The sequence below is a fragment of the Azospirillum fermentarium genome (assembly GCF_025961205.1).
GTDB lineage: Bacteria > Pseudomonadota > Alphaproteobacteria > Azospirillales > Azospirillaceae > Azospirillum > Azospirillum fermentarium.
In genome coordinates, this window is sequence record NZ_JAOQNH010000003.1 from 1,062,501 (window position 1) to 1,170,000 (window position 107,500).

85 protein-coding genes, 1 tRNA gene and 2 pseudogenes (1 of these 88 running past the window's edge) are annotated in these 107,500 nt (G+C 68.5%); 33 read left to right on the top strand and 55 right to left on the bottom strand.

Translation table 11 applies throughout. The annotated features are described in order from the left end of the window. The 6 genes in view from M2352_RS24960 to M2352_RS24985 are tightly spaced (at most 26 nt apart) and all read right to left on the bottom strand, a layout consistent with a single transcriptional unit that may run on beyond the window. Positions 1-143: the 5' portion of a PAS domain S-box protein gene (locus M2352_RS24960; protein WP_264667216.1), read on the bottom strand. The gene continues 1,591 nt to the left of window position 1, outside the view; the window shows 143 of its 1,734 coding nt (coding positions 1-143); its start codon is at positions 141-143; the stop codon falls past the left edge of the window. Next, positions 144-1,958: an ATP-binding protein gene (locus tag M2352_RS24965; RefSeq protein ID WP_264667217.1), complete on the bottom strand. Its 1,815-nt coding sequence runs from the start codon at positions 1,956-1,958 to the stop codon at positions 144-146. It lies immediately after the preceding gene. After that, complete coding sequence (locus M2352_RS24970; RefSeq protein ID WP_264667218.1) at positions 1,955-2,974, bottom strand: ATP-binding SpoIIE family protein phosphatase; 1,020 nt, start codon at positions 2,972-2,974, stop codon at positions 1,955-1,957. Before M2352_RS24970 ends, M2352_RS24965 begins: the two co-directional genes overlap by 4 nt. 2 nt (positions 2,975-2,976) lie before the next feature. Continuing rightward, the gene (locus M2352_RS24975) at positions 2,977-3,381 is read right to left on the bottom strand and encodes an anti-sigma regulatory factor (protein ID WP_264667219.1); all 405 of its coding nucleotides are present in this window, start codon (positions 3,379-3,381) and stop codon (positions 2,977-2,979) included. Next, complete coding sequence (locus M2352_RS24980) at positions 3,362-3,751, bottom strand: STAS domain-containing protein (protein ID WP_264667220.1); 390 nt, start codon at positions 3,749-3,751, stop codon at positions 3,362-3,364. The genes M2352_RS24975 and M2352_RS24980 overlap by 20 nt, the downstream gene beginning before the upstream one ends. Before the next feature lie 26 nt (positions 3,752-3,777). Further along, positions 3,778-4,641, bottom strand: a complete 864-nt coding sequence (locus M2352_RS24985; protein WP_264667221.1) for an STAS domain-containing protein — start codon at positions 4,639-4,641, stop codon at positions 3,778-3,780. Positions 4,642-5,025: 384 nt separating this feature from the next. On the opposite strand from M2352_RS24985, the gene M2352_RS24990 reads away from it, so the two are divergent. Both M2352_RS24990 and M2352_RS24995 read left to right on the top strand, forming a co-directional pair. Then, positions 5,026-5,457, top strand: a complete 432-nt coding sequence (locus tag M2352_RS24990; protein WP_264667222.1) for a response regulator — start codon at positions 5,026-5,028, stop codon at positions 5,455-5,457. Continuing rightward, complete coding sequence (locus M2352_RS24995; protein ID WP_264667223.1) at positions 5,454-6,794, top strand: diguanylate cyclase; 1,341 nt, start codon at positions 5,454-5,456, stop codon at positions 6,792-6,794. The genes M2352_RS24990 and M2352_RS24995 overlap by 4 nt, the downstream gene beginning before the upstream one ends. Here M2352_RS24995 and bcsN read toward each other — a convergent pair. From bcsN to bcsA, 5 genes are read right to left on the bottom strand one after another with little or no spacing between them, the layout of a single operon-like run. Further along, the gene (gene bcsN / locus M2352_RS25000) at positions 6,772-7,491 is read right to left on the bottom strand and encodes a cellulose biosynthesis protein BcsN (protein WP_264667224.1); all 720 of its coding nucleotides are present in this window, start codon (positions 7,489-7,491) and stop codon (positions 6,772-6,774) included. The two genes, M2352_RS24995 and bcsN, sit on opposite strands and share 23 nt — an antisense overlap. A gap of 8 nt (positions 7,492-7,499) precedes the next feature. Continuing rightward, entirely contained in the window at positions 7,500-9,278 is a 1,779-nt protein-coding gene (locus M2352_RS25005; RefSeq protein WP_264667225.1) for a hypothetical protein, read from the bottom strand. Further along, a complete protein-coding gene (locus M2352_RS25010) occupies positions 9,275-10,360 on the bottom strand; it encodes a glycosyl hydrolase family 8 (RefSeq protein WP_264667226.1) in 1,086 nt (361 codons plus the stop codon). Before M2352_RS25010 ends, M2352_RS25005 begins: the two co-directional genes overlap by 4 nt. Continuing rightward, a complete protein-coding gene (locus M2352_RS25015) occupies positions 10,357-12,867 on the bottom strand; it encodes a cellulose biosynthesis cyclic di-GMP-binding regulatory protein BcsB (RefSeq protein ID WP_264667227.1) in 2,511 nt (836 codons plus the stop codon). The genes M2352_RS25010 and M2352_RS25015 overlap by 4 nt, the downstream gene beginning before the upstream one ends. Before the next feature lies 1 nt (position 12,868). Continuing rightward, complete coding sequence (gene bcsA, locus M2352_RS25020) at positions 12,869-15,163, bottom strand: UDP-forming cellulose synthase catalytic subunit (RefSeq protein WP_264667228.1); 2,295 nt, start codon at positions 15,161-15,163, stop codon at positions 12,869-12,871. Positions 15,164-15,735: 572 nt separating this feature from the next. Between bcsA and M2352_RS25025 the strand changes: the two genes are divergently transcribed. Next, on the top strand, positions 15,736-16,101 hold the full coding sequence (locus M2352_RS25025) for a VanZ family protein (protein ID WP_264667229.1): 366 nt from the start codon (positions 15,736-15,738) through the stop codon (positions 16,099-16,101). 3 nt (positions 16,102-16,104) lie between these two features. Here the strand turns inward: M2352_RS25025 and fghA are convergent, their stop codons facing one another. Next, on the bottom strand, positions 16,105-16,953 hold the full coding sequence (gene fghA / locus M2352_RS25030) for an S-formylglutathione hydrolase (protein WP_319802071.1): 849 nt from the start codon (positions 16,951-16,953) through the stop codon (positions 16,105-16,107). Between the two features lie 118 nt (positions 16,954-17,071). Further along, positions 17,072-18,187, bottom strand: a complete 1,116-nt coding sequence (locus M2352_RS25035) for an S-(hydroxymethyl)glutathione dehydrogenase/class III alcohol dehydrogenase (RefSeq protein ID WP_264667365.1) — start codon at positions 18,185-18,187, stop codon at positions 17,072-17,074. Positions 18,188-18,316: 129 nt separating this feature from the next. On the opposite strand from M2352_RS25035, the gene M2352_RS25040 reads away from it, so the two are divergent. Beyond that, the gene (locus M2352_RS25040) at positions 18,317-19,204 is read left to right on the top strand and encodes a LysR family transcriptional regulator (RefSeq protein WP_264667230.1); all 888 of its coding nucleotides are present in this window, start codon (positions 18,317-18,319) and stop codon (positions 19,202-19,204) included. Between the two features lie 28 nt (positions 19,205-19,232). Then, positions 19,233-19,688 carry a YaiI/YqxD family protein gene (locus tag M2352_RS25045; RefSeq protein WP_264667231.1) on the top strand — a complete coding sequence of 152 codons (456 nt, stop codon included), beginning with the start codon at positions 19,233-19,235 and terminating at the stop codon, positions 19,686-19,688. Between the two features lie 4 nt (positions 19,689-19,692). Here M2352_RS25045 and M2352_RS25050 read toward each other — a convergent pair whose 3' ends face one another. The 10 genes from M2352_RS25050 to M2352_RS25095 all read right to left on the bottom strand — a co-directional run bounded on the left by M2352_RS25050 (position 19,693) and on the right by M2352_RS25095 (position 32,181). Then, complete coding sequence (locus M2352_RS25050) at positions 19,693-20,229, bottom strand: hypothetical protein (protein WP_264667232.1); 537 nt, start codon at positions 20,227-20,229, stop codon at positions 19,693-19,695. Between the two features lie 11 nt (positions 20,230-20,240). After that, positions 20,241-20,693 carry a hypothetical protein gene (locus M2352_RS25055; protein ID WP_264667233.1) on the bottom strand — a complete coding sequence of 151 codons (453 nt, stop codon included), beginning with the start codon at positions 20,691-20,693 and terminating at the stop codon, positions 20,241-20,243. A gap of 129 nt (positions 20,694-20,822) precedes the next feature. Further along, positions 20,823-23,483, bottom strand: a complete 2,661-nt coding sequence (locus tag M2352_RS25060) for a hybrid sensor histidine kinase/response regulator (protein ID WP_264667234.1) — start codon at positions 23,481-23,483, stop codon at positions 20,823-20,825. Positions 23,484-23,485: 2 nt separating this feature from the next. Continuing rightward, positions 23,486-24,772 (bottom strand): nitric oxide-sensing protein NosP, encoded by a 1,287-nt coding sequence (gene nosP, locus M2352_RS25065; RefSeq protein ID WP_264667235.1) that lies wholly within the window; start codon positions 24,770-24,772, stop codon positions 23,486-23,488. Between the two features lie 36 nt (positions 24,773-24,808). Beyond that, positions 24,809-25,186: a DUF779 domain-containing protein gene (locus tag M2352_RS25070; RefSeq protein ID WP_264667236.1), complete on the bottom strand. Its 378-nt coding sequence runs from the start codon at positions 25,184-25,186 to the stop codon at positions 24,809-24,811. Between the two features lie 101 nt (positions 25,187-25,287). Then, positions 25,288-26,808, bottom strand: a complete 1,521-nt coding sequence (gene adh, locus M2352_RS25075) for an aldehyde dehydrogenase (RefSeq protein ID WP_264667237.1) — start codon at positions 26,806-26,808, stop codon at positions 25,288-25,290. 200 nt (positions 26,809-27,008) lie between these two features. Next, the gene (feoB, locus tag M2352_RS25080; RefSeq protein ID WP_264667238.1) at positions 27,009-28,913 is read right to left on the bottom strand and encodes a ferrous iron transport protein B; all 1,905 of its coding nucleotides are present in this window, start codon (positions 28,911-28,913) and stop codon (positions 27,009-27,011) included. 265 nt (positions 28,914-29,178) lie between these two features. Next, positions 29,179-30,024, bottom strand: coding sequence for a serine O-acetyltransferase (cysE, locus tag M2352_RS25085; protein ID WP_264667239.1), 846 nt, complete (start codon positions 30,022-30,024; stop codon positions 29,179-29,181). Between the two features lie 142 nt (positions 30,025-30,166). Next, positions 30,167-30,649 carry an Lrp/AsnC family transcriptional regulator gene (locus tag M2352_RS25090; RefSeq protein WP_264667240.1) on the bottom strand — a complete coding sequence of 161 codons (483 nt, stop codon included), beginning with the start codon at positions 30,647-30,649 and terminating at the stop codon, positions 30,167-30,169. A gap of 269 nt (positions 30,650-30,918) precedes the next feature. Beyond that, a complete protein-coding gene (locus M2352_RS25095; RefSeq protein ID WP_264667241.1) occupies positions 30,919-32,181 on the bottom strand; it encodes a D-amino acid dehydrogenase in 1,263 nt (420 codons plus the stop codon). Positions 32,182-32,398: 217 nt separating this feature from the next. On the opposite strand from M2352_RS25095, the gene M2352_RS25100 reads away from it, so the two are divergent. From M2352_RS25100 to M2352_RS25120, 5 genes are all read left to right on the top strand, one after another. After that, entirely contained in the window at positions 32,399-33,772 is a 1,374-nt protein-coding gene (locus tag M2352_RS25100; protein WP_264667242.1) for a formimidoylglutamate deiminase, read from the top strand. An 87-nt stretch (positions 33,773-33,859) separates the two neighbouring features. Then, entirely contained in the window at positions 33,860-34,768 is a 909-nt protein-coding gene (locus M2352_RS25105) for a bestrophin family protein (protein ID WP_264667243.1), read from the top strand. Positions 34,769-35,625: 857 nt separating this feature from the next. Further along, positions 35,626-35,862, top strand: a complete 237-nt coding sequence (locus M2352_RS25110; RefSeq protein WP_264667244.1) for a hypothetical protein — start codon at positions 35,626-35,628, stop codon at positions 35,860-35,862. 235 nt (positions 35,863-36,097) lie between these two features. Beyond that, positions 36,098-37,546, top strand: a complete 1,449-nt coding sequence (pabB, locus tag M2352_RS25115; protein ID WP_264667245.1) for an aminodeoxychorismate synthase component I — start codon at positions 36,098-36,100, stop codon at positions 37,544-37,546. A 96-nt stretch (positions 37,547-37,642) separates the two neighbouring features. Beyond that, positions 37,643-39,136: a diguanylate cyclase gene (locus M2352_RS25120; protein WP_264667246.1), complete on the top strand. Its 1,494-nt coding sequence runs from the start codon at positions 37,643-37,645 to the stop codon at positions 39,134-39,136. On the opposite strand, the gene gcvA is transcribed toward M2352_RS25120, so the two are convergent. Next, positions 39,030-39,965 carry a transcriptional regulator GcvA gene (gcvA, locus tag M2352_RS25125; RefSeq protein WP_264667247.1) on the bottom strand — a complete coding sequence of 312 codons (936 nt, stop codon included), beginning with the start codon at positions 39,963-39,965 and terminating at the stop codon, positions 39,030-39,032. The two genes, M2352_RS25120 and gcvA, sit on opposite strands and share 107 nt — an antisense overlap. A gap of 217 nt (positions 39,966-40,182) precedes the next feature. Between gcvA and M2352_RS25130 the strand changes: the two genes are divergently transcribed. From M2352_RS25130 to M2352_RS25175, 10 genes are read left to right on the top strand one after another with little or no spacing between them, the layout of a single operon-like run. Beyond that, on the top strand, positions 40,183-40,932 hold the full coding sequence (locus M2352_RS25130; protein WP_264667248.1) for an SDR family NAD(P)-dependent oxidoreductase: 750 nt from the start codon (positions 40,183-40,185) through the stop codon (positions 40,930-40,932). Positions 40,933-40,965: 33 nt separating this feature from the next. After that, a complete protein-coding gene (locus M2352_RS25135) occupies positions 40,966-41,829 on the top strand; it encodes a transketolase (RefSeq protein WP_264667249.1) in 864 nt (287 codons plus the stop codon). Further along, complete coding sequence (locus tag M2352_RS25140; RefSeq protein WP_264667250.1) at positions 41,826-42,839, top strand: transketolase family protein; 1,014 nt, start codon at positions 41,826-41,828, stop codon at positions 42,837-42,839. The genes M2352_RS25135 and M2352_RS25140 overlap by 4 nt, the downstream gene beginning before the upstream one ends. A 49-nt stretch (positions 42,840-42,888) precedes the next feature. After that, entirely contained in the window at positions 42,889-43,881 is a 993-nt protein-coding gene (locus M2352_RS25145; protein ID WP_264667251.1) for a TRAP transporter substrate-binding protein, read from the top strand. 21 nt (positions 43,882-43,902) lie between these two features. Next, positions 43,903-44,463, top strand: coding sequence for a TRAP transporter small permease (locus M2352_RS25150; RefSeq protein WP_264667252.1), 561 nt, complete (start codon positions 43,903-43,905; stop codon positions 44,461-44,463). Continuing rightward, entirely contained in the window at positions 44,460-45,719 is a 1,260-nt protein-coding gene (locus M2352_RS25155) for a TRAP transporter large permease (protein WP_264667253.1), read from the top strand. The genes M2352_RS25150 and M2352_RS25155 overlap by 4 nt, the downstream gene beginning before the upstream one ends. A gap of 13 nt (positions 45,720-45,732) precedes the next feature. Beyond that, positions 45,733-46,641: an NAD(P)-dependent oxidoreductase gene (locus tag M2352_RS25160; RefSeq protein WP_264667254.1), complete on the top strand. Its 909-nt coding sequence runs from the start codon at positions 45,733-45,735 to the stop codon at positions 46,639-46,641. Between the two features lie 10 nt (positions 46,642-46,651). Then, positions 46,652-47,611 (top strand): D-2-hydroxyacid dehydrogenase, encoded by a 960-nt coding sequence (locus M2352_RS25165; RefSeq protein WP_264667255.1) that lies wholly within the window; start codon positions 46,652-46,654, stop codon positions 47,609-47,611. 43 nt (positions 47,612-47,654) lie between these two features. Next, complete coding sequence (gene tkt / locus M2352_RS25170) at positions 47,655-49,658, top strand: transketolase (protein ID WP_264667256.1); 2,004 nt, start codon at positions 47,655-47,657, stop codon at positions 49,656-49,658. Beyond that, positions 49,655-50,935, top strand: coding sequence for a glycerate kinase type-2 family protein (locus tag M2352_RS25175; RefSeq protein ID WP_264667257.1), 1,281 nt, complete (start codon positions 49,655-49,657; stop codon positions 50,933-50,935). Before tkt ends, M2352_RS25175 begins: the two co-directional genes overlap by 4 nt. 109 nt (positions 50,936-51,044) lie before the next feature. Here the strand turns inward: M2352_RS25175 and M2352_RS25180 are convergent, their stop codons facing one another. Next, the gene (locus tag M2352_RS25180) at positions 51,045-52,292 is read right to left on the bottom strand and encodes an Hsp70 family protein (protein ID WP_264667258.1); all 1,248 of its coding nucleotides are present in this window, start codon (positions 52,290-52,292) and stop codon (positions 51,045-51,047) included. A gap of 65 nt (positions 52,293-52,357) precedes the next feature. After that, positions 52,358-53,575 carry an MFS transporter gene (locus M2352_RS25185; protein ID WP_264667259.1) on the bottom strand — a complete coding sequence of 406 codons (1,218 nt, stop codon included), beginning with the start codon at positions 53,573-53,575 and terminating at the stop codon, positions 52,358-52,360. 97 nt (positions 53,576-53,672) lie between these two features. Here M2352_RS25185 and M2352_RS25190 point away from each other — a divergent pair, with 97 nt between their 5' ends. The 3 genes from M2352_RS25190 to M2352_RS25200 all read left to right on the top strand — a co-directional run bounded on the left by M2352_RS25190 (position 53,673) and on the right by M2352_RS25200 (position 56,153). Continuing rightward, positions 53,673-54,602: a LysR family transcriptional regulator gene (locus tag M2352_RS25190; protein ID WP_264667366.1), complete on the top strand. Its 930-nt coding sequence runs from the start codon at positions 53,673-53,675 to the stop codon at positions 54,600-54,602. 368 nt (positions 54,603-54,970) lie between these two features. Then, positions 54,971-55,402: a hypothetical protein gene (locus M2352_RS25195; protein WP_264667260.1), complete on the top strand. Its 432-nt coding sequence runs from the start codon at positions 54,971-54,973 to the stop codon at positions 55,400-55,402. Between the two features lie 31 nt (positions 55,403-55,433). Continuing rightward, complete coding sequence (locus tag M2352_RS25200) at positions 55,434-56,153, top strand: hypothetical protein (protein ID WP_264667261.1); 720 nt, start codon at positions 55,434-55,436, stop codon at positions 56,151-56,153. Here M2352_RS25200 and M2352_RS25205 read toward each other — a convergent pair. Together M2352_RS25205 and M2352_RS25210 are read right to left on the bottom strand one after the other, a co-directional pair. Next, positions 56,104-56,508, bottom strand: coding sequence for a DUF6524 family protein (locus M2352_RS25205; protein WP_264667262.1), 405 nt, complete (start codon positions 56,506-56,508; stop codon positions 56,104-56,106). The genes M2352_RS25200 and M2352_RS25205 overlap by 50 nt on opposite strands. A 39-nt stretch (positions 56,509-56,547) precedes the next feature. Next, positions 56,548-56,949 carry a DUF6524 family protein gene (locus tag M2352_RS25210; RefSeq protein ID WP_264667263.1) on the bottom strand — a complete coding sequence of 134 codons (402 nt, stop codon included), beginning with the start codon at positions 56,947-56,949 and terminating at the stop codon, positions 56,548-56,550. A 161-nt stretch (positions 56,950-57,110) separates the two neighbouring features. Between M2352_RS25210 and M2352_RS25215 the strand changes: the two genes are divergently transcribed. The 4 genes from M2352_RS25215 to M2352_RS25230 are packed head-to-tail and all read left to right on the top strand — an operon-like array spanning position 57,111 to position 61,500. Then, complete coding sequence (locus M2352_RS25215; RefSeq protein ID WP_264667264.1) at positions 57,111-58,238, top strand: hypothetical protein; 1,128 nt, start codon at positions 57,111-57,113, stop codon at positions 58,236-58,238. After that, entirely contained in the window at positions 58,235-59,737 is a 1,503-nt protein-coding gene (locus tag M2352_RS25220; protein WP_264667265.1) for an ATP-binding cassette domain-containing protein, read from the top strand. The genes M2352_RS25215 and M2352_RS25220 overlap by 4 nt, the downstream gene beginning before the upstream one ends. Before the next feature lie 51 nt (positions 59,738-59,788). Further along, positions 59,789-60,664, top strand: coding sequence for an MICOS complex subunit MIC60 (locus tag M2352_RS25225; RefSeq protein WP_264667266.1), 876 nt, complete (start codon positions 59,789-59,791; stop codon positions 60,662-60,664). A 14-nt stretch (positions 60,665-60,678) separates the two neighbouring features. Further along, a complete protein-coding gene (locus M2352_RS25230; protein ID WP_264667267.1) occupies positions 60,679-61,500 on the top strand; it encodes an MlaA family lipoprotein in 822 nt (273 codons plus the stop codon). 24 nt (positions 61,501-61,524) lie between these two features. Here the strand turns inward: M2352_RS25230 and M2352_RS25235 are convergent, their stop codons facing one another. From M2352_RS25235 to M2352_RS25255, 5 genes are read right to left on the bottom strand one after another with little or no spacing between them, the layout of a single operon-like run. Next, a complete protein-coding gene (locus M2352_RS25235) occupies positions 61,525-62,373 on the bottom strand; it encodes an SH3 domain-containing protein (protein ID WP_264667268.1) in 849 nt (282 codons plus the stop codon). Beyond that, a complete protein-coding gene (locus M2352_RS25240; protein ID WP_264667269.1) occupies positions 62,370-62,624 on the bottom strand; it encodes a hypothetical protein in 255 nt (84 codons plus the stop codon). The genes M2352_RS25235 and M2352_RS25240 overlap by 4 nt, the downstream gene beginning before the upstream one ends. A gap of 30 nt (positions 62,625-62,654) precedes the next feature. Further along, positions 62,655-65,768: an efflux RND transporter permease subunit gene (locus tag M2352_RS25245; protein WP_264667270.1), complete on the bottom strand. Its 3,114-nt coding sequence runs from the start codon at positions 65,766-65,768 to the stop codon at positions 62,655-62,657. 24 nt (positions 65,769-65,792) lie between these two features. Then, positions 65,793-66,326, bottom strand: a complete 534-nt coding sequence (locus M2352_RS25250; RefSeq protein WP_264667271.1) for a hypothetical protein — start codon at positions 66,324-66,326, stop codon at positions 65,793-65,795. A 38-nt stretch (positions 66,327-66,364) separates the two neighbouring features. After that, the gene (locus tag M2352_RS25255) at positions 66,365-67,981 is read right to left on the bottom strand and encodes an efflux RND transporter periplasmic adaptor subunit (RefSeq protein WP_264667272.1); all 1,617 of its coding nucleotides are present in this window, start codon (positions 67,979-67,981) and stop codon (positions 66,365-66,367) included. Positions 67,982-68,679: 698 nt separating this feature from the next. On the opposite strand from M2352_RS25255, the gene M2352_RS25260 reads away from it, so the two are divergent. Then, positions 68,680-69,573, top strand: a complete 894-nt coding sequence (locus tag M2352_RS25260; RefSeq protein ID WP_264667273.1) for a mitofilin family membrane protein — start codon at positions 68,680-68,682, stop codon at positions 69,571-69,573. Between the two features lie 58 nt (positions 69,574-69,631). Here M2352_RS25260 and M2352_RS25265 read toward each other — a convergent pair whose 3' ends face one another. The 9 genes from M2352_RS25265 to M2352_RS25305 form a co-directional block, all read right to left on the bottom strand. Next, a complete protein-coding gene (locus M2352_RS25265; protein WP_264667274.1) occupies positions 69,632-70,183 on the bottom strand; it encodes a class I SAM-dependent methyltransferase in 552 nt (183 codons plus the stop codon). Between the two features lie 202 nt (positions 70,184-70,385). Next, positions 70,386-71,576, bottom strand: coding sequence for a hypothetical protein (locus M2352_RS25270; RefSeq protein WP_264667275.1), 1,191 nt, complete (start codon positions 71,574-71,576; stop codon positions 70,386-70,388). A gap of 281 nt (positions 71,577-71,857) precedes the next feature. Continuing rightward, a complete protein-coding gene (locus M2352_RS25275) occupies positions 71,858-73,357 on the bottom strand; it encodes a mechanosensitive ion channel family protein (RefSeq protein WP_264667276.1) in 1,500 nt (499 codons plus the stop codon). Between the two features lie 16 nt (positions 73,358-73,373). Continuing rightward, a complete protein-coding gene (locus M2352_RS25280; protein ID WP_264667277.1) occupies positions 73,374-75,323 on the bottom strand; it encodes a HAMP domain-containing methyl-accepting chemotaxis protein in 1,950 nt (649 codons plus the stop codon). Positions 75,324-75,348: 25 nt separating this feature from the next. Next, a complete protein-coding gene (locus M2352_RS25285) occupies positions 75,349-76,683 on the bottom strand; it encodes a chemotaxis protein CheW (protein WP_264667278.1) in 1,335 nt (444 codons plus the stop codon). Between the two features lie 26 nt (positions 76,684-76,709). Continuing rightward, entirely contained in the window at positions 76,710-77,774 is a 1,065-nt protein-coding gene (locus M2352_RS25290; protein WP_264667279.1) for a ligand-gated ion channel, read from the bottom strand. Positions 77,775-77,811: 37 nt separating this feature from the next. Beyond that, positions 77,812-78,366 (bottom strand): hypothetical protein, encoded by a 555-nt coding sequence (locus tag M2352_RS25295; protein ID WP_264667280.1) that lies wholly within the window; start codon positions 78,364-78,366, stop codon positions 77,812-77,814. A 34-nt stretch (positions 78,367-78,400) separates the two neighbouring features. After that, complete coding sequence (locus tag M2352_RS25300) at positions 78,401-79,489, bottom strand: tetratricopeptide repeat protein (protein ID WP_264667281.1); 1,089 nt, start codon at positions 79,487-79,489, stop codon at positions 78,401-78,403. A gap of 96 nt (positions 79,490-79,585) precedes the next feature. Then, positions 79,586-81,205 carry a peptide ABC transporter substrate-binding protein gene (locus tag M2352_RS25305; RefSeq protein WP_264667282.1) on the bottom strand — a complete coding sequence of 540 codons (1,620 nt, stop codon included), beginning with the start codon at positions 81,203-81,205 and terminating at the stop codon, positions 79,586-79,588. 410 nt (positions 81,206-81,615) lie between these two features. On the opposite strand from M2352_RS25305, the gene M2352_RS25310 reads away from it, so the two are divergent. Beyond that, positions 81,616-82,344 (top strand): VacJ family lipoprotein, encoded by a 729-nt coding sequence (locus M2352_RS25310; protein WP_264667283.1) that lies wholly within the window; start codon positions 81,616-81,618, stop codon positions 82,342-82,344. A 63-nt stretch (positions 82,345-82,407) separates the two neighbouring features. On the opposite strand, the gene M2352_RS25315 is transcribed toward M2352_RS25310, so the two are convergent. Continuing rightward, entirely contained in the window at positions 82,408-82,911 is a 504-nt protein-coding gene (locus M2352_RS25315) for a YciE/YciF ferroxidase family protein (protein ID WP_264667284.1), read from the bottom strand. Positions 82,912-83,289: 378 nt separating this feature from the next. Here M2352_RS25315 and M2352_RS26660 point away from each other — a divergent pair, with 378 nt between their 5' ends. Further along, a complete protein-coding gene (locus tag M2352_RS26660) occupies positions 83,290-83,694 on the top strand; it encodes a con-10 family general stress protein (protein WP_406567316.1) in 405 nt (134 codons plus the stop codon). 75 nt (positions 83,695-83,769) lie between these two features. Here M2352_RS26660 and M2352_RS25330 read toward each other — a convergent pair whose 3' ends face one another. Next, a complete protein-coding gene (locus M2352_RS25330) occupies positions 83,770-84,660 on the bottom strand; it encodes an SDR family oxidoreductase (protein ID WP_264667285.1) in 891 nt (296 codons plus the stop codon). Between the two features lie 135 nt (positions 84,661-84,795). Between M2352_RS25330 and M2352_RS25335 the strand changes: the two genes are divergently transcribed. Further along, positions 84,796-85,152 (top strand): DUF6496 domain-containing protein, encoded by a 357-nt coding sequence (locus tag M2352_RS25335; protein WP_264667286.1) that lies wholly within the window; start codon positions 84,796-84,798, stop codon positions 85,150-85,152. Between the two features lie 29 nt (positions 85,153-85,181). On the opposite strand, the gene M2352_RS25340 is transcribed toward M2352_RS25335, so the two are convergent. Then, a complete protein-coding gene (locus tag M2352_RS25340; protein WP_264667287.1) occupies positions 85,182-87,245 on the bottom strand; it encodes an amylo-alpha-1,6-glucosidase in 2,064 nt (687 codons plus the stop codon). Beyond that, complete coding sequence (locus tag M2352_RS25345; RefSeq protein WP_264667288.1) at positions 87,238-89,244, bottom strand: alpha-amylase family glycosyl hydrolase; 2,007 nt, start codon at positions 89,242-89,244, stop codon at positions 87,238-87,240. The genes M2352_RS25340 and M2352_RS25345 overlap by 8 nt, the downstream gene beginning before the upstream one ends. Positions 89,245-89,470: 226 nt before the next feature. On the opposite strand from M2352_RS25345, the gene M2352_RS25350 reads away from it, so the two are divergent. Both M2352_RS25350 and M2352_RS25355 read left to right on the top strand, forming a co-directional pair. Further along, positions 89,471-89,905 (top strand): IS5 family transposase, encoded by a 435-nt coding sequence (locus M2352_RS25350; RefSeq protein ID WP_264663615.1) that lies wholly within the window; start codon positions 89,471-89,473, stop codon positions 89,903-89,905. Further along, positions 89,845-90,261, top strand: a pseudogene (locus M2352_RS25355) (IS5 family transposase); the annotation flags it as partial. The gene M2352_RS25350 and the pseudogene M2352_RS25355, both read left to right, overlap by 61 nt. Here the strand turns inward: M2352_RS25355 and M2352_RS25360 are convergent. From M2352_RS25360 to M2352_RS25400, 9 genes and pseudogenes are all read right to left on the bottom strand, one after another. Beyond that, positions 90,258-90,770 carry a ferritin-like domain-containing protein gene (locus M2352_RS25360; protein WP_264667289.1) on the bottom strand — a complete coding sequence of 171 codons (513 nt, stop codon included), beginning with the start codon at positions 90,768-90,770 and terminating at the stop codon, positions 90,258-90,260. The pseudogene M2352_RS25355 and the gene M2352_RS25360 overlap by 4 nt on opposite strands. Positions 90,771-90,902: 132 nt before the next feature. Next, positions 90,903-92,978, bottom strand: a complete 2,076-nt coding sequence (locus M2352_RS25365; RefSeq protein WP_264667290.1) for an O-linked N-acetylglucosamine transferase, SPINDLY family protein — start codon at positions 92,976-92,978, stop codon at positions 90,903-90,905. Next, the gene (locus tag M2352_RS25370; protein WP_264667291.1) at positions 92,975-94,765 is read right to left on the bottom strand and encodes a tetratricopeptide repeat protein; all 1,791 of its coding nucleotides are present in this window, start codon (positions 94,763-94,765) and stop codon (positions 92,975-92,977) included. Before M2352_RS25370 ends, M2352_RS25365 begins: the two co-directional genes overlap by 4 nt. A 249-nt stretch (positions 94,766-95,014) precedes the next feature. Beyond that, the gene (locus M2352_RS25375; RefSeq protein ID WP_264667292.1) at positions 95,015-95,740 is read right to left on the bottom strand and encodes a response regulator transcription factor; all 726 of its coding nucleotides are present in this window, start codon (positions 95,738-95,740) and stop codon (positions 95,015-95,017) included. Continuing rightward, positions 95,737-98,241, bottom strand: coding sequence for a sensor histidine kinase (locus M2352_RS25380; protein ID WP_264667293.1), 2,505 nt, complete (start codon positions 98,239-98,241; stop codon positions 95,737-95,739). The genes M2352_RS25375 and M2352_RS25380 overlap by 4 nt, the downstream gene beginning before the upstream one ends. 82 nt (positions 98,242-98,323) lie before the next feature. Further along, a complete protein-coding gene (locus M2352_RS25385) occupies positions 98,324-100,114 on the bottom strand; it encodes a ShlB/FhaC/HecB family hemolysin secretion/activation protein (RefSeq protein ID WP_264667294.1) in 1,791 nt (596 codons plus the stop codon). Then, on the bottom strand, positions 100,111-106,467 hold the full coding sequence (locus M2352_RS25390; protein ID WP_264667295.1) for a two-partner secretion domain-containing protein: 6,357 nt from the start codon (positions 106,465-106,467) through the stop codon (positions 100,111-100,113). The genes M2352_RS25385 and M2352_RS25390 overlap by 4 nt, the downstream gene beginning before the upstream one ends. Positions 106,468-107,115: 648 nt before the next feature. Then, a pseudogene (locus tag M2352_RS25395) lies at positions 107,116-107,298 on the bottom strand (IS481 family transposase); the annotation flags it as partial. A gap of 123 nt (positions 107,299-107,421) precedes the next feature. After that, a tRNA-Met gene (locus tag M2352_RS25400) sits at positions 107,422-107,498 on the bottom strand. Between the last annotated feature and the right edge of the window lie 2 nt (positions 107,499-107,500).

The window sequence follows — 107,500 nt, forward strand, 5'->3', positions numbered from 1 at the left end:
AGGGTTTCCTGCCCCGTCTGCGCCTCCACCACCGTGAAGCCGGCACGCATCAGGATGCGCGTGCGGGCGTAGCGCATGGCGTCGGTGTCATCGACGTTCAGGATGGTGGCGGCGGAAAGGCCGGGTGCTTGGGTTTTGCTCATTCACGGGCTCTCCGCCGCGGCTGTGCGCAATCCAGGAAGATGGGCGTTCAGGACATCACCCACCGCATCCCGCGACAGGGCACCTTTGGACAGAATGGTGCGGGCATGGGCCAACCGCAACCGGTCCTCGTCCGTCAGCAGCGACGAAGAAACGACGACGACGGGAATATCGCGTGTCTCCGGCTGGGCCGCCAGCCGCTCCAACGCGGCGAAACCGTTCATCCGCGGCATTTGCAGGTCGAGGAGGATCAGGCCGGGGCGCAGATCCACCGCCCGGCGCACCCCCTCCTCCCCGTCGCATGCCTCGGCCACGTCCAGGGCATAGCCGCTGACCAGCCGGCGGAAGACATAGCGGAACGTGTCCTCGTCGTCGATGACCAGCAGGCACGGGCGGGAACCGCCGTCCACCACAACCGGCGCCCCGGTTCCGCCGCCATCGGCCGGCCATACCGCGGGAATGGTCAGGGTAAAGGCCGAACCGGCCCCCACCACGCTTTCCACCGTGATCTCGCCCCCCAGCAGTTCGGCCAGCTTGCGCGACAGCGGCAACCCCAGCCCGGTGCCCTTGGCCCGGCGCTGAAGGGGGTTGTGGATCTGGGAGAATTCTTCGAACACGCGGGAAATGTCGTCGGGGGCGATGCCGATGCCGGTGTCGCGCACGCTGAAGGCGATGCGCCCGTCCGGTCCGGCCACGCGGGCGGACACCCGCACCTCCCCCCGTTCGGTGAACTTCAGCGCGTTGGAGATGAAGTTGCGCAGGATCTGCGCGACCTTGCCCTCGTCCGTGCGCAAGGGCGGCAGGTGGTGGGCGTCCTCGAACACCAACTCCACCGGACCGGCCGCCGCCAGGGGGCGGAGCACGCCGCGCAGGCCCCCCAGCAACCCGTCGGCGGTGAAGGGGGCGGGCAGGATGTCCACCTTGCCCGCTTCCACCTTGGCCAGATCCAGCAGGTCGTTCACCATGTCCACAAGCTGGGTCGCGGATTTGTGGATCAACTGAATCTGCTTTTCCTGCTCCACCGTCAGGTCGCCGTCGGTGCGGTCCAGCAGCAGCCGGGCCAGCGCCATCACCGAATTCAGCGGCGTGCGGAATTCGTGGCTCATGTTGGACAGGAAACGGCTTTTCAACTCGCTGGCCTGGCGCAACTGTTCGGCCTTGTCCTCCAGCTCGCCGTAAAGGGCGACGACGCCGCGGTTGGTGTCTTCCAGCTCCGCGTTCAGTTGCGACAACTCGTCCTGGCGGCTGCGCAGCACCTCCAGCGTGTCGAGAAGCTCGCGGTTCTGCTCACGCATGGCGGTCAGGCTGTCGAACCGCGCCTCCCCCGCCAGCAGCCCGGCGATCTCCGCCAGCCGGGTGCGGGTGACGGGCAGCGCGTGGCGGGGCAGCGGCTTGTCCATGGTCACGGCGGTGCCCCGCCCCGGCGCCGTGGCGATGGCGACCCCCTCCATCAGCCGGCGGGCGCCGGTGATGCCCAGCCCCATGCCGGTGGCGGAGTGGTAGCGCCCCTCCAGAATGGCATCGAGCGCCGCGATCCCCGGCCCGTGGTCGGTCACGCGGATGCGGTAGCGCTGGGGAACCGTGGCATTGTCGAGCGCGAAGTCCACCCGCCCGCCGCCGGCATAGCCAAAGGCGTTGCGGGCGATTTCCGACACCGCCGTGGCGATGCGGGTCTGGTCCTGGGCGTCGAAACCGAACAGCTCGGCCAGACGCCGGGCGCGCTGGCGCACCGCCACCACGTCGTCCTCCCGCTCCAGCGACACGCTGACCACGGGCCACAGACCGACGGAGGGCGGGCATTCCGGGGCGGGGATCATGGAAGCCCCCGTGCCGCCAGGACGGTCACGTCGTCACGCCCGCGGTCGAAATCGCGGACCAGCACCCCGGCCAGCAGCGCGGGGTCGCGCACCGCCAGCCCGGGATAGGCGTCCAGCGACCACCCGCTTCCCAGACCGTCGGAATGCAGGATCACCAGGGGCGTACCGGCGAAGGGATAGGTGAATTCCTGAATCCGGCGCGCCGACAGCCCGGCGGTGCCGTTGTGCGATACCATCTTCTGCACCCGCCCGTCCGACACCAGCACGCCGGTGATGTTGCCGATGCCGCAATAGGAGACGGTGCCCGCCCCATGGTCCACCCGTGCCACCGCCACCGCCGCTCCGCGGGTGGCGCGCAGCCCGTCGTGAATGGCCTGGACGATGGCGCCCGCCGGCTCCCCCCGGTTCCGGTGCAGCAGGCGCATGGCCGCCGCCGCCGCGTCGGCGGCCAGCGGCCCGTGCCCCAGCCCGTCGGCCACCATCAGCACGGTGACGTCGGTGAACACGGTTTCCGTGGCCCAGCCGTCGCCGCACGCCTCTTCCCCCGGCATGGCCGCCTGGATCACGCCCACATCCATCAGCGGGACCGGGCGCGGCATGGGGGACAGAACCGGCATCAGGGCCGGGGCGGCGGCGATGCGGGCCAGCACCGCCGTGCCGGCACCGGGCTGGGACCACACATCCATGACCGTCGATTGCCGGGCCACGGCGCCCAGCCCGTTGCCGGCGGTTCCGGCGGTGGAATAGCCGTCGCGGCGGCATTGCTGCACGTCACGCATGCCGGGACCGCGGTCCAGCGCCAGAATCTCCACCGCCGGACCGGCGGCCCCTTCCGTCTGCCCCACCAGCATGCGCCCCCCGCCGGCGTGGCGCAGCAGATTGGTGGCAAGCTCGGTGGCGACGATGGCGACGCGGCCGCTGTCGGTGGACGAAAAGCCCAGCCGCCCGGCCACCGCCACCGCGGTGCGGCGGGCCTCGGCGATCTGGCTGGAGTCTTCGACGCGCACGGACTGCATGGTCATTTCCAACGCGCAATCATGATTTTTGTGCCCCGCCCCACCACCGAGCTTATGCTGAACTCCTCCACCAGCCGTTTGGCGCCGCCCAGGCCGTGGCCCAGCCCCCCCCCGGTGGTGAAGCCGTCCTTCATGGCCTGCTCGATGTCGGGAATACCCGGCCCCTGGTCCTCGAAGGTGATGCGCAGCCCCTTGCGCGGCCCCATCACCAGCACCTCCACCCGTGCGGTGCCGCCGCCGCCGTATTCCAAGGCGTTGCGGGCCAGTTCACTGGTTGCGGTGACGATCTTGGTCTGGTCCACCAGCCCCAGACCGATTTCCACCGCCCGCGTGCGCACGTGCTGACGCACGCGCACCACGTCTTCGGACAGGCGGATGGGCAGGGTTTCATCCTTGATGGTCGCCATCGCCCGACCCTGGCATGTCCACACTGCGGCGCAGAAGCTCCATCCCCTTTTCCACGTTCAGCGCCGTGCGGATGCCGTTCAGGGTCAGACCCAGTTCAACCAGGGTGATGGCCACCGCCGGGCGCATCCCCACCACCACCGTTTCGGCATCCAGAACGCGGGAGATGCCGGCGATGCTGTCCAGCATCCGGCCAATAAAGGAATCGACGATTTCCAGGGACGAAATGTCGATCAGCACCCCCCGCGCCCCGGTTTCGACAATGCGGTTGGTCAGATCCTCCTGCAACGCCAGCGCCAGACGGTCGTGCATGTCCACCTGAATGGTGACCAGCAGCGTCCATCCCATCTTCAGGATCGGTATCCGGTCCATGGGCAATCCTCCCCGTTCCGGCCCGGTCAGCCGCGGACGGCGGTGCGGTCGGCGACCGTCCGGCCCGTGCGCAGCAGGGCCAGGGCGAAGGCATCGGCCATGGTCGCCTTGGACGTCACGTTCAGCTCAACCCCAAGGTGCACCATGGTCTGGGCGATCTGCGGACGCACGCCGCTGATGATGCAATCGGCCCCCATCAGCCGGGCGGCGGCGATGGTCTTCAGCAGGTGCTGGGCCACCAGCGTATCGACGGTGGGAACGCCGGTGATGTCGATGATGGCGATCTCCGCGGAATGATCGACGATGCTCTGCAACAGGTTTTCCATCACCACCTGGGTGCGTGAGCTGTCCAGCGTGCCGATCAGGGGCAGGGCCAGGATGCCCTGCCACAGCTTGACCACGGGCGTGGAAAGCTCGGCGATTTCCTGCTGCTGGCGGATGATCACCGCCTCCCGGCTCTGCTGGAACACGTCCATGGTGAACAGGCCCAGCGCGTCGAGCAGCCGGTTCAGCGCCCACAGAGCGTCCGCCGCCCGGTCCTTGTCGCCCTCCTGCCGCGCGATGTCGAACAGCGGCTGCTTGAGGGACAGGACGAACGTGGCGGTTTCGGTGGGGGAAAAGCCCATCAGCGCCCGGCTGCGGGAAATGTCGCCCAGCACCTCGCGCACCCGGGAATAGTCGGGCGCGCCGATGTCGCTGATGTTCCCCTCGGCGATGGCTTGGCGCAGGGCGTCAAGGAAGCCATGGCACTGCACCTGAAGTTCGCTGTCGCGGATGCGCCCGGCGGCGGAGGTTTCCCCCTGGATCAGCAAAGACAGCCACTGTTTCAGGATTTCCGTCTGATGCTGCTGGATCATGGCGGAGATGGTGTGGGCGGTGGCGTCGGTCATCGGGGCCTGTCCTTGGGGGGAAACACACGTTCGGTTGATAAGGGAAGCGCCCCGGCTCCGCAATCAGACGAACCGCTTTAGGTTGTTCTTTCGGCATAGATGAAAAGGTTCCCCCCATGGCAAAAGCCCTACCCAACCTCTGGGTAGGACAGACCGGCCAACCGCACCGTTTCCGGCTATGCCCCTCCGTACCGTGCGGTTTTGCCGCCTGCCCGCAGAGTCGGGCTTGCGAAGCCTCCCAAGATCGCCCAGCATCGGCTATACACCCGTGCGGGCCGGAAAAGCCGGCGGCATGGCCGCGCCTGACGGTCCCCGGGCCGAAACGGGATGGCGGCTACGGTGGATTTTGGCGGTGCTGACCGACACCCCGATGGGAGAAAGCCTGTGAGCGCCGCCCTTCCCCATATCCTTCTGGTGGACGACGATGCCGCCGACGCCAAGCTGACCCGCTGGGCGCTGAGCCAGGACGGGCCGCCCTGCTGCGTCGCCCACGTCTTCGACGGGGCGGAGGCGCTGGCCTTCCTGCGGCGCCAGCCCCCGTTCGAGGATGCCGCCCGGCCCGATCTGGTTCTGCTGGACCTGAACATGCCGCGGATGGACGGGCGGCAGGTGTTGGCCGCCATCAAGAACGACGAAGGGTTGAAAACGATCCCCGTGGTGGTTTTGACCAGTTCCGCCATGGACCGCGACGTCAACGACAGCTATCTCCTTGGGGCCAACAGCGTCATCACCAAGCCCATGGACATCGACACCTTCCTCGACGCCGCCCGCAGCCTCAAAACCTATTGGTTCTCGTCGGTCAGGCTGCCGCAATGACGACGCCCATCCCCTGCGCCCCCACCACCCCCATGGCGCTGCCGCTGCCCCATGTCCGCATCCTGCTGGTGGAGGACGACGACGCCGACGCCGGGCTGGTGCGCCATGGGCTGAAGCCGTTCGCCACCCGTTTCACCCTGGCCCATTGCACCACCCTGGGCGCGGCGGAGGCGTGGCTGCAGGCCAACGGCTGCGACGTGGTGCTGCTGGACCTGACCCTGCCGGACAGCAGCGGCTTCGCCACCGTGCGCCGCATGCGCGCCGCCGCCCCCACCCTGCCGCTGATCGTGCTGACCGGCTTCGACAACGAACAGGTGGCGCTGCAGGCGGTGGAGGCCGGCACCCAGGACTATCTGGTCAAGGGGCAGGCGGACGGGCCGGTGATGTGGCGGTCGATCCAGCACGCCATCGCCCGCAAGCGGCTGGAAGAGGAACTGCGCCTGTCGGAGGAACGGCTCCAGGGGATCATCACGCTGGCCCAGGACGCCATCATCACCGCCGACCACGGCATGCGCATCGTGCTGTTCAACCCGGCGGCGGAACAGCTTTTCGGCTACAGCGCCGACACCATCCGCGGCCAGCCGCTCGACCGGCTGCTGCCGCCGGAGGTGCGGTCCAGCCACGCCGCCCACATGCGCGCCTTCGAACGCTCATCCGACACGTCGCGCCCCATGTCAGCGCGGCAGGAGGTGTACGGCATCACCGCCAGCGGCGGCCGCTTCCCCGCCGAGGTGTCGATCGCCAAGCTGCTGCATTCCGGCGGCACCCTCTACACCGCCATCGTCCGCGACATCAGCGAGCGGCTGCGGGTGGAGAACGAGTTGCGCCGGCTGGCCACCACCGATTCCCTGACCGGCCTGCCCAACCGCCGCCAGTTCCTGGCGGTGGGAGAGACGGAGCTGGCACGGCTCCACCGCTACGCCCGCCCGCTGGGGGTGCTGATGATGGACGTGGACCATTTCAAGGCGATCAACGACACCCACGGCCACGCCGCCGGGGATCAGGCGCTGATCACCCTGGCCGCTGTCTGCCGGGAGGAACTGCGGGACACCGATCATCTGGGCCGGCTGGGGGGGGAGGAATTCGCCATCCTGCTGCCCGAAACCCCCCTGCCCCGCGCGGTGGAGGTGGCGGAGCGGCTGCGCCAGCGGCTGGGGTCGGTTTTCGTGAAGCGTCCGGGCGGCGGGTCGTTCCGTTTCACCGTCAGCATCGGCGTCACCGACGGGCGGCACGGCGACCGCACCATCGAGCGCGCCCTGGCCCGCGCCGACCACGCGCTTTATCAGGCCAAGCACAGCGGCCGGAACCGCGTCATCACCAGCGACGATCCGGCGTAGCAAGGGTGGCGGCCTCCGCATCCAGCACCGTCTCGCCCAGCCGCAGGCCCAGGCGGTCGAAGGGCTGGAGCAGGGGACGGGGGTCGGCGCCGGGAGCGCACACCCGCCATTCCAGCCGCACCGCCTCCACCCGCTGGGGCAGGATGCGGCCGTGGTCGGTCACCAGTTGCCACGCCAGCACGCACACCGAACCGGCGCCCGCGTCGTCCACCCCCGACGCCACGGCGTAGTCGTAATCGCCATAGCGGTTGCGCCGCGCCCCGTCGGCCACCTTCACGTCCATGCCGGGGAATTCCTTCTCCAGCGTCTCGGCCAGCGTCTCGCTGGTGTAGAGCGGCACGGGGAAGGGGCGCTCGGGCGGAACCAACGCGTCGAACAGGTTGTCGGGCACCGCCTGCACGTCCAGCGACAGACGGTTTTCCCCCGGCAGCACCGAGGCGTTGCTGAGCACGACGGCATAGGAACGATAGACCGGCCCCACGGCCCGCGACCGTGCCGCCACCACCGACACCGGCGCCCCCGCCGGCAGCACCACCGGCAGGTCGGGGGCCGCCACCCGCTGCCACGGGGTGGGCAGGTTGCCGGTGTAGCGGGGCATATAGCCACCGCAGCCGGCCAGCCCCGCCACCAGCCCCGCCCACACCAGCATCCCCCCCACCCTGGCCCGCCGCCGGGGCGCTTCCTGCACACAGGTCATGCTGTTCCTCACCAGTCGCGGTACATGGTCTTGCGGGCGATGGTCACGCCCTCGCGGGATTCCGGGGTGCTCAGCCGGTCGTCGATGCTCTTGAACTGCTCGTACGCCTCGGGAATGCGGTGCAGATTATAGAGCGCCCACCCGCGCAGGATACCCAGATTGCGCGGTTCCGGCTCGATCTCCCGGCGGGCGTCGAGAAGGCGCAGGGTGTCGTAATAGCGCCTGTCCTCCAGCGCCCGGTTGGCCTCCGTCGCCAGCAGGCTGGCGCGGATCTCCGCCCGGTGGGCGGGGGACAGGGGCAGGTTGGGCAGGTCGCGGGCCAGCGCCGCCGTATCCCCCGCCGCCAGACGGGCCACCGCCTGGCCATAGGCCGCCTCCTCGGCGTTCTTGCCGGCGGCTTCCGCCGCCCGGCCGCCGCCGGCCGCCGTGCCCCCCTTGGCCCCGGCCCCGCGCAGCCGTTCGGCGTCGGCGAAGGCGGCCTCCGCCTCCGACGGGCGGCCCAGCTCGATCAGGCACCAGCCGCGCTGCTGCGACAGGGCGGCGGTCATGCCACCCTTGGCCGCCATGGCCTGGATGGCCGTCAGGCAGGCGGAATAGTCCCGTTTCGCCAAGGCACGGTCCAGCGGGCTCGGCCCCTGGGGCGGCCCGCCGCCAGCACCGCCGCCGCGCCCGGCGGGGCGCTCCACCGCCAGGACGGCCTTGTCCACGCGGGCCGAGCGGCCACGCCAGGGCTTGGCCGCCTCCAGCGCCTTGTCCCGCTCGCCGAGGCCGGCGTGGGCCAGGATCAGCCCCTCCGCCGCGCGGTCGGACGGCGACCACTGGTTGGCCTGGGCGAACCACTCCTGGGCCTGCCGGTACTGCTTGCGCTGCTGGAAATACCAGCCCAGCGTCATGGCGCCGTCGGCGTCCTGGCGCCCGCGCACGGTGCTTTCCAGCCGGGCGATGTCCTCGGGGGACAGGGCGCCGCCCTTGCCGGTGCCGGCCCGTTCCAGCAGGCGGCCGGTCTCAAGCTCCCCCTGCACCCGGCTGACGACCGAGTAATCCTCCCCCGCCGCCGGGTTGGCGGTGGTGGCCAGCGCGGTCAGGTCGCGCAGTTGCTCCGGCGTCAGATAGCGCGATGCCTTATAAAGAGTGTCGCGCCGCTCCGCCGCCTTGGGGCAGTCGGTCACCAGCGTGCGGTAGAGGGCGAAGGCGCGGTCGGCCTGCTTCAGCTCGCCATAGGCTTCGGCCAAACGCCACGCGTTGTCCAGCCGGGCGCACGACACCACCTCGGGCCGGGCCTTGGCGATGTCGGTCACCTCCTGCCACAGGCGGGCGTCGCTGGCCTGACGCAGGCGGGCGGCGTCCTCCGCCAGATCCAGCTCCTGAAGCAGCTTGGCCGAGGGCTGCCACGCCGGGGTCTGGCGCCGCTGTTCGGCGATGGCGGCGCGGGCCTGCGCCATCTGCCCCTCGGCCATCAGCTTCCAGAACGGGCTTTCGTCCACCCCCGGCGTCTGGGCTTGGGGCGTGAACAGATCCTTGGGCGGCTCCCATGTGGGATCGAGCGCCCGCAGACGGGCGATTTCCGCCTCCAGCCGCTCCACGTCGCCGATGCGGGCGTAATGGCGCAGCGCCGTTTCGTCGATCTTGGCCGGGGCGGTGGCGGACCCGCTGCCGGGGGCGGGGTTGACGTCCACCGTCACGCCGGGGGCCAAGGCCCGCCCGCCCGCCGGCTGCTGCGCAACGGCGCCACCCGCGGATGCGAGCACAAGGGCCAGAACGGGCAAAAGGGTCCGGGTCAGCGTCATGGGCGGATGTCTTGCGGCTCGATCCCCAGGCTCTGCCCAGCCAGGGCCGCCAGATGGAACAGGGTTGTGGAATAGTAATCCTCGTCCGCACCCAGCGGGGGCACGGTCACGGCGTTGCCCGCCGCCGCCATGCGGCAGGCCAGGCGGTACACCGCCAGCATGCCGGTGGACGCCGGAACCTGCCCCGTCACCCCGCCGGGCAGCGACACCGTGGCCGGCACCGGCCCGCCGCCGCCGCGCGCCGCCAGGGCGGCATAGGGCCGGAAATAATAGGGGTCGGCATACCCGTCCCACGCCAGATAGAGCGGCACCCGCACGGCATCGTAGCCGTACTGCTTGCGGAACCCCTCCGCCGGGACCACGCCGCCCTTGGCATCGAGAAGCGCCCAGTCGGGGGGAAGCTGCAACAGGCCGAACCGCGCCTTGGCCAGCAGCACCAGCCCCGAATCGGCCACCCGCTTCCACACCGCGCCCCCCGGCAGCGCGGCGAAGGCGCGCAGCGCCGGGAACACCCAGTAGCTGGGATTGACCACCACCGCATCGCCACGGCGGAAGCCGTCGCGCCCGGGCAGCAGCACGGTCAGACCCGCCTGCTCCACCACCACCGCGGCGGCCAGGGCCTGGAGAACCGCCACGGCGGCGGTGCGGTATTCCTCCACCCGCCACGCCTCGGCCCCGCACAAAAGCGCCCACGCGATCAGGATATCCCCGTCGGAGGCGTTGTTGCGGTCGGTCACCCCCTCCCCCGGCACCCAGCGCCACGCGACGAGGCCGTCGTCGCGGACCATCAGCGTGCGGCGGGTCCAGGCCCACAGGGACTCGAAGGTGGTGCGGTCGCCCGCCGCCACCGCCAGCAGCATGCCGTACCCCTGGCCTTCGGAATGGCTGACATCCTTGTTGCCGGTGTCGGTCACCCGCCCGTCGGCCTGGACGAAGCGCTGGACGTAGGCGCGCCACGCCCCCCCGTCCAGGCTGGCCGGACGCCCGGCGCCGGCCCGCAGGGCGGCGCGCAGCGGCCCGGTTCCCAGTCCCAGCACCAGCCCGGCGGCACCGCCGGTGCGCAGCAGGTCGCGGCGCTTCATCGGCCCTCCCGATCCTCGTGGCCCCGCTTCAGCAGCAGGTGCATGGACACCGCCAGCACCACCGCCGCCCCCAGCAGCAGCGCGAACAGGATCTCGATCCGCTGGGACAGGGTGCGGGCCAGGATAAGGATCAGATTGCCGACGTCCAGGGGATTGAGAATCACCTGGAACGGCTGGGGCGGGGACAACGACGTCACCGCCGGGGCGGCACTGGTCCACAAGGTGGCGCCGCCGCGCAGCCGGTCCCACACACCGGCCTGGGCAAAGCTCTGCATCGCCCGCGCCATGGCCCGCGGCTCCGGCGCCGTCAGCACGGTCCAGGCGGCGTCCTCCCCGCCGGGCGCACGGAACTGCAGCAGCGCCGCTTCGGGCAGGATGTCGGCGTTCAGGGTCTGGCTGGCCACGTCCGCCGCGGTTTCCGGCGCGGTCCAGCGGGTGACGGCGGCGGTTACCCGCGCCAGGATGCGGGTGATCCAGTCGGGCACCAGATCGGCCACCGGGCTGATCTTCTGCGCATCGGCCAGTTGCTGCCAGCGGCTGCGGGAATCGGGCGCGGCGGCCACCGGCTGCGCCTGTACCGGCCCGGCCAGCGACCGCGGCGACGGGCTGATGCCGGTGCCCGTGCGCCCGGCCCACGCCGCGCGCAGCCGGTCCGCCAGCGCCCGCCGGTCCACCGCCGCCATGGAATCGCCGTTCATGCCCGCCTGGGCCATCAGCCCGCCCGCTTCCAGGAGCCCGGCCAGCTGGTCGGCGGTCAGAGCCGCCCCGGCAAACGCCGATTGCGGCAGCCCGCCCACCGGACCGACGATGACGGCGTTGCCGGCGGGCGGCCCGTTCCACGCGGTCAGCGGCACCGGGTAGAGCAGCGACTCCGCCGCCTGCGCCATGCGGGCCGTCAGGGTCCAGGCAGCGCCGAACCACACCGGATCCTTGCCCATGACCAGAAGCGAAAACGGCTCCACCCCCCGCCCCGGCACCGGGCCATAGGGAAAGCCGGTGCGCGCCGTGGCGTCCAGCGCCGGCAATGTGACCGTGCGGGCGAAGCCGGGGATCTCGATTTCCGAGGAACCGTCGAGCGTGAACACGGGCCGGCGCACGGCGAACACGCAATCGGTGCCCCCGGCGGGCGGCATTTCCGCGTTCACCTCGATCACGTTGAGGCCGGCCTGAAACAGGCCCATGGGCAGCGGCATTTCCCCCCGGCGGATCAGGCCGGACGAGCGCTTGTCCACCTCCAGCGACGCCGCCGGGCGGCCGTTGACCCGCACGTTCAGCACCGCACCGGGTCCGAGATCCCCTTCGAACGCCGCGTTCACCCGCAAGATCATGGAACGGTCGGGCACCGGGGCATAGCCCACCGGCAGCCGCAGCGGAATCTGCCCATGGTAGCGGTAGCCGGTGTGGGACACCGACGCGAACCCCAGGTCGGACAGGCGGTGGCGCCCCTCCCCCACCGGGGGCAGGGCCGGCGGCTCCGGCCGCACGGTGGCCGGAGCGTCGCCCACCGCCATGGTCTGGGGCGGCAGCGGGCGCGTGGGATCGGTCAGGCGGCGGACCGCCTGGTCCACCTCCGCCGGGGTGCGGCCCGACACCACGGCCACGAAGCCGCCGGCACCCGCCGGCCCCCCGGCGGGGTAGATCGCCAGAAACGGCCCCGCGATCATGGAGGTGCGCGACTCGCCCAGGAACGGCGCCACCTCGTCGCGGGTGCCGATCAGGATGTTCTTGCCGCCGGGCAGAACCGCCCCGTCCAGGGACGGCGGCATGGGGGCCGCCGCCACCACGGGCGCGCGCTCGTCCAGCACCAGCCCGTAGAACCCGGCCACCAGGGCGCCCCACCCCAGATGGTCGGGGCCGGGAAGCGGGCCGGGGGTCAGGATGGTCAACGGTTCCGCCAGCCGGTCGGCGGCGGCCAGCAGCGGGCGCAGCATCGCCAGATCGGGGACCGGCGGCGGATCGCCGCTGACCAGCACCAGGGACGAATCCGCCAGCCGGATCTTGGTCCACAGATCATAGGTGCCGCGCACCGAGCAGATCGCCCGGTGCTGCGCCTGCGCCCGGATGGCGATGCGGTTTTCCCCCGGACGGATCAGGTCGGGGGGCAGGGTCACCGCCGCGTTCACCGGCCCCTTGAAAGCCGACAGCGGCAGCTCGGCCACCGGCACACCGTTGATCAGCAGCGTCAGCCCGCCCTTTTCCGGCAGGATGTCGATGCTGTTCTCGTACCCGATGGTCAGGACGACCGAACTCAGATGTCCCACCGGCGGCAGGGTCAGCGGCAGGGTGAGGGTGTCGTCCTCCCCGCTCAGCAGCACGTCCGCCGGGTTGCCCGCCGGGGCCGCCCCGGTTCCGGCGGCGGGAGCGGGGGCGACGGCGGGACGCAAGGACGCCAGAGGAACGACCCGCCGCCCGGCCTCCGCCGCGGCGTCCCCTGCCGCCCCCATGCCGGCAGCGGCCAGCACCAGCCCGGCCAGCGCACCCCGCCAGCGCCCGCGAAGCCCGCCCATCTCACAGCCCCCGGAAGGTCAGCATCCGGCCCAGCGCACCGGGCAGCGCCACCAGCACATGCCCCAGCCGGGGCAGAACCCGCGTGGCGAAGAACAGGAAACCGCCCAGGAAGGTGGGCGCCCCGCCGCGCTTGGCGCCCAGCCAATCATCCCATTCGCCGCTGTCGCCAAAGACGAAACGGGCGATTTCGGTGGTGTCCTGGCGGCCGCGGGGGGCGAAGCCGGCCCCGACCACCAGATCCCCGCCCTGCTTTTCCACGCGCAGAATCCTCACGCCGGTGGACACGGGCGCGCCGGCCCCCTCGTCCTCGCCGGGGTGGATGGCCAGCACCGGCATATCGGTCATGGACGGGTCCAGCCGGCCCATATGCTGGGCCAGCACCCGCAGGCCCACCCCGCCCGCCGACACGTCGGTCAGGGTGGCGTCGATCACCGCCCCGTCGGCAAAGGCCAGGGTGGCCGGGCGCTCGACCCCGAACCGTTCCTGCCGGCGCACGCGCTTGCGCTCGTACACCACGGCCAGCCCGCCCAGCGCCAGGATCAGGCTGAGCAGGTTCCACACCGCCACCGGCACGATGGCCATGCGGTGCTCGGGGAACAGCGCGTAGCGGTAGGCGCACAGCCCCAGCCCCACCGCCAGGAGGAAGGTGGTGACGATGAACGGCCCGGCCAGGGGGGAAAAGCCGTCGCGGTCCACCGACTGCCCCTTGGCCGTCACCTTGAACACCGGGTTGCGGGGCCGCAGGATGGTGGCGATGGCCGCCCGCGATACATGGAACGACTGGAGGTATTCGTAGAGTTCCGAGAACAGCGGCCAGCGCATGCGCCCGTGCAGCATCTGCGCCAGATAGGCGGCGGCCACCACGTGCGGCACCACGAAACAGGCGAAATCGGCCAGATTGACCCGGTAGATCTCCAGCCCGAACAGCGCGTAGCACAGCGGCGCCAGCAGGAACACCGGGCGCCAGAACCAGAAGAACCAATAGAGCATGGTGGACAGGTAGCACAGCCGCTGCGGCAGGGTCAGGCCGCGCTTGAGCAGCGGGTTCTTCAGCAGGAAAAGCTGGATCATCCCCTGCGTCCACCGCGACCGCTGGGCGATGAAGGAATCGAAGGTTTCCGGCTGCAGCCCGGCGATCAGGGGCCGGGGCAGATAGACGCTGTGCCAGCCGCGGGAATGCAGCTCCAGCGCCGTCTCGCAATCCTCGGTCACCGTTTCGCCGGCGATGCCCCCCACCTCTTCCAGCGCCCGGCGGCTGAGCAGGGCGGCGGACCCGCAGAAGAACGAGCCGTTCCAGCGGTCCAGCCCCGGCTGGATCGAGTAATAGAACATCTCGTTCTCGCTGGGCATGCGCTCGAACGTGCCCAGGTTGTATTCCACGGGATCGGGATTGACGAAGAAGTGCGGCGTCTGCACCAGGAACAGCCGCGGATCCTGCTGGAAGAATCCCGCCGTGCAGCGCAGGAAATCCACCGTCGGCACGTGATCGGCGTCGAGGATCAGCACCAGATCGCCGCGGGTGCGGTGGAAGGCGTGGTTCAGGTTGCCGGCCTTGGCGTGCTCGTTGCGCGGACGGGTCATGTAGGTGACGCCCAGCCGCTCGCAGAGCGCCGTCAGCACCCGCCGCCGCTCCAGCGCCGCCGCGGCGGCCACCGGGTTGGCCTGCGACACCTTGGCGTCGGTGCCGCCGTCGTCCAGAAGATAAACGGTGAGCTTGTCGCGCGGATAATCGATGGACACCGCCGCCGCCAGGGTGGTTTCCAGCAGTTCGGGGTCTTCGTTGTACGAGGGCACGAACACGTCCACGCTGGGCCACGTCTCCGGCTCCCCCGTGGGGGCGCAGGGTTCGCGCTTCATCGGGTCGATGATGACGAACAGCGACGTCAGGAACAGCACGAACGACATGCTTTCCGCGATGAACAGCGTGATGCCGGGGATGAAGTCCACCAGATCGTCCACCGGCGGCAGCGTGCCCGTGACCCGCCAGAACAGATAGCGGAACGACACGAACGCCAGCAGCAGCACCGTGATGGTGCGCGCGTGCCACGACCGTTGCGCCAGCCGCGCCAGCACGAAGGCCACGGCAACAACGGAAATGGAGATGGCCGCGCTGACCTCCCGCCCCACGGGCAGAGCCGCCAGCGCCAAAAACGTGAGCGACGACAAAAGAAGGACAACCCAAAGGATCAGGCGCTGAACATTAAAACCGCGCCGTCGGCTGGGTTTCACTTTGCTGCTTTGAGGCCGGCTGTTCCGATCAAGCGCAAAAGCGGTCGTCTCATTAATATCGCGCATAGGCGTCCAATCAAAAGCAGCCAGACCGTCTTAATCTATGCTCGCCTGGGTCGCAAGCTTTTATGATAAAATCTCACGGCAGAAATACCCCTTCCCCTGCCTTGACGTCAGCCTCTGCGGCACTCCGCCGCGGCAGGCCGTGTAAAAAGGACAAACAATCGGCTTTTACCTCCGTCTTGCGATTTTAAGAGGTAATTACTACCCTTTGTCACACCCTTTGGTGCCTGTGACAAGAAAATGAATATTACCTTTCATTAACAATGAAACCGCCATATGAGGGTTTCCGGCCTCACGGGAATGCCTCCCCCACATCCCATGATAGAGAAGTATTGGCGAAAATGTTCTTTTCCGATTTTCTTAATTTATATGAGGAAAACACATACCGTGCCCTATCGTCTCTTCATTGCCGGGCCGTGCGGTCCGCTGGAGGGGACATGAAGCGACTCGGGCCAAGCGGCGCCCACCCGTCCGCGTCAGCCGGCGGGGGCAATCTGGGTAAACCTCTGGCCCGCCCGGCGTTGCAGGCCGATGTGTGGCGGACGCCATTCTCCCAACGGCAAGGACCGAACACCGTGACGTTCTTCACATCCCGCCCTTTGCTTGCGTTCTGGTGCCTGGCCCTGGCGCTCACCGCGGTTCTGGGCCTGACGGCGGCGGCAGCCCCGCCTACGCAGCATCATGTGGACAAGCTCATTCACATGACCGTCTTCGGCGGTCTGGCCGCGGTGCCGGTGGCGGGGTTCCGCAACCGCGTCTGGGCGCTGGGGGCGGCCCTGGCGCTGATCCCCTTCGGCGGGCTGATCGAGTTGGGGCAGGAGCTGGTTCCGGGACGAACCGGGTCGCTGGGCGACGCGGCGGCCAACACGCTGGGGGTGCTGGCGGGGATCGCGGCCGGGTGGGTGCTCCGCCGCCTGCGGAACCGGCCACAGGCGGCGTGAGCCTCAACCGTTCAGAAAACCGGCGTGATGGCGCAGGTGATCGTCGATGAAGCTGGCGATGAAGAAATAGCTGTGGTCATAGCCCGGCTGCATGCGCAGGGTCAGCGGATGCCCGGCGGCCTTCGCCGCCTGCTCCAGAGCGCCGGGACGAAGCTGGCTGTCGAGAAAGCTGTCCTTGTCCCCCTGGTCCACCAGGATCGGCAGCCGTTCCGCAGCCCCGGCGATCAGGGCGCAGGCATCCCAGTCCCGCCACGTCTGCCGATCCGGCCCCAGATAGCGCCCGAACGCCTTTTCCCCCCACGGCACCGCCATCGGGTTGACGATGGGGGCGAAGGCCGACACCGAGCGGTAGCGCCCCGGATTGCGCAGGGCGCACACCAGCGCCCCATGCCCGCCCATGGAATGGCCCGACACCCCGCGCCGGTCCGACACCGGGAAGGCCGCCTCCACCAGCGCCGGCAGATCATGCACCACATAGTCGTGCATCCGGTAATGCCGCGCCCACGGATCCTGCGTGGCGTTGACGTAGAAGCCGGCGCCCAGCCCGAAATCCCACGCCCCGTCCGGGTCGCCCGGCACGTCCGGTCCCCGCGGGCTGGTGTCGGGGGCGACGATGGCGATGCCCAGATCGGCGGCGGCGCGCATGGCGCCGGCCTTCTGCATGAAGTTCTCGTCGGTACAGGTCAGCCCCGACAGCCAATAGAGCACCGGCACCCGCCGCCCCTCCCCCGCCTGCGGCGGCAGGAACACGGCAAAGGTCATGGTGCCGCCGGTGACGGCGGATGCGTGGCGGTAGCGCTTGTGCCAGCCGCCGAAGCACTTGTTTTCCGAGACGATGGTCAGGGTGTCCATACGTTCCTCTCGTGCTGCGCAGCAGGCTGCCGCCCGCACTCCCAGTTTTTTAAAAAGCTGATGGGTCCGGGAAGCTGTGCTTCCCGGATGGGGCCTGGGGCGGCAGCCCCAGCGCGCCTTACTGGTTGTAGAGGATGACCGACCGGATGCTCTTGCCCTCGTGCATCAGATCGAAGGCGTGGTTGATATCCTCCAGCCCCATGGTGTGGGTGATGAAGGTGTCCAACTCGAACTCGCCGCGCAGATAGCGTTCCACGTATTCCGGCAGTTCCGAGCGCCCGCGCACACCCCCGAACGCCGAGCCGCGCCACACCCGCCCGGTGACGAGCTGGAACGGACGGGTGCTGATCTCCTCCCCCGCACCGGCGACACCGATGATGACCGACTCGCCCCAGCCCTTGTGGCAGCATTCCAGGGCGGCGCGCATGACCTTCACGTTGCCGATGCACTCGAACGAGTAATCGACGCCGCCGTCGGTCATCTCCACCAGAACCTCCTGGATCGGGCGGTCATAGTCCTGGGGGTTGACGACATCGGTGGCGCCGAGCTGGCGGGCGATCTCGAACTTCGACGGGTTGATGTCGATGCCGATGATGCGCGACGCCTTGGCCATGGTGGCGCCGATGATGGCCGACAGGCCGATGCCGCCCAGGCCGAAGATGGCGACGGTGGCGCCCGGCTCCACCTTGGCGGTGTTCATGACGGCACCGATGCCGGTGGTGACGCCGCAGCCCAGCAGGCAGACCTTTTCCAGCGGGGCTTCCTTGTTGATCTTCGCCACCGCGATTTCCGGCAGCACCGTGTATTCGGAGAACGTCGAGGTGCCCATGTAATGGAACACCTCCTTGCCGCCCACGCTGAAGCGGGTGGTGCCGTCGGGCATCAGCCCCTTGCCCTGGGTGGCGCGGATGGCCTGGCACAGGTTGGTCTTGCCCGACAGGCAGAATTTGCATTTCCCGCATTCAGGCGTGTAGAGCGGGATCACATGATCGCCCACCGCGACCGAGGTCACGCCCGGCCCCACCTCTTCCACCACCCCGGCGCCTTCGTGGCCGAGGATGCAGGGGAACACCCCCTCGGAATCCGCCCCCGACAGGGTGTAGGCGTCGGTGTGGCACACGCCGGTGGCGACGAGGCGGACCAGCACCTCCCCCGCCTTGGGCGGAGCGATCCGCACCTGTTCGATCTGCAGCGGCTTCTTGGCTTCCCAGGCCACGGCGGCGCGCGACGTAATCATCCCCGTCCCCTTCCATCCCGTTGGTTCGTAGCAAGAAACGCCACCCTATCACCACCGCCGCCGTTGACAATCCGGCGGAGGTGAAGAGGATTATTGCACCAATGGGATAATCGCCGGACAGACCGCATGAGCCAGTGGGACGGGATCGACGAATTCGTGGCGGTGGCCGACACCGGCAGCTTCACCGCCGCCGCCCGGCGGCTGCGCCTGTCCTCCTCCCAGCTCAGCCGCACCATCGCGGCGCTGGAGGACCGTCTGGGCGCGCGCCTGTTCTACCGCACCACCCGCAAGGTGACGCTGACCGAGGCCGGCGGCGTGCTGCTGGGCCACTGCCGCCGGCTGGTGGAGGAACGGGACGAGGCGCTGCTGGCCGTCCGCGATCTGCAAGGAGAGCCCAAGGGGCTGCTGCGCCTGACCAGCGCCGTGGCCTATGGCGAACGGTTCGTGGTGCCGCTGGTCAACGACTTCATCGCCCGCTACCCCAGCCTCAGCGTCAGCATCGAGTTGACCAACCGCACGCTGGATCTGGTGCACGAGGGGGTGGATCTGGCGGTACGGCTGGGACGGCTCAGCGATTCCAGCCTGGTGGCGACCCGGCTGGCCCCGCGGGAGATGCACCTGTGCGCCGCCCCCTGCTACCTTGAACGCTACGGCACGCCCCACACGCTGTCGGAGCTGGAGGGGCACGCCTGCCTGACCGGCACGGCGGATGCCTGGACCTTCATGCGCGACGGGCGGGAATGGCCGTTCGCGCCCAAGGGGCGCTGGCGCTGCAACAGCGGCACGGCGGTGCTGGACGCGGCCCTGCGCGGGTTCGGCCTGTGCCAGTTGCCCGACTATTACGTGCGCGAGCCGGTGGCCGACGGGCGGCTGGTGTCGCTGCTGCCGGCCCACCGCCCGCCCAACACGGCGGTGTGGGCGGTCTATCCCCAGCGCCGCCACCTGTCGCCCAAGGTGCGGCTGCTGATCGAGCATCTGCGCGACGGTCTGGCGGCCCGGCCCGAATACCAATAACCTCCCCCCGGTCAACAAGGGATCGGACATGACCGAAATTTATGTGGACGCCGACGCCTGCCCGGTGCGTGACGAGGTGTTCCGGGTGGCCGAACGCCACGGGGTGGCGGTGCATCTGGTGACCAACGGCACCATGCGCCCGCCGTCATACCCGCTGGCCCGCATCGTGCTGGTGCCGCAGGGGGCGGACGCCGCCGACGACTGGATCGCCGAGCATATCCAGCAGGGCGACCTGTGCGTCACCGCCGACATCCCCCTGGCCGCCCGCTGCCTGGAACGCAAGGCGCGGGCGCTGTCGCCCACCGGACGGCCCTTCACCGCCGACAACATCGGGCAGGCGCTGGCCATGCGGGAACTGTCGCGCCACCTGCGCGAGACCGGCGCCATCACCGGCGGCCCGCCGCCCCTGGGCAAGGCCGACCGCTCCCACTTCCTCAACGCGCTGGAAACGGCGCTGCAGGCCATCCGCCGCCTGGGGGCGTAAGGGGTTATTGCAGAACCGGCAACGCCGTCCTGCCCTTCAGCGGTGGGGCGTAGGACGGGGCGGTGTAGACGGGAATCACCATGGGAAGCGGGTACGGCGTCGCCCCCGCCGGAATGCCGGCGGCGGGCGGGACGGCCGGGACCGGATCCGGTGCCGCCCCTGGCAACGCCACCACGGGCGACGCCGGGATGGGAGCGTTCTGGGCAGCCCCCCGCGGCGTCAGGGGCACCGGCCCGCCGGACCCGGTGCGGGCGGCGGGGGCAGCCGGGGGCGAAGCCGGTGCCGGTCCGGGGGCGAAGCCGGGCGCGGGTGCCCCCACGGGCACCATGGACGGCGGCGCCCCCAGGCTGCCGGCGCGGGCGGCGGTGGGGGCCAGCGGCACCATGTTTCCCACCGGCATGGCGGGGGTGGCGACGCCGGGAACGGTGTAGGCCACGGGGCTGGGTTCCACCATCACCACCATGGGATTGCGGGCGGGGGTGCAGGCCGTCACGCCCAGCACCAGAACCACCAGCCCGCCCATCATCATCCGATCGCGCATCGCGCCCATCCTCATCGCGGTGCCTCCACCGGGGTCATCCGCCCGTCACTGTACACCATCCGCGGCAGCACCGTAACGCGGTCCACGGGCGTGCCGATGAAGCTGGGGTAATAGGGGTTGGGATCGTACGACATGCGCAGCAACGTGCCCTTGTCGTCGAAGTAAAGGCTGATGGACGATACCAGCTCGCTGCGCACGGTGCCGTTGGGGAACCGGGTTTCCGCCTGGATGGCGCGGAACGGATAGCGGTAGGTCACCACCGTCAGCCGGCTGTAGCGGTCGAACCGCGGCCCCGGATCGGGATGCCCCAGCATGGCCCGGATATCGTCGTACCGGGCGTTGAGCGCAAAGGCATAGGCCGGGACGATCCGCACCGCCACCGGCGGCGGTTCCGGCGGCGGCACGGCACAACCGCCCGCCGTCAGGACCAGCATGACCGCCGCCGCCCGCATGAGCCTCTTCACACCAGCCCCCGCCATCCCGTTCCGCCCGCGGTTCCCGCGTCCCGACTCTTACACACCCCGCGGCGGGCGCGCAACGCAGGCCCAGGCACCCGCCGCCCTTTGTCACGGGCGGAAGCCGGCGGGAGAACGTCAGGGGCCGGCCCCCTTGCCCGGCAGCAGCCCCGACAGCACGGCGCGCAATTGCGCCGGCTTCACCGGCTTGTTCAGCACATGGCAGCCGCACTCCCGCGCCTCGTCCGCCAATTCGGCGGTGCGGTTGGCGGTGACCAGCACCGCCGGCACCGGCTCCCCGCACGCCCGGCGCAGGCGGGCGATCTCGTGGGTGCCCAGCGCCCCGTCGTCCAGGTGGTAATCGGCGATCAGCACGTCGGGGGGCGTGTCCCACACCGCCAGCCGCCCTTCGGCCTCGGCGCCCGAGGTGGCGGATTCCACCGCACAGCCCCAGCCGCGCAAGAGCGCCTCCATCCCCGCCACCACCGCCGGCTCGTTGTCCAGCACCAGCACCCGCGCGCCGGCCAGCCGGTCGCCGGCCGTGCGCGCCACCGGCGGCACGGCGCGGGCGATGCGCCGTTCGGTGCCCCGCGGCACCGTCACCGCGAACACCGACCCGAACCCGACCCGCGACTGCACGGCGATGGGGTGGTCCAGCATGCGCGCCACCCGGTCCACGATGGCCAGCCCCAGCCCCATGCCGCGGTCGCGCCCGTTGGGGCCGGGGGTGTCCAGCCGGCGGAACTCCTGGAAGATCTCGGCCTGCTTGTCGGGGGGAATGCCGGGGCCGGTGTCCCACACCTCGATCCGCACGCCGTCGCCGGCGCGGCGGCAGCCCACCAGCACCCGCGCCCGTCCGCCCGCGTCCCCACGGGTGTAGCGCAGCGCGTTGGACAGGAAGTTCTGCACGATCCGGCGCAGGAGACGCATGTCCGACCGCACCACGGCGCCCGAGGCCACCACCGTCAGGTCGATGCCCCGTTCGGCGGCCACCGGCGCGTATTCGGTGGCCAGCGGCGCCAGCACGCCGCGCAGAGGGAAATCGGTCACCTCCGGCGTCACCGCCCCGGCGTCGAGCTTGGAGATGTCCAGCAGCGTGGACAGCAGATCCTCCACCGAGGCCAGGGCGAGGTCGATGTTGTGGACCAGCCCGGCGTTGGCTTCCGGCTGCTCCAGATCCGACAGCGCCGACACGAACAGCCGCGCGGCGTTCAGCGGCTGCAACAGGTCGTGGCTGGCCGCGGCCAGGAAGCGCGTCTTGGACAGGTTGGCCTGTTCGGCGTCGGCCTTGGCCAGCCGCAGGGCGGCTTCCGCCGCCACGCGCTCGCGCACCTCCTGCTGCAATTGGGCGTTCAGTTGCGTCAGTTCGGCGGTGCGCTCGATCACCCGGCGCTCCAGGCTGTCGCGGGCGTCCTCCAGCGCCTGGGCCACCCGGCGGCGCTCGGTGATGTCGTGGATCAGGGCGAAGAAGCCCATCACCTCCCGCTGCGGCCCGAAATGGGGGATGTAGGAGGCGACGGCGAAACGCATCTCGCCCCCCTCCCCCGCCAGTTCCAGCTCGAAGGTGACGTCCTCGCCCGCCAGCACCCGCTCCACATAGGGGCGGCGGATGGCGTAATCCGCCTCCCCCAGCAGCGAGGGCATGGTGTGGCCGATGATGGTTTCCCGCGGACGCTTGAACCACGCCTCATAGGCATGGTTGACGAAACGGTAGCAGCGGCCGGCGTCCACATAGGCAATCTGGGCCGGCACCGCGTCGGTCACCAGACGGATGCGCCGCTCGCCGTCGCGCAGGGCCTCTTCGGTGCGCTTCCTCTGGGTGATGTCGGTGAAGGTGATGACGAAACCGCCGCCCGGCATGGGGTTGCGCCGCACCTCCAGCACCGTGCCGTCCAGCCAGGGCTGTTCGCCCTCCCCCGTCCGCCGCAGCATGCCGGCCAGCGCCAGCCCGCGGTTGCCCTGGGCCAGCGCGTGATCCATCAGGTCGCCGAAGCGCGCCCCCGGCGCCGCCGCGTCCGCCGGCAGCCGCAGCAGTTCGGTAAAACGCCCGTTCCACGCCACCATGTCCTGATCGGCGTCGAACACCACCACCCCTTGCGCGATGTTGTCCAGCGTGGCCTGGAGCAGCGCCGATTTCTCCGCCAGTTCCCGTTCGCGGCGGCGGGCCTCGTGCTCCTTCAGGTCGGTGATGTCGGTGTAGACGCCGACGATGCCGCCGTCACGGGTGCGCCGCTCGTTCACCTGCACCCACCGCCCGTCGGCCAGCCGGTTGATGAAGGGGCCGGTCAGGTCGTGGCGGTGGTTCAGCCGTTCCTGGAGCCATTGATGCGGGTGGGGGTCGAGCACCCCGTGCGCCTCGGCCACCATGGCGACCAGGGCCGTGAAGGGCAGCCCCGGCAGGATCTTTTGCGACACCGACGCCGGCCAATAGGACAGGTATTTGCGGTTGCACAGCACCAGCCGGTCGTCGGCGTCGAACAGGGCGAAGCCCTCGCTCACCGACTCGATGGCTTCCGACAGGCGGGTGCGCATGGTCTCCGCCAGTTCCTTGGCGCGGGCCAGATCGCGGTTCGACACCTCCAGCTCGCGCAGGGCGCGTTCCAGTTCCAGCGTGCGTTCGCGGATCTTGTGCTCCAGCACGATGGCGGTCTGGAACAGGGAGAAGGCGCCGCCCTGGAAATCCATGGACCGTTCCACGCGGTCCATCAGCACCTTGTTGATGCGGCGCAGCTTGGCGTTTTCCCGCTCCAATGCTGCGATGCGCTGGGAATCGTCGGGGATGGGGGTGCTCGAATCCATGCTCACCGCCTTCCGATCGCAACGCCGGTGAAGGTCTGGTTGACGTGCATGCCGTTGATCTGCTCGCCGTAGGCGCAAAAGCCGATGACCCGGTGGGCGGTCAGCCGCTCGGCCATGGCCGGGGCCAGCCCGCGCTGCTCCATCTCCAGCCGGCGCAGGATGCAGTCGCAGCCCAAAATCAGGTCGGGCGGGCCGATTTCCGCCTCGATCCCCTCCATCAGCGCTTCCATGTTGAACAGCGGGTCCACCCCCTCGGCCACCGTCAGCACGATGCCTTCGTCGATGGCGCAGAAGAAGGTGAGGCTTTCGTCCTCGTTCACCTTCTGGATGGAACGCACATGGTACTGCCCGCCCACCCGCACCACCACCGGGTGGGCGGCGAAGATCATCGGCGTCAGCGGCTGCCCCTCCAGCCCCACCAGGCGTGCGTATTCCGGCCCCGCCGGTTCGGCGTTGATCTCCGACACGATGCGCCGCTGGGGATCGGCGCCGGTCACCACCATCTTGCGCTCGGAACTGACGAAATGCTGGGTGCGGAACACGGTGAAGGGGCGGGCGGTGGTGAACAGCGCCACCACCGCGGCGTTGGCGTGGAACCGCCCCTCATGCAGGACGAACGTCTGTTCGAAGCGCAGGTCGTCGCCCGCCGACGCACCGAACAGCGGAATGTCGATCAGCGCGTTGTGCAGCGCGCTGACCACCGTCTCCTCGCTCATGGACAGGCCGTCGATCAGCAGCATGGCGAAGCTGTCCTGCCCCTCCATGGGGCGGGCGCGTTCGGCCAGCGCCCGGTCGCGGGCGGTCAGCAGGGTGCGGGCGACGGTGGTGCTGTCGGCCACCTCGAACCGCCCGATATCGTCCATGCGGGCGGTGACGACGCTGAAATCCTCCGCCGGGAAACCCACCCCCACCAGGGCGCCCGACAGATAGCCGCACGGCCCGATCTCCCCCGCCGTGGTGCAGCCGATCACCGGCACCGTGCCGAAGCGTTCGGCGAGCGCCGCCGCCAGCACCGTGCGGTCGAAGCTGGGAGAGCAGAAGACCACCACCGCCTCCAGCCCCGGCCGCCACAGGGCGGCATGCAGTTCGCGCGCCGCCGTGCGCGGGTCGCCGGCCAGCGACACCGCCTGGGGCAAGGGGGCGGTGCCCCCGCCGGGTGCGCCGGCCTTGGCCGCCGGCGGGGCTGCTGGAGCCATGGCACCATCCTCGGTCTGGGAATCCTTCTGTGCCAAAGTACTCCAGGGATGGCGGCGGGCAAGGCCGATCCGGTGCAGGGGGGATTCGACCATCGTCTTACGGCACCTTTGTCTGCGGGGCGGAGGGTATCAGGCCAGCGCCGGCCTGGGGCGCGCCACGTCGGGCAACTCGGCGTCGGTGAACAGGCGGGCGCGGGCGATGAACCGCACCCCGTCCGGTGCTTCCAGCGAAAAGCCGCCGCTGCGCGATTCGACCACATCCAGCAACACCTGACTGTGCTCCCAATAGGCGAACACATCGTCGGCCATGTAGAAGGGGGCGCCCTCCGCCTCCCCCACCCGCAGGTCGCGCCCGCCCAGCCGGAAGCCGTCCGCCGGCAGGCACAGGGGGGCGGAGCCGTCGCAACAGCCCCCCGACAGGTGGAAGATCAACGGCCCATGCACCGCGGACAGCCGGCCGATCAGGGCGGCGGCGGCTGGGCTGACGGTCACGCGCGCAATGGTCATGGGATGGCTCTCCATACGGTGGTGCCGGGAAGAACAGCAAAAAAAGCCGGGGGCTGTGCGCCCCCGGCTAAGTCTCACCCGATAGGGAGGAACGCACCGGCTTAGAAGAAGCCGAGAGCCTTCGGGCTGTAGCTGACCAGGAGGTTCTTGGTCTGCTGATAGTGGTCCAGCATCATCTTGTGGGTTTCACGGCCGATGCCCGACTGCTTGTAGCCGCCGAAGGCCGCGTGGGCCGGGTACAGGTGGTAGCAGTTGGTCCACACGCGGCCCGCCTGGATGCCGCGGCCCATGCGGAAGGCGCGGTTGCCGTCACGGCTCCACACACCGGCACCCAGACCGAAGTTGGTGTCGTTGGCGATGGCCAGGGCTTCTTCCTCGGTGTCGAAGGTGGTGACCGACACCACCGGGCCGAAGATTTCTTCCTGGAAGACGCGCATCTTGTTGTTGCCTTCGAGGATGGTCGGCGTGACGTAGTAGCCGCCTTCCAGCTCGCCGCCCAGATGGGCGCGCTCGCCGCCGATCAGCACCTTGGCGCCTTCCTGGCGGCCGATGTCGATGTAGGACAGGATCTTCTCGAGCTGTTCCTGCGACGCCTGGGCGCCGATCATGGTGTTGGGGTCCAGCGGATGGCCCTGCTTCACCTTGGACACGCGGTCAACGGCGCGTTCGATGAAGCGGTCGTAGATCGACTTCTGCACCAGGACGCGGGACGGGCAGGTGCAGACCTCACCCTGGTTCAGGGCGAACATGGCGAAGCCTTCGAGCGCCTTGTCGAAGAAATCGTCGTCCTCGTTCATCACGTCGGCGAAGAAGATGTTCGGCGACTTGCCGCCCAGCTCCAGCGTGACCGGGATGATGTTTTCCGAGGCGTACTGCATGATCAGGCGGCCGGTGGAGGTCTCACCGGTGAACGCCACCTTGGCGATGCGCTTGGAGGTGGCGAGCGGCTTGCCCGCCTCGATGCCGAAGCCGTTGACGACGTTCAGCACGCCCGGCGGCAGCAGATCGCCGATGATGTCCATCAGGACCATGATCGCCATCGGGGTCTGCTCGGCGGGCTTCAGCACGATGCAGTTGCCGGCGGCGAGAGCCGGGGCGACCTTCCACGCGGCCATCAGCAGCGGGAAGTTCCACGGAATGATCTGGCCGACCACGCCCAGCGGTTCATGGAAGTGATAGGCGTAGGTGGTGTGGTCGATCTCGGCGATCGAGCCTTCCTGGGCGCGGACGCAGCCGGCGAAGTAGCGGAAGTGGTCGATGGCCAGCGGCACGTCGGCGGCGCGGGTTTCACGGATCGGCTTGCCGTTGTCGAGCGTCTCGGCCAGCGCGATGGTCTCAAGCCGCTGTTCCATGCGGTCGGCGATCTTGAGCAGGATGTTCGAGCGCTCGGTCGGCGAGGTGCGGCCCCAGGCGTCCTTGGCCTTGTGGGCGGCGTCCAGCGCCTTCTCCACGTCGGCGGCCGACGAACGGGCCACTTCGCACAGCGGCTTGCCGGTGATGGGGGTAAGGTTGGTGAAGTAACGGCCTTCCACCGGCGCAACCCATTCACCGCCGATGAAATTGTCATACCGGGGACGCAGCGCGATTTCTTTCTGCAGCGTTTCGAGAGCCTGGGGGATCATGGGCCGTTCCTCTGGTTCTGGCGGGCCGTTCGTGGATCATCGGCCCGATAGGTTTTGACCGGACAATTGATCCGCTTTTCCAGGGAACGGGTAAATTATACTATGGTCGCAGACGCCCTGCCGCAGCACGGCAAAAGGGCGGGGACATCCCCGCCCTTGCATTCTTTTGCCCAGCCTTTGAGCACATCTGTGGGCACACCTTACCCCAACAGCGCCGACGCCACGCGGTAGGTGACGAAGGAGGCGCCATAGGCCAGCGCCGTCAAGTACACGAACATCACCGCCGGCCAGAAGGCGGAGTTGGTCTCCCGCCGCACCACCCCCAGCGTGGACACGCATTGGGGGGCGAAGACGAACCACACCAGCAGCGACAGCGCGGTCGGCAGGCTCCAGTCGGCGGCCAGCACGCCGGCCAGCGAGCTTTCCAGCGCGTCCCCGGTTTCCGACAGGGCGTAGACGGTGCCCAGTGCCGCCACCGCCACCTCGCGCGCCGCCATGCCGGGCACCAGCGCGATGGCGATCTGCCAGGTGAAGCCGATGGGGGCCAGCAGCGGCGCCAGGGCGTGGCCCAGCATGCCGGCGAAGCTGTAGTCGATGGCCGGACCCGTGGCCCCCTCCGGCGCGCCGGGCACCGACGACAGGAACCACAGCACCACCATGATGGCGAAGATGATCGTGCCGGCGCGCACCAGGAACGCCTTGGCCCGCTCCATCAGCCCCAGGAACACGTTCGACGGGCGCGGCAGGCGGTAGGCCGGCAGTTCCATCAGCAGCGGCTCCCGCGCCCCGCGGAAGATGGTGCGCTTGAGCACGAAGGCCACCGTCAGCGCCGACAGGATGCCGGTGGCGTAGAGCGCGAACATCACCAGCCCTTCCAGCCCCACCAGACCGCCCAGAACCGCCTCATGGGGCACGAAGGCGGCAATCAGCAGGGTATAGACCGGCAGCCGCGCCGAACAGGTCATCAGCGGCGCGATCATGATGGTCGCCAGCCGGTCGGCGCGGTTCTCGATGGTGCGCGCCGCCATGATGCCGGGCACGGCGCAGGCGAAGCTGGACAGCAGCGGGATGAAGGCCCGCCCGTGCAGCCCCACACCCCCCATCAGCCGGTCCAGCAGGAACGCCGCCCGCGCCATATACCCTGAGTCCTCCAGCATCTGGATGAAGAAGAACAGGATCAGGATCTGCGGCAGAAAGATGATGACGCTGCCCACCCCGGCCAGGATGCCGTCCACCAGCAGGCTTTTCAGCATCCCCTCGGGCAGCGCGCCGCCGATGCCGGCCTGCAGCGCCGTGACGCCGCCGTCGATCAGCTTCATGGGCGCCTCGGCCCAGGCGAACACCGCCTGGAACATCAAGAACAGCACCAGGAACAGGAACGCCAGCCCCACCACCGGGTGCAGCAGCACCGCGTCGATCCGCCGGGTGGCGCGCGACGGCTCGCCCCGGGTGTGGATGGCCTCGGCCAGGATCTCTTCGACCTGACGGTGATAGGCGCGCAGGTCCAGCGAGGAGGGCTCGCTCCACGCGCACCCGCCCAAGGGGGCGAGGCCGCCGGCGGCCACGGTGTGGTCGATCTGGGCCAGCAGCCCGGCGATGCCGTCGCGCTTGACCGCCACCGTCGGCACCACCGGCACGCCCAGCGCCGCCGACAGCGCCGCCGGGTCGATGCGGAAGCCCTGGCGCTCCGCCATGTCCATCATGTTGAGCGCCAGGATGATCGGGCGGCCCAGCTTGCGCAGTTCCAGCACCAGCCGCAGGTTGAGCCGCAGGTTGGTGGCGTCGGCCACGAAGATGATGACGTCCGGCGGCGCCTCGTGGGCGAAGCGGCCCAGCACCACGTCGCGGGTGACCTCCTCGTCCGGGCTGCGGGCGCGCAGGGAATAGGTGCCGGGCAGGTCGATCAACTGCACCCGCGTGCCGGCGGGGCTGCGGAAATAGCCCAGCTTGCGTTCCACCGTCACGCCGGGGTAGTTGGCGACCTTTTGCCGGCTGCCGGTCAGGGCGTTGAACAGGGCGGTCTTGCCGCAGTTGGGGTTGCCGACCAGCGCGATGCGGGGGAGCGCGATGCGGGAAGGATCGGCGGTGGTTGCCGTGACGCTCATGGGTCTGGCCTTTCGTCAAAGACTGTGCCGCGTCCCGGCCCGCTACACACCGGAGTGTTCCCGGAACGCATCGCCAATGTATCTGACGTAATGCTTGTAAGAATGAGTCTCATTGCGCGATGCGTCATAACGCCGCAAGCGCGGCCATCGGGTGGTTCTCACCCGATGCCGCCACAGACCAGACATACACAAATATCGGGGCTGATCTTGCCCTCAACCATCCGCTGCGCACTCTGGCGCAACGGACCATCCTGTGATTGTTTGCTCAGATATGGTAATCGGGTTCCGGCAGGCTCTGGTCCATGGCCAGAGCCGGCGTCACGCTGTCGGCGCACCACCCGACGATGCGGGCCGGCACCCCGGCCACGGTGGCGCACGGCGGCACGTCGCGCAGGACGACGCTGCCCGCCCCCACCTTGGCCCGCGCGCCGATGGTGATGTTGCCCAGCACCTTGGCCCCGGCGGCCAGCAGCACGCCGTCGCGCACCTTGGGGTGGCGGTCGCCGTGCTCCTTGCCGGTGCCGCCCAGGGTGACGTTCTGTAGGATGGACACATCGTTGCCCACCACCGCCGTCTCACCGATCACCACGCCGGTGCCGTGGTCGATGAACACCCGCCGGCCCACCGGCACCGCCGGGTGAATGTCCACCGCGAACACCTCCGACACCCGGCTTTGCAGGAAATGGGCGAGCGGGGTGCGGCCATGGGTCCACAGCCAGTGGGCCACCCGGTGCCATTGCAGCGCGTGGAAGCCCTTGAAATAGAGGAACGGCGTCAGCAGCCCGTCGGACGCCGGGTCGCGGGCGACGATGGCGGCCAGATCCTCCGCCGCCGCATCAGCGATGGCGGGGTCGGCGTCGATGGCGGCGTGGACCAGCCCCTCCAGCTTGGCCTCGGTCATGGTGCCGTCCTCCAGCTTCACCGCCAGGAGGAAGGCCAGCGCCTCGGCGAATCCGGCGTGGCGCAGCACCCGGCATTCGATGTGGTCGCGCAGCAGCGGCTCGTCGCCCGCCGCCTTCAGCGCCTCCGCACACAAGGTCTCCCACAGCCCGCCGGTGCCGGAACGGGCCAGGGCTGCAAGGGCGTCTTCGGCGAAGGCGGTGTCATCCATAGCGTGATCCTTCCACAAAGACACAAGGCGGCGGTGTAAAATGGCGGCCAGCCATGTGAAACCATGGGGAACAATATAGAACGCACCGCCCCGTCCGCCGCAAAAATCCGGCAGCCCCGCCATTCGGGCCAGAGTGTGCCCGTCAGGGTTTGAGGGTGGACCCCGGCGGCGGGCGCAGCCCCCCAGCCACCACGCTGCGGATGGCGAAGTTGGATTGGATGCGCGCCACGCCGGGCAGGCGCGACAGCAGTTCGGTGTGAATCCGCTCGTAATCGCCCGAATCGCGGGCCTCCACCCGCAGCAGATAATCGGCCATGCCGGTCATCAGATAGCATTCCTGCACCTCGGGGTGCTTGCGCACCTCCTGCTCGAATCGGCGCAGGTATTCCTCAGTCTGGCGCTCCAGGGTGATCTGGACGATGACGACGGTGGGTTTTTCCACGTCGGGTTGGTCGATGATGGCGGTGTATCCGCGAATCACGCCGCTGTGTTCGAGCAAGTGCAACCGCCGCAGGCAGGCGGAAGGGGAAAGCCCCACCTCCTCTGCCAGCTTGGCGTTGCTCATGCGGCCATCCGCCCGCAAGAGGCGGATGATTTTGTCGTCGATACCGTCGCGGGCGCGCATGGGAGGAGCCGATTTTTCCGGGAAGTGTGTCGATTGTGCGATAGGGGAGCGGATTTTCGCTCAATCGGCAACGATTTGCAAAGATCCCCGGCGGCACTTGCGGTTATGGTGAGATGTGAAAGGCATCCACACGCCCGTCGGGCGGTGCGCATGCATTTCCTTGTGGTCTGAGGCCCCGGCTGATCCGGGGCTTCGGGAGCGTCCTTTGAAAACTCGAACGCCCCCGCCGGTTTCCCGGCAGGGGCGTTTTTTTTCGGTGCGTCCCGCCCTTAAGCGGCGGCGCGGTAGCGCGACTCGTCCAGCCCCTGGGTTTCGGTCTGCGGCTTGCGCCCGCCCACCAGATCGGCCACCAGCCGGCCCGAGCCGCAGGCCATGGTCCATCCCAGCGTGCCGTGTCCGGTGTTGAGGAACAGGTTGCTGTACGGTGTGTGGCCGATCACCGGCGTGCCGTCGGGGGTCATGGGCCGCAGGCCGGTCCAGAACTCCGCCTTGCCCACGTCGCCGCCGCGGGGGAACAGGTCGCTGACCGAATGCTCCAATGCTGCCCGGCGCTCGGCGTGCAGCGTCAGGTCATAGCCGGCGATTTCCGCCGTGCCGCCCACGCGGATGCGGTCGCCCAGACGGGTGATGGCGATCTTGTAGGTTTCGTCCATCACGGTGGATTCCGGCGCCGCCGCGGCGTCGGTGATGGGAACGGTGATGGAATAGCCCTTGACCGGATAGACCGGGATCGACACGCCCACCCCCTTCAGCAGCATGGGCGAATAGCTGCCCAGCGCCAGCACGAACCGGTCGGCGGTGACCTCGCCCTGGTCGGTGGTCACATGGGTGATGCGGCGGCCGTCGGTGTGCAGCCCCTGGATGGCGGTGCCGTAGCGGAACTCCACCCCCAGCCCGGCGGCCAATGCTGCCAGACGCTGGGTGAACAGGTGGCAGTCGCCGGTCTCGTCCCCCGGCAGGCGCAGGCCGCCGGCGATCTTTTCCCGCACCGCGGCCAGGGCCGGTTCGGCCTGGACGCAGCCGGCGGGGTCCAGCACCTCGAACGGAACACCGTACTGCTTCAGCACCGCGATGTCGCCGGCGGCGGCGTCCACCTGCTTGGCGGTGCGGAAAAGCTGGAGCGTGCCCTGGGTGCGCTCGTCATAGGTGATGCCGGTGTCGGCGCGCAGGTCGCGCAGGCAGTCGCGGCTGTATTCGGCCAGACGCACCATGCGGCCCTTGTTCACGGCGTAGCGGGCGGCGGTGCAGTTGCGCAGCATCTGCGCCATCCATGTCCACATGCGCGGGTCCATGCGCGGGCGGATGACCAGCGGCGAATGTTTCATCAGCAGCCATTTGATCGCCTTCAGCGGCACGCCCGGCCCGGCCCAGGGGGCGGAATAGCCCGGCGACACCTCGCCCGCGTTGGCATAGCTGGTTTCCAGCGCCGCACCCGGCTGGCGGTCGATGACCGTCACCGCGTGGCCGTCCTTGGCCAGATAATAGGCCGTGGTCACCCCGATCACCCCACCACCCAGCACGACGACCTTCATGGCATCCACCTCTATATCCGACTGGAACCGTGCGATAATAAAATGAGGATAAACGCAACAAGCGTCGGGGGTCTCTGCAAAGAGATGCACAAGCCGCGCATTTTCCACCGATCCTTCGAATAAAAATCCTGGTTTTTGCATGATCGTGCGAAACGCTGGTTTTGCCGCCCCGGCGGCCCCACTCTCAAGCCCGGACGACGGCTGATGGAGGCGGATCATGGAACGGCTGGCAGGGCTGGCGTGCGGGCGGATTCGGCTGCCCGGCGGCTGGGCCGGCGACACCACCGTGCGCTTTTCCCCCGACGGGCGCATCGAAGCGGTGGAACCGGGGCTGGACCCCGCGCTGCCGCGGGCGGACGGGCCGGTGATCCCCGGCATGCCCAACCTGCACAGCCACGCCTTTCAGCGGGCCATGGCCGGGCTGGCCGAACGGGCGGGACCGGCGGAGGACAGTTTCTGGACGTGGCGGGACACCATGTACGGCTTCGTCCGCCGCCTGACGCCCGAGGACGCCCAGGCCATCGCGGCCTTGCTCTATAGTGAGATGCTGACCCAGGGCTACACGGCGGTGGCGGAGTTTCATTACCTGCACCACGCCCCGGACGGCACCCCCTATGCCGACCGGGCGGAGATGGCCACCCGCATCATCGCCGCCGCCGACACCGCGGGCATCGGGCTGACCCTGCTGCCGGTGCTGTACGCCCACGGCGGGTTCGGCGGGCAGCCCCCGGCGGACGGGCAGCGGCGGTTCCTCAACACCCCCGGCGGGCTGCGCGCCATCCTGGACGCCGCCGCTCGTGCCATGGCCGGGCGCACCGGCTGGCGCACCGGGCTGGCGCTGCATTCCCTGCGCGCGGTGACGGCGGACGAGATGGCGGCGGCGCTGGACGGCCTGCCCCCCGGCACGCCGGTCCACATCCACATCGCCGAACAGACGGCGGAGGTGGATGCCTGTGTGGCGTGGAGCGGGCGGCGCCCGGTGGAATGGCTGCTGGATCATGCGCCGGTGTCGCCCGATTGGTGCCTGGTCCACGCCACCCACATGACGGCGGACGAGACCGCCGCCGTGGCCCGGTGCGGGGCGGTGGCCGGGCTGTGCCCGACGACGGAGGCCAATCTGGGCGACGGGCTGTTCCCCGCCCCGGCCTTCCTCGCCCACGGCGGGCGGTTCGGCATCGGGTCGGACAGCCACATCAGCGTGTCGCCCACCGAGGATCTGCGGCTGCTGGAATACGGCCAGCGGCTGGCGGCGCGTCAGCGCAACGTCCTGCGCCAGCCGGGGGAAGCGTCCATCGGCGCCGGCCTCTACCGCACGGCCTTGGCCGGGGGGACGCAGGCGCTGGGGCGGCCCGGCACGCCGGGCATCGCCGCGGGCCAGCCCGCCGATCTGGTGATCCTGAACCCCGACGATCCCAGGCTGATGGGACGGGACGGCGATGCGCTGCTGGACGCCCACGTCTTCGCCGGCAGCGGCCACGGGGTGCGCGGCGTGGTGGCGGCGGGGTGCGTGGTGGTGCGGGACGGGCGGCACGTGCGCCACGGCGCCATCGTCGCCGCCTATCGCCGGGCGCTGGAACGGCTGCGGGGCTGAACGCATCGCAGCCATCCGCCGGTGCGGCCTTTGCGCGCAGGGGAAAGACGGGTATGACGGGGCCGCTTTCGCCATGGAGACCCGCCCATGATCGTCCGCGCCACCGGCAGTTCCCTGTCCATGCTGTTCGCCATCCGTGGATCGGTGGTGCCGCAGATCTGGCCCCGCATGCTGGTGGTGGTTCTGGCCGCTGCCGTGGTGGTGGCGGTGCCCCATCTCTGGGCGCAGCCGCTCCCGTCCATCTCGCTGGCGCCGTTCAGCCTGATCGGGCTGGTGCTGTCGATCTTCCTCGGTTTCCGCAACAACGCCTGCTACGACCGCTGGTGGGAGGCGCGCAAACAGTGGGGCCACCTGATTGCCCAGGCCCGCGCCATCGGGCGGGAGTTTCCCGCCCTGCTGCCGGGGGATGCCGGCGAACGGGCCGTGCGGCGGGTGATCGGTTTTTGTGCCTGCCTGTCGGCGCGGCTGCGGGGGCGGGACGAGCTGGCCGCCGCCGTGCCGTGGATTCCCGCCGCCGAGGCCGTCCGCGTGGCCGCCGCCCGCAACAAGCCGCAGGCCATCACCCGCCTGCTGACCCACGAGATCATCGCCGCCCACCGGGCCGGGGCCTTCGGCGAAGTCACCCTGCGCCTGCTGGAAGACCGCATCGAGGAGATGAACGCCGTGCAGGCCGCGTGCGAGCGCATCCGCAGCACGCCGACGCCGTTCGCCTATTCGCTGCTGCTGCACCGGACCTCGTGGATCTTCTGCCTGCTGTCGCCGTTCGGTCTGTGGGAGACGTGCGGCATCATGACTCCGCTGTTCAGCCTGGTGCTGGCCTATGCCTTCTTCGGGCTGGACGCGCTGGGCGACGAGCTGGAGGAGCCGTTCGGCACCCTGCCCAACGACCTGCCCCTCGACGCCATGGTCCGCATCATCGAAATCGACCTGCTGGAAGCGGTGGGCGAAGCCCATCTGCCGGAACCGGTCAAGCCGGTGAAGTATCAGTTGACGTGAGACCAATCGTTCGCAACAGTGCTCGAGATCATTGCGAGAGGGAAGTAGCCTGCCATGCCATGGTCTGATTACGCGCTGGATACTTTCATTGCTCCAGGCTTATCTCGTCTCAAAAATGCTCCGCGCCGGAGATACCGGCTTTTCCTAACTACCTTGGCTCATTGTATCTTAATCACATACTTAGAGCACGGTATGCAGAGGCGGCCATCATTAGCATAGCCAATGCTATTCGCCGCACCTCATTTGCTATCACAAATTACGGGGCCGGACGGCAGCATCTTCTGACATATGTCGAATCTTTGCCAGATCAAAAAATCTCAGCTTATTTTCAAGCTTTATCATATTTTGAAACGTGCATTCTTCATACTTACACAGCAATGCTTTTGTTCAAAGAATTTTTCCGAGAAAACGAACAACTTAAAAATTATTTTTGCGAATCCACGAAAGAGATAGTCGATTTTAATAATGCAATCAAACATTTTGATGAAGACATAAAAAAAATTTTAAGAATGGTAAAAATGGGAAACCTCTCTTGAACCCCATATGGATTACCGGAGATAGCATTGAGTGCTTAACACGCAAAGATAAACCAAAATGTGACGATCTTCCAGCACGTGAAAAGGGCTCAGAATACAGCCTATCATTTTGTGATCTTGCCGAAAAATTAAAAAATCTGGACGAAATTTCAAAAATCTTATCAACGAAAGTACCTGAAAATACCTTGGCCGAGCAAAGCGGATTAAATTAGGAAAGAAGAATGGTTGCCAACGCCACTCCCGCAACGAAGGGTATCGCTTGACGGTTAGGTCCATTGGACCTATCATGATTTATGAGACTGCGGATACCCTGGGAACGCCATGAACAACGAAACCGTCGAACGTCATCTGGACACCGTTGACCAGCGTCTTTCGGCGATTGAGGCGGAACAGCGTCGGCAGGCCGGCGACATCGCGGAAATGAAGGAACTGCTGAAGGTGATGTATCCCCTCTTGGTGGCGTCGAACGCTCGTGGGGAGGAGCAGTCCAAGCGGATCGACGACCTGAACCGCATGGTCGCATCCCTCATCCCCAGCAAAATCGCCGCCGTGGGATGACGCCTGAGGCCTTCAAGGAGGCACGGCACACGTTGGGGCTGTCGGCCCAGGGGATGGCCGATGCTTTGGGAGTCGCAGAAGGACGCACCGTCCGCCGGTGGGAGGCCGGGGACCGGGATATTCCCGGCCCGGCCATCGCCCTGCTGCGCATCTGGCTGGACCCCCGCTGCCCGTCCTGGGCGAAGCCTTGGCAGACACCATAAGGCTGCCGCGGATAATAAGAAGGTCGGGCGTCATGGGTGTCACGATCCGCCGGGGACCGGCGGGGGAATTCTGTCTGGCGGTGTGGGAGCTTCCCGCGCGCGATCCGGTGGCGGCCTTCGCCCCGTTCGCGGACACCCCCTTTGCCGCCCTGCTGCACGGGGCGGCGGATGCCGGCGGGCGGGGGCGGTTCAGCATCATCGCCGCCGATCCCTTCCGCACCATCACGGCCCACGGCACCCGCGTCACCGTGGATGGACGGGCGGTGGCCGGCGATCCCTTCACGGTTCTGGAACGGGAACTGGCGGCCCACACCCTGCCCCCCGGCGTGGCGCCGGAACCGTTCGGTGGCGGGGCCGTCGGCTTTCTGGGGTACGAGCTGGGGCGGGTGCTGGAGCGGCTGCCGGCCCGCCATGGTGACGGAGACGGCACCCCCGACATGCTGGTGGGTCTGTACGACACCGCCGCCGTGTTCGACGCGCAGGATGGGCGCGCCTGGGTGGTGTCCACCGGCTTTCCCGACACCGAACCCGCCGCCCGCCAGGCCCGCGCGCTGGCCCGCGGGGCGGCGCTGGCCGAACGGCTGGCGCACGCACCCGGTCCCTTGCCCCCGCCCGCCGCCGGCACCGCCCGCTGGACCGCGGAGATGACGCGGGGCCAGTACACGGCCCAGGTGGCGCGGGTGCTGGACTACATCCGGGCCGGCGACATCTTCCAGGCCAATTTCACCGGGCGGTTTCTGGCGGACAGGCCGGCGGGGGTGGGGGTGTTCGATCTCTACCGCCGGCTGCTGGCTCAAAGCCCGGCGCCCTTTGCCGCCTGTCTGACCGGGGATGGGGGGTACGGCATCGCCAGCGCCTCGCCCGAACGCTTCATCCGGCTGTCCGCCGACGGGGCCATCGAAACCCGCCCCATCAAGGGCACCCGCCCCCGCGGGCGCTCAGGAGACGAGGACGCGGCCCTGGCCGCCGATCTGGCCGCCAGCGTCAAGGACCGCGCGGAAAACCTGATGATCACCGACCTCTTGCGCAACGACATCGGGCGGGTGGCGCGCATCGGGTCGGTGCGGGTGCCATCCCTGTGCGCGGTGGAGACCTTCGCGTCGGTCCATCATCTGGTCTCGGTGGTGGAGGGACGGTTGCGTCCCGGCATCGGACCGGTGGGCCTGCTGCGCGCCACCTTCCCCGGCGGGTCCATCACCGGGGCGCCCAAGATCCGCGCCATGGAAATCATCGACGAGCTGGAGGCCGCCCGCCGCGGCCCCTATTGCGGATCGGCGGTGTGGATCGGATTCGACGGCGCCATGGACAGCAGCATCCTGATCCGCACCCTGACCGTCACGCCCGCCCAGGTGGTGGCGCAGGCCGGCGGCGGTATCGTCGCGGATTCCGACCCCGGGCTGGAGCATGACGAAATGATGGTCAAGATTGCCCCTCTGCTACGGTCGGTGGAGGCACAGACAAAACCGCCCGCGGCAAAATAGGGCCGGGGACCGTTCCGGGAAAACGCCGCTTGCGCGGGCGCCGTTGTGTTCCTACCCTCTCCATTCCTTATCGGCATCACAGTGCTCGTGGCACGCATGGCCTTGTTTTCGCGGGAAAATCGTTATGGTCTTTTCGCCTTTCTCGCCCTGCTGGCCGTGGCGTCCCCGGCACATGCCGTCCGCTTGACGCCGGAGGAACAGGCGTACCTGCGCGACAACCCGGTCATCCATTATTGCGCCGATCCCGACTGGGAACCCTATGAGGTCATCACCGACCAGGGGTGGCACCGGGGCATCGCCGCCGACCTGCTGCGGCTGGCCGCGTCGCGGGTGGGAATGATGCTGACCGTGGTGCCGACCCGGACGTGGGAAGAGAGCATCGCCACCAGCCAGGCCGGCACCTGCAAGTTCCTGAGCTTCCTCAACCGCACGCCCAAACGCGACGCGTGGCTGATCTTCACCGCCCCGCTGTTCGTCGATCCCAACGTCATCGTCACGCGGGAGGAGCACCCCCTGATCGACGATCTGGGCGGGCTGACGGGGGAAACCATGGTGCTGCCCAGCGGCACCGCCATGGAAGAACGGCTGACCACGGATTTTCCCAACCTGACCCTGACCACCGTCACCGCCGAGGCCGACGCCTTCGCCATGGTGTCGGACAAGCGGGCGTCGATGACCATGCGCTCCATGATCGTGGCGGTGCATGCCATCAAGAAGGGCGGATGGTTCAGCCTGAAGGTGGCCGGCACCGTGCCCGGCTATGAAAACCGCCTGCGCATCGGCGTCATCAAAAGCGAACCGCTGCTGCGCAGCATCCTGGACAAGGGCATCGCCACCATCACCGCCGACGAGCGGGAGCAGATCGCCAACCGCCACGTCGCCATCACCGTCCAGCAGAACATCGATTTCGAGGTGCTGTGGCGCATTCTGGCCGCCTGCGGGCTGGTGCTGGCCACCAGCCTGTTCTGGATCGTCAAGCTGCGCCAGATGAACGAGAAGCTGCGCCGCCAGTCGCGCACCGACAGCCTGACCGGCATCGGCAACCGCAGCTACCTCAACGAACGGCTGCCCCAGGAAATCGACCGCGCCCGCCGCTATGGCCGCCCCTTTGCCGTGGTGCTGCTGGACATCGACCATTTCAAGGCGATCAACGACCTGTACGGCCATCTGACGGGCGATGCCGTGCTGCGCCACTTCACCACCGTGATCCGGGCCACGGTGCGCACCACCGACATGCCGGGCCGCTGGGGCGGCGAGGAGTTTCTGGTGCTCTGTCCCGAAACCACCGCGGAACAGGCGCTGGCCCTGGCCCAACGCCTGTGCACGGCGGTGCGCGCCCATGATTTCCCCACCGGACGCACCCACACGGTCAGCGCCGGGGTGGCCGCCCTGATCCCGGACGACACGGTGGACGGCCTGCTGCACCGCGCCGACGCCGGGCTGTACCGCGCCAAGGCGGAGGGGCGGGACCGGGCCATGGCCCTCACCCCAGGCCCGGCAGAGACCCCAGATACGCTTCCTGCCAGCGGCGCCCCCGCTCCAGCTCCTCCAGAAGCCACTCGCGGAACGCCTGAATCTTCGGCAGCTTAGCCGTCGATTTCAGCGTCACGAACCCGTGCCCCGGCACCCGCAGCGGCGGGACGGCAAAGGGCACCACCAGCTTGCCCGCCTGCAGCTCCTGCTGCGCCAGCAGCAGGCTGTCCAGGCACACCCCCATCCCGTCCACCGCCGCGCTGATGGCCATGAACGAGCGGTCGAACCGCGGCCCGCGGTCGAGATCCAGCGCCACCTTGCGGTGACGGCGGTTCCAGTCGCGCCAGCCCATGATGTTGACTTCCGAATGGATCAGCACGTGGCGGCTCAGATCCTCGGGCCGGCGGATGGGGTTCAGCCCGTCGGCCAGCGCCGGCGAACACATGGGCACGATCAGGTCGTCGGGAAACATCTCCATCACGCACCCCGCGGGCGGCGGGCCGGGGTTGTAGCGGACCGACACGTCGATGGCCCCCTGGGTCAGATCCACCATGCCGACCGACGCCTGCAGCCGCAGGTCGATGGCCGGATGCAGGCTTTTCATGGCCGCCAGCCGCGGCATCAGCCATTGGGTCGCAAAGCTGGGCATGGAATGCACGGTCAGGATGGCGCCGCCCCCGGTGGTGGTGACGGTGCGCGTCGCCTCGTCGATGCGGGCGAAGGCCGCCGTCACCTCCGCCGCATACAGCCGCCCGGCGTCGGTCAGGGCCACCGACCGGTGAATCCGATGAAACAAAAGGACGCTGAGCTGATCCTCCAGCACCCTGACCTGATGGCTTATGGCGGAAGGCGTAACGGATAGTTCCTGTGCGGCAAGTGCGAAAGAACCGAGGCGTGCCGCGGCTTCGAACGCTTGAACAGCCTTGATCGACACCCGTCTCACCATGATCCGCCCCGTTTGTGCGTTGCACCGGATACATGAATTCAATTCAACGATTTGCGATCTTATTCGTTTGTCGGATTCATCTCAATAACCTACCCTCGTAGTCAGCCAAGCAGACCGCCACCACGGCGGGAAACCACACGGCATCCCAATCAAGACCGACAAGCCCCAGCCGCGGCCCAGCGCCGCCACGGGCGGGCTTTGCCAAAAGGGAGCGACAATGCTGCTGTCCAACAAGGTTTGCGTCATCACCGGCGCCGCATCGCGCCGGGGCATCGGGCGGGCCACCGCCCGGCTGTTCGCCCTGCACGGCGGGCGGGCCATCATCCTGGATCTCGACGAGGGACAGGCCGCCGAAGCCGCCCTGGAACTGGGGGAGGCGCACCGCGGCCTTGCCTGTGACGTCACCGACAAGGAGGCTTGCTTCGCCGCCGCCCGGCGGGTGGTGGACGAATTCGGGCGCATCGACGTGCTGGTCAACAACGCCGGCATCACCCAGCCGCTGCGCTTCATGGACATCGGCCCGGAAAACTACGACGCGGTGATGGACGTCAGCCTGCGCGGCACCCTCTACATGAGCCAGGCGGTGCTGCCGCACATGCGCGAGAAGCGGGCCGGCTCCATCGTGTGCATGTCGTCGGTGTCGGCCCAGCGCGGCGGCGGCATCTTCGGCGGCCCCCACTACAGCGCCGCCAAGGCCGGTGTCCTGGGCCTGGCCAAGGCGCTGGCGCGCGAGGCGGGGCCGGACGGCATCCGCGTCAATTCCATCACCCCCGGCCTGATCCAGACCGACATCACCGGCGGCAAGCTGACCGACGCCCTGCGCGCCGAGATCCTGAAGGGCATCCCGCTGAACCGGCTGGGCGATGCCGATGACGTGGCGCGGGCCTGCCTGTTCCTGGCCAGCGACCTGTCGTCCTACATCACCGGCGCCACGCTGGATGTGAACGGCGGCATGCTCATCCACTGACCCTGTGCGTTTCTGGGAAAAAGGAGAACGAGGGTGGAAACCGACGTGAAGGGGGCGGGGCCGCTCCTGTCCAACACCTCCCTGGCCGAACGCGCCTACCGCATCCGCCGCACGGCGCTGCGCATGGGTGCCGTTCAGGGCCAGGGCTACATCGCCCAGGCGCTGGGCATCGCCGACGTGCTGGCGGTGTCCTACTTCCACGCCCTGCGCTACCGGCCCGACGATCCCCATTGGGAAGGGCGCGACCGCTTCCTGCTGTCCATCGGCCATTACGCCATCGCGCTCTACGCCGCGCTGATCGAGGCCGGCATCGTGCCCGAGGACGAGCTTGAGACCTATGGCTGCGACGACAGCCGCCTGCCGATGTCGGGCATGGCCGCCTACACGCCGGGGATGGAAATCACCGGCGGCTCGCTGGGCCAGGGGCTGGCGGTCGGGGTCGGCATGGCGCTGGGGCTGAAGCGCAAGAAATCGTCGTCGCTGGTCTACACCCTGTTTTCCGACGGCGAGCTGGACGAGGGGGCCACGTGGGAAGCGGCCCTGTCGGCGGCCCACCACACGCTGGACAACCTGATCGGCATCATCGACGTCAACAACATGCAGGCCGACGGCCCGTCCATGGGCGTGCTGAGTTCCGAGCCGCTGGTGGCGAAGTGGGAAGCGTTCGGCTGGTTCACCCAGCGGGTGGACGGCAACGACATCGACGCGGTGACCGCCGCCATCGACGCCGCCCGCGCCCACGGCGGCTCCCGCCCCCGCGTCATCATCTGCGACACCAAGATGGCCAAGGGCGTGCCCTTCCTGGAAGCGCGGGAACGCAACCACTTCCTGCGGGTGGAAGCCGACGAATGGGCCAAGGCCCTGGATGCCCTTGATGCCGGGAGACAGCACGCATGAGCACCGCCACCCCCGCCGCCGCTCCGGTGAAAAAGCCGCGCCTGACCACCTCCGCCATGATCGCGTCGATCGCGGGCGAGGGGCAGCGGACCAAGGCGGCGCCCTTCGGCACCGCGCTGGTGGAACTGGCCAAGACCCGCCCCGATCTGGTGGGGCTGACCGCCGATCTGGCGAAATACACCGACCTGCACGTCTTCGCCCAGGCCCACCCGGACCGTTTCTATCAGATGGGCATGGCCGAACAGCTTCTGATGGCCGCGGCCGCCGGGCTGGCGCGCGAAGGCTTCCTGCCCTTCGCCACCACCTACGCCGTCTTCGCGTCCCGCCGCGCCTACGACTTCATCTGCATGGCCATTGCGGAAGAGAAGCTGAACGTCAAGATCGCCTGCGCCCTGCCCGGCCTGACCACCGGCTACGGCCCCAGCCATCAGGCCACCGACGATCTGGCGATTTTCCGCGCCATGCCCAACCTGACCATCATTGATCCCTGCGATGCGCTGGATATCGAACAGGCGGTGCCGGCCATGGCCGCCCACGACGGCCCGGTCTACATGCGCCTGCTGCGCGGGAACGTGCCGCTGGTGCTGGACGAGTACGATTACACGTTCGAGCTGGGCAAGGCCAAGATGCTGCGGGACGGCACCGATGTGCTGATCATCTCCAGCGGCTTCATGACCATGCGGGCGCTGGAAGCGGCCAAGGAACTGGACGGCGACCGGGTATCGGCGGCGGTGCTCCACTGCCCCACCATCAAGCCGCTGGACGCGGAGACCATCCTGCGCGAAGCGGCCAAGCCGGGCCGGCTGGTGGTGGTGGCGGAAAACCATTCCGCCATCGGCGGGCTGGGCGAAGCGGTGGCGGGGCTGCTGCTGCGCAACGGCGTGACGCCGGCGTTCCGCCAGATCGCCCTGCCCGACGCCTTTCTGGACGCGGGCGCCCTGCCCACCCTGCACGACCGCTACGGCATTTCCACCGCGGCGGTGGTCCGGCAGATCAAGGGCTGGCTGTAAACGCCGGCCCCACCAACGAAGAACACATCAATCCAAGGGAGAGAACGTTATGAAGAAGGCTTTTCTGCCGCTGCTGGCCGGCGCCGTCCTGGCCGCCGCCCCCGTGGCCCTGGCACCGGCGTGGGCGCAGCAGGTGCTGCGTCTGGCCCACAACGCCGCACCGGGCAACCCGAAATCCGACGCCTCCCTGAAATTCGCCGAGCTTGTGCAGCAGAAGACCAACGGGCGCATCAAGGTGGAGGTGGGCGGCAGCGCCCAGTACGGCGACGATACCGAAGCGCTGACCAACATGCGTCTGGGCACGCTGGCGTTCAGCGCCAATTCCCAGGGCACCACGTCGGGCATCGTGCCGCAGTTCGCGGTGCTGGGCCTGCCCTTCCTGTTCCAGGATCTGCCGCAGGCGTGGAAGGTGATGGACGGCCCCGCCGGCGACAAGCTGAAGGAACTGGCGCGGCAAAAGGGTCTGGTGGTCCTGGCGTTCTGGGACAACGGCATCCGCCACGTGTCCAACAACGTGCGCCCCATCACCAGGCCCGAGGATCTGGCCGGGGTAAAGGTCCGCACGCCCCCCGATCCCATCACGGTGGACATCTTCAAGGCGCTGGGCGCCAACCCCACGCCCATGCCCTTCTCCGAACTCTACATCGCGCTTCAGCAGGGCGTGGTGGACGGGCAGGAGAACCCGCTGATGAACATCTATTCGTCCAAGCTGCACGAGGTGCAGAAGTACGTCTCCCTGACCGGCCACAAGTATGAAGCGACCCCGCTGCTGGCGAGCCGGATGATCTTCGACACCCTGTCGAAGGACGATCAGAAGGCGGTCATGGACGCGGCGGCGGAGGCCGGAGTCTTCAACCGCACCGCCTCGCAGAAGGCCGACGCCGACCTGCGCGGCACGATGGAAGCGGCGGGCGTGAAATTCAACACCGTCGATCCCGCCCCCTTCGCCGCCAAGACCCAGAGCGTCTATGCCAAGTGGGAGGCCGAGTATCCCGATCTGGTCAAGCTGGTGCGCAAGGAAGCCGCCGCCGCCAGGAACTGACGCCAGGGAGACGAGGCGCTGATGATGCTGTCCCATGACCGGGAGGATGGTGTGGCGGGGGTTCCCGCCACACTCCTCCACGCAGCGGACACGGCCATCGCCGTGACCGCCGCCACCGCCGCCATCCTGTCCCTGGTGCTGCTGTTCCTGTCGCTGATGGCCGAAGTGATCGTGCGCTATCTGACGACCCAGGGGCTGGGGTGGCCGTCGGAAATGCCCAACATCCTGTTTCCCTGGCTGGTGATGGGCGGCGTGGTGCTGGCCGCCCAGCACGGCGCCCACATCTCGGTCACGCTGACGCTGGACCTGCTCGGCCGGCCCATGGCCCGCGCCCTGCTGCTGGCGATGCAGGCGGTGGTGGCCGCCACCTTCTTCTACCTCACCTACATGGGCTTCGCCGTGCTGGAGATCACCGGCTCGGAGGTGTTCCCGGTCACCGGCATCTCATCGCGCTGGGCCTATCTGGCGCTGATCGCCGGTTTTGCCGGGGTGGGGCTGACGGCGGTCATCACCTTCCTGCGCCTGCTGAGCGCCGACGATCCCCGCGCCGTGCGCGCCACCAACCCGGAGGACGAGGTATGACCCTCATCATGGTCGGTGTCTTCGGGGTTCTGCTGCTGCTGGCCTTCCCCGTGGGCTATGCCCTGATCATCAGCTCCGGTGCCGCGGTGATGACCGTGGGCGCGGTGCCGACGGTGATTTCGGTGGTGAAGCTGTTCCAGCCGACGCAGAGCTTCCCCCTGCTCGCCATCCCGTTCTTCGTGCTGTCGGGGGCGCTGATGATGAGCGGCACGCTGGGGCAGCGGCTGGTGCGCTTCGCCGCCGCCCTGGTGGGCAAGTATCCCGGCGGTCTGGCACAGGTGACGGTGGTGGGGTCCACCATCTTCGGCGGGGTGTCGGGATCGGCGGTGGCCGAAGCCTCGGCGCTGGGGTCCATGCTGATCCCGTGGCAGAAGCGCGAGGGGTATCCCGCGGCCTTCGGCGCCGCCACCACCGCCGCGTCGTCGGTGATCGCCGGGCTGATCCCGCCGTCGATCCCGCTGATCCTGTTCGCCGCGGTGTCCAACGCCTCCATCGCGTCGCTGTTCCTGGCCGGCATCCTGCCGGGGCTGATGCTGGCGGCGGGCATGATGATGGTGTGCTACGTCAGCGGCCGTCTGCGCAACTTCCCCCGGCTGCAAAGCGGGGGCGGGTGGCGTGCCCTGGCCCACACCACGGTGGCCGCACTGCCGGCGCTGCTGATGCCGGCGTTCATCCTGATCCTGCTGCGCTTCGGCATCGCCACCCCGACCGAGGTGAGCGTGATCGCCGTCGCCTATGCCCTGCTGGTCAGCGCGCTCATCTACCGCGACCTGACCGTCAAGCGGGTGATGGCGGCGCTGACCGGCACGGTCATCACCACCGGCGTGGTGATGCTGGTGATCGCCGCCTCCAATCTGGTGGGCTACGTGCTGATCATGGAGGCCATCCCCAACGCGGTGGCCGACTACGCCCGCACGGTGCTGAAGGAGCCGTGGCTGATCATCCTGGCCATGAACCTGATCATGCTGGTGGTGGGCATGTTCCTCGACCTGCCGGCGGCCATCCTGCTGCTGGGGCCGACCTTCGTGGCGGTGGGGCACACCATCGGGCTGGATCTGATCCAGTTGGGCGTGATGATGGCGGTGAACCTCAGCATCGGGCTGTTCACCCCGCCCATCGGCACCACGCTGTTCGTGTCGGCGGCGATTTCCCGCGAACCCATCGGGGCCATCGTGCGCGAGCTGTGGCCGTTCTATCTGGTGGCGCTGACCGTGCTGTTCCTGATGTCCTACATCCCCGCCTTCACGCTGTATTGAGGATACGCCGATCATGACGACGGTTGGATTTATCGGGCTGGGATCCATGGGTCTGCCCATGGCGCGCAACCTGCTGAACCGCGGCTTCGCCGTGCGGGGGTTCGACGTGAAGGCCGGCAGCCTGACGGCGCTGGAACAGGCCGGCGGCACCTCCGCCGCCGATGCCGCCGACGCCGCCCGCGGGGCCGGCGTGCTGGTGCTGATGGTGGTCAACGCCGCCCAGGCCGATGCGGTGCTGTTCGACGCCGGAGCTGCCGCGGCGCTGTCCCCCGGCGGGGTGGTGATCCTGATGGCCACCTGCCCGCCGGGGACGGTGGCGGCCCTGGCCGCGAAGGTGGAGGCGGCGGGGCGCCGCTTCCTGGATGCGCCCGTGTCGGGGGGCGTGGTGGGGGCGGTCGCCGGCAGCCTGACCATCATGGCCGCCGGTGCCCCCGCCACCTATGCCGCCGCCCGCCCGGTGCTGGAGGCCATGGGCCAGCGCCTGTTCCATGTGGGGGAACAGCCGGGCCAGGGGGCGGCGGTCAAGACGGTCAACCAGCTTCTCTGCGGCGTCCACATCGCCGTCACGGCGGAAGCCTTCGCGCTCGCCGCCAAGGCCGGCGTCGATCCGGCGGTGTTGCTGGAGATCATGGGCGGATCGTCGGCGGCAAGCTGGATGCTGAAGGACCGCGGTCCGCGGATGCTGGAGGCGGAGCCGCACGTCACCAGTGCGGTGGACATCTTCGTCAAGGATCTGGGCATCGTGCTGGAAGCGGGACGGGAGGCCAAGGCCGCCCTGCCCCTGGCGGCGGCGGCGCACCAGATGTTCCTCGCCACGTCGGGCCGGGGGGAAGGGGCGATGGACGACAGCCAGGTCATCCGCAGCTATCACGCCGTGAACGGCACCCATCCGGGGGGCACCCGCCCCGGCGGCGCGGCGTGAGGGCGTGTCCATGACCGAGCGCATCGTCATCCTCGACCACGACACGCTGGGCGCCGACGTGGTGCTGCGCCGCCCCAAGATCCCCCACACCTGGACCGTCCATGGCCGGACCGCGGCGGATGCGGTGGTGGAGCGGGCGGCGGACGCCACCGTTCTGGTGGTGAACAAGGTGCCCCTGGGCGCCGACACCATCGCCCGGCTGCCGCACCTGCGGTTCGTGGCGGTGGCGGCGACCGGGACCGACACCGTGGACCTCGCCGCCTGCCGGGCGCGGGGGATCGTGGTGTCCAACGTGCAGGGGTACGCCGTCCACACGGTGCCGGAGCATGTGTTCGCCCTGCTGCTGTCGCTGCGCCGCTCGCTGCCGGCCTATCGGGAGTCGGTGGCGGCGGGGGCGTGGCAGGCGGGCGGGCAGTTCACCCTGCTGTCCCATCCCATCCGCGACCTGCACGGGGCCACCCTGGGCATCGCCGGGTTCGGTGCCATCGGGCAGGCGGTGGGCCGCATCGCCGAAGCCTTCGGCATGCGGGTGATCCGCGCGGGCCGCAAGGGGGCGGACACCGACGCCCCCGGCATCGTGCCGTTCCATCGCTTCCTGGCCGAGAGCGACGTCATCACCCTGCACTGTCCCTTGACGCCAGCCACCCGCCACCTGCTGGACGACGATGCCTTTGCGCGGATGGAGCGGCGCCCGCTGGTCATCAACACCGCCCGCGGCGCGTTGATCGACGACGCGGCGCTGGTGCGGGCGCTGACGGGCGGGTTGATTTCCGGTGCCGCGGTGGACGCCACGGCGGTGGAGCCGCCCGCACCCGATCATCCCTTCATGGCGCTGGCCGGACGCCCGGATTTCCTGCTCACCCCGCACATCGGCTGGGCCAGCCGGGAGGCGCGGCAGGCCGTGGCCGATCAGGTCACCGCCGCCATCGGCGCGTTCGCCGCCGGTTCGCCCATCAACCGCGCCGCCTGAGGCGCGGCCCACTCCCCCCTTTTTCAAAGACAAGGATACGGTCATGACCCGCGCCACACCCCGGCGGCTGGCGGATGCGATCCGCTTTTTGTCCATGGACGCCATCGAACGGGCCGGTGAAGGCCATCCCGGCACGCCGCTGGGGGCCGCCGACATCGCCACCGCCCTGTTCACCCGCCATCTGCGTTTCAACCCCGCCGATCCCCACTGGTTCGACCGCGACCGCTTCGTGCAGTCCAACGGCCACGGGTCCATGCTGCTCTATTCCCTGCTGCATCTGGCGGGATACGAGAAGATGACGCTGGACGCCATCAAGGGGTTCCGCACCCTGGGTTCCCACGCCGCCGGCCATCCCGAGATCGACCAATCCATGGGGATCGAGGTCACCACCGGCCTGCTGGGCCAGGGCATTGCGAATGCCGCCGGCATGGCGGTGGCCGAGGCGTTCCTCAACCACCGTTTCGGCGACGGCATCGTCAACCACCACACCTATGCGCTGGTGGGCGACGGCTGCCTGCAGGAGGGCGTGGGGCAGGAGGTGATCGCGCTGGCCGGGCACCTGCGGCTGGGCAAGCTGATCTTTCTGTGGGACGACAACCGCATCACCGACGACGGCGCGATCGGCCTTGCCCTGTCCGACGACATGGCCGCCCGCTTCCGCGCCAGCCATTGGCATGTGGAGGAGGTGGACGGCCACGACATCGACGCGGTATCCGCCGCCATCGGCCGGGCCAAGGCCGATCCGCGCCCGTCGGTGGTGGTCTGCACCACCGCCATCGGGCGCGGCATCGCGCGGGTGGAGGGCACCCGCGCCGCCCACAGCGGGCGCCTGACCCGCGCCGACACCGACGCCGCCCGCGCCGCGCTGGACTGGCCCCATCCCCCCTTCGTGATCCCCGAGGATGTTTACGCCGGCTGGCGCGACCCCGGCGCCCGCGGGGCGGCGGAACAGCGGGCGTGGCAGGCCCGCGTCGATGCCCTGCCCCCCGCCGTCCGGGCGGAGTTCGAGCGGATGCGCGCCGGCGACCTGCCCGCCGGATGGCGGGACGCGCTGGCCGCCTTTGCCCGGCGGATGGCGGAAACGGGGCACAGCGATCACGGGTTCAAGCTGTCCGGCGACATCGTGGATCTGGTGGGGGAACTGATCCCCGAGATGCTGACCGGTGCCCCGGATCTGGAGGGGGCGACGCTGCACAAGCGCCGTCTGGCCGCCTTCACCGCCCATGACCGCGGCGGGCGCTACATCCATTACGGGGTGCGGGAACACGCCATGGGGTCGATGCTGAACGGCATGGCCGCCCACGGCGGGGTGGTGGCGACGGGCGTCACCTATCTGGCGTTTTGCGATTACGAACGCCCGGCGGTGCGGATGGCGGCGCTGATGGGGCTGCCGGTGGTGTTCGTGTTCACCCACGATTCCATCGGCATCGGGTCCAACGGCCCGACGCACCAGCCGGTGGAGGTGCTGGCGTCCCTGCGCGCCATCCCCAACATGCTGGTGCTGCGCCCCGCCGACGCGGTGGAGGCGGCGGAATGCTGGGAGATTGCGCTGGCCCACCGCGGTGGGCCGGCCTGTCTGGTGTTCTCCCGCCAGCCGCTGCCGCCGGTGCGGCGGGCACCCGCGGACGAAAACCTCAGCCGCCGCGGCGCCTATGTGCTGGCCGAGGCCGGGGGAGGGCCGCGCCGCGCCACCCTGCTGGCCACCGGGTCGGAAGTGGCGGTGGCGCTGGAGGCCCGCCGGCGGCTGGAAGCCGACGGCATCCCCACGGCGGTGGTGTCGATGCCGTGCTGGGCGCTGTTCGACGGGCAGGATGCGGGGTATCGCCGCACCGTCATCGACCGTGCTACCGTCCGTGTCGCGGTGGAGGCCGCGGTGGTCCAGGGCTGGGAACGCTACATCGGCGAGGACGGCGGTTTCGTCGGGATGAGCGGGTTCGGCGCCTCCGGCTCCGTGCCCGACCTCTACCGCCATTTCGGCATCACGCCCGACCGGGTGGTGGCCGAGGTGACGGCCCGTCTTTGCCCCGAACCACGAGAACCGGCATGACCACCCCCTCCTCCCCCCAGACCGATCCCCGCGGTTTCCTGCGCGCCTGTTTCGAGCGCGCGGTGTCGGCCTGCCGCCCCGCCGACATTCTGGCCGCCCACCTGCCGCCGCCGCCCGCCGGGCGCACGGTGGTGGTGGGGGCGGGCAAGGCGGCGGCGTCCATGGCCGCGGCGCTGGAGCAGCATTGGCCCAGTCCCCTGAGCGGCATGGTGGTGACCCGCCACGGCCACGGCGCGCCATGCCGTTCCATCCGGGTGGTGGAAGCGGGACACCCCAACCCCGACGCCGCCGGGGAACAGGCGGCGCGGGAGATGCTGGCGCTGCTGGACGGGCTGACCGGGCAGGATCTGGTGCTGTGCCTGCTGTCGGGCGGCGGGTCGTCGCTGCTGATGCTGCCACCCCCCGGCGTGACGCTGGCGGAGGTGAAAACGGTCAACAGCGCGCTGTTGAAGAGTGGTGCGCCGATCGAGGACATGAACCGCGTGCGCGCGGTGCTGTCGCGGCTGGGCGGCGGGCGGCTGTCGGTGGCGGCGTGGCCGGCGCCGGTGGTGACGCTGGCAATTTCCGACGTGCCGGGCGATGCGCCGGCCACCATCGCCTCCGGTCCCACGGTGGCCCCGGCGTCGGACGCGGCGACGGCGCGGATGGTGCTGAAGCGCTACGGCATCACGCCGCCGGACTCCATCGCCGCCTTTCTGGCGTCGGATGACGCGGCGATGCCGGATGGGGCGCACCCGGCGTTCGCTGCCGGCTCCTACCGCATGATGGCGACGGGGCTGTCGGCGCTGGAAGCGGCGGCGGCCCACGCACGGGCCTGCGGGGTGGAGCCGCTGATGCTGGGCGATGCCATCGAGGGCGAAGCGCGGGAAGTGGGCACGGCGATGGCCGGCATCGCCACCGCCGCGCGCCGCGGGGCCACGTCTTTGCCGCGCCCCTGCCTGATCCTGTCGGGCGGGGAAACCAGCGTCAGCGTGCGCGGCCAGGGCCGGGGCGGGCGGAACGCGGAATTCCTGCTCGGCTTCGCCCTGGGCATTGCAGGGGTTGACGGCATCACGGCGCTCGCCTGCGACACCGACGGCATCGACGGGTCGGAGGACAACGCGGGTGCTCTGGCCGACGGTCAATCGGCGGCGCGCGCACGGGCCGCCGGCCTGGACCCGCGGGACCGTTTGGCCGACAACGACGCCTACACGGTCTTCGCCACCCTGAACGATCTTGTCGTCACGGGACCGACGTTGACCAACGTGAACGACTTCCGCGCCATTTTGGTTCTATAGATGGGATGCAAGGGCTACCGCCCTTGCCGGGGCACCGGGGCAGCGCCCCGGTAACCTTTTAAAATGCCCTCAGACGGCGGCCGGATACCGGGTCCAATGCCCCCCGGTATCAGGCGTGGTTCATCGCATCCCGCACCAGCCCATACCCCACGCTGGTAAAGACGTCGGTGTGCACGATCCGCCCCGGATCGAACACGTCGGTGAAGCCCTGCTTGACGGCGCGCACCAGCGTCGTGCCGCCGGTGAGGAACACGCGGTCCACCCCGTCGGGGGCGATGCCGGCCTGCCGCAGCGCCTCGTGCAGCGCGTGGGTGATGCCGTTGACCAGCGGTTCGGCGTTGTCCTCGAACTCGGCGCGGGGGATGGCGAGCTGGAAGGGATCTTCGAAGATGTCCATGTCCAGCACGGCGGTTTCGGCGGACGAGAGCGCCTTCTTGGAGCTTTCCACCAGACCGGAGAATTCGAAGAAAAGCTGGTTTTCCGCCAGCTCGATCAGGCGCCCGACCTTCTCCGGTTCCTCCGACACCTGCAACAGCGAGCGCAGCTCGTTGAGGTTCTTGCGTTCCAGCAGGTTGTTGAACAGGTGCCAGCGGGCCAGCCAGGTGAAGTAATGGACGGGGAACGGCAGCCGCTTGTCCAGGCTGCGGAACAGGGTGCCCTTGCCCATCTGCGGTGCGACGAACGCATCGATGATGGAGGCGTCGAAGTTGTCGCCGCCGATGTAGGTGCCGTGGTTGCCCAGGATGTCGCCGCGGCGGTCCAGCCCCTGGCGCCCCGGCCCCACGCGCACGATGCTGAAGTCCGACGTACCGCCGCCGATGTCGGCGACGACGATCAGTTCTTCCGTGCTCACCGTCGCCTCATAGGCAAGCGCGGCGGCGATGGGTTCGTACTGGAACGACACGCTGGCGAAGCCGGCGGCCCTGGCCGCCTTTTCCAGCCGGTCCTGCGCCTGGCGGTCCAGCGCGTCGTCGTCGTCGTTGAAGCGCACCGGGCGGCCCATGACCACATGGTCCACCGCTTCCCCGCCCGTCGTCTCCAGGGCGGTGCGGAAGGTGGACAGGATGACGGCGATCAGGTCTTCCAGTTCGTATTCGCGCCCGCCCAGGCGGGTGACCACGCGGTCCTTGCGGCCCAGATAGGTTTTCAGCGAGCGCATGTAGCGCCCGGTCTGGCCGGCGCGCAAAGCGGCGTCGGCCCGGTGGCCCACCGCGAAGTCCTTGGCATCGGCGTCGAAGAACAGAACCGTGGGGGTGGCCAGCGCGCCATCCCCCAGTTCCACCATGGACACCGCCCCGCCGCGCACCACCCCGCCGGTGGAATTGGTGGTGCCGAAGTCGATTCCCGCCACAGCCATGGCCCTGCCCTTCCCGATCCCGTCCGCCAAAGGGCGCGGACCCTACTCTCAAGGTGCTCGGCGGGTCAAGACGCCCGGACGGGCCACACCCGGATGAGCAGGGCTGCAAGGGCGGCGGAGACGGCGAGCGCGGTCACCCCCATCCACCCGAACGCCGCCAGCATCTGGCTGCCCAGCGCCGCACCAACGGCCATGCCGACGAACATGGTGGCCATCAGCACCGCGTTCAGCCGGCTGCGCGCCGCCGGGTCGATGCCGTAGATGATGGTCTGGTGGGCGATCAGCGCCGCCTGGATGCCGAGGTCGAAGCCGACGGCGCTGACCATCACCAGCCACAACTGCCCCTGCGCCGGCACCAGGGGCGACAGGCCCATGATGGCGAAGGACACGGCGGCGATGCCGGCGCCCAGACGCGTCACCAGTTCCGGCCCCCGCCGGTCGGCGATACGCCCGGCGATGGGGGCGGCCAGCGCACCCGCGGCCCCGGCCAGACCGAAGGCCCCGGCCACCGCCGGCCCCAGGTGGAAGGGTTCGGCGTGCAGCATCACCGCCAGCGTGGACCAGAAGGCGCTGAAGCCCACGGCCAGCATCCCCTGGGCCGCCGCCGCCCGGCGCAGCGACCGATGCCGCGATGCAAGCGTGAACAGGGAACCGATCAGCGCGCCGTACCCCAGTTCGGTCACCGGGGGGAAACGCGGCAATCCCCGCCGCAGCGCCACCCCCAGCACGGCCACGCCGGCGGCGGCCACCAGGAACATGCTGCGCCAGCCGAACTGTTCCGCCACCACGCCGCTGACCACGCGGGACAGCAGGATGCCCAGCAGCAGGCCGGTCATGACCATGCCCACCACCTTGCCGCGCTGCTCCGCCGGGGCCAGGGTGGCCGCCGCCGGCACGATGTCCTGCGCCAGCGTGGCCGCCAGCCCCAGCGACAGGCTGGCCACCAGCAGAAAGCCGATGGACGGCGACAGCCCGGCCAGCACCAAGGCTGCGCACAGGATCATGGCCTTGATGGTCATGATGCGGCGGCGGTCCCAGCGGTCGCCCAGCGGGGCCAGCAGCGCCAGCCCGGCGGCATAGCCGATCTGGGTCAGGGTGGGCACCCACCCGACCGCCTGTTCCCCGGCCCCCAGGTCGGCGCCCAGCATGCCCAGCATGGGCTGGCTGTAATAGAGCGAGGCCACCGCCATGCCAGCCCCGGTGGCGAGCAGCAGAATGGGCGGACGGGCCGCGGGCACGGCGGCTTTTTGCGCCGCGTCATGCGTGGTTTGAATGGATGTCATGGCAGGAAACCCCCGACTGAATCGCTGGGCGGAGTATGGCCGCGGAAAACCTGTGCCGGTAGCCGGATGGGGCGTAGAAGTGTTATACGTGATCCGTATGAACACCGATGCCCTGACCGCCGCCACCGCCGACCGGGTGGCCTTGCTGGAAACCTTCGTCCGCATCGTGGAGGCGGGCAGCCTGTCCGCCGCCGCCGCGCAGATGGGCAGCACCCAGCCCACCGTCAGCCGCCGCCTGCAGACGCTGGAACGGATGCTGGGGGTGCGGCTGCTGCAACGGTCCACCCACGCCATGACCCTGACCGACGACGGGGCGCGCTGCTACGAACGGGCCAAGGAGCTGGTGGCCGGCTGGCAGAGCTTCGAAAGCGACCTGCGCGGCACGCGGGAGGAGGCCGCCGGCCTGCTGCGCGTGGTGGTGCCCCACGCCTTCGGCCAGCACCAGATGATCCCGCCGCTGGTGGATTTTCTGAAGCACCATCCCCGCATGGCGGTGGAATGGGTGCTGCAGGACCGCACGCCCGATTTCACGGCGGAGGGGATCGACTGCGCCATTCAGGTGGGAACCATCACCGACACGTCCGTCGTGGCGCTGCCGCTGGGAGAGGTGACGCGGATCGTGGTGGCGGCCCCGATGCTGCTGGACGGCCCCCCGCCCGCCGGGCCGGAGGAGCTGGCACGGCTGCCCTGGCTGGCGCTCCAGACCTTCTACCGCGACACGGTGGTGCTGACCCACGCGGCCACCGGGGAAACGGCGCGCTTTTCCATCCGCCCGCGGCTGTCCACCGACGGGCTTTACGCCCTGCGCGGGGCGGCGCTGCTGGGGCTGGGGGCGGCGGTGGTGTCGTCGTGGGCGGTGACCGAGGATATCGCCGCCGGGCGCCTGGTCCATCTGGCCCCCCAGTGGCGGGCGGGGGCGCTGCCGGTGCACCTGCTCTATCCGCCGGCCCGTTTCTATCCGGCCCGGCTGCGCCGCTTCATCGACATCATGCGCACGGCGGTGCCACGTGCGGTCGGTGGAGGGTAGAAGCCTCCACCGGAGTCTGGGGCAACGCAAAACACCCTTCCCGTGCACGATGCCGTCATGGCACGGCCGAAAGCTGCTTTGGAATAAAATTTTATGAACGCGCACCTTAAAGTACGCCGTCCCGTCGCTTCATAGAATTAAATTTCTGAGAAACGCTTATTAATACAAAGGCAAAGAAGAAAATTTTCGTCTTGAATTTGATAATAACAACGCAAGCAAAAGCCCCAAAAAATTGCTGAGCGACGTTGTTTTCTTCATTTTTTACTGGATAAGTTCGTCACACGGCACAATTCTGATCGCCATGGCGCACCCCGTCCGGCGGGGCGGTGTGGGTGGTCGATGACCATGGATTTTGGCCTGGAGCGTATATGTCTGAAACCGTCGAAGATTCTCGCCGCAAGTTTGCCGATCTGGTGAAACTCAACGGTATGTCCAGCAAGTACATCGAGCGGGACGCGGAACGCCGCGTTCTGGAAGACGGCGTTGTCCGGCTGGGGCTCTGCCTGGACGAGGCGCGCGGCGTGATGCGCGCCGTGGCGGAGGATAACGATTTCGTGTTCGAAAGCGACATCGACCGCCGCATCCGGCAGGTGCTGGACCGGCACGCGGGCAAAAAGGGAAAGATCAGCCGGCAGCAGTTCGAACAGACCGCCTCGATCCTGCGCGACTTCTCCAACGGCGCCATGGGCGAGGAAGAAGCGCGCAGCCACATCAAGCAAGTCATGATCGACAGCGGCTGGAAGCCCCGCCGCGCCGGCCTGATCCCCACCCGGCGCTGGTACAACAAGATCGAGACCTGAACACGGCCCCCCCGCCCCGCAGGAGATCCTGATGGACATTGTGGGATGGATCGCGTTCGGCCTGTCGCATGCCATCGTGCCGATCCTGATCGCAGCCCCGCTGCTGCTCTATCGCTGGGTCCGCGATACCGCGGTGCATTGGAAGGCCTATGGTGCCAAACGCGTCGGCGTCGTGGAAGTGAGCGGGTTGCTGATCGGCATCTGTCTTGCGGCCACCACGCCGCTGCCGGGCGGCCCGCTGACGTTCGATACGCTGCTCATGGCCGGCGGCCCATGGGATTTCGATGCGGCGGCCTTTGCCGAACTGGCGATCGAACGGGTTGGCTCGGCCCCCGACCGGCTCGCCGGACGGCTGATCGAGGACGACGAGCGGCTGAACCTGTCTTTGGGCATCGGTGTGGCGCTGCTGATCCTGGCCGTCCGCACCACGCTGGGATTCGTCCGCAGCGGCCGGCGCCGGGGCTGCCTGGCGGCGGCGATGGATCTGGTCATCGCCGTCATGACCGCGGTGTCCACGCTGTACGGGGTTCTGCTGACGCTGTGGCTGCTCAACCGGCTGAATTTCTGGGTGCTGGGGATGGCGATCCTGGCGGCTCAGGAATACCGGTACAATGTGATCGGCCTGTTCCACCGCCACCGCCACTTCCGCCTGCCGAGAGCCATGCTGCCACTGGGGGCACCGGTCACCACGGGCCGCCGGATCACGGTGGGGGGCTCAGCACATGGGACTGGCCGGAGATCCGGCGTTTGAAATGGGACCAGGAGACGCCGACCGACAGCACCAGCGACGCCAGGATCAGCACCAGATAGCCGCTCCAGAACGGCGCGTCGGGGGCCAGCAGCCCCACATGGCGCAGCGAGACGTAGCCGGTGACGAGAATCGCCAGCGCCGCCGCCGTCCCCGCCGCCCCCAGCGCCACCCAGGCGATGCGCAGATAGGCGGCGTAGATGGCAAGCAGGATCACGCTGACCGCAACCCTGACCGACAGCCGCGTTCCATCATCGCCACCAATCCACGCCGCATAGGAATAGCCGGAGGGATTCCACGTGGCGAACAGCAGCAGGAAGCAGCCCAGGGTGCGAATGAGATATCCGAAGCTTTTCACGGCGTCCCCTCAACGTGGGTCATGACGGCGGGCCGGGCGTCAGACCAGGCTTTGGGAATCCACCTGGCCGCTCAGACGGTAACGGATCAGCGACCAGGATTGCCCCGCCCCCAGCACCAGCGCAATCCCGGTCAGCAGTGTCAACGCGAAAACCGTCGGGTCATCCAGGTCGATCACCCCGTAATCCGACAGCACCCAAACGGCGGCGGCTGTCACCAGCACCACCAGCGAGACCCCGACCAGCCTCATCGACCGCCATGTCGCTTGCAGATGGATGAACAGCAAAAACGCCACGACCATGCCGGCAAACAATTTCGTTGCCCAGTCGCCTTCATAATCAACCACCCAATGGTAATAAGAATATCCAGATGGGTTATAAATACAAAATACCAAGAATACAGCAAACAGAAGGCGAACAATGAAACCAGCAGTGGTCATCATGAGAAAGCCCCCATTTCTGGAAAACGATAAACCCAATACCCAATTTATTCATGGCGAAATTGCAGTTTTACTGCAATGAAATTGTTTACAAAGGCGCCTTGAGCATGGCTTTATCGACAGAAGAAACACCGCGGAACGGATCACGGAGTAGGTCGCCGCCCGTGCGAATCGTCAATGTCCTGTTCGGCCGTCCGGCGGCGGTCATCGCCAGCCTCGCCTTGGCCGCCCTGTTCCTGTCGGCGGGGCGGGCAACGCTGCCGACGCGCGCCCAGCCCCCGTCGCTGGGCTACCGGGTGCCCGAAACCGCCGCGGCCGTGGCTGAAGCCTCGGGGCTGCCGGTGTTCCTGCTGCAGGCCAATCACGCCACCTTGCGGTCGGGCACCGCCCGCATCGGGGCGGGCGGGGCGGTGGACATTACCCTTTACGATCCGTCCGACCCCCGGCTGATCCACGGCAGCGAGGCGGTGCTGTTCAACACCGACCTGCGGGTTCTGTGGCTGCTGGCCACCGACGAGGAACGCACCGCCCTGCGCGAGGGACTCCAGACGGTGGGCCGCGGCCTGCGCGACGCGGTGGAGGCCGTGCTGCGTTCCCCGGAATTCACCGGTGCGTACCGCGACGAGCTGAAGGACATCGGGCGCCAGATCATCGAGGATGCATGGCGCGCGCCCGCCACCCGCGCCGCCTATGACGAGATGATCCGCAGCACCGAACCGCTGCTGCACGAAGCCGCCGGGCGCGAGGTCAAGGCCATCGTGGTCAAGCAGATCGAGCCGATGGTCTGGAATCTGATCAGCGCCAACATGGGCGTGGCGCTCGACGTGTTCCATTCCCAGCCGTGGGATTTCTCGCCGGTGGAGCACGCCATGGACGCGATCCAGCGCGAGGTGCGCGAACGCAACGTCCTGCAGCGGGCGTTGCAGCAGGTTCTGGACAGCTGGCAGGCCAAGGCGTTTCTCCAGACCGTCGCCGGCGCCGTGATGGATGCGGCGGCCGACAACCCCCGCCTGCGCGACGTGGCCGGGCGGATGGTCAACGATCCCCGGCTGGGCACGTATTTCGCCCCGGTGTCGGGGCCGGTGGCCGATCTGGCCCGGCTGGCTCCCAACATCCTGTTCGGGGTGCAGCCGGGGGTCGATCTCAACGCGCTGGCCGCCTTCACCTTCCAGGGCTTCATCTCCGGGCGGCCGGGACAGTTCATCGTGCTGATGAGCCCGCAGCAGCGCGAAGACATCCTGCGGCTCGATTCCTTCTCGCCCCGCCCCCTTCTGCACAGTGTGCTGCCATGACCCGCACCGCCCACACGCTCGTCATCGACGGGCTGACCATCCACCGGCCTTCCGGCGACCTGCTGGTGCGCGACGCCACCTTCACCATCGGCCCCGCCGAGGTGGTGCTGCTGGTGGGGCCCAGCGGGTCGGGCAAATCCACCATCGTCAAGCTGCTGGGCGGGCTGCTGGAAACCGGCACCGGCGGCTGGCGGGTCGCCGGGCGGCTGGAGTGCGGCGGTGCGGCGGTGGATCTGGGGGCCGAGCGCAGCACCGTGGGCGGCATCGTGTTCCAGGATCACGCGCTGTTCAACGACCTGAGCGCACTGGAAAACCTGCGCATCGCCGCCGACCACGCCCGCCACCGCCCCGACGCCGGGCTGATCGCCGACGCCACGGCCCTGCTGGGCGACATCGCGCCCGACAAATCGGTGGCATCGTGCAGCGGCGGCCAGCGCCAGCGTCTGGCCATCGCCCGCACGCTGCTGGCCGACCGCCCGGTGCTGCTGTTCGACGAGCCGAACTCCGGCCTGGACGTCGCCATGGCCCGGCGGCTGGGGGAACTGATCCGCGACCTGTGCCGGACCATGGGAAAGCCGGCGCTGATCGTGGCCCACCACGTCAAGGATCTGCTGCCGGTCGCCGACCGGGTTCTGCTGTTCGACACCCGCCGCCGCTGTCTGGTCGAGGTTCCCCGCGATGCCGAGGCGATCGAGGCGGAACTGCTGAAGCTGGACGGCACGGCCGCCCACCCCGCCCGCCCGCAGGCACGGCGCCGTTCGTGGCCGGACGCCATCGGGCACCGTCCGCGGGGGTACTGGTTCGGGCGCTACATGGCCGAATATTTCTGGGAGCTGTGCGTCTCGCCGCTGATGCTGGTCTACATGGGGGCCGGGGCGCTGATCATGGGCTTCGTGTCCATGTGGTTCGGCTTCCACTACAACTCCTTCGGCGGCTATCTGAAATCGCTGCTCCACGACGAAACCCTGGTGGGGCTGGGGCTGGTTCAGGGGACGGTGGCGGTGCCGCTCATCAGCAGCATCCTGTTCGTCGCCCGCAACAACGCCATCATCGCCGCCGACATCGGCAACCGGGTGCTGTCGTCGCAGTTCCAGGCCATGGACAATCTGCGGATCACCGCCCGCGGCTACATCGTGTCGGCGATTCTGGTCAACATGGTGATCGGGTCGCTGATGCTGCTGGTCTTGTCCCTGGGCATGGCGAGCTGGGCGTCGATGCAGACGTGGCACGTGCAGTTCCCCATGCAGAATTTCGAACTGTGGCGCAGCCAGTTCTTCCGCAAGCTGCTGCCCGACGGCATCCACCCCGCCCCCAGCATGATGTGGGTGCTGCTGAAGGTGGCGCTGAGCGCGCTGCTGGCCGGGGGGGCCGCCATCGTCATCGGCGGCGGCCGGAAGGAATCGGTTCTGGAAATCAACACCGCCATCGCGCGGGCGATCATCGTCGGCGTCACCCTGACCCTGGCGGTCCATGCGGTGATTTCGGTGCTGACCCTGTGACCCCGGCAGCCGGGCCATGAAGAAACCATCCCAAAACGAACGAGGCGAGCCATGACCATCGACGCGCAAGCCACTGAGGCCAAGAGCGCACGCCCCGCCGGGCCGCTCCCCGGCGGTGACGAGGCCGACACCCCCCGCCACGACGACACCAGCGGCGGCAGCCGTGCGCCGCTGGCCATCGCCCTGATCGCCCTGGCCGCGGCGGTTTCCGCCCCCTACTGGTCGCCGGCCCTGTACCGTTCCCTTCATCTGCGCCCCCCCGCCGCCGAATGGCAGGCACGACAGGAGGTGGAAACCGGCCGTCTGGTGCAGTCGGTGGCCGATCTCGACCGCCGCGTCGGCGAGCTGGCCGCCGCCCTGGCCAAGGCCAACGACCAGGCCGCCGCCGCCAAGGCCGCGGTGGGCGCATCGGAAACCCGCGCGCGGGTTCTGGTGCTGATGCAGTTGCGGGCCGCGTTGCGCCGCCCGGTGCCCTTCGACGCCGAGCTGAAGGCGGTGCGCGCGCTGGGGGGCCGGATCGACGAGCTGGAACCGCTGCTGGCCAAGATCGAACCCTATGCCGCCAACGGCATCCTGGTGGAATCGCAACTGCGCCAGGAATTCGCCACGGTGACCGACGTGATCGGCCGCGCCGACCCCCGGTCGCTGCCGCTGAAATGGCTGAGCAACGCCACCGGCTGGACGCCGGTGCCCGTGGAACCGGACGCGATCCGCCCCATCGCCGCGGCGGAACACGCCCAGGCGCTGCTGTCGGACGACAATCTGATCGCCGCCGTCGAGGAGCTGGGCGCGCTGGACATCAGCGCCGGCGGCCCGGCCCGCGTCTGGCTGGACGAGGCCCGCGCCCGCATCACCGCCAATCAGGCGATCGACCGCATCGCCGAGATGATCGCCACCACCATTCCCCGCCTGCCCCCGCGCCCGTGAAACGGACCTTGCCCATGACCCGATTCCGCCGGGCATTCGCCGCCGCCGCCCTTTGCGCCGCGACCGCCTCGGGCGCGGCGGCGGCCACCGCCACCGGCTATCCCCCGGAGCAGATCAAGACCGGGTTGCCCAGGGCCGCGCTTAAAACCGCGCAAGCGCCAAAGGCCGAAACGCCCGCCGCCGAGGGGCAGGGCGGGTTCATGGACGGCTACAGCCGCTTCATGTTCGGGTTCAACCAGCGGCTCTACGACAATCTCGACGCCGCCGGCGGCTGGTTCGGCGGCGGCCCCGCCGCCGCCCCGCCCGATCCGGCGGCGGGCAGCGTGCAGAACATGGTCGCCAATCTGGTCAACGAGCCGCTGACCGCCGTCAGCAGCACGCTGATCGGCGAGTTCGGCAACGCGTGGCGGTCGGTGGAACGGTTCGGGATCAACAGCACCGCCGGCGTGCTGGGGTATTACGACACGGCCAGCCAGTGGGGCTATCCCCCCACCCACACCGATGTCGGGCTCAGCCTGTGCCGGTCGGGGGTGGGGGAGATGGGGTACGTGGTGCTGCCCTTCGTCGGGCCGCGCACCGGGCGCGACGCCATCGCCGACATCGTGCTGATGAACGCCATGCTGTGGACCTTCGCCGGGGTGGCGGCGGGCACGGGCGCCAGCTTCCAGACTATCGTCATCGCGGAATCGGTGGAGGTGGCCGCCGACATCACCGCCACCCGCCAGTTCGACATCGAGGCGAAGAAGATCCGCCTGCGCGATTACGACGAAACCCGCGCCGCCTATCTCAAGCAGCGGCGCGCGCGGTGCGCCCAGGCGATGTCCGCCGCCCGGTAGGGAGGGGGCCCCCGGCAGGCAGGGTTACGGCATCTTGACCGGGCGGCTGCCCCAGGGCATCCAGCCGCTCATCCAGCCATACGCCGCACTGAACCACCCCTGCGCCTCTTCGGCCATGGGGGCGGCCCTGCCGGTCCATTCCCTGGCCCAATCGACGGCGGGGCGGACCGACTCCTCCACCGAATCGATACGCTCCCCCAGCCGCCCGAACTGGTCGCGCTGCTCGCGCATCTGGGCGGAGAACTGGTCCTGCAGCTTGCCCATGGCGTCGATCAGCCCGTTGGCCAGATCGGCGGACGCCGCCAGCGATTCGGACTGGGCGGCGGCCCGCTTCTGCCGCTCGATCGCCGCGTCAAGCTCCGCCACGGAGGGCAGGCGCTGTTCGAGAGCGTCCAGCCGGGCCTGCATCCGGTCCAGCCGGTCCATCACCTCCGCCGGGACCGGGGGAGCGCCCGCGGGAGGAGCCGCCGCCGCGGGCGGCTGGACCGGGGCCGGGGCCGGGGCCTGGGCCTGGACGGCCGCCACACCGGGGGCCGGGGACACCGCGCGCAACTGGTCCGCCGAGACGAAGCCGGCCTTCCCCCCCTGGGTCACGATGGCGTACCACGGGGCGTCCGGCACCTTGCCGGTGACATGAACCTTCGCCCCGCCGTCGATCAGGTCGATGCGCTGGGCCCTGGTGGACGGCTGTTCGCGCACGTTGGTGCGGCTGGTGGCCTGGAACTCCCCGGCGGCGGGGATGACGCGGACGGGCGCACCCGCCGGGGACGCAGACGTCTGGGCGGCGGCGCCCACCGCCAGGGCCAGGGCCGCAACGGCCAGCGGCACGGCCACGGCCCCCGGACGGCGCAGGGAAAAGACAGGGTTGGTCATGGCTGAACCGTTTCTTCGTTCACGAAATCGCTGTCGCGGATCAGGCGGTCGATTTCCGCCTCTTCCCGCTTGAGCTGGGCGTCCAGTTCGGGACTGATGACCGTCTTGCGGCTGCTCCAGAACGCATCCTGATAAAAGGTGTCGTACCAGTTCTGCAGCGTGTTGACCCCCACATCCATCATCACCCCGCCGAGAAGGGAGGCGGTGACGACCAGGACGGTCAGGCTGGTGGGTTCCATGATGATCGCCAACGCCTCCTTTTTCGTTGCATGTCCGGCGGATCAGAAGGTTTCGGCGGCCAGTTCCCCTTCGGCCATCACCCGCAGCCGCTCCAGCGCCGGCAGGCCGAAGCACTGGAACAGCACCGGCGTGGTCAGGGTGTCGAGCAGGGTCGAGCTGATGAGTCCGCCGAAGATGGCGACCGCCACCGGGTGCAGGATCTCCGTGCCCGGCATGTCGGACGTGAACAGCAGCGGGATCAGCGCCAGCCCCGCCGACAGCGCGGTCATCAGCACCGGCGTCAGCCGCTCCTCGCAGCCGCGCAGGATCAGCCCGCGCCCGGCGGGCACGCCTTCGTGCAGGGCCAGATTGATGAAGTGGCTGATCTTGAGCACACCGTTGCGCACCGCCACCCCGGTCACGGCGATGAAGCCGATCATGGCGGCAAGGCTGAGATCCTGGCGGAACAGCACCAGCGCCACCACGCACCCGATCAGCGCCAGCGGGATGTTCGCCATGATGACCAGGCTCAGCACCGTCGAGCGGTAGCGCTGGTACAGCACCAGGAACACCAGCGTCATCGACACCGCGCACAGCCCGGCCATGATCGTGCGGCTGGATTCCTCCTGGCGGAAGCTGCCTTCCAGCGCGGAGGTGTAGCCGGTGGGCAGCGGCGTGGCGGCGATGGCCGCCCGCATCCTGGCGACGATGGCCGCCATGTCCGACCCGTCGGTGTTGGCGGTCACCACGATGCGGCGCATGCCGCTTTCGCGCATGATCTGGTTGGGGCCGGCGCTGCTGACGATGGCCGCCACCGACGACAGCGGCACGTACCCCGCCGGGGTTTCCATGCGCATCTGCGCCAGGGTTTCCGGCGTGCGGTCGGCGTCCGACAGCTTCATCACCACGTCGAAGCGCTTGCCGCCGTCGATCACCTGCGACACCGTGCGGCCGTTGGACAGGTTTTCCAGCGCCTGGGCGATCTGGGCGGGGGTCACGCCGAACAGCTTGGCCCGTTCATAATCGATGGTGATGCGGATCTGCGGCACCTGCACCTGCTGTTCCACCAGCAGATCCTTCAGGCCGGGGATGGCGTCGAACTTCTGGCGGAAACCGGCGGCCAGCATGCGCAGCGTGCCCAGATCCTCGCCGAAGATCTTCAACACGATGGCGCCGCGCACGCCGTTCTGCGCCACCTCCATGCGCGAGGTGAGGAACTGCGTCACCGTCAGTTCCACCGGCAGCACCGACAGCCGGGTGCGCAGGTCGTCGATCACCGCCGCCCGTGCGCGGCCGTCCAGCCGCACGCGGATGGGGAATTCGCTGCTGTTCACCGGATCGGCGTCTTCGTCTTCCTCGTTGCGGCCGGTGCGGCGGGCGACGCTGACCACCTCGGGCACCTGCAGGATGATCTGTTCGGCCATGGCGCCCACGCGGCTCGATTCCGCCAGCGAGATGCCGGGCCGGTTGAGAAGCTGGACATACAGCGTGCCCTCGTTGAACGCCGGCAGGAACGAGCGCGGCAGCAGCGGCAGCACCAGGGCCGACGCGATCACCATCGCGCCCGCGATCCCCAGCAGCGTGCGCGGGTTGTCCAGCGCCCACCCCAGAAGCCGGGCGTTCAGCCGCTTCAGCCCGCGGATCAGCCGCCCGTCGTGGGACTCTTCCAGATGGCGCATGTTGGGCAGCAGATAGGCGCACAGCGCCGGGGTCACCGTCACCGACACCAGCAGGCTGGCGAAGATCGACACGATGTAGGCCACCCCCAGCGGCCCGAACAGCCGACCCTGTTCCCCCGGCAGCGCGAACAGCGGCAGGAACACCAGCAGGATGATGGCGGTGGCGTAGATGATGCCCGACCGCACCTCCTGCGAGGCGCGCAGGATCACCTCGATCACCTCCAGCGGGCGGTGGCGCCGCCGGTTCCCGCCCAGCCGCCGCAGGGTGTTCTCCACATAGACCACCGAATCGTCCACCAGCTGGCCGATGCCGATGGCGATGCCGCCCAGGGTCATGGTGTTGATGGTCGATCCCATCAGGTGAAGGATGATCACCGTGACGATCAGCGAGATCGGAATGGCCAGCAGCGAGATGGCCGTGGTCCGGGCACTCCACAGGAACGCGGCCAGCACGATGGCGACGATGACGATGGCGTCGCGCAGCACATGCTCCACATTGTCGATGGAGGCGGTGATGAGATCGGACTGGCTGTAGGAGATCCGGTCGGCCCGCACCCCCTGGGGCAGCGACGGTGCTATGTCGGCCAGCATGTCCTTGACCTCGGCGGCCAGGCGGACGCTGTTGGCGCTGGGGTGCTTCAGCACCGCCAGCAGCACCGACGGCTGGCCGTTGAAGCTGCCCTCCCCGCGCTTGACCTTGGCGGCGAAGCCCACGTCGCCGATCTGGCTCAGCAGCACGGGCCGGTTGTCGCGGTAGGTGACCACCAGATTGCGCATGTCGTCCAGGCTGCGGCTGCGGGCGACGTTGCGGATGATGAATTCGGTGTTGTAGAGATCGTTGAAACCGCCGCTGCTGTTGCCCCCGAACGCGGTCAGCGCCTGTTCCACCTGGGACAGGGAGATGTCCAGCATGTTCATGGCCACGGGATTGGGGGTGAAGCGGAACTGCCGCACGTCGCCGCCCACCACATAGACCTGGGACACGCCCTCCACCGCCATCAGCCGCGGGCGGATGGTCCAGTCGGCCACCTCGCGCAGGCTCATGGGGTCCATGGCGTCCGCCGACACCACCACCTGCATCGCCAGCCCCATCACCGACGACATCGGCGCCAGATGGGGCGAAACCGCCTGGGGAAGCCGGTCGCGGGCCATGGCGATGCGCTCGGTCACGAGCTGGCGGTTGCGGTAGGGGTCGGTGCCCCATTCGAATTCCACATAGATCAGGGAAAAGCCGGGGCTGGATGAACTGCGCACCCGCGTCACCCCCGGCATCCCGTTCAGCATCAGCTCCATGGGATAGGTTATGAGCTGCTCAACCTCTTCGGGGGCGAAGCCGCCCGCCTCGGTCACGATGGTGACGACGGGGGGGTGCAGGTCGGGCAGCAGGTCGATCGGCATGCCGCGCGCGATGACCATGCCCCAGAGCGTCACCATCACGGTGGCGAGGAGCACCAGGGGCTTCTGGCGAAGGCTGATGCCGACGAGAAACTGGAACATGGCGGCGGTCGGCTCCGTTGTTCGTCAGACGGCGGTGGTGCGCCGCCGCACGGCGCCCGGATGCTGCCACAGCCACAACAGGGCCAGCACCAGCACCACCGCCAGGCCGAACCAGGCATAGGTGCGCGTGTGGCCGGGCATGGGCGCATCGGTCATCTGCGGCACGATCAGATCGGCCATGCCCCGCAGGCTGGCCCCGCGGGCGGCGACCGAAACCGTCAGCGGCGTCACCACCGCGGGGGGCAGGTAGAGGCCGGACATGTAGATGCCGGGGGCGATCTCATTCAGCGCCAGCGTCTCACGCGGGGTTTCGATCCGCACCTCCCCGCCGGCAAGCGGGGTGTTGGTGTCGTAATCATCCACAAAGGCGTAGAGCTTGCGCTGGCTGGCAACCACCACCACGCTGGCGCCGTCCACCACCATCGCCACCCGCGGGGCGGCACCGGGGACGCCTTCGTCGGCACCGGCCGAACGGACGGCGGCCCCCGACAGGACCAGGGCCAGCACCAGCATGGACAGGCGACGGACCGTCAGGCCCGGGAAACGGCGGATATCCATCTCTTTTCCCCCTTTCATGGCGGCTGCAAAGCCGTGGGTCATTGGAACTGCGACAGCAGGCGGGCGCCGCTGGTGACGATGCGGGCGCCAGGGCCGACCCCGGCGACGATCAGCACCGAACGGCCGTCCAGGGCCTCGGTCTTGACCGTGTGCGGCATGAAGGTTTCCGGGGACATCATTTCCCACACCTGCTCGGCCCCGCCGGAATCGGTCACCAGCGCCTCGCGCGGGATGGGCATGCCCTGGCGCAGCTTGCTGCCGTTGCGCACGGTGACGCTGACCGGACGGCCGACGCGCAAGCCCTGGATGGGATTCTCGATGCGGAACATCAGCGGCACCGACTGCTGCTGCAACGCCAGCCCGCTGCCGATGAAGGACAGGCCGAGCACCTCCCCTTCCGGGGTGGAGGCGGTGGCGTTCTCCACCAGCGAGGCGCTGCGCGCCACCTCGGGATCGGGGGCGACGGCCTCGACCCACAACTGCCGGGGATTCACGATCTCGAAGATCTTTTCACCCGGATGGACAATGCGCCCGTTGATGGCGTTGGACACGCTGATGATGCCGTCAACGGTGGCCCGCAGCACCTCCTGGGTCTGCAGCATGGGCAGCAGGGCCGCCCGTTCGCGGCGCAGCCCGTCCAGGCGCACCTCGGTCTGCATGACCTTGCCGTCGCGGAACGGCACGAACCAGAACTGTTTCAAAAGCTCCAGACCTTCGGCGGTGATGCGGATCTCGTTGGTCAGGCGGGCCACCTCGCGCCGCACCTGGGACCGGTCCACAACCCCGATGGCCGGGGTGACATAGCCCAGAACCTGTCCCTTCGTCACCACCTCGCCCAGCACCGGAAGACCGGTCTTCGGCGGCTCGATCCGGCCCAGCAGGCTGGCCTCGACGTCGCCATGGGCGTTGGGATCGGGAACGATGCGGCCGGACAGGCGCGTGGTCAGCGGGGTCTGGGTGCTTTCCACCTTGAGGGTGTGGATGTCGAACAGCCGCTGCAGCGGTTTCGGCACGAAATACGAACCGTCCGGGCGCCGCTGGGGCTTGTCCACCGCCAGTTCCGCCAGCAGCCGCGCGCTCACCGGAACCGGAGGGGGCGCCGGGGGCGATGCCGGGACGGACACCGCCGGAATGGCGGCGGGGGCTGGCGGCGGGACTGGCGGCGCCACCGTTGCGGGAAGCGCCGGGGGTGGCGGCTCGGGTGCTTCAGGCGGCGCCTCGGCGGGTGCGTTGGCGGCGGTCTTCTCGCCGGCCTCCCCCACCGAATCGGTCACGAACACCCGGCTGGCAGGGGTGCTGTTGACCCCGAAGGCATAGGCCAGTTCCCAGGTGAACTGGTTCAGCGCCGCCGAGGTATCCGACAGGCGGGCGGTCAACGCCGATACCGGGGCCGACGCCGCGCTGGACACCGCCGATACCGTTGATCCCAGCCACGCCCCGGCGGTGGACAGACAGGAAGGTTCCCGCACAGGCTCCACCAGCACGCGGCGGCGCGCGGACAGCAACAGGTCGTCCGTATCCCCCACCACCGCCCGCGGCCACGCCACGGCAGGAACGGCGGGGAGCAGAAGCACGGCAGCCACGGCGGCGGCATGCACCCGCCGATGACCGATGCGTCCCCGGCTTTTGTTCTTGTTCAGAAACGCACTGGCCACCGTTCGCTGCTCCTCGCCATTGCCGAGACGGTCTTATGATTTTCGGGGGCTTTGATTTGGTCTTCATGCGCCTGTTTTTCTGCCGAAGACAGATCAATCCTAGCCAAACATTGATGATTTTCAAGTAAATTAATGAAATCAACGTCATTTCTTTTGGCGATTATTATTGGTCTGAGTGAGAGATACATTTGTAAATTAGAGAAGAAAGATAGCTTTGATTTAACGATAAAAAATATCCACAAGTGCGCATTATAAATTTTTTCTTTCGAAATTTAAAATACTAATTCAAAAATAAACATAAAAACACATTGCAAGGACATATTTCCGAAAAACGAGCCAAATAAAGCACATCGCATAAATGATATGATCATTATAATTTTCAAAACCATTCTTGTTTTATTTGTTTTCAATAAAATTTGCAAATTTCAAAAATTCCATCGCGCATCCAAAGCTTTTTTGGGATAAAATATTGCTGTATTATCAAAACAAGAATGAAAACCTGATCGGCCGCGATGCCTTATATCGGCACCCTCAAGGCCTTTTCGATTGAGAAACAAGAAGAAGTACCCTTTTCACGATTTATGTGGCTGAGACCGGACACAGCGGCCAAACAACCGCGCGTGACGGCTGACGCCACGGCAAGAATTCAAAACCCGACCGGCAACAGGCGCCACGCCCACCAACAAAGGTTCAGTTTCATGGAGAAAACCACCGCCACGCCCGAACCGGGCGATCAGGAACACGCCCCGCCCACCCGGTCCAGCACCGGGGCCGCGGCATCCCCGCCCCCGTCCGGCGGTGTCCCGGCCGGGGTTTTCGCCCTGACGATTCTACTGGCCGGAGCGGCGGTGGCCGGCTCCATCCTGTATGGCGACCAGATCCGCGCCCGCTTCCTGCCGCCGGGCGAGCTGCAGGTGCGGGTCGGAACACTGGAAAAGACCATCGGAACGGCCGCCGGCGGAACGGACGCCGGCACCAAGCCCCTGGCGGAACGGGTGGCATCGCTGGAACAGGCGGTGGCCGGCATCGACCGTCGGATCGCCGACGCCGTTGCCCCCGGCAATCGTGTCGCCGGCATCCTGGCCATCCGCCAATTGCGCACGGCGCTGAACGGTTCCGGCCCCTTTGACGGCGAATTGGCCCTGATGCGCCTGTCGGGGACGGCCGACACCAGCCTTGCCAAGGCTCTCGACCAGATCTCTCCCAAAGCCGCCCAAGGGATCCTCAGCCGCAGCGACCTTGCGGCCCGCTATGCGGTTCTCGTCCCCAGCCTGCTGCAGGCAGACCTGAGCGGCAGCACCGCCGGGATCAGCGACACCATGTGGAATTGGGTTTCCGGTATTTCCGGCGTCTTCGGCTCCGCACCGCCGGAAGAGGTCACACCGGAAAACCGGACCGCGACCACGCTGGCCCGCGCCGCCCTGGCCCTGGAGGACGGCGACCTCGCCATCGCGGTGGACCGGCTGGCGCAACTGGAGGGGTTGCCCCGCGACACCGTGGCCCCGTGGCTTGCCGACGCCCGTGCCCGCCTGGCCGCCGAACAGGCGGTGGCCGCACTGGATGGCCTGCTGGCAACCCTGATGGGTTCGTAAACCCACCTTTTGCGGCGGAGCGGCCCTTTCACGGGTGCCGCCCCGCTGCCGCCTGCGGTCACAGAGGGGATGGCCCCGGCGCCCGGCGGTAGGTCCAGACGAAGGCGGGCGGAACGTTGCGGACGATCCAGCCGGTGCGGGTTCCGGTCAGCCCCAGCCGCCGCAACACCGCCGGGGCCACCGGCGAGAATGGCCCGTAGGTGAACTGGACGAAAACCCCCTGCGGCCCCAGCGAGGCAAAGGCCCCGGACAGGATGCGAAGCTGCACGGCGCCGGTAAAATTGATCAACGGCAGCCCGGACACGATGGCATCGCACCCCTGCCACCCATGGTCCCGCGTGATGCGGCGCAGGTGGCAGGCGTTTTCCCGCACCACGCAGGCACCGGGATAGGCCCCCGCCAGACGGGCTGCGAAGCTGCGGTCGAGTTCGACCAGCAAGAGATCACCGGCCTCGACCCCCGCGTCGATCAGGGCGCGGGTCATGACGCCGGTTCCCGGTCCCAGCTCCACGATGCGGCGGCCCGGAGCCGCCCCGGCGGCGCGCGCCATCGACCGGCACAGGCAGGGGCCGCTGGGGGCGATGGCACCGACGGTCAGTGGATTGCGCATCCACCGCTCGACGAAAAGAATGTTCTCTCCCAAAGGGCTCTCCGTGACGGTCCGATCCTTGAAACACACCTCTGCGGACCGGACTCCCAGGACCGGAATGCCCGCCATGGAACATTCCGGCCCCGGTGGTACAGCCGCTGGCCGCCGCATGCAAGGTGTCACGCGAAACGGTACCGGCCGTCCGCGGCCATCGGGCACGTCATCACGGGGTCTTGCCGGTCTCGGCGGACACCTTGACGGGCTTGGCCGGCGCCAGTTGCGGCTTGCTCATTTCATGGCGCAGATCGTTGGGCCGCAGCGGTTCGCCCTTCCTCCACGAGATATGGTAGTAGAGGCTGGCCAGTTCGGGATAGGTTTCGAAATTATCCAGATTGGACCGCGCCTTGGCCTTGTATTTCTGCACGCAGGTGACATCGCCGCGCTCGGCGCAGATTTCCGCCCGCAGCGACGGCACGGCGGCGCTGGTGGGATCCCAATACTCGGCATCGTCCAGGGCGGCGGCGGCCTGATCGAATTTGCCGGCGCTCATCAACGCCCCGGCGCGGATCATGTCCCCGGCGGCCAGCAGGGTGTAGGAGCGCTGATAGCGGGCCGAATCCATGGTCGGCTTCAGATAGCCGTCCACCCCCTTCTCCTCGTCGGCGGCCAGCATGACGAAGGCGCGGTTCAGGCGCGGGATCAGCAGCGAGGGATCGGTCTGGTCGGCCTCTTCGAACAGGCGGGCGGCTTCGGGCAGGTTCTGCTTGTGGAGTGCCACGATGCCGGCGATGTTCAGGATCCCCGCCCGCTCCTTGTAATAGGCGCTGGACGCATAGGCCGCCAGTTCGCGGGCGATCAGGTCATCGACCTGGGCATAGTCGTGTTTGTGGTCGGCGTCCTGAAGCAGATAGACCAGCGTGATGTACGGGGCCAGATGCTCCATCACCTGCTGGGCGGCGCGCCCCATCATGTCGGGCAGGGATTCGTTGTTGTCCCGCTTGATGACCAGGGGAAACGGCGGCTCGTCCGGGTCGCGGACCATGGCCACAAGCTGCAGCTTCCCTTCCTTCTCGTCCTTGGCGAAGCTGCCGTTGACCGCCGCCGTCTTCATGCCGAAGGTGTGCTGGATGGCCGCGGTCATGTCCTCCAGCTTCATGGTCTTGGCCAGCACCGCACCGATGGTCTTGGACTTGTTCGACCGGACGCTCGGGCTGCCGAAATAGGATTTCACATCGCCGATTTCCTGCATCTTGGCGATGAACATATCTTCGATGATCTCGCCCTTGGCCGTTCCCTTGGACAGCTCATCGGACATGTAGAGGCTGACACTGACGCTGTCCGCATGCAGCACGGCGTCGGTGGAAATGATCCCGAATGCCGCCAAAAAGGCCGCCAGGAGCGAAATAGGATCCATCGTTCACCTTCATGATCTATTTTGATTTTTCACGGGGTGCGTATAAATCACACATTCACGGAAAGAAAATTCCATCAATACAGAAAGATGAAATTTTCAATTTCCCCGATTTATGCACGCACGATATTTTGACAATTATAGGACATTCATCCAAATGCGGAAAGCATATCCGCAAAAATTCAAATGCACTCTCTTTTATATTGAAGAAAAACGAGAATAATTCCGAGAATTCCTATGATTGGTTGTTCCTTCTGGCCCGCGGCAAGGGCGGCACGGGCCGTTCACCCGGCAGCGGGTGAGGCACCGCGCGATACCGGCCGTGGAATGACGGGAACCACCGGGTACAGGTGGCGCATGCGGCGATACAGGTCTGCGACTCGCTCATCGGGGTCGTCGCTCCCCTTGCCCGGCAGCAGTCCGGCAAGGTTCAGCCCCACCCGGTCGAAGGCGGCGGCGTTGGTCCCAAAGAGCCGCTGCAAGGCGCCGTCACCGAATTCACACAGCAGGACCGGCGTGCGGCTGCGCACCGTATGGCCATAGGCATCGCCCAGCAGCACCGCCGGGGCATCGAACAGATCCCCCGGACGCAGGGTGTCGGGAAGGAGGGCGCGCCCGTTGCGCCGGTTGCTTTCGGTGCTCAGCAGCCCTTCCAGCACAAGGGTCAGGACGGTGCCCACCTCCCCCGCCTGGATCACCACGCGGTTTTCCGGCTCCTCGCGGAACACCGCGTGTTCGGCCAGCAGGCGCAGCCCGGCCTCGTCCACCCCGCGGAACAGGGGGGTGGCGGCGGCGAGCGCCACCAGCTTGTCCCGCGCGGGCCGGGCCGCCGTGTCCGTTCCCGCCGGGCCGGCGGACAGGACGCGCGCGCCCTCCACCCGCAGGCTGGCCGGCTCCAGCCCGGCAAAGGCAAGGTGCAGCAGCACGTTTTGCAGGATCGCCGGCCCGGCGTTGGCCAGATGCGCCCACTCCGCCTTGTAGAAGATGGCGTATTCCACGCCTTCCAGCCGGATGGCCTTCACCTCCACCCAGGGGACGGGGGTAGCGGGACCGGCCAGGGCGGTCATGGCTTCCAGCGCCGCGGCCTGGAGAATGCGGAAGGCCCGCGGCTGCGGCACCCGTGTGTCCAGGATCAGCGTGACATAGCGGTAGCTGCTGGCCTGGGGCTGGCTGAAGTTGGTGATGGTGAAGGAGCTGAACTTGCTGTTGGGGAAGATCACCACATCCCCCATGAAATCCTTGACCCGCGTGGTGCGCCAGCTGATTTCCAGCACCTGCCCGCTGATCTTGCTGTCGCCCGACTTGTGGATCTGGATGAATTCGCCGATGCGGATGGCCCGGTCGATGTTCAGTGCGATGCCGGCGAAGACGTCCTGGAGCAGTTCGCGCAACGCCATGCCCAAGACCAGACCGGCCACACCCGACGCGGCCCACAGCACCGTCAGATCCTGGTCGAAGACGATGCCGGCGCAGGCGGAAATCGCCACCCCGAAAATCAGCAGGCCGGAAATCTGGCTGAGCAGTTTGGGCACCGGTGCCCCGGTGGTGGACGCCACGATGCCGTCGAACACCACGTACTGCACGATCCGCTGCACCAGCACCGCCAGCGACAGGAAGGCCGCCACCCCCAGAACGTATTTCAGTGCCCGCCGGGTGCTGTCCACCGCGGCCAGCCCCACCCCCTGGTAATAATCCCCGCCGATGTAGAAGAAGGCCAGGACGCACAGCAACAGAACAAACGGCCCCAGCAGCTTGCGGAGCGCCCGGCGCACTTGCTCGTTCATGGGGCGGCCCTTTCCTTCAGGCGGTGCGGATGCGGGCGGTTTCGGCCTGAAGGCGCCGGGCCAGGCCAGCCAGGGCGGACATGGTGGCGGAAATCTCCTCCGCCGCCCCGGCGGTGGTCTGCCCCACCATGGTCAGTTGCTCCACCCGCTCCTTCAGCAGGCGGATCATGGCGTTCTGCTCGTCGATGGCGGCGGCGATGGATTGCGCCGTGGCGCCGCTGTCGCGCGAGGCATCGACGATGCGGGACATGGCCTGCGATGTTTCTCCCGCCGCCTTGACCCCCGACTGCACCCCGGCGGTGGTTTCGCGCACCAGGGTGCCGATATCCTGGGTCGCCCCCGTCACCTCCTCCGCCAGGGCCGAGATCTTGGCGGCGATCAGGCCGAAACCCCGGCCGCTGTCGCCGGCCCGCACCGCTTCCAGCCCGGCGTTGAGGGCCAGCACATAGGTTTTGTCGGCGATGCCGGCGATCAGGCCGCTGATGCGCTCGATATGGGCCGCCCGCTCGGCGATGCCGTCCACGGCCCCGTTCAGCACCGTCAGCGTCCGGTGCCCCTCTTCCGCCAGGGTGGCGGCGCTGCCGGCCAGCGCGCTGCCCCGTTCGGCGCTGCGGGCGATCTCGGCGATGGCGGCGGCGGTCTGTTCGATGGCGCTCGACACGTCGGCCAGGGTCGCCATCTGGCCGGCGGCCTGCCGCGACACGTCGATGGCCGCGGCGGTGGTTTCGGACGCGGAGGTGGCGACGTGGCGGGTGGAATCGTCCACCTCCCGCAGCACCCCGTTCAACTGGGCGACGGCGGCGTTCAGGTTGTTGCGGATGGCGGCGAACTCCCCCTGATACGAACCGGCGATGGTCGCGGTGACGTCGCCCTGGGCCAGGGCGCCGGCAAAGGCGGAAATCTCGTCCAGCAGGGCGGCCAGGGCGTCGATGCTGCGGTTGACGTTGCCCTTCAGGGCGCGCAGATCCCCCTCGTACCCGCCGGTCATCCGCCCGCGCACATCGCCCGAGGCGAGCTTGCCCATCACCGCCGCCACCTCGAACAGCGGGGCGGTCAGCACCTCCACCAGCTCGTTGGCGCCACGGGTCAGGGCCGCGAACTCGCCCGCGTGCTGCGTGGAGTCCACCCGCACCGACAAGGTGCCGCTGCGGGCGGAATCGATCAGGTCGCGCAGATCCTTCGCCACAGCGTTCAGGGTGGTGGCGATGGCGGCGGTGGCGCGGGCCATTTCACCCACCTCGTCCTTGCGCGCCTCGTCGGCGACGGCGATCGCCAGATCACCGCGCGCCATGCGCCCGATCAGGCCGCTCAGATGGGCCAGCGGCACCGTGATCGACCGGATGATGAGGATGCCGGCCACCAGCCCCACCAGCAACGCCCCGGCGATCAGCGCGATGGTCTGTTCCCGCGTCTCGTCATAGAGAATTTCGCTGGCGTCATAGGTCTTCTTGGCCACCGTCAATTGCAGGTCGATCAGGCTGGCCAGGGCATCGGACACCGGCTCGACAGCAGGATAAAGGGCGTGGACGACGAACTCGTCCAGTTCGCCGGGACGCCCGGCGGTCAGGATGGCGCGCGCCAGATTGGCCGCCCGGTCGGCCTCGGCCATCAGCGGTTCGGCCCGCGCCACCAGCGCCCGTTCCTCGGGCACCAGATATGTCGCCAGATAGGCCTGCCATTTCTGGTGGATCGTGTCCTTGGCGGTGTCGATGGCCTCGATGGCGGCGGCGGGGGTGACGTTGCCGTTGCGGGCCTTGTGGATCATGTCCACCATGTTGACCGCGTACATATCGGCGATGACCTTGAGGTCGCGGAGCGGCACCACACGGTCGGCGTACATGGTGTCCAGCGCGTCGTCGCCGGTCTTCATGCCGTGCAGACCGAGAAAACCGACGAAGACGATGCCGCTGCACAGCAGCACCACCAGGATTGCCAGCTTGTGGCCGATCTTCAGATTCTTGAGCATGCCATTCTCCGCAACCACACGAGCATCAGTCAACCTCCAGCCAGCCGGCCAGCGCACCGGCCACCAAAGCCGTAAAAGCCGGCTCCTGCGGGGGACGGATCAACGCCTCGTCCCGCACCAGCCATTCCAGGGATGAATCGGCCCCGGACGGACCGGTGGGCCGGATGGCCTGGAACAGGGCATGGACCAGCGGCGGCACCGCGGGCAGGGGGAGCCAGCCGGCCCCCGCCGCGCGGTGCTCCACCGCCGAGGCCAGCAAACCGTAAGGCTCCTGGTTCGGGCGCTCGACCACCACGGTCTTCCGCCCGTCCGGGGACGACGGAGGCAGGCCCAGCATCACCGCCGCATCGAACACCGGAATGCGTCCCCCATGGCGGCAGGACCACAGGCACTCCGCCCCGCTGCGCACCTCCCGCACCCGCCCGGCGGGCAGCACGCACAGGAAGGGGCCAACCGTCACCGCGATGCCGGCCCCCCGGTCCGTTCCCATCGCCCCATCCGGCGGGGGAGCCGAAACGGCGTCCGCCCCCATGCCGCCGGACGCCGGGGGGACAGGACCGGTCCGCGCCGGGTGGATCATCTGGATCAGCCCCGCAGCGCCATCGGGAACCCACACCGACACGCCGTCCCGGTGGGGCAGGCGGCGGATCTGACCGGATGGCACCGAGACCAGCCCATGCACGGCATCGACGGTCATGGCAAAGGACTGTCCAGCGTCATCCCGCAGGATCACCGCCCACCCCTGGGATTCGGCGGCATCCGGTGCCGCGCGTCCGGCCTCCTCCCCTTCCAGCCACGCGCCCAGCGCATGGCCGGGCAGAATCGTGCCATCCACGGCGACCACGCGTTCCCCAGCCCCGGTGGACAGCGGTTTCCACGCCCCCTGATGCCGCTCGACCCGCTCCACGGCGCCGGCGGGCAGCGCCACCCGGCGGTTCCCGCTCTGCACCACGAGCACGCCGGTCTCCGGGGCCGGCAGGACCGGTTCGGCGGGGGATGGCCCATCGCCAATCACGGCGGCGCCAAGGGGCGCCATCAGGGCGCCGATCTCCTCCCACCCCGGCGGGCTGTCACCGGGATCGGCGGCCAGGGCGGCGGAATCGACACGGAGCGACGCCGGGCCACGCTCCGTCCGCACCGTCATGGCGGTGCGCCCGGTGCGGGCGGTCCCGCCCAGGGCCTGAACCAGATCGATGCGGACCGCCACCGCCGGCCCGTCCAGATCGACGCCTTCGTACACCCCCGAGGCACCGGGAATGGCGCAGGCGGGAAGCGCCGGCCCCACCCAGAGCACATCGGCAGCCGGCAGGAAGCGGGACCGTCCCGCGGCGGAATAGACCACGGCCGTGCCGTCCGTCATGACGCGCCCCCGTCCCCGCCCCACCGTCACGCCGCCGCCCGCACGATGGCCCAGGCGTTGACCGCCACGAAGCCGGCCAGGGTCGCCAGCCCGATCACGGCGTTGATGACGCGGGCGGTCACCGGGTACGACCTGCGGGTCACCTGCATGCCCACCACCGCCAGGGCCGCCAGCAGGATCGCCACGAAGGTGGAGGAGACGATCACGTCGGCCAGGGTGAAGGTGGACGCCGGGGGGATGTAGTTGTCGAGCGCGTACTTGTTCCCCACGGCGGCGAACACCGCGGCGGCGCACAGCCCGACGCGGGAGCCGGCCATGGACTCGAAATCCAGGAAGAAGGTCAGCATCGACAGCAGGAACGCCACGCCGAAGCCGACGAACAGGCTGCACAGCAGCCGGACCCCTTCGCGCTTCACGGTGATGGTCGCCACCACGCGGGAATAAACGCTGTCCGCCGAAATGGTCGGGTCACCGTACGAGGTCTGGTAGGCGACATCGCCGGCCGTCAGGTCGAAGCCTTCGATGGTCCAGCCGGGAATTGTCAGGGACGGGTCGATGCGGCTGTTGTGCGTGTCGGCGACGAAACGGATCTGGCTGGTGTCGGACTGGCCGTCTTCGATGAGGATGTGCAGCTTCTGTCGGTCGAACGGGAAGTGCACCACATCCCAGTCTTCCGCGATGACGGAGCTGTGCTTTTCCTGACTCCAGCGCACGCCCTTGGTCGTGTCCAGGCTGTTGAACTTGACCGAATCGCTCTTGGCGTTGGCGATCTCGATGGTCGCATGGGGGTCGTAGCCGTCGCGGCTGTGCAGGAACCACAGCCAATAGGTGGCGTAGTACGACCGCTTCGACATGTCGAAGTCGAGAAGCTGGGTGATGTACATGCCCACCTTGACCTCGGCGGGGCCATCGGCGGGGGCGGCGGGGGCCGCCGCCGCGTCGGCCTGCGGTTCAGCCACAGGCGGCGTCACGGCCGCCGCCGGAGGGGAGGCGGCCGATTCGGCAACGGCGGGGCGGCCGGAAGCCGTCAGAGCCGCCGCCAGGAAAAGGGCCGGGAGAAGAACGCGGGCAAAACGAACCGGGAGAGGCATGGCGGCCATCAATCCAAGCAAAAGGAAACAGGGGAAATCAGTGTTCGGAGGCCGAGACGTCCAGGTGCCCCATCGGGACCGCCTCGTGCCCGGCAGCCGGCGCGTGCGCAGCCCCATGATCGCCGTGTCCGGGGTCGCCGTGTCCGGGGCCCGCATGCCCGGCCCCATGGTCGGCGGCGCCATGGCCGCCGCCATGGCCACCGCCATGAGCGTCCCCATGCCCGCCGCCGAACAGGGCGGCGATGGGATTGCCGTGCCCGCCGCCATGACCACCGCCGTGGTCGCCGCCATGCCCGCCGTCCAGACCCAGCAGAGCAAAGGCCAGAATCCACAGGACGCTGCTGTGGCCGCCGCCGTGGCCGTCGTCACCGTGCCCGCCACCCCCGCCATGCCCGCCCCCGCCCGACCCACGGTGGGCGGAGGCATGCTTGGGAGCGCTGTGATGGGGAGAGGCGTGGTGCGCATTCCGGCTGCTGCCGTGTCCGCCGCCCCCGCCGCCGCCGCTGGCCAGCACCGGGGCGGGGGCCAGCAGCAGCGCACAGGCGTACAGTGCCGCCGCCGTGCCGGACATCCGTTTCATGATCCGCGTCATGGCGCCCTCCCCCCTTTTCCCACGGTTTCCGGGATCAGTTCACGCTGGCGGTCGCCGGCAGGCTCTGCACGGCGCCGATCAGGTTTTCCGTGTAGATCACCTCCTTGGGCGCCAGCTTGAGCGCCTTGGCGGTCATCTGGTTGGCCTCATCCTTGCGTCCCTGGGCGCTCAGGACCTCGGCCCAGTTCGAATAGACGTCGGAGAAGTTGGGATCGGCCCTGGTCGCCGCGTCGAACTTGGCGTACGCCTCGTCGATGCGTCCGGTCAGGGCCAGGGAGAAGCCCCATTCGCCGAGCGCCGCCGCCGTCACCGCCGGGTTCTGGGCCGCGGTCGGATGGTTCACCACCTCCTTGAACTTGACGATGGCCTGGTCATGCTCGCCCAGGCGGGCCTTGACGACGCCGATGTTCAGGCGGGGCGACAGGAAGGCCGGGTCCAGGTGGCTGGCTTCCTCGAACTGATGGATGGCGCCCTGGCGGTCGTTCTGCTGGTACAGCACCATGCCCCACAGATTGTGCAGCCACGGGGCGTATTGGGAATGATGGTCGTCCAGCTCGCGGCGCACGATTTCCAGCGTGGCGGTGAAATCGCGCGACAGCCGGTCGCGTTTGAACTGATAGGCGGCGAGGATGTAGGGGTTGACCACCCGCATCGCCTCGTACGCCATGTCATGGACCAGCCCCTTCATCTCCTCCACCTTGGCGGTGTGGGAGACGCGGGTCTTGTTGTGATGGCTGTCGTAGCTGCGCAGGATGAATTCCACCTGCTCGTCGTGGCGCACGATCTCGCCGGAGAAGGTGAAGGGAATCATATGCGCCGATTCCTGCACCACGCGGATCAGCGGCGTGACCCCCAGATATTCGCCCAGGACCGACGACGCCTTCTTGTCGGCGTGCAGTTCCACCTGCCGGGCTTCGGCGCGGGTGAAGGCCTGGCGCTCGATCTCCTGCATTTCGTCGGCCAGCTTGGTGATCACCACGGCGGGGGTGTAGCCGCTTTCCTGAGCGATCGAGTCCGGCACGTCGATGTATTCGAAATGGATGGTCTGGGTGTCGGTGAACACGGCAAAGCCAAAAGCCATCGCCAGCGTCACCAACGGAATGGTGAGAATGCCAAAATCCATGTCAACCCTCCTTCCCGGCGGAAGTCCCCTGCGGTCAATGTGCGCCGGCGCTTGCTGTCAGACGTGTTTCGTATCGGTTGGCGACGACCCGCGGGGTCAGGGTGCCGGTTTGTCGCCGAGCGACAGGAAACGGCTGGGGTGGACGTCGCGCACGTTGTAGACCCAGCCCCGGACCTTCTGGCTGACCAGGGATTTGGTGGCGAAGTGATACAGCGGGATGATCGGGTAATCCTCGATCATGACCTTTTCCGCCTGCCCCAGGATGCGCGCGCGCTCGCCGGTGTCTTCCACCGCCGCCGCCTGGCTCAGCAGGTCGTCGTAGGTCTTGTTGCGGTATCCGGGATCGTTGCGCGGCGGCAGGGCGGAGGACTGGAGCAGGTTCAAGAACACGGTGGGGTCGGCGTAATCGCCGATCCAGGCCGCGCGCACCACCTGGAAATCGCGCCGCGCGCGGCGCTTCAGATACTCGGTGCGCTCCACGCTGACCGGCTTGACGATGATGCCCTTGCCGAAGGCGTCCTGCCACATGCCGATCACGGAATCCGCGATCACGCGGTTGTTTTCCGATTTGTTGTAGAGGATCTCGATGGACAGCGGCTGCATCGGGCTGAAGCCGGCGGCGGCGAACAGGCGCCGCGCCTCGGTCAGGCGGTCGTCCATCGGCTCGCTGATGAAATCCGCGGTCTGCCGGCGGTAATTGGGCACGATGGGCGGCACCAGCCCATAGGCCGGCGCCTCGCCGGCGCGGGTCACCTTATCGACGATGCTTTCGCGGTTGACGGCCAGGGCCAGGGCACGGCGCAGGTCGCGGTTGCTCTTGAACGGCTCGGCCGTCAGGTTGAAGGCGTAGTAATAGGTGGCCAGGAACGGACGGTTCCAGAACACCCGCGGCTCGGTCAGCGAAATCCACTTCACCCGGTCCTGCGGCACCTCGTAGGTGGCGTCCAGCACCCCGGCCTTGAACCGCCGCACCTCTTCCGACGCGTCGTCAAGGGGGAAGAACACCACGCGGTCGATGGAGACATCGGCCTTGTGGTGAAAATTCTCGTTCCGGGTCACGGTGATCTGCTGCTGGGGACGCCATTCCGCCAACGCGTAAGGGCCGTTGCTGACCAGCTTGCCCGGCTCCGCCCAATGGTCGCGGTTGACATCCACGGTGCCGCGGTGGACCGGCAGCGCGCTGTTGTCGGCGGCCAGAAGGTCGAGGAAATAGGGCGTGGACGCTTCCAGCGTGATGACCACGGTGCGCGGATTGGGTGCCGCGATCCCCAAGGCGTCAGAGGACTTCACCCCATCGATCAAGCCGCCGGCGTTCTTGACGACCCGCATGTTGGATGACGGCGCGATCCCATCCTTGGGCGTCAGGGCGCGGCGCAGGCTGTAGAGAAAATCATCCGCCGTGACCGGATCGCCGTTGGACCACCGGGCATCGCCACGCAGATGAAACGTATAGACCCGCCCATCATCGGACACCTGCCAGGTTTCGGCCACACCCGGCACGATCTTGCCATCGGGGCCATAGACCACCAGCCCTTCGAACAGATCACGGAAAATGTTGGATTCGATGCGCCCGTCGGTCCGGTGCGGATCGAGGGTGGATGGCTCTCCACCGTTGCCCCGGTTTAGAACGGTTTCGGCACGGGCGCCGCCCTGGGCGCCGATCACAAGCCCCGCCACCACCGACACGGCAGCAAAATATTTCCAACGGGAAATCACGGTGCCTCCCTGCATTTTCAGCGCACAGTCAAATTTTCAATTTCAGTATCACAGAAATCTCCATTTTTGAAAGAGAAGACAGTTGTTATAATTCTTTTATTTAATGAAACTCACAACAAACACCAACGAAACAAACGAAAATGATTTCAAAATTATTGTTCCACCATTGCAATGTGAGATTTTACTTTATCAATTGCAGGTTCGTATTTTTACGATAAAGAAACACATGGGAAAATCGCAGGGCATAATGTTATAAATGTTCAAAAATATATTTCCATGAATGATAAAGACTGCCTCATAACCGTATTTCATGGTATCGTGCCGGTAAAACCCATGCCGTAAACCGTCCGAATCGCTTGAAGCCGCGTTCAATCACAAAGAGATCGGTCGATTTTTGTTGATCATTTCAAATGGAATGGGTGTTGGAAACAAAATTCCCACACCTACACGGTGAATCAATGACAAGGAAGCTCTCTATAGGCGTTTTTTTGGCCCTGGCCTGCGCGCCCATGGCCGCATGGGCCACCGCCGATCCCTTCGAACCGTTCAACCGGGCCATGTTCGCGTTCAACAAGGGGGTTGTTGATTGGGTGATCGAGCCAACGGTCACCCATGTCGGCCCATGGATTCCCGGCCCGGTGAAAACCGGCCTGTCCAATGCCTATGGCAACCTGACCGACATCGAAATGGTTCTCGACAACGCGCTGCAGGGAAAGGCGAAGGACACGGCGGTGTCGGCGGCGCGGTTCGGGGTGAATTCAACCCTTGGCATCGCCGGCCTGTTCGATGCGGCGACACCGCTGGGCTTGACACGGCGGGAAGCCAATTACGGCGTCTCGTTGTGCCGGACCGGCCTGATGCCGGGATCCTATCTTGTGCTTCCCCTTGTCGGCCCGGCCAACACCACCGGGGCTGTGGTGCTGAGCGCCGGCGTGGCGGCCGAAGTCTATGCCCTGAGCTTCATTTCAACCACTCTGGCCGCGGCTGATTTCGTCATCATCGACCTGGGCGGTTCGGCATCGGCCCTGCGGCACATCAAAGAGATTCCCGACAGCGGGGGCGACCTGTACGCCGCCCAGCGGGAAGCCTACCGTCAGTACATCGACGCCGGATGCGCAGACGGCGCGGCTGCCCATTGACCCGTGGCGGCGGGCAACCGGACGCCCCGCCGCCGCACGGAACGGCGGCGGCGGGTGCGGCGGTCAGGCGGCGGAACGGTTGACGCGGCTTTCGGCCAGAGACGTCAGCTTCTTGTCCGTCGCCTTTTCCTCGTCCAGATTCTGCTGAAGCACGGCGGCGCAGTCGTTGCGGCCAAGCTGCTGGGCCCAGGCGATCAGGGATCCGTAGCGGGTGATCTCGTAATGCTCCACCGCCTGGGCGGCGGCGATGAGGGCGGCGTCCAGCACCTGTTTATCCTCAACCTCGCTGGCAACCTCGTCCGCTTCCTCGAGAATGCCGTCGATGGCCGGGCATTGAACGGATCCGATTTCCACGCCGTGCATGGAAAAGACCTGCTTCAGCCGCTCGACCTGCCCTTCGGTCTCACGCAGGTGCGTCTGGAAGCCCTGCTTGAGTTCCGGGTTGGATGCCTTCTCCATCATGGAAGGCAGGTTCTTCAAAATGCGGTTTTCCGCATAATAGATATCCTTGAGCTGATGGACGAAGAGATCGTCCAGGGTCTGGATGTCCTTGGAGAACAGGGCCATGGCGAGAATCTCCCTCGCATCGTGTTTGGGTGGGTTTGTCAGCACGGGTGCCGAATGCACCGGCCTTCTTCAATAGCGGAAGACGTTCTTGGTTCCGGCAGATCCCCTTTCGGACAAAATACAAAAAAGAAAACACCTTGCATCAAAAGTATTTGATCGACAAACACGCCACAATCATCAAAAAAATAGAAATCATAACTCGACAATTATGGATTTTCTTTACCTGAAAGAAAGAATAAGCGAAGCTGTTCGGCAAATTTAATGCACAGGCATCAACGTCTTATCAGGAAAACAACGGAACAAAGGGCCCCAGGCCATGTTGGTGCTTGCGTGCTCCGGCACCGCCGGGGCATCCCACACGCAAGAGAGAGAGACGAGATGACCGACAAGAACCAGGGCCGCAGCGCCGGCGGGCAGCATTCCGGGGGGAATTTCAAGAACGATCCCGAACGCGCTGCCGAAGCCGGCCACAAGGGCGGGCAGCATTCCGGCGGCAACTTCAAGAACGATCCCGAGCGCGCCGCCGAGGCCGGCCACAAGGGCGGACAGATGTCCGGCGGCAACTTCAAGAATGATCCCGAACGCGCCGCCGAGGCCGGCCACAAGGGCGGACAGATGTCCGGCGGCAACTTCAAGAACGATCCCGAACGCGCCGCCGAGGCCGGCCACAAGGGCGGGCAGCATTCCGGCGGCAACTTCAAGAACGATCCCGAGCGTGCCGCCGAGGCCGGGCGCAAGGGAGGCGAACACAGCCATGGCGGCGGACGGGGCGAGCGGGAATGATCCCCTGACGCGGAACGCCGCCGCCGCTCACCCCACAAAGGGCCGCCCGAGGGCGGCCCTTTGCCCATCCGCGCATCAGGGGCCGCCGCGCCCCCCTACCGCGCCATAGACGTGGCCGGTCACGTAGCTGGCTTCGCCGGATGCCAGGAACACATAGACCGGTGCCAGTTCCACCGGCTGGCCGGGGCGCCCCAAGGGGGTCTCGGCGCCGAAGTGTTCCACCTTTTCCGGTGGCTGGCCGCCGCTGGGCTGAAGCGGGGTCCAGAACGGGCCGGGGGCGACGGCGTTGGCGCGGATGCCCCGTCCGGCCACCTGCCGGGCCAGCCCCTTGGTGAAGGTGATGATGGCCGCCTTGGTCGCGGCATAATCCAACAGGTTTTCCGGCGGCTCATAGGCGGTGACCGAACTGGTGTTGATGATGGCCGCACCGTCCTTCAGATGGGCCATGGCCGCCCGCGTGATCCAGAACATGGCGTAGAGGTTGGTCTTCAGCGTCTCATCGAACTGTTCGGTGGTGATGTCGGCCAGGGAATCGACGCTGTGCTGGCGGGCGGCGTTGTTCACCAGGATGTCCAGGCCGCCCAGCCCGCGCACCGCATCGGCCACCAGCCTTGTGCAGAACGCCTCGTCCCGGATGTCGCCCGGCAGGGGCACCGCCGTGCGCCCCGCCGCCCGGATCAGGGCCGCCACCTCCTGGGCGTCCGCTTCCTCCGCCGGCAGGTAGTTGAAGGCCACATCGGCCCCTTCGCGGGCAAAGGCGATGGCGGCGGCCCGCCCGATCCCGGAATCGCCCCCTGTGATCAGCGCCTTGCGTCCCGTCAGGCGCCCGCTGCCGCGATAGCTGGTTTCGCCATGGTCGGGCCGCGGGTCCATGCGGCTGGCCAGACCGGGCCACGGCTGTTCCTGCCGGGGGAACGGCCGCCGGGGATAGGCCGCCGCCTGCCGGGACGTTCCGTCGCTTGCCATGCTTGCTCTCCGCCTGTGCGTGTCCGTTGCCCCGGTCAACCGGAAAACACAAGACCGCGTTCCCGCCGCGGCATCGGGCGGGGAACCTGTCCGCCGCCCGGATGTTACGGCGGGAAACAGCGGACGGAGGCCACCATGGCACCCCAGCAGTCGAAAGAGCAGAAGGAAACCGTCAGCCGCGTGATGCACGAATTCAAGCACGGCGAACTGACGATGCGCGGCGGCCCGCGGGTGAAGAACCCCAAGCAGGCCATCGCCATCGCCCTGCACGAAGCCGGCGCCACGAACCAGGAAAGCCCGGCGGAGAACAAACGGAACCTGCGCCGGACCAAGGCCAAGGAGAAAGAGGGACAGACCGCCCAAGCCAGGACGGAAGGCACGGGCACGACCAAGAGTGCCCTCTACGCCGAGGCCAAACGCCGGAACATCCCCGGACGCTCCCGCATGTCCAGGAGCGCGCTTGAACGGGCGCTGGGCCACCGGGCGGCATAAGCTCCCGGACGGCATGGCGGGCGGCACGGTCAGCCGCCCTTCCCTTCCGGTTCCGTGGCGATCCAGGCGCGCAGGACCTCGGCCACGCTCCAGGCCTGGGCGATGCAGCCGCGCGGGGCGAACGGCGCCTCGGCGTCGAAGATCTCGCTGATGGTGCCGAGGCCGGCCTCGTTCAGATGGGGCAGGAAGCCGGTCAGCATCGCCCGCGCCTCGGCCCGGCCTCCGGGATCGACCTTCAGCGCGGCGTCCACCATCGGCCCGATCAGCCAGCCCCACACCGTTCCCTGGTGATAGGCGGCGTCGCGGGCGCGCAGGTCGCCGAAATATTTCGCCTTGTAATCCCGGTGTCCCGGCGCCAGCGACCGCAGGCCCAGCGGTGTCAGCAACTGCCGCCGCACCACGTCCAGCACCGCCGGCCACCGCGCCCGGTCCAGCACCGGATTGTCCAGGGACAGGGCGAAGAGCTGGTTGGGGCGCACGGCGTCGTCGCCGCCGTATTCCCCGTCGATCACGTCATAAAGGCACCCGGCCCCGTCGTTCCAGAAGCGGCGGTTGAAGGACTCGCGCACCCGTTCCGCCAGAGCGGCGCAATCCGCGGCGGCGGTGTTGTGGCCGGCATCGCGCAGCCAGCGGGCGGTCAGGCACAGGGCGTTGTACCACAGGGCGTTGATCTCCACCGCCTTGCCGCGGCGGGGGGTGACCACCCAGTCGTCCACCTTGGCATCCATCCAGGTGAGCTGATACCCCTCCTGCCCCTGGCGCAGCAGCCCGTCGGCGGGGTCCATGGCGATGCCGAAGCGGGTGCCCTGGCGGTGCCGGCTGATGATCTCGGTCAGGTGGGGCAGGATGACGTGCAGCGTGTGACGGTCGCCCGTGGCCCGCAGATAGCGGTTCAGCGCGTGGAAGAACCACAAGGTGGCGTCGGCGGTGTGGTACAGCCCTTCGTCCCGGCCGTCGGGGAACATATTGGGGATCAGCCCGTCGCGGATGTAGTGGGCGAAGGTGCGCAGGATCCACCCCGCCTCCGCCGTCCGTCCGGTGGCCAGCGTCAGCCCCTCCAGGCTGATCATGGTGTCGCGGCCCCAGTCGGTGAACCAGTGGTAGCCGGCCAGGATGGTGCGCACCTCGTCCCCTTCCGCCCGTGCCCGCATCATGTCGGCCACCCGCCCGGCGGGGACGAAGATGAAGCTGTCGGCGGCCAGCACCAGTTCAGCCATGGGGCCATGGCGCAGGCTGGGGTGGGCCAGCCGCACCAGACGGCGGCGGCGTTCGGTCTCGAACGCCAGCACGTCGGCGGGGGGCAGCGCCTCGATCCGCCGCCAGGACTCCACCGCGGCGACGAAGGTCACGCTCTGCCCCGGCCCCAGCGTGCCGCTGAAATAGCCGGGCGTCCACAGCGGCCCGCGGGCCTCATACCCCCGTTCCGCCTCCAGCCGGTACAGCACGTCCTCACGCGCGCCGCCGTCCAGGGTCAGGGGCATGGGCGGCCCGTCTATGGCCAGATTGAGCGTGGGCAGACCGTCGCCGGCCCACACCTCGTACTGCGAGCCGCGGGCGACGATGCGGTAATCGCGGATCATGGGCCGGTCCACCGCCGCCTCCAGCGTGCGGTAGGCCAGCACCGGGCGCAGGCGCAGCGTCACCGGCCCCGGCGCCTTCAGCACGCGGTAGGTGACGTGGACGATGTTCTGCCGGTGAGGCATCACCACCTGCTTCTCGATCACCGTGCCGTCCACGGTGTAGCGCCATACCGGCAAGCCCATCTCCAGACGGAACTCGCTCAGCGGCCCCGGCTCCCCGTTCTCCCCGGGGCCGGGGCCGGCGGCGTGGCGGGTCAGCACCCGTTCGCTGCCATCGGCGGTCACCAGCACGTCGTTCAGCTGGCTCAGCATCACCACCCGGCCCAAGGGGGCCGGCAACGCCGCCACCAGCAGCCCGTGATACCGCCGCGTCACCGTCCCGGCGACGGTGGCCGACGCGAAACCGCCCAGGCCGTTGGGCACCAGCCATTCCCGCCGCAGGGCGGCATCGGGCGCCGACGTCAGCAGGCTGCGGTCCAGCACGCGTTTCGGATCGGAAGGGTTTTCATGCATCGCTGTCGTCTCCTGCCCATGCGGGCTGCTCTTCCTGCGCGGTCACCGGGACGAGCGCCATGGCGGCGTGCCCCGGCAGGGTCCAGCACCCCGCCGCCGGCACCGGCACCCCGCCGCCGCCGCCATAGGCGCGGTCCTCGCTGGACCACAGAAGCCGCCAGACCGCCCCCCGCGGCGGGGCCAGCAACGGTTCCGGCATGGCGGCCAGCGGACGGTCGCGGCCCAGATTGACCAGCAGCAGCCGGTCGTCGCCGGGGCGGGTGCCGAAGAAGCGCAGGACGAACGCCTCCGCCCCCAGCACCGCCCCATCCACCGACGCCCGCCCGCGGCCCGAGAACACCGCATCCTCGCGCCGCAGCCGCAGCAGGTCGCGGTGAAGGGCCACAGCCGCCCCATGGCGGCACCGTTCCGCGGGATCGAGAATGGAGCGGGCGAAGGTGCCGCGGTCGTCGGGACGGGCCAGGGCGGCCTGGGCCTCCGGCGGCGCCAGACCGGGGAACTGGGACAGGAATTCCCCCCGCCCGCGGGACACCAGTGCCGCCAGTTCCGGCGTGTGATCGGCGAAATAGAGGAAGGGGGACGAGGCCGCGAATTCCTGACCCTGGAACAGCATGGGCGTGCCCGGCCCCAGCAGCAGCACCGCCGTCAGCGCCCGCCAGCGCCCCGGACTGGTCAGCGCGTGGCCGCGCAGCCCATGGGCGGAATTGGCGATCTGGTCATGGTTCTGCAGAAAGGTGATGAAGGCCGCCGGGGGATGCCCGGCGGTGGCGGTGCCGCGCCGCTGCTTCTGCCAGCCGTACCATTGACCCTGATAGAGAAAGCCGTGCTTGACCGCCGACACCAGCTCCTGCGGCGTGCCGAGGTAGTCGCTGTAGTACGCCTCGTTCCGCCCGGTCAGGGCGACCATGGCGGTGTGATGGAAATCGTCGTTCCACAGGGCGTCCAGCCCGTCCCCCTCCTGCGGGCCGGGGGGGCGCAGCAGGGCGGTGTCCTGCGGCTCGTTCTCGCCCACCAGCAGCGTGCGCCGCCCCCGCCCGGCCCGGCGCACGGCGCGGGCGACCTCGGTGACGATGGAAACGGGGGAGCGGTCGAAGATCTGCTGGGTGGCGTCCAGGCGCAGGCCGTCGATGTGGTATTCCTCCACCCAAAGCACGGCGTTGGCGATGAAGAAATCCCGCACCGGCCCGGCGCCGGGGCCGTCGAAATTGATGGCCTCCCCCCATTCGTTGGCATAGCGGCGGGTGAAGTAATCGCCGGAAAAGCAGGACAGGTAATTCCCGTCGGGGCCCAGGTGGTTGTAGACCACGTCCAGGATCACCGCCATGCCCAGCCCGTGGGCGCGGTCGATGAAACGGCGCATGTCGTCCGGGGTGCCGTACAGCCGGGAGGGTGCGAACAGGCACACCCCGTCGTACCCCCAGCCGAAGCGGCCGGGAAAATCGGCCACCGGCATGACCTCCAGCACCGTGATCCCCAGCTCCGCCAGGGCCGGCAGTTCGTCCATGGCCGACAGCCATGTGCCGCCGGGGGCGTTCCCGGGAGTGCCACCGGGAGTGCCACCGGGAGTGCCACCGGGAGTGAAGGTGCCGATGTGCATCTCATAGATCACCGCCTCCTCCAGCCCGCACCCGCCCCAGCCGGCGTCGGTCCAGGCAAAGGCGGACGGGTCCACCACCTGCGACGGACCATGGGGGCCGTCGGGCTGGAAACGGGACGCCGGGTCGGGGTAGAGCCGTTCCCCCCCGTCCAGGCGGTAGCGGTAGAGGGTGCCGGGGCCGGCATCGGCGGCCAGGGCGGAAAACCACCCGTCACCCTCGGCGGTCAGCGCAACGTCGTGCCCGTCGGCTTCGAACACCACGGACACTCGCGATGCCTTGGGTGCCCAGACCCGGAAGTGCACGCCTTTGGCCGGGACGATCTCCGCCCCCACCGGCAGGCGGCGGGACGGGGGCGGAACGGAGGAAGGCACGGGCGGCGGATCGGGAAGCAGGGAGGTCATCGGGGCGTTTCCTCATTGTCCGGGGGAGCCGGCCCCCCTTGCCGTTTCCACCCAACAGCCCGCCCCTTCGTTTGCTCCCGCCGCACCAAAGGAAAAGGCGCCCCCCGTGCGGGGAGCGCCCTTTCCCGTTTGGAATCCGCCCGACGAAATCTAGGCTCTGTGGACAAAGGGGCTTCCCAACGGAGGGAGAATCTGATTCAAGACTTCATTTGGATGGGAGGTCTTGATGGAGCGCGGGGAGATATCGGATGGCGAATGGGCGGTGATTGGCCCGCTTTTGCCTTCGGAGCGCGGGCGAGGCTGCCGGCCAGCCCATGACAATCGCCGTTTTTTCAACGGGATAAACTATGTTTTGCGTACTGGTATTCCCTGGCGGGACTTGCCGGAGCGCTATGGAAACTGGAATTCGATCTTTCGACGGTTCCGGCGCTGGTGTGTCCAAGGGGTCTTCGACGAGATCCTCGAAACGCTGGTCGAGTTGGGCATTACCGACGACTGGAAGGATCAGATGGTCGATAGCACGACGGTTCGGGGTCACAGCCAAGCCGCGGGCGCAAAAGGGGGACCTGCGCGGCGGGATTTGGTCGTTCGCGCGGCGGCTTTACGAGCAAGATCCACGCACGGTGCGATCGGACCGGGCGGCCCCTGGCCTTCATCGTGACCGGGGGCGAGGCATCCGACAGCAAGCAATTGATCCCTTTGATGGAAATCCCGCTGGAGATCCCCTCTCCCAAGGCCCTGCTCGCCGATGCCGGTTATGATAGCGATGCCAACCGTGAGCATTTGCTGATCCGGGCTATCCGTCCGATCATCAAGCCGAACCCAACCCGCAAGACAATGCCCGCTTTTGACAAGGAGGCCTACAAGGCTCGCAACAAAATCGAAAGAATGTTCAACAAACTCAAACAGATGAGGCGGGTCGCAACCCGTTATGACAAGACCCGCTCTTCCTTCATCGCCTTCGTCAAGCTCGCCGCTATTCGTATTTGGATACCAACCTTTGTCCACAGAGCCTAGCGCTTGGCTTCCACGGTGGCGCCGGCTTCGCGGCGCGCCAGGAAGGTGGCGGTGACCTGGGGCAGCCGCTGTTCCAGCCATCCGGCCATTTCGACCTCCTCATCCAGGCTCTGCTGGAGGATGCGGGCGATCTCCGGCTGGCCGGCGGTGGTGGCGGCGGCGATCATGGCGCGGTAGTTGGCGATTTCGAAATGCTCGAAGGCATAGTTGAACACCGACGCCTTGACGATCTCGTCGCTGGCGAACACGCCGGACAGGGATTGGGCGTTCCCCATCAGCATGCCGATGCCGGTCTTGATGCTCGACGTGTCGGTGCCGAGCATCTTCAGGCACTGGCGCACCCGGTCGGCCTGCCGCTTGGAAACCTCGATGTGCTCGCGCGCCTTCACCAGCAGGTCGGGGTAGTTCTCGATGCGGTCCACCTGCCGTTCCAGCATTTCGACGGCTTGGCTTTCCATGGCGTGGGCATCGCGGAGCCAGTCGATCAGCACGTCCTTGGGATGGGTCATCGGATGCTCTCCGTGTTTCAAAAGCGCCGGTTGAAAAGCGCCCGCGTTGCCGTGCGGGTGCATGGGTCCGTTCAACAGACGGACCGCACGGATGTTGCGCACGGATGGCGCCTTTGGAGCACGCAGAGCGGGCTATCCGTTTCCACACCCCTCCACCAGAGCGAAGCACTGATGCTCAAACGCCCGTGCGAAAGCGGCGGCATCGCACAGGCGCGATGCCTGGAGCAGCGGGCGCAGCGCCTGCCGTCCGGCGGCCAGACGGCCCGGATCGGCGGCCAGCGCGGCGGCCTTGGCCACGAAATCATCCGCGTCCGCGGCGATCAGGTCCGGCCGTCCGGCGGCGGTCAGCAGCGAAGCCCCCACCCGGGCGGCATGGCGGACCCCCGGCAGGGTCAGCACCGGCACCCCCATCCACAGCGCCTCGCAACTGGTCGTCGTCCCGTTGTAGGGGAAGGGATCGAGCGCCACATCCATCCAGCCATACGCCTTCAGGTGCCCGTCGTTGTCGGGAACCCGCGCCCGCAGGCCGATCCGGCCAGCCGGCACGCCATGGGACGCGAACAGCCCCAGCACCCGCCGGCGCACCGAACCATCCACCAGCGGCCCGGCCTTCAGCAGCAGCCGGCTGTCGGGAACGGCGTGCAGAACCCGCGCCCACAGCGCCGCCACCTCCGGGTTCAGCTTGTTCAGGGTGTTGAACGAGCCGAAGGTGACGAAACCATTCTCCAGGCAGGGCGGCGGTGCCGGATCGGGCACCGCGCTCAGGGGGCGGTAGCACAGGAACCCGCCCTCCAGCCGCACCAGACGCTCACTGTGGTGCCCGTCGCTCTCCCCCGGCGGGTCGGCAACGGCGTCGGTGAAACGGGCGTTGATCGCCGCCAGCCCGGTGGTCGCGGGATAGCCCAGCCAGGACACCTGCACCGGTGCCGGCCGGTGGGCGAAGATGCCCAGACGGTTGTTCGCCGTGTGCCCGGTCAGGTCCACCAGCACATCGATGCCGTCCGCCCGGATCTGCGCCGCCGCCGCATCGTCCGTCACCCCCTGGATCGCGCGCCAGCCGTCCACCGAGCGGCGGATGTGGTCGGTGACGGCATCCGGCAGTTCGACGTTGGAATAGGCAAACAGCTCGACCCGCGTGCGGTCGTGGGCCGCCAGCAGCGGCAGCAGGAACATCGCCACCGAATGCAGCCGGAAATCCGGCGAAACATAGCCGATGCGCAGCCGCCGCCCGGCCAGAGGCCGCACGGCAGGGCGGGGTTCGGCGGCCAGGACGGGGGCCAGCGCCGCCTCCACCCGTTCGCCCCAGCGGCGGTGGGCGGCGTACAGCTCCGTCGGCGTCAGCGCCTCGCGGTAGCCCAGCATCATCAGCAGGTTGCTGTCGGTGCCAGGATCGCCGGGCCGAAGCTCCGCCACCGTGCGGTAGGCGGCCAGCGCCGCCTCCGGCTCTCCTTGTGCATCAAGCGCAGCGGCCAGCCCGAACCACGCCTCGGTATAGTCGGCGCGGATGCCCACCGCCTGCCGGAACATGTGCACCGCCTCGCCGACGCGCCCCATCCGGGCCAGCGCCAGCCCCAGGTTGTTCATGGTGCCGGTGTCGCGGGGGGCGCGCAGCAGCGCCTGACGCAACAGGCTCTCGGCCTCGTCCAGGAAATCGGCGTTCAGTGCCGCGGTGCCGGCCAGGAACAGGAAATGGCCGTTCTGCGGGTGGCGGGCCAGCAGGCCGCGGTAGACGGCGAAGGCCGCCTGCGGCTGGCGGCCACCGGCCAGGACCGCGGCGAGGTTGAGGGACGCCTCGGTCCAGTCCGGCTTCTCCTCCACCGCCCGGCGGAAGGCGGCGGCGGCGTCCTCGCCGTTGCCGCGCGCCGCCAGGGTTACGCCCAGGGCGTGGTGGGCCTCGGCAGAGCGCGGCGCGCGCAGGATGGCGGCGAAGAGGCTGCGCTCGGCTCCCGCCAGATCGCCGGCCTGGTGCTGCGCCAGCCCAAGGTTGTAGAGGCGTTCCGGCGTCGCCCCGCCGGCGGCGATGCTGCGCTGGAACAGCGGCACCGCCTCGGCGGGTGCGCCGGCCAGGGCCGTGGCGCTGCCCAGGATGAACAGGGCCTCCGGCTCGCCGGACGCGCCGGCCAGCACCGCACCGGCCAACGAGCGCGCCCGGTCCAGATCGCCCGCGGCCAGACAGCGGGCAGCCTCGTCCAGCGTGTCCGGCATCATGACCCCGCCCCCATGTCCGAAAGATCCCCCGCGCCGGACAGGCGGCGGGCAACCTCGGCCACCACGCTGTCCCAATCGCCGGCCCGGCCCTGGCGGAACAGGGTCATGGACGGGTACCACGGGCTGTCGCTCCGCCCCAGCAGCCAGCGCCAGTCCGGGCTGAACGGCAGCATCACCCACACCGGCACCCCCATGGCCCCGGCCAGATGCGCCACCGCGGTGTCAACGGTGATGACGAGATCCAGATTGGCGATCACCGCCGCCGTCTCGGCGAAATCATGCAGCAGACCGTCCAACGGGATCATGCCGGCGGGCGCGCCGGCCCCTCCGTCCTCGTGCTTCTGCACCGCGACGAACTGCGTGTCGGCCACCGCCAGCAGCGGCGCCAGGACCGCGGGCGGGATCGAGCGCTCGCGGTCGCGGGAATGAAGCGGGCGCCCTTTCCAGGCGATGCCGACCTTGCGGCGGGGGCCGGCGGCAGCGCCGAGGCGGGCGGCCCACAGCGCCTGCCGCGTCGGTTCGGCGAACAGATAGGGGATGGCCGCCGGAATGGTCTCCAGCCGCGTGCCGAACCGTTCGGGCAGGCTCATCAGCGGCACGTGCCGGGCAAAGGGAAGATCGTCGTGGACGCGGGCCGGCGTCTCCGCCCGCGGCACCACCCGCACGCCGTAACGGCCCAGGCTGTGCCACAAGAGCGTGAACACCGGCGCCTGCACCTCGAACACCACCTCGTAGCCGCGCTCCACCAGCAGCGGCAGGTAGCGGGCGAACTGCATGGTGTCGCCGTATCCCTGCTCCGCCGTCACCAGCAGCGTGCCGCCGACGGCCAGCGGCGGCTCCCCCTGCCAGAGCGGCTGCGGGAAGGGCCGGTGCTCCTCGCCGAAGCCGGTCCACCGCCAGCGCCATTCGTATTCCTTCCACCCTTGGGCGAAATCGCCGTTCAGCAGCAGGCACAGGGCGAGGTTCCAATGGGCGGGCGCAAAGTCCGGGCGCAGCTCCAGCGCCTTTTCATAGCACCCCCGCACGTCCAGCGCCGGGTCGAGGCCGCCGCGGGCGTTGCCGAGGTTGACCAGCGTCCCGGCCACGTCCTCGCCGGAGGGAAGATCCCCGTCCTCCCCGTCCGCCGGGCCGTCCCCCGGCCGGCGCTGGGCCAGGGCGAGGCCGAGGTTGCTGTACGCTTCGAAATAATCGAGCCGCAGGCCGATGGCCCGGCGGTAGCTGGCGATGGCCGCTTCGATGTCGCCGGCCCCCATCTGGGCGTTGCCGAGGTTGTTGTACGCCTCCGCCTCCTCGGGGTTGCCGGTCAGCAGGGCGGACAGCCGCTCCACCGCCTCGGCGTAGCGGCCCAGCGCCTGCAGCGCCGCCCCCAGGTTGGCGCTCGCCCCCTGGTGGCCGGGGCACAGGCCCAGCGCCTTTTCGAACAGGCCCATGGCCTGCTCGTGCCGGCGCTGGGCGTAGAGAAGGGTGCCGAGCTGGTTCCAGGCGTCGGCGGCCTCCCGCGGGCAGCCGTCCGCCTCCAGGGCCAGGGCGAGGTTGTTCAGGGTTTCCGGGTCGTCGGGGGCGAGCCGGGCGGCCTGGGACAGGAAGGGCACGGCCTCATCCGCCCGGCCAAGCTGGGCCAGCACCGTGCCGAGCAGGGCGTTGGCCGCGGGATCGCTGGGCCGCGCCGCCTGCAACGGGCCGTAGAGGGCGAGCGCCTCTTCCAGCCGGCCGTCGCGGTGGTGTGCCGCCGCCAGGGCCGCGGCCTCCCCGATGGACACCGGGGTGGGGGATGGATGGGTTGGCATGGCCGCCTCACTGGGTCACGGACAGCGCGCTCAGGGCCGCCCGAAGCCCTTATTCGCCCGCACTGATCTTACGGCGTCACCATACAATGGTGATCACAATCATATCATCAATAAAATTGACAGAAACTGGCAATAAAATATTTCAATTCTTTCGTTTCTTGCATTTCTTTCATAAGCATTTTCTTTTCATGTCGTCACATCATCCGCATAACGTGAGGAAAACGTCCTGATGACTTCTTGCCGGCATCATCAGAACAGGGCCGGCATCACGAAGGCATAGCCGCGGCCCCGCACCGTGCGCAACGGCAGCACCTCGCCCGTATCCAGTTCGACCTTGCGCCGCAGACGGTGTATCACGAGATCCAGACCGCGGGCGTCCACCTCCAGGCGGTCGGCCAGGGTCTGGCGGTCAACGACGGTTTCCGGCGCCTCGAAGAAGGGGGACAACAGGCGGAATTCGGCCCCGGTCAGGGCAACCATGCCGCCGCCGGGTGCGATCAGCCGCCAGCGCGCGGCATCCAGGCGCCAGGGGCGCACGGGGGTGGGGGTGGGGGCGGGAGCGCCCGCCGCCCCCCCGGCACCGTTCCGGCGGCGCATGACCGAGCCGATGGCGGCCTCCAGTTCGCGCATGTCCAGCGGCTTGGTCAGATAGATGTCCGCCCCGGCATTCAGACCGAGGATGCGGTCCTCGACCCGGCCACGGGCGGTGATGATGATGATGCCGGTCCTGCCGGCGGCCATCAGCCGCCGGGCGATCAGCACGCCGTCTTCCTCCGGCAGTCCCAGGTCGAGCAGGATCACATCGGGCTGCCGCACCGCCAGCGCCTCGTCCATCGTGCGGCCGTTCTCGGCGGCCCGCACCGTCATGCCGCAGGCCTGAAGGTAGGAGACAATCTCCTCGCACAGGTCCGCGTGATCCTCCACGACAAGCACATCCGGCGCCATGGTCATCGTTCCGCCCTTTCCGTCCGTCATGCCGCACCGTTCCAGGCCGGCCCGTCCGGCCCGGTTTCCGGGACGGGGGCGGCACGGTAGTCCCCGTCGGTCGTGCTCTGCAACGGCAGGCGGATGGTGAACACGGCGCCGCCGTCCGGCCTGTTCCTGACCCCGGCCGTGCCCCCATGGGCCGTCACGATGTGGCGGGTCAGGTAAAGCCCCAGCCCGGCGCCCGGCACCCGCCCCACGTTGCCGCAGCGGTAATATTTCTCGAAGATACGGCCCGCCTCCTCGGCCGGGATGCCCTGCCCCCGGTCGGCGACCGCGACCGCCACGTCGTTCCCGCTTCGTTTCAGCGTGACCTCGACGATGCTGCCCGGCGGCGAATACTTGACCGCGTTCTCCATCAGGTTGGACAGCGCCATGCCCAGAAGCTGTTCGTCCCCCGCCGCCGCCAGGGCCTCGCCGGTGACGGTCAGGGAAAAGACATGCTGGGGAGCCCCGGACTGGGCGGCGTCGGCGATCCGGCGCACCAGCACGGCCGGATCGAACAGGCTGGTGCGCAGCAGCAGGCCCGCCCCCTCGATCCGGTCGTCAAGCAGGCAGGCGTCGATCATGCCGTTCATGTGGCCGACCGCCCGCCGGATCCGGGACAGCCGCGGTTCGCTGGCCGGGTCCGCCTCCGCCTTGCGCTGCAGGTACTGCACCGCCGTGCTGATGACCGCCAGCGGGGTGCGGAACTCATGGCTGATCATGGCCAGGAACTGGCGCTGCGCATCGCGCGCCGCCCGCTCCAGCCCGGCGGCGGCCTCCGCCATCTCCTTGGCCTTGACCAGCTCCTGTTCGAGCTGCCGGCGCCGGCTGATGTCGTTGATGGCCAGCAGCGATGCCGGCTGGCCGCGGTAATCGATGGCGACCATCGACGCCAGCGCCCAGAAATGGTTGCCGGCGCCGTCGCGCATCGCCACCTCGGCGTTTTCGACGAAGCCGTCGCGTTCCAGCGCGGCGGCCAGCCGGTCGCCGTCGTCCGGGGTCTGATAGATGCTGCGGATGTCCGGCACGGCGCCGGTCTCGCCGCCGCCGGCCAGCAGATCCCGCATCCGGCGGTTGGTGTAGAGCGGAGACCCGCAGGCCGCCTGGAACACGACGATCGGCATCGGCGCCGCCTCCAGGATCAGGCGGAGCTGCGCCTCACGGGCGCTCAACAGGGCGTTGGCCCGGTCCAGGTCCGCCGTCCGGGCCGCCACCCGCTCGGCCAGTTCCTCTTCGTTGCGGCGGAGCGCGACGACCAGCGCCCGCTGCGCCTCGTCCTTTTCGACCCGCAGCAGGCGGAGCTGCGCCGCCAGCATCGCGGCGAAGAACAGCATCTCCACAATGGGCGCATAGACCGGCAGGAAATAGGTGAGCCCGGTGAACGGCAGCACGCCGGCGTTGCGCAGCGCCGCCACCACGTTGCCGGCCACCAGCGCCAGCCAGCCCAGAACCATGTAGCCCGCCGGCCGGTAGCCCATCAGCCGGGACTGCACGCTCGCCACCACGCCGGCCGCCAGGATCAGCAGCGCCAGATTGCGGGGGCCGAGCAGGTTGAGCGTGTAGTCCCCATCGGGCAGAAAAAGCGTATAGACCACCAGCAGCACGAGGCCGAGGACCACCGGCACCCCCACCACCGGCAGCACCCACCGGCCATGACGGCGCAGCGGCAGCACGGAAAACAGGAAGGCGATCCCGAACACCCCCGAGCCGGCCAGCCAGACGAAGGGGTTGTTGGTGCCGATGGGCAGGTGCCCGCCCCACATCAGCTTGTCCAGCCCGTTCATCGCCATGATATGGCCGGTGGACGCCAGCGCCGAACCGGCGTACAGCGCCATCGCCAGATTGGGGATCACCGCCGCCAGCAGCAGCGCCCCCACCCCGAGCAGGGCGGCGGCGGCCGTCAGCACCGTGTGGGCAAAGATCTCGGGCTGCTCGGCAACCGCCAGGGCGTCCGGGCGCCACAGGGCGAGCGGCACCGCGATCGGGCCGCTGGTCACGGCGCGGAACCACAGCGTATGCCGGCCCGCCGGCAGGTCGAGGGCCGCTGCATGCCGCCACGCCCGCAGGGGCTCCACGGCAGCATCGTCGCCCATGGCGGCGACCGGCGCCTCCGCCCACGACCCCCAAACCTCCAGCCGCTCGAAATTCGGGACATCCAGCATCAGGACGTAGCGCCCGGCGGCAGCCGGCAGGACGACGATCTCGGACCGCAGCCACACCGCGTCGGGCGTGAAGCCCAGGCTGATGCGGCCCGGCCAGGGGGCGGAGGCGGCGAAGGCCGCGGGATCGTGGCGGAGGTCGGCGGCGGTCCGGCGGGAGCCGGTATCGTTCAGCACCCCGTCGAACGCCAGCTCCACCCGCCCGCTCCCATCGATCAGGATGGGGTCCGCCCTCACCACCCCGGCGGTCAGCAGGAGCAGCACCGCCAGGACGAACGGCAGCGGCCCCGCCGCCCTCGCCACCCGGCGGGCACCATGCGCCATCCCCCGCCATACCGTACCGTTCATCACGCGCCCCTGCGCTCTCTGCCGTGATTTCCCGGTCAACGATACCATCAGGATCACCGCGGGCAAGACCGCCGCGGGCCCGTCAGTAGGCCACGGAAAGGGCGATGTGGGGCCGTCCGAAACGGTCCTCGCCGCTGTTGGTGCCGCGCAACTGGAAGCCCCAGTCGAGCTTCAGCGTCAGGTAGGGCGGCAGGCTGTAGCGCAGCCCCGGCCCAACGCTGGTCACCACGGTGCGCCGGTTCTCGCCGGCCATGGGATGGCGCGGCCCGGCCACGCCGTAATCGACGAAGACCAGCCCCTGCAGAGTATCCTCCAGCCCCCGCCCGCCGAACAGGCGCGCCAGGCCCACCTCGGGCGTGCGCAGCTCGGTGGACAGCAGCACGCCCCGGTCCCCCAGCACCTCCGATTCCGCATAGCCCCGCACGCTGGCGTTGCCGCCCAGGCTGAGCTGTTCCGACGACAGGAGATTGGCGCTCGACACCTGCGCCTGCGCCCGCACCAGCCAGGAAAAATCCTCCGGCAGCCGGGTCACCCGGTCCGCCCCGATGCGGGCATAGGTATAGCGCGCCGGCGCCCCGGTCCGGCTGGTGGCGAACACCGCGTCGCGGTTGTGGGCGCCCATCCCGCCGGGGCTGTGGAACAGGCTGGCGCTGATGCCCGTCGCCCCCCAGGCGTCGGCCAGCGAAGCATCATAGGCCACCACCGCCTGGGCGATGTCGGTGCTGCTGCGGAACACCGAGGTGCCGCCGAAATCCAGGTTGTTGTTGGAGCGCTTCCAGTCCGCCCCCACCTGCACCCCCTGGCGCAGCGTGCCGGCGCCGAACGCCAGCGTGGGCAGCGGCACCGCGTAGCGCGCCGAGAGCTGGGCAGAACGGCCCACCTGAGCGAAATCGGCCCCCAGGTCGGGCCGGGTGGTGGTGTGGCTGCCGAAAAGCGTCAGCGTGTGGCGCCAGGGCAGCGGGATCTGCCAGCTTGCCGCGTGGGTCAGCGAGCGCGCCCCGCCGTTCGCACCGCGCAAGGACGGGTCCAGCGCGTCGGGGCTGACCGAGATCTGGTAGGAGATCTGCTGGTCGGCCCAGAACGCGTTGCCCCAGTTGATGCCGGCAAACAGCCGGTCACGGCCCGTGGCGGCGGTGCCGGTGTTCTCGTAGCCGCCGAAGACGCGCACGGGGAAGCGGTCGGCGGTGCGCAGCACGATGTCGCTGGTGCCGGGCTCCGTGCCGCGCTGGTAAACAAGGTCGGTGTGGCGGAAGGGGTTGCGGTTCAGCCACTCGACGTCCTCCAGCATGGCGCTGCCGCTGATGAGGCCGCCGGGTCTGGCGCGGACCTGGGACAGCAGCAGCCCGTCGCTGAACCACCGGTTGCCTTCGGCGGTGACCGACCCGACGCGGAACGCGACGACGATGATCTGGAGGCTGCCGTTGGTGACGTCCTGCTCGGGCACGACCACATCGACCAGCGGACGGTCGTGCTCGCGGAACCACAGGACGGTGGCGCGGCTGATGGCGTTCAGCCCGTCGAAGGTCAGCGGTTTGCCGAGATAAGGTTCCAGCAGCGCGCGGAAGGCCGGTTCGTCGGGCAGGTCGAGCCCGGCGGCGGCCACGCCCCGCGCGTCGATACCGCCGTGTTTGACCGCGGCACCGTCGGGAACGAAGAGCAGCCCCTTCAGCGCGGGCGTGATGACCTGATCACCGGGCGGTAGAGCCGGGGCCGGCGGCGGCAGGGCGGGCGCCGCGGCCGGCGGGTTGGCAGGGGGCTGTTTGGGCGCCACCCGCTCCCAGTCCTGGGCCGCCGCCGGGGCGGCGGCCAGGGCAAGGGTCAGGGCCAGGACGGAGGCGGCGGACGCCGGCTTCGGAGAAAACGCGCGGATCATTGGTCTTTCTTCTCCACGGCGGCTTGCCCAGAGGTGGAGGAGGCGTTGCCGTCGGCGACGATCGTGACGGCAGGCTGCTCTTCGGCACGGAAGGTGGAGAAGCTGGAGGCGCCGGCCATGGCCCCCCCGCCACTCTCGCCCTCGGTGCGGGCGGTGCCGCCGCCGGTCACGGCGTTGGCGGCGGGCTGGCTGTAGACGACCTGGAAGCCGCCGGCGCTGACCGATGCCTCGACCCGGCCCGAGGGAGCGGGCGGCGGGTTGCCGCCGGGGGCGGGGGCGGAGGCCGCCACCGACACCTGCACGGTGACGATCCCGTCCCCGTCGCGCACGCCGGAACCGGAGGACCGCGGGGGCGGCGCCACGCTGGCGGTCGCCGTCGTGGTGACGGCCACGGACGCGGTGCCGCCGGGGGCCGGTGCCGCCGCGGCGGGGGCGGACGGTCCGGCGTTCACCAGCGCGGTCACCGGAGCGACCGTCACGCCGCCGTTGATGGTGGCGGGGGCGGACGTGCCAATGGCTGCTGTGCCACCGATGACCGTCGCCGTCGGCAGTCTCACGACCGGGGGCGGTGCCGGGGGCAATACCGCAGGCGGCATCGGGGTCTCGACAACCGGAGGCGTCACCACAGGAGGCACGACCGGAGGCTCGGTCAACGGGGGATTAACGACCGGCGGCGTCACCGGAGGTTCGATGACCGGAGGTTCGGTCACCGGCGGCGTTACCGGCGGCTGGACGACAGGGGGCGTCACCGGAGGGTTAACAATCGGAGGCTCGGTCACCGGCGGCGTTACCGGCGGCTGAACGACCGGGGGCGTCACCGGAGGATCGACGGTGGGCGGAGGGGGCGGTGGTGGTGGCGGAGGAGGAGGCGGCGGTGGCGGAGGAGGAGGAGGAGGAGGAGGAGGAGGAGGAGGAGGCGGTGGCGGCGGAGGAGGCGCCTGATTGGCGTAGATGATCTGGCTGCCGGTTTCGGTGACCGATCCGGGGGCGTAATTGGCGTACGTCTTGTTGGAAACACCGCCTACGTTGAGCCCGCCCACCGTGGTGGTGGTGCTGTCGGAGGAATAGACCAGGAAACGCCCGTTGGCGGCACTGAGCGCCGAGGCGCCGGCGTTGTTGGTGAAGACGCCGGTGTCGGCGGCCATCACCAGCGCATCGCCGGTGCCCGACACCGACACGGTGCCGTTGACGATGATGTCGTTGCCGGTGGACGCGCCGAGGTTGAGGATGCTGGCCGTGCCGGCGGTCAGCCCGCCGATGGTGATGGCGCCGGCGCCCCGGTTGGTGTTGCCGGTGCCGGGCCGCAGCTCGATGGTCACGTCCCCGGTGCCGGCATTGATCGCCGTTCCGGTGGCCATGGCGATCACGGCGTCGCCCACGTCGCGGTGCGCATCGACCACGCCGTTGGCCGCCAGATCGTTGGCGATCAGGGTCAGGGCGCCATTGTCGGTGGTGATGCCGGCATTGAGCAGGATCGAGCGGCCGGCCTGGAGCGTCAGCGCCCCACCATTGCCCGAGGGGTTGTTCACCGTGACCGCGCTGTCCACCGTGATGTCGTTGCTGGCCTGCAGCGTCAGCGCCGTGCCGGTGTTCAGCACCGCGGTCAGGGCACCCGGATGCATGGTGACCGTCTGGCTGGGCCGCATGGCATAGGTCACCAGCGACAGCGGAAGCCCGACGGTCACCCGTCCGCCGATACCCTCGCTGGCCGCGGCGGCGATCAACACGCCGGACGTGGCATAGCTGTAGGTCGAGCCGACCCTGGCGTTGGCAGAGGAGCCGACCAGGCTGTTGGCGGCGGAGACGACCCCGGTGAGGGGTGCGGTACCGCTGCCCCAGGTGATGGCCCCCGCCGACGTCGCCGTGCCGCTCTGCCAGGAGCTTGAAATCACCACATAGCTGCCGTCGGCGAGCACGGTGACGTTGCCGACCTTATCGTTGGCCGTCCCCCCCACGAGGCTGTTGGCGGCGGAGACGGCGCCGGTCAGGGGTGCGGTGCCGCTGCCCCAGGTGATGGCCCCCGCCGACGTCGCCGTGCCGTTCGACCACCCGGCCGTCGTCAGCAGATAGCTGCCGTTGGCGAGCACCGTGGTCATCGAGCCGACCCGGTCGTTGACGGATGTGCCGACCAGGCTGTTGGCGGCGGAAACGACCCCGGTGATGGCCGCCGTCCCGCTGCCCCAGGTCACCGCCCCCGCCGACGTGACCGTACCGTTCATCCACCCGAACGCGGTGACCAGATAGCCGCCGTTGGTCAGCGTCGTGATCGAACCGCCAACCCGGTCGTTGGTGGAGGAGCCGACGAGGCTGTTGGCGGCGGACACGATGCCGGTCACGGCGGCGGTACCGCTGATCCAGGTCGCCGCCCCCGCGGAAACCGCCGTGCCGTTCACCCACGCGCCGGACGACACCAGATAGCTGCCGTTGGTGAGCGCCGTGAACGTCGCGCCGATCTTGTCGTTGGCGGAGGAGCCGATGAGGCTGTTGCTGACGGAAACGACGCCCGACACGCCGGCCGTGCCGCTGCCCCAGGTGACGGCCCCCGCCGACGCCGCCGTGCCGTTGGCCCATCGGCTGGACATCACCAGATAATCGCCGTTGGCGAGCGTCTTGACCGACGCGAGGACGCCGATCTGGTCGTTGGTGGACGACCCGATCAGGCTGTTGGTGTGCGACACCACGCCTGTCAGGACCGCCGTGCCGCTGGCCCAGGTCAACGCCCCTGCCGTGGCCGCCGTGCCGTTGCTCCATTTATAGGACGACACCAGATAATTGCCATTGGCCAGCGTGATGATGTTGGTGCCCACGGAATCGCCGGCGGCGGTGCCGACCAGACTGTTGGCGGTCGAGATGGTGCCGGTCAGACCCGCCGCGCCGGAGATCCAGGTCACCGCCCCCGCGGAAGCCACCGAGCCGTTCGACCAGTCGGTCGCGGCGATCACATAGGCACCGCCGGACAGCACCACAGCGGCATTGCTCCCCACCCTGTCGCCGGTGGAGGAACCGACAAGGCTGTTGCCGGCGGTGATGAAGCCGGTGCGCCCGCTGGTGCCGTTGCCCCAGGTCATGGCCCCAGCCGAGGCCGCCGTGCCGTTCATCCAGTTGGTGGACCGGACGATGTAGTTCCCGTCGTCCAGCACCTGGATCAGGTTGCCGATCCGGTCGCCGGGGGTGGTGCCGACCAGACTGTTGGCGGACGTGACCGGCCCCGCCAGCCCCACCCCGTCCCCGCGGCCCCAGAACACGAACCCGGCGCTCGTCGCCGTGCCGTTGGCCCAGGAATAGTGACTCACCAGGTAATTTCCGCTCGGAAGGGCGGTGAACGTCACCATGGGCAGTTCGGACGCCGACGTTCCGACCAGACTGTTGGTGGGAGAGACGATGCCGGTGACACCACCCGTTCCGCTGCCCCAGGTGATGGCCCCCGCCGACGTGGCCGCCCCGTTGTTCCAGCTCCGGGAATAGACGAGGTAGTTGCCGTTGGTCACCGACGTGACGATGCTCCAGCCCACCTCATCGTTGGCCGTGGAGCCGATCAGGCTGTTGCTGGCGGTGATGAGGCCGGCGACACCCGCCGTCCCGCTGCCCCAGGTCACCGCACCCACCTTGGTGGCCGCACCGTCGCTCCAGCTCGTCGAGCTGACCACGTAATTGCCGTTGGTCAAGGTGACGATGTTGATCCCGACCTGATCGTTGGACGAGGAGCCGATCAGGCTGTTGCTGGCCGACACGATGCCGGCGACACCCGCCGTGCCGCTGCCCCAGGTGACCGCCCCCGCCGAGACCGCCGTGCCGTTGGTCCATGCCGCCGAATAGGCCAGATAGTTGCCGTTGCCGAGCGTCTTGATATAGGCGCCGATCCGATCGAACTCCGATGTCCCGACCAGGCTGTTGGTGGGGGAAATGACGCCGGCGGCGGGGGCCGTACCGTTGATCCAGACCGCAGCCCCCGCCGAGGCCGCCGTGCCGTACGACCAGTTCGTCAGGGTGACCACATAATTCCCATTGCCGAGCGCGCTGAAATCCACACTGGACCCGTCCCCGGCGGACGAGCCGACAAGGCTGTTGGTGGGCGACACGATGCCGGAAACACCCGCCGTGCCGTCGCCCCAGGTGATCGCTCCCGCCGTGGCCGCCGTGCCGTTGGTCCAGAAGCGGCTCAGCACCAGATAATTGCCGGAACTCAACGTCTTGTTATCCGTCGAGAGCCCGACCATGTCTCCCGCAGAGGAGCCGACAAGGCTGTTGGTGGGCGACACGATGCCGGAAACACCCGCCGTGCCGCTGCCCCAGGTGACCGCCCCCGCCGAGGCTGCCGTGCCGTTGGTCCACGTGTATGACGACACGAGGTAGTTGCCGTTGCCGGCAAGCTGGGTCACGCTGTAGCCCACCATGTCCCCGGCGGAGGTGCCGACCAGACTGTTGGCGGCGGAAAGGATGCCGGACACCCCGCTGACGCCGCTGCCCCAGGTGACCGCCCCCGCCGAGCTGGCGGTGCCGTTCTTCCAGGAATAGTTGTTCAGAAGAAAGTTGCCGCTGGGAAGCTTGGTGATCATCATGCCGGTGCTGCCCAGGCCGTCGGCTGCGGCGGCACCGTGCAGGGTGCTGATGAGGGCGCCGGTCAGCCCATCGTAGAGATAGACCGCCCCGGCATTGCTGGCGACGAAATCGTCGCCGGGGGCGGTGACGATGACGTTGCCGTTGGCCAGCACCACCATTTTCGTGCCGAAGCCGTTGCCGGCGGCGGCGTTGGGATCCACGAACTCGCTTTGCGCCGGGCCGGGGGCGCTGGTGCTGATGACGATGTTCTTGGGATCGAGCAGCAGGGAGCCGGCGGCGCCGGACGGCGCGGAGGCATCGCCCGTGCCGGCGAAGGTCAGCGTGTCACGGGACGACACCTCGATCAGCCCGCCGTTGCCCCCCCGTGCCCCGGCGCGGGCCGAGGCGCTGCCGTAATAATCGGTGGCGCCTTCCGACCACACGATGATCCGCCCGCCGTCGCCCGCCGCCCCCGTCGCGTCGGCCCGCAGCGCCGTCGTCGGGCTGACCCGCGTCGTTGCCGCCTTCAGCATGAGGCCCGAGCCCTGGTAATCGCCGCCGATACGGATCGACCCGCCCCCGGCCCCGCCCGATGCATCCACCGCGGCATCCACCAGCGTGATCGCCGCGGCGAACAGATCGGCCGAACCGCCGGCCTGCCCGCCCGTCACGTCGTGCCGGCCAGACGAGAACAGGGTGGACTCCGCCTGGGTTCCGGTGACCGACACCGCACCGCCGCGGGTCGTGCCCCGCGCCGACAGCGTGGACTTGGACGGGGCGATGTAGCCCTTGCCGAATTCGACCGCCACCGTGCCACCAGCCCCGGCGGTGCCGTCAGCCGACACCCGGCCCTGGTTCGACACGCGGCTGCCCCGCACCGTCACCGCGCCGCCGCGGCTGCCCGACGCCGACAGCGTGCCGGTGTGCATCACCACGCCGTCGGGTGCGGCAACGTCGATACGGCCCCCGTCGCCGACGGCGGTCTTCGCCTCCACCGTGCCGGCGGTGCTGACATGGCCGCCCGTTGCCGACAGCACCACCCGGCCGCCGCGCGTTTCCACGCCTGTCGCCCGGATCAGCCCGCCGTTGTTGCCGGCCAGCGCGTAGACGTTGCCGCCCGCCGCCTTCAGCTCCGCCGTCGCCGCCTCGACCAGGCCCGAGGTCTCCACGGCACCATCAGTGGTGCCGACCCGCACCAGCACGCGCTCGCCGTCGGCGCCGCCCTCGCTCAGCAGCACCTCGGTGCCCGATGCCAGCGCCGCTGTTCCCCTGGGCGCGCTGATCTGCCCCTTGTTGACCACCGTGCGGGCGATCAGCACCACGTCGCCGCCCGCAGCGCTGATCTTGCCCAGATTGGTGACGCTGCCGCCGCTCTCCCCCCTGAACAGCAGGCTGCCGCCAGCCATGAAATGCTCGTTCAGCACGTCGAGCGTGGACGCGACGAAGCTGCCGCCGGTCACCACCACGCCGCTCTCGCCGATCACCACGCCCTGCGGGTTGACCAGATACAGGGAACCGGTGGCCTTCAGCGTGCCGAGGATTTGCGACAGGTTGCCCCCGGTCACCCGGTTCAGCGTGGCGCCGCTGCCGTTGTTGACCTGGACCGTGCCGCCCTGCCCGATGGAGAAGTCCCGCCAGTTGACCACGCCGCGCGCCGTCGTCTGGTCGATGGTCATCACCGCACCGGACTGGCCGATGCTGCCTGCCCCGGCGACGAAGGCGCCCTGCGCCGGCAACACGGGGGTCTGCGCCTGGGCCAGGCCCGTGGTCACGGGCAGCATGGCGACCGTCGAAAGCAAAATCGCCCGGAACATTCCTACACCCATCGCTCGTGCACCTTTCCGCAAAACCCGGCCTCCGCCAGCCGCCATCGCATGGCGGCAGCGTTGATTCCTCCGCCCGCCTTGGGCGGCGGGCGGAGACATGACTTGTCCATTCGGTGATGAGAGCACCTTTTCCCGAACACCGAAGCATCACCCCCCAATCGGGGTTTGATATCACGGGATAGCCACATAATAATAATCAGGAATGCACCGCCAATCAATCAAATACCATAAATAAAAACTTTCATTTCTTTCGTTTATTTCATTTCTTTCGCGGCTTTTTCTCGTATTATTGACTATACAATCGGATAAGATGCAAAAATCTTCTCTTCTAACTTATTTCCATCAATAATAATCATAGGTTTTATTAGCGTTTCCGGCTGTATTATGGCAGCCTCACCCGACTTGTCGGGTTGCGGAACGTTGCTGGGATTTGAGCTGTTGGGCCATTGCTGAGTATGGCCCCTGGTTCGAGCGGCGATTGGCGCCGTCGGGGAGCTGTGGTCCAGCTGACGCAGACCCGTCCGGCGCAGCCATGGACAGCCTAAAGAACCCGGCGGGCTGAGGCCTGTCAACCCCAACGCCGCCCGTGGCGGTGGCCCGTCAGGGCCAGGGTTGACGGGCCTCCGAGGCTCGCTACCGCAGTTGCCTGGGCCGGGCGGAGTGGTCCTGGCAATCGTCCACTCCACGCTTGCGCCATTTGCGGATGGTCTCGCCGCTCACGCCGTAGCGGTTGGCCAGCACACCCGTGGGTTCGTTGGACAAGGCAATGGCGGCGCGCACGGCCGGGGTGGTGCGGACATTGGGGTGGATTTGGTACATGGTGGCTCTTCCGGGCTGGAACCGCCCGAATGATTCCGATGTGATTCCGGAAGCGGTCTGGAGCGGGGTGGTCCGGACAGCAAAAAGCCGCTGATTTCTTTTGGAAATCAGCGGCTTAATGTTTGGATGCGGGGGCCGGATTTGAACCGACGACCTTCAGGTTATGAGCCTGACGAGCTACCGGGCTGCTCCACCCCGCGGG

Coding starts and splice junctions, on each gene's coding strand:
- M2352_RS25225 (WP_264667266.1), top strand. CDS start 59,789: ATGACCATCGACGCGCAAGCCACTGAGGCCAAGAGCGCACGCCCCGCC.
- M2352_RS25040 (WP_264667230.1), top strand. CDS start 18,317: ATGAGCCAGTGGGACGGGATCGACGAATTCGTGGCGGTGGCCGACACC.
- gcvA (WP_264667247.1), bottom strand. CDS start 39,965: ATGGTGAGACGGGTGTCGATCAAGGCTGTTCAAGCGTTCGAAGCCGCG.
- M2352_RS25120 (WP_264667246.1), top strand. CDS start 37,643: ATGGCCTTGTTTTCGCGGGAAAATCGTTATGGTCTTTTCGCCTTTCTC.
- M2352_RS25265 (WP_264667274.1), bottom strand. CDS start 70,183: ATGCGCAATCCACTGACCGTCGGTGCCATCGCCCCCAGCGGCCCCTGC.
- M2352_RS25385 (WP_264667294.1), bottom strand. CDS start 100,114: ATGATCCGCGCGTTTTCTCCGAAGCCGGCGTCCGCCGCCTCCGTCCTG.
- M2352_RS25250 (WP_264667271.1), bottom strand. CDS start 66,326: ATGGATATCCGCCGTTTCCCGGGCCTGACGGTCCGTCGCCTGTCCATG.
- M2352_RS25230 (WP_264667267.1), top strand. CDS start 60,679: ATGACCCGATTCCGCCGGGCATTCGCCGCCGCCGCCCTTTGCGCCGCG.
- M2352_RS25045 (WP_264667231.1), top strand. CDS start 19,233: ATGACCGAAATTTATGTGGACGCCGACGCCTGCCCGGTGCGTGACGAG.
- M2352_RS25375 (WP_264667292.1), bottom strand. CDS start 95,740: ATGACGGACGGAAAGGGCGGAACGATGACCATGGCGCCGGATGTGCTT.
- M2352_RS25390 (WP_264667295.1), bottom strand. CDS start 106,467: ATGTTCCGGGCGATTTTGCTTTCGACGGTCGCCATGCTGCCCGTGACC.
- M2352_RS25365 (WP_264667290.1), bottom strand. CDS start 92,978: ATGATGCCGGACACGCTGGACGAGGCTGCCCGCTGTCTGGCCGCGGGC.
- M2352_RS25210 (WP_264667263.1), bottom strand. CDS start 56,949: ATGATGACCACTGCTGGTTTCATTGTTCGCCTTCTGTTTGCTGTATTC.
- feoB (WP_264667238.1), bottom strand. CDS start 28,913: ATGAGCGTCACGGCAACCACCGCCGATCCTTCCCGCATCGCGCTCCCC.
- pabB (WP_264667245.1), top strand. CDS start 36,098: ATGGGTGTCACGATCCGCCGGGGACCGGCGGGGGAATTCTGTCTGGCG.
- M2352_RS25220 (WP_264667265.1), top strand. CDS start 58,235: ATGACCCGCACCGCCCACACGCTCGTCATCGACGGGCTGACCATCCAC.
- M2352_RS24995 (WP_264667223.1), top strand. CDS start 5,454: ATGACGACGCCCATCCCCTGCGCCCCCACCACCCCCATGGCGCTGCCG.
- M2352_RS25010 (WP_264667226.1), bottom strand. CDS start 10,360: ATGAAGCGCCGCGACCTGCTGCGCACCGGCGGTGCCGCCGGGCTGGTG.
- M2352_RS25185 (WP_264667259.1), bottom strand. CDS start 53,575: ATGACATCCATTCAAACCACGCATGACGCGGCGCAAAAAGCCGCCGTG.
- M2352_RS25110 (WP_264667244.1), top strand. CDS start 35,626: ATGAACAACGAAACCGTCGAACGTCATCTGGACACCGTTGACCAGCGT.
- M2352_RS25235 (WP_264667268.1), bottom strand. CDS start 62,373: ATGACCAACCCTGTCTTTTCCCTGCGCCGTCCGGGGGCCGTGGCCGTG.
- M2352_RS25190 (WP_264667366.1), top strand. CDS start 53,673: ATGAACACCGATGCCCTGACCGCCGCCACCGCCGACCGGGTGGCCTTG.
- M2352_RS25180 (WP_264667258.1), bottom strand. CDS start 52,292: ATGGCTGTGGCGGGAATCGACTTCGGCACCACCAATTCCACCGGCGGG.
- M2352_RS25155 (WP_264667253.1), top strand. CDS start 44,460: ATGACCCTCATCATGGTCGGTGTCTTCGGGGTTCTGCTGCTGCTGGCC.
- tkt (WP_264667256.1), top strand. CDS start 47,655: ATGACCCGCGCCACACCCCGGCGGCTGGCGGATGCGATCCGCTTTTTG.
- M2352_RS25290 (WP_264667279.1), bottom strand. CDS start 77,774: ATGCCTCTCCCGGTTCGTTTTGCCCGCGTTCTTCTCCCGGCCCTTTTC.
- M2352_RS25015 (WP_264667227.1), bottom strand. CDS start 12,867: ATGGGCGGGCTTCGCGGGCGCTGGCGGGGTGCGCTGGCCGGGCTGGTG.
- M2352_RS24980 (WP_264667220.1), bottom strand. CDS start 3,751: ATGGACCGGATACCGATCCTGAAGATGGGATGGACGCTGCTGGTCACC.
- M2352_RS25100 (WP_264667242.1), top strand. CDS start 32,399: ATGGAACGGCTGGCAGGGCTGGCGTGCGGGCGGATTCGGCTGCCCGGC.
- M2352_RS25310 (WP_264667283.1), top strand. CDS start 81,616: ATGGAATGGGTGTTGGAAACAAAATTCCCACACCTACACGGTGAATCA.
- M2352_RS25300 (WP_264667281.1), bottom strand. CDS start 79,489: ATGGATTTTGGCATTCTCACCATTCCGTTGGTGACGCTGGCGATGGCT.
- M2352_RS25380 (WP_264667293.1), bottom strand. CDS start 98,241: ATGAACGGTACGGTATGGCGGGGGATGGCGCATGGTGCCCGCCGGGTG.
- M2352_RS25370 (WP_264667291.1), bottom strand. CDS start 94,765: ATGCCAACCCATCCATCCCCCACCCCGGTGTCCATCGGGGAGGCCGCG.
- M2352_RS25315 (WP_264667284.1), bottom strand. CDS start 82,911: ATGGCCCTGTTCTCCAAGGACATCCAGACCCTGGACGATCTCTTCGTC.
- fghA (WP_319802071.1), bottom strand. CDS start 16,953: ATGGACACCCTGACCATCGTCTCGGAAAACAAGTGCTTCGGCGGCTGG.
- M2352_RS25360 (WP_264667289.1), bottom strand. CDS start 90,770: ATGACCCATCCCAAGGACGTGCTGATCGACTGGCTCCGCGATGCCCAC.
- M2352_RS25050 (WP_264667232.1), bottom strand. CDS start 20,229: ATGCGCGATCGGATGATGATGGGCGGGCTGGTGGTTCTGGTGCTGGGC.
- cysE (WP_264667239.1), bottom strand. CDS start 30,024: ATGGATGACACCGCCTTCGCCGAAGACGCCCTTGCAGCCCTGGCCCGT.
- M2352_RS25275 (WP_264667276.1), bottom strand. CDS start 73,357: ATGAACGAGCAAGTGCGCCGGGCGCTCCGCAAGCTGCTGGGGCCGTTT.
- M2352_RS25195 (WP_264667260.1), top strand. CDS start 54,971: ATGTCTGAAACCGTCGAAGATTCTCGCCGCAAGTTTGCCGATCTGGTG.
- M2352_RS25105 (WP_264667243.1), top strand. CDS start 33,860: ATGATCGTCCGCGCCACCGGCAGTTCCCTGTCCATGCTGTTCGCCATC.
- nosP (WP_264667235.1), bottom strand. CDS start 24,772: ATGGTCGAATCCCCCCTGCACCGGATCGGCCTTGCCCGCCGCCATCCC.
- M2352_RS24965 (WP_264667217.1), bottom strand. CDS start 1,958: ATGATCCCCGCCCCGGAATGCCCGCCCTCCGTCGGTCTGTGGCCCGTG.
- M2352_RS25345 (WP_264667288.1), bottom strand. CDS start 89,244: ATGACCTCCCTGCTTCCCGATCCGCCGCCCGTGCCTTCCTCCGTTCCG.
- M2352_RS25160 (WP_264667254.1), top strand. CDS start 45,733: ATGACGACGGTTGGATTTATCGGGCTGGGATCCATGGGTCTGCCCATG.
- M2352_RS25150 (WP_264667252.1), top strand. CDS start 43,903: ATGATGCTGTCCCATGACCGGGAGGATGGTGTGGCGGGGGTTCCCGCC.
- M2352_RS25280 (WP_264667277.1), bottom strand. CDS start 75,323: ATGCTCAAGAATCTGAAGATCGGCCACAAGCTGGCAATCCTGGTGGTG.
- M2352_RS25260 (WP_264667273.1), top strand. CDS start 68,680: ATGGAGAAAACCACCGCCACGCCCGAACCGGGCGATCAGGAACACGCC.
- M2352_RS25270 (WP_264667275.1), bottom strand. CDS start 71,576: ATGGATCCTATTTCGCTCCTGGCGGCCTTTTTGGCGGCATTCGGGATC.
- M2352_RS24975 (WP_264667219.1), bottom strand. CDS start 3,381: ATGGCGACCATCAAGGATGAAACCCTGCCCATCCGCCTGTCCGAAGAC.
- M2352_RS25060 (WP_264667234.1), bottom strand. CDS start 23,483: ATGGATTCGAGCACCCCCATCCCCGACGATTCCCAGCGCATCGCAGCA.
- M2352_RS25130 (WP_264667248.1), top strand. CDS start 40,183: ATGCTGCTGTCCAACAAGGTTTGCGTCATCACCGGCGCCGCATCGCGC.
- M2352_RS25330 (WP_264667285.1), bottom strand. CDS start 84,660: ATGGCAAGCGACGGAACGTCCCGGCAGGCGGCGGCCTATCCCCGGCGG.
- M2352_RS25245 (WP_264667270.1), bottom strand. CDS start 65,768: ATGTTCCAGTTTCTCGTCGGCATCAGCCTTCGCCAGAAGCCCCTGGTG.
- M2352_RS25090 (WP_264667240.1), bottom strand. CDS start 30,649: ATGCGCGCCCGCGACGGTATCGACGACAAAATCATCCGCCTCTTGCGG.
- M2352_RS25340 (WP_264667287.1), bottom strand. CDS start 87,245: ATGCATGAAAACCCTTCCGATCCGAAACGCGTGCTGGACCGCAGCCTG.
- M2352_RS25200 (WP_264667261.1), top strand. CDS start 55,434: ATGGACATTGTGGGATGGATCGCGTTCGGCCTGTCGCATGCCATCGTG.
- M2352_RS25145 (WP_264667251.1), top strand. CDS start 42,889: ATGAAGAAGGCTTTTCTGCCGCTGCTGGCCGGCGCCGTCCTGGCCGCC.
- M2352_RS25335 (WP_264667286.1), top strand. CDS start 84,796: ATGGCACCCCAGCAGTCGAAAGAGCAGAAGGAAACCGTCAGCCGCGTG.
- M2352_RS26660 (WP_406567316.1), top strand. CDS start 83,290: ATGACCGACAAGAACCAGGGCCGCAGCGCCGGCGGGCAGCATTCCGGG.
- M2352_RS24970 (WP_264667218.1), bottom strand. CDS start 2,974: ATGCAGTCCGTGCGCGTCGAAGACTCCAGCCAGATCGCCGAGGCCCGC.
- M2352_RS25175 (WP_264667257.1), top strand. CDS start 49,655: ATGACCACCCCCTCCTCCCCCCAGACCGATCCCCGCGGTTTCCTGCGC.
- M2352_RS25165 (WP_264667255.1), top strand. CDS start 46,652: ATGACCGAGCGCATCGTCATCCTCGACCACGACACGCTGGGCGCCGAC.
- adh (WP_264667237.1), bottom strand. CDS start 26,808: ATGATCCCCCAGGCTCTCGAAACGCTGCAGAAAGAAATCGCGCTGCGT.
- M2352_RS25140 (WP_264667250.1), top strand. CDS start 41,826: ATGAGCACCGCCACCCCCGCCGCCGCTCCGGTGAAAAAGCCGCGCCTG.
- M2352_RS25350 (WP_264663615.1), top strand. CDS start 89,471: ATGGAGCGCGGGGAGATATCGGATGGCGAATGGGCGGTGATTGGCCCG.
- M2352_RS25070 (WP_264667236.1), bottom strand. CDS start 25,186: ATGACCATTGCGCGCGTGACCGTCAGCCCAGCCGCCGCCGCCCTGATC.
- bcsA (WP_264667228.1), bottom strand. CDS start 15,163: ATGCGCGATATTAATGAGACGACCGCTTTTGCGCTTGATCGGAACAGC.
- M2352_RS25295 (WP_264667280.1), bottom strand. CDS start 78,366: ATGACGCGGATCATGAAACGGATGTCCGGCACGGCGGCGGCACTGTAC.
- M2352_RS25095 (WP_264667241.1), bottom strand. CDS start 32,181: ATGAAGGTCGTCGTGCTGGGTGGTGGGGTGATCGGGGTGACCACGGCC.
- bcsN (WP_264667224.1), bottom strand. CDS start 7,491: ATGACCTGTGTGCAGGAAGCGCCCCGGCGGCGGGCCAGGGTGGGGGGG.
- M2352_RS25285 (WP_264667278.1), bottom strand. CDS start 76,683: ATGACGGACGGCACGGCCGTGGTCTATTCCGCCGCGGGACGGTCCCGC.
- M2352_RS25005 (WP_264667225.1), bottom strand. CDS start 9,278: ATGACGCTGACCCGGACCCTTTTGCCCGTTCTGGCCCTTGTGCTCGCA.
- M2352_RS24985 (WP_264667221.1), bottom strand. CDS start 4,641: ATGACCGACGCCACCGCCCACACCATCTCCGCCATGATCCAGCAGCAT.